The sequence below is a fragment of the Pseudomonas sp. ok272 genome (genome assembly GCF_900109995.1).
Taxonomy (GTDB): Bacteria; Pseudomonadota; Gammaproteobacteria; order Pseudomonadales; family Pseudomonadaceae; genus Aquipseudomonas.
Map to the genome: position 1 here is coordinate 16,763 of NZ_FOCB01000014.1, position 115,343 is coordinate 132,105.

Annotated in this window: 100 protein-coding genes, 1 tRNA gene and 4 pseudogenes (1 of these 105 cut by a window edge); 51 read left to right on the forward strand and 54 right to left on the reverse strand. The window is 62.6% G+C overall.

The features are described 5' to 3' along the window. The first annotated feature begins 305 nt into the window (after positions 1 to 305). On the forward strand, positions 306 to 695 hold the full coding sequence (locus tag BMW74_RS19120; protein WP_093425108.1) for a hypothetical protein: 390 nt from the start codon (positions 306 to 308) through the stop codon (positions 693 to 695). A gap of 176 nt (positions 696 to 871) precedes the next feature. Here BMW74_RS19120 and BMW74_RS19125 read toward each other — a convergent pair whose 3' ends face one another. The 10 genes and pseudogenes from BMW74_RS19125 to pilM form a co-directional block, all read right to left on the reverse strand. Next, positions 872 to 2,290, reverse strand: a complete 1,419-nt coding sequence (locus tag BMW74_RS19125) for an FAD-dependent oxidoreductase (protein ID WP_093425110.1) — start codon at positions 2,288 to 2,290, stop codon at positions 872 to 874. A 29-nt stretch (positions 2,291 to 2,319) separates the two neighbouring features. Further along, on the reverse strand, positions 2,320 to 6,765 hold the full coding sequence (gltB, locus tag BMW74_RS19130; RefSeq protein ID WP_093425112.1) for a glutamate synthase large subunit: 4,446 nt from the start codon (positions 6,763 to 6,765) through the stop codon (positions 2,320 to 2,322). Between the two features lie 347 nt (positions 6,766 to 7,112). Continuing rightward, positions 7,113 to 8,696, reverse strand: a complete 1,584-nt coding sequence (locus BMW74_RS19140) for an SPOR domain-containing protein (RefSeq protein WP_093425114.1) — start codon at positions 8,694 to 8,696, stop codon at positions 7,113 to 7,115. A 10-nt stretch (positions 8,697 to 8,706) separates the two neighbouring features. After that, a complete protein-coding gene (gene aroB, locus BMW74_RS19145; protein WP_093425116.1) occupies positions 8,707 to 9,807 on the reverse strand; it encodes a 3-dehydroquinate synthase in 1,101 nt (366 codons plus the stop codon). 152 nt (positions 9,808 to 9,959) lie between these two features. Next, positions 9,960 to 10,478: a shikimate kinase AroK gene (gene aroK, locus BMW74_RS19150; RefSeq protein WP_093425118.1), complete on the reverse strand. Its 519-nt coding sequence runs from the start codon at positions 10,476 to 10,478 to the stop codon at positions 9,960 to 9,962. A gap of 4 nt (positions 10,479 to 10,482) precedes the next feature. Continuing rightward, positions 10,483 to 11,742 (reverse strand): annotated as a pseudogene (locus BMW74_RS19155) (type IV pilus secretin PilQ); the annotation flags it as partial. A gap of 151 nt (positions 11,743 to 11,893) precedes the next feature. Continuing rightward, complete coding sequence (locus BMW74_RS19160) at positions 11,894 to 12,394, reverse strand: pilus assembly protein PilP (RefSeq protein WP_093425122.1); 501 nt, start codon at positions 12,392 to 12,394, stop codon at positions 11,894 to 11,896. Further along, positions 12,391 to 13,014, reverse strand: a complete 624-nt coding sequence (locus BMW74_RS19165) for a type IV pilus inner membrane component PilO (RefSeq protein WP_093425126.1) — start codon at positions 13,012 to 13,014, stop codon at positions 12,391 to 12,393. The genes BMW74_RS19160 and BMW74_RS19165 overlap by 4 nt, the downstream gene beginning before the upstream one ends. Next, on the reverse strand, positions 13,011 to 13,577 hold the full coding sequence (locus BMW74_RS19170) for a PilN domain-containing protein (protein WP_093425128.1): 567 nt from the start codon (positions 13,575 to 13,577) through the stop codon (positions 13,011 to 13,013). Before BMW74_RS19170 ends, BMW74_RS19165 begins: the two co-directional genes overlap by 4 nt. Further along, the gene (gene pilM, locus BMW74_RS19175) at positions 13,574 to 14,512 is read right to left on the reverse strand and encodes a type IV pilus assembly protein PilM (protein ID WP_093425131.1); all 939 of its coding nucleotides are present in this window, start codon (positions 14,510 to 14,512) and stop codon (positions 13,574 to 13,576) included. Before pilM ends, BMW74_RS19170 begins: the two co-directional genes overlap by 4 nt. Positions 14,513 to 14,731: 219 nt before the next feature. On the opposite strand from pilM, the gene BMW74_RS19180 reads away from it, so the two are divergent. Both BMW74_RS19180 and BMW74_RS19185 read left to right on the forward strand, forming a co-directional pair. Further along, a complete protein-coding gene (locus BMW74_RS19180) occupies positions 14,732 to 17,170 on the forward strand; it encodes a penicillin-binding protein 1A (RefSeq protein ID WP_371911790.1) in 2,439 nt (812 codons plus the stop codon). A 239-nt stretch (positions 17,171 to 17,409) separates the two neighbouring features. Beyond that, positions 17,410 to 18,759 carry an MFS transporter gene (locus tag BMW74_RS19185; protein WP_093425137.1) on the forward strand — a complete coding sequence of 450 codons (1,350 nt, stop codon included), beginning with the start codon at positions 17,410 to 17,412 and terminating at the stop codon, positions 18,757 to 18,759. 86 nt (positions 18,760 to 18,845) lie between these two features. Here BMW74_RS19185 and BMW74_RS19190 read toward each other — a convergent pair whose 3' ends face one another. Then, on the reverse strand, positions 18,846 to 20,114 hold the full coding sequence (locus BMW74_RS19190; RefSeq protein WP_093425140.1) for a malic enzyme-like NAD(P)-binding protein: 1,269 nt from the start codon (positions 20,112 to 20,114) through the stop codon (positions 18,846 to 18,848). A 355-nt stretch (positions 20,115 to 20,469) separates the two neighbouring features. Next, positions 20,470 to 20,685, reverse strand: coding sequence for a 50S ribosomal protein L31 (gene rpmE / locus BMW74_RS19195; RefSeq protein WP_093425143.1), 216 nt, complete (start codon positions 20,683 to 20,685; stop codon positions 20,470 to 20,472). A gap of 212 nt (positions 20,686 to 20,897) precedes the next feature. Between rpmE and BMW74_RS19200 the strand changes: the two genes are divergently transcribed. From BMW74_RS19200 to BMW74_RS19245, 10 genes are all read left to right on the forward strand, one after another. Next, entirely contained in the window at positions 20,898 to 23,117 is a 2,220-nt protein-coding gene (locus BMW74_RS19200; RefSeq protein WP_093425146.1) for a primosomal protein N', read from the forward strand. Positions 23,118 to 23,301: 184 nt separating this feature from the next. Next, positions 23,302 to 25,038 (forward strand): arginine--tRNA ligase, encoded by a 1,737-nt coding sequence (gene argS / locus BMW74_RS19205; protein ID WP_093425149.1) that lies wholly within the window; start codon positions 23,302 to 23,304, stop codon positions 25,036 to 25,038. Position 25,039: 1 nt separating this feature from the next. After that, entirely contained in the window at positions 25,040 to 25,738 is a 699-nt protein-coding gene (locus BMW74_RS19210; protein ID WP_093425157.1) for an SPOR domain-containing protein, read from the forward strand. A gap of 230 nt (positions 25,739 to 25,968) precedes the next feature. Continuing rightward, the gene (gene hslV / locus BMW74_RS19215) at positions 25,969 to 26,499 is read left to right on the forward strand and encodes an ATP-dependent protease subunit HslV (RefSeq protein ID WP_093425160.1); all 531 of its coding nucleotides are present in this window, start codon (positions 25,969 to 25,971) and stop codon (positions 26,497 to 26,499) included. Between the two features lie 53 nt (positions 26,500 to 26,552). Beyond that, positions 26,553 to 27,890, forward strand: a complete 1,338-nt coding sequence (gene hslU / locus BMW74_RS19220) for an ATP-dependent protease ATPase subunit HslU (RefSeq protein ID WP_093425164.1) — start codon at positions 26,553 to 26,555, stop codon at positions 27,888 to 27,890. Between the two features lie 164 nt (positions 27,891 to 28,054). Then, on the forward strand, positions 28,055 to 28,432 hold the full coding sequence (locus BMW74_RS19225; protein WP_093425167.1) for a gamma-butyrobetaine hydroxylase family protein: 378 nt from the start codon (positions 28,055 to 28,057) through the stop codon (positions 28,430 to 28,432). A 257-nt stretch (positions 28,433 to 28,689) separates the two neighbouring features. Beyond that, the gene (gene phaC / locus BMW74_RS19230) at positions 28,690 to 30,369 is read left to right on the forward strand and encodes a class II poly(R)-hydroxyalkanoic acid synthase (RefSeq protein WP_093425170.1); all 1,680 of its coding nucleotides are present in this window, start codon (positions 28,690 to 28,692) and stop codon (positions 30,367 to 30,369) included. Between the two features lie 145 nt (positions 30,370 to 30,514). Beyond that, positions 30,515 to 31,372: a poly(3-hydroxyalkanoate) depolymerase gene (phaZ, locus tag BMW74_RS19235; RefSeq protein ID WP_093425173.1), complete on the forward strand. Its 858-nt coding sequence runs from the start codon at positions 30,515 to 30,517 to the stop codon at positions 31,370 to 31,372. A 161-nt stretch (positions 31,373 to 31,533) separates the two neighbouring features. After that, positions 31,534 to 33,216, forward strand: coding sequence for a class II poly(R)-hydroxyalkanoic acid synthase (phaC, locus tag BMW74_RS19240; RefSeq protein WP_093425175.1), 1,683 nt, complete (start codon positions 31,534 to 31,536; stop codon positions 33,214 to 33,216). 59 nt (positions 33,217 to 33,275) lie between these two features. Next, on the forward strand, positions 33,276 to 33,902 hold the full coding sequence (locus BMW74_RS19245) for a TetR/AcrR family transcriptional regulator (protein WP_093425178.1): 627 nt from the start codon (positions 33,276 to 33,278) through the stop codon (positions 33,900 to 33,902). Between the two features lie 145 nt (positions 33,903 to 34,047). Here the strand turns inward: BMW74_RS19245 and BMW74_RS19250 are convergent, their stop codons facing one another. The 3 genes from BMW74_RS19250 to BMW74_RS19260 all read right to left on the reverse strand — a co-directional run bounded on the left by BMW74_RS19250 (position 34,048) and on the right by BMW74_RS19260 (position 36,169). Further along, on the reverse strand, positions 34,048 to 34,959 hold the full coding sequence (locus tag BMW74_RS19250; protein WP_093425180.1) for a phasin family protein: 912 nt from the start codon (positions 34,957 to 34,959) through the stop codon (positions 34,048 to 34,050). A gap of 10 nt (positions 34,960 to 34,969) precedes the next feature. Then, positions 34,970 to 35,392 carry a phasin family protein gene (locus BMW74_RS19255; protein ID WP_093425183.1) on the reverse strand — a complete coding sequence of 141 codons (423 nt, stop codon included), beginning with the start codon at positions 35,390 to 35,392 and terminating at the stop codon, positions 34,970 to 34,972. A 501-nt stretch (positions 35,393 to 35,893) separates the two neighbouring features. Beyond that, on the reverse strand, positions 35,894 to 36,169 hold the full coding sequence (locus BMW74_RS19260; protein ID WP_093425186.1) for a polyhydroxyalkanoic acid system family protein: 276 nt from the start codon (positions 36,167 to 36,169) through the stop codon (positions 35,894 to 35,896). A gap of 153 nt (positions 36,170 to 36,322) precedes the next feature. Here BMW74_RS19260 and ubiE point away from each other — a divergent pair, with 153 nt between their 5' ends. The 11 genes and pseudogenes from ubiE to BMW74_RS25785 all read left to right on the forward strand — a co-directional run bounded on the left by ubiE (position 36,323) and on the right by BMW74_RS25785 (position 44,374). After that, positions 36,323 to 37,093, forward strand: coding sequence for a bifunctional demethylmenaquinone methyltransferase/2-methoxy-6-polyprenyl-1,4-benzoquinol methylase UbiE (ubiE, locus tag BMW74_RS19265; RefSeq protein WP_093425189.1), 771 nt, complete (start codon positions 36,323 to 36,325; stop codon positions 37,091 to 37,093). Beyond that, complete coding sequence (locus tag BMW74_RS19270; RefSeq protein WP_093425192.1) at positions 37,093 to 37,716, forward strand: ubiquinone biosynthesis accessory factor UbiJ; 624 nt, start codon at positions 37,093 to 37,095, stop codon at positions 37,714 to 37,716. Before ubiE ends, BMW74_RS19270 begins: the two co-directional genes overlap by 1 nt. Next, positions 37,713 to 39,317: a ubiquinone biosynthesis regulatory protein kinase UbiB gene (gene ubiB / locus BMW74_RS19275; RefSeq protein ID WP_093425195.1), complete on the forward strand. Its 1,605-nt coding sequence runs from the start codon at positions 37,713 to 37,715 to the stop codon at positions 39,315 to 39,317. The genes BMW74_RS19270 and ubiB overlap by 4 nt, the downstream gene beginning before the upstream one ends. A gap of 82 nt (positions 39,318 to 39,399) precedes the next feature. Continuing rightward, on the forward strand, positions 39,400 to 39,801 hold the full coding sequence (gene hisI / locus BMW74_RS19280) for a phosphoribosyl-AMP cyclohydrolase (RefSeq protein ID WP_093425197.1): 402 nt from the start codon (positions 39,400 to 39,402) through the stop codon (positions 39,799 to 39,801). Next, a complete protein-coding gene (locus BMW74_RS19285) occupies positions 39,794 to 40,126 on the forward strand; it encodes a phosphoribosyl-ATP diphosphatase (RefSeq protein WP_007899279.1) in 333 nt (110 codons plus the stop codon). Before hisI ends, BMW74_RS19285 begins: the two co-directional genes overlap by 8 nt. A gap of 25 nt (positions 40,127 to 40,151) precedes the next feature. After that, complete coding sequence (locus BMW74_RS19290; RefSeq protein WP_093425200.1) at positions 40,152 to 40,430, forward strand: twin-arginine translocase TatA/TatE family subunit; 279 nt, start codon at positions 40,152 to 40,154, stop codon at positions 40,428 to 40,430. Positions 40,431 to 40,440: 10 nt separating this feature from the next. Next, positions 40,441 to 40,860 carry a Sec-independent protein translocase protein TatB gene (gene tatB / locus BMW74_RS19295; protein ID WP_093425203.1) on the forward strand — a complete coding sequence of 140 codons (420 nt, stop codon included), beginning with the start codon at positions 40,441 to 40,443 and terminating at the stop codon, positions 40,858 to 40,860. Then, on the forward strand, positions 40,857 to 41,651 hold the full coding sequence (tatC, locus tag BMW74_RS19300; RefSeq protein WP_093425206.1) for a twin-arginine translocase subunit TatC: 795 nt from the start codon (positions 40,857 to 40,859) through the stop codon (positions 41,649 to 41,651). Before tatB ends, tatC begins: the two co-directional genes overlap by 4 nt. Next, on the forward strand, positions 41,648 to 42,355 hold the full coding sequence (locus BMW74_RS19305; RefSeq protein WP_093425209.1) for a 16S rRNA (uracil(1498)-N(3))-methyltransferase: 708 nt from the start codon (positions 41,648 to 41,650) through the stop codon (positions 42,353 to 42,355). Before tatC ends, BMW74_RS19305 begins: the two co-directional genes overlap by 4 nt. A 219-nt stretch (positions 42,356 to 42,574) precedes the next feature. Next, positions 42,575 to 43,519, forward strand: a pseudogene (locus tag BMW74_RS25780) (methyl-accepting chemotaxis protein); the annotation flags it as partial. 141 nt (positions 43,520 to 43,660) lie between these two features. Continuing rightward, on the forward strand, positions 43,661 to 44,374 hold the full coding sequence (locus BMW74_RS25785; RefSeq protein WP_371911792.1) for a methyl-accepting chemotaxis protein: 714 nt from the start codon (positions 43,661 to 43,663) through the stop codon (positions 44,372 to 44,374). Positions 44,375 to 44,421: 47 nt separating this feature from the next. Here the strand turns inward: BMW74_RS25785 and BMW74_RS19315 are convergent, their stop codons facing one another. The 16 genes from BMW74_RS19315 to hutU all read right to left on the reverse strand — a co-directional run bounded on the left by BMW74_RS19315 (position 44,422) and on the right by hutU (position 65,088). Continuing rightward, positions 44,422 to 45,156, reverse strand: a complete 735-nt coding sequence (locus BMW74_RS19315; protein WP_093425215.1) for an amino acid ABC transporter ATP-binding protein — start codon at positions 45,154 to 45,156, stop codon at positions 44,422 to 44,424. Further along, a complete protein-coding gene (locus tag BMW74_RS19320) occupies positions 45,149 to 46,108 on the reverse strand; it encodes an amino acid ABC transporter permease (RefSeq protein WP_093425218.1) in 960 nt (319 codons plus the stop codon). The genes BMW74_RS19315 and BMW74_RS19320 overlap by 8 nt, the downstream gene beginning before the upstream one ends. A gap of 134 nt (positions 46,109 to 46,242) precedes the next feature. After that, positions 46,243 to 47,040, reverse strand: a complete 798-nt coding sequence (locus BMW74_RS19325; protein ID WP_093425434.1) for a transporter substrate-binding domain-containing protein — start codon at positions 47,038 to 47,040, stop codon at positions 46,243 to 46,245. A gap of 244 nt (positions 47,041 to 47,284) precedes the next feature. After that, positions 47,285 to 49,846, reverse strand: a complete 2,562-nt coding sequence (gene mdoH, locus BMW74_RS19330; protein WP_093425220.1) for a glucans biosynthesis glucosyltransferase MdoH — start codon at positions 49,844 to 49,846, stop codon at positions 47,285 to 47,287. After that, positions 49,839 to 51,650, reverse strand: a complete 1,812-nt coding sequence (locus BMW74_RS19335; protein ID WP_093425437.1) for a glucan biosynthesis protein — start codon at positions 51,648 to 51,650, stop codon at positions 49,839 to 49,841. Before BMW74_RS19335 ends, mdoH begins: the two co-directional genes overlap by 8 nt. A gap of 290 nt (positions 51,651 to 51,940) precedes the next feature. After that, positions 51,941 to 52,378 (reverse strand): D-aminoacyl-tRNA deacylase, encoded by a 438-nt coding sequence (dtd, locus tag BMW74_RS19340; protein WP_093425222.1) that lies wholly within the window; start codon positions 52,376 to 52,378, stop codon positions 51,941 to 51,943. After that, a complete protein-coding gene (gene pip / locus BMW74_RS19345; RefSeq protein ID WP_093425224.1) occupies positions 52,375 to 53,346 on the reverse strand; it encodes a prolyl aminopeptidase in 972 nt (323 codons plus the stop codon). Before pip ends, dtd begins: the two co-directional genes overlap by 4 nt. Positions 53,347 to 53,579: 233 nt before the next feature. Beyond that, the gene (gene hutG / locus BMW74_RS19350; RefSeq protein ID WP_093425226.1) at positions 53,580 to 54,383 is read right to left on the reverse strand and encodes an N-formylglutamate deformylase; all 804 of its coding nucleotides are present in this window, start codon (positions 54,381 to 54,383) and stop codon (positions 53,580 to 53,582) included. Positions 54,384 to 54,393: 10 nt separating this feature from the next. After that, positions 54,394 to 55,599: an imidazolonepropionase gene (gene hutI / locus BMW74_RS19355; RefSeq protein WP_093425228.1), complete on the reverse strand. Its 1,206-nt coding sequence runs from the start codon at positions 55,597 to 55,599 to the stop codon at positions 54,394 to 54,396. Positions 55,600 to 55,699: 100 nt separating this feature from the next. Then, entirely contained in the window at positions 55,700 to 57,232 is a 1,533-nt protein-coding gene (gene hutH, locus BMW74_RS19360; RefSeq protein ID WP_093425230.1) for a histidine ammonia-lyase, read from the reverse strand. A gap of 117 nt (positions 57,233 to 57,349) precedes the next feature. Next, the gene (hutH, locus tag BMW74_RS19365; RefSeq protein ID WP_093425232.1) at positions 57,350 to 58,873 is read right to left on the reverse strand and encodes a histidine ammonia-lyase; all 1,524 of its coding nucleotides are present in this window, start codon (positions 58,871 to 58,873) and stop codon (positions 57,350 to 57,352) included. A gap of 159 nt (positions 58,874 to 59,032) precedes the next feature. Next, positions 59,033 to 59,857: a quaternary amine ABC transporter ATP-binding protein gene (locus BMW74_RS19370; RefSeq protein ID WP_093425234.1), complete on the reverse strand. Its 825-nt coding sequence runs from the start codon at positions 59,855 to 59,857 to the stop codon at positions 59,033 to 59,035. Next, positions 59,854 to 60,705 (reverse strand): ABC transporter permease, encoded by an 852-nt coding sequence (locus tag BMW74_RS19375; RefSeq protein WP_093425236.1) that lies wholly within the window; start codon positions 60,703 to 60,705, stop codon positions 59,854 to 59,856. Before BMW74_RS19375 ends, BMW74_RS19370 begins: the two co-directional genes overlap by 4 nt. 70 nt (positions 60,706 to 60,775) lie before the next feature. Continuing rightward, positions 60,776 to 61,744, reverse strand: a complete 969-nt coding sequence (locus BMW74_RS19380; RefSeq protein WP_093425238.1) for an ABC transporter substrate-binding protein — start codon at positions 61,742 to 61,744, stop codon at positions 60,776 to 60,778. Between the two features lie 69 nt (positions 61,745 to 61,813). Then, a complete protein-coding gene (locus BMW74_RS19385) occupies positions 61,814 to 63,283 on the reverse strand; it encodes a purine-cytosine permease family protein (RefSeq protein ID WP_093425240.1) in 1,470 nt (489 codons plus the stop codon). A 122-nt stretch (positions 63,284 to 63,405) separates the two neighbouring features. Continuing rightward, positions 63,406 to 65,088: a urocanate hydratase gene (hutU, locus tag BMW74_RS19390; protein WP_093425242.1), complete on the reverse strand. Its 1,683-nt coding sequence runs from the start codon at positions 65,086 to 65,088 to the stop codon at positions 63,406 to 63,408. 406 nt (positions 65,089 to 65,494) lie between these two features. Between hutU and BMW74_RS25790 the strand changes: the two are divergent. Further along, positions 65,495 to 66,025: pseudogene (locus BMW74_RS25790) on the forward strand (Tar ligand binding domain-containing protein); the annotation flags it as partial. A gap of 489 nt (positions 66,026 to 66,514) precedes the next feature. After that, positions 66,515 to 67,132: a methyl-accepting chemotaxis protein gene (locus BMW74_RS25795; RefSeq protein WP_371911794.1), complete on the forward strand. Its 618-nt coding sequence runs from the start codon at positions 66,515 to 66,517 to the stop codon at positions 67,130 to 67,132. 6 nt (positions 67,133 to 67,138) lie between these two features. Here the strand turns inward: BMW74_RS25795 and BMW74_RS19400 are convergent, their stop codons facing one another. Both BMW74_RS19400 and hutC read right to left on the reverse strand, forming a co-directional pair. Next, entirely contained in the window at positions 67,139 to 67,711 is a 573-nt protein-coding gene (locus tag BMW74_RS19400) for a HutD/Ves family protein (protein WP_093425248.1), read from the reverse strand. 9 nt (positions 67,712 to 67,720) lie between these two features. Then, positions 67,721 to 68,389, reverse strand: coding sequence for a histidine utilization repressor (hutC, locus tag BMW74_RS19405; protein ID WP_256562617.1), 669 nt, complete (start codon positions 68,387 to 68,389; stop codon positions 67,721 to 67,723). Between the two features lie 211 nt (positions 68,390 to 68,600). Here hutC and BMW74_RS19410 point away from each other — a divergent pair, with 211 nt between their 5' ends. After that, on the forward strand, positions 68,601 to 69,965 hold the full coding sequence (locus tag BMW74_RS19410; RefSeq protein ID WP_093425254.1) for a formimidoylglutamate deiminase: 1,365 nt from the start codon (positions 68,601 to 68,603) through the stop codon (positions 69,963 to 69,965). Between the two features lie 132 nt (positions 69,966 to 70,097). Here BMW74_RS19410 and BMW74_RS19415 read toward each other — a convergent pair whose 3' ends face one another. Beyond that, on the reverse strand, positions 70,098 to 70,667 hold the full coding sequence (locus BMW74_RS19415) for a lipocalin family protein (RefSeq protein WP_093425257.1): 570 nt from the start codon (positions 70,665 to 70,667) through the stop codon (positions 70,098 to 70,100). Positions 70,668 to 70,702: 35 nt separating this feature from the next. Beyond that, complete coding sequence (locus BMW74_RS19420; RefSeq protein WP_093425260.1) at positions 70,703 to 70,957, reverse strand: hypothetical protein; 255 nt, start codon at positions 70,955 to 70,957, stop codon at positions 70,703 to 70,705. Positions 70,958 to 71,240: 283 nt separating this feature from the next. Here BMW74_RS19420 and BMW74_RS25800 point away from each other — a divergent pair. Further along, positions 71,241 to 72,263 (forward strand): annotated as a pseudogene (locus BMW74_RS25800) (cache and HAMP domain-containing protein); the annotation flags it as partial. Positions 72,264 to 72,356: 93 nt separating this feature from the next. After that, on the forward strand, positions 72,357 to 73,121 hold the full coding sequence (locus tag BMW74_RS25805; RefSeq protein ID WP_371911796.1) for a methyl-accepting chemotaxis protein: 765 nt from the start codon (positions 72,357 to 72,359) through the stop codon (positions 73,119 to 73,121). A gap of 61 nt (positions 73,122 to 73,182) precedes the next feature. Here the strand turns inward: BMW74_RS25805 and BMW74_RS19430 are convergent, their stop codons facing one another. From BMW74_RS19430 to BMW74_RS19445, 4 genes are all read right to left on the reverse strand, one after another. After that, complete coding sequence (locus BMW74_RS19430) at positions 73,183 to 73,785, reverse strand: DUF924 family protein (RefSeq protein WP_093425266.1); 603 nt, start codon at positions 73,783 to 73,785, stop codon at positions 73,183 to 73,185. A 3-nt stretch (positions 73,786 to 73,788) separates the two neighbouring features. After that, a complete protein-coding gene (locus BMW74_RS19435; RefSeq protein WP_093425269.1) occupies positions 73,789 to 74,799 on the reverse strand; it encodes a class 1 fructose-bisphosphatase in 1,011 nt (336 codons plus the stop codon). Between the two features lie 146 nt (positions 74,800 to 74,945). Further along, the gene (locus tag BMW74_RS19440; RefSeq protein WP_093425274.1) at positions 74,946 to 76,313 is read right to left on the reverse strand and encodes a DUF3999 domain-containing protein; all 1,368 of its coding nucleotides are present in this window, start codon (positions 76,311 to 76,313) and stop codon (positions 74,946 to 74,948) included. Then, on the reverse strand, positions 76,310 to 79,861 hold the full coding sequence (locus BMW74_RS19445; RefSeq protein WP_093425282.1) for a DUF2339 domain-containing protein: 3,552 nt from the start codon (positions 79,859 to 79,861) through the stop codon (positions 76,310 to 76,312). The genes BMW74_RS19440 and BMW74_RS19445 overlap by 4 nt, the downstream gene beginning before the upstream one ends. Before the next feature lie 299 nt (positions 79,862 to 80,160). On the opposite strand from BMW74_RS19445, the gene BMW74_RS19450 reads away from it, so the two are divergent. Next, complete coding sequence (locus tag BMW74_RS19450) at positions 80,161 to 80,595, forward strand: YkgJ family cysteine cluster protein (protein WP_093425285.1); 435 nt, start codon at positions 80,161 to 80,163, stop codon at positions 80,593 to 80,595. 197 nt (positions 80,596 to 80,792) lie between these two features. On the opposite strand, the gene typA is transcribed toward BMW74_RS19450, so the two are convergent. After that, on the reverse strand, positions 80,793 to 82,613 hold the full coding sequence (gene typA, locus BMW74_RS19455; protein WP_093425287.1) for a translational GTPase TypA: 1,821 nt from the start codon (positions 82,611 to 82,613) through the stop codon (positions 80,793 to 80,795). A 140-nt stretch (positions 82,614 to 82,753) separates the two neighbouring features. Next, positions 82,754 to 84,208: a tRNA uracil 4-sulfurtransferase ThiI gene (gene thiI / locus BMW74_RS19460; RefSeq protein ID WP_093425289.1), complete on the reverse strand. Its 1,455-nt coding sequence runs from the start codon at positions 84,206 to 84,208 to the stop codon at positions 82,754 to 82,756. A 330-nt stretch (positions 84,209 to 84,538) separates the two neighbouring features. On the opposite strand from thiI, the gene glnA reads away from it, so the two are divergent. From glnA to ntrC, 4 genes are all read left to right on the forward strand, one after another. Next, positions 84,539 to 85,945: a glutamate--ammonia ligase gene (gene glnA / locus BMW74_RS19470; RefSeq protein ID WP_093425291.1), complete on the forward strand. Its 1,407-nt coding sequence runs from the start codon at positions 84,539 to 84,541 to the stop codon at positions 85,943 to 85,945. Positions 85,946 to 86,132: 187 nt separating this feature from the next. Beyond that, positions 86,133 to 86,285: a hypothetical protein gene (locus BMW74_RS25275; protein WP_175479265.1), complete on the forward strand. Its 153-nt coding sequence runs from the start codon at positions 86,133 to 86,135 to the stop codon at positions 86,283 to 86,285. Positions 86,286 to 86,593: 308 nt separating this feature from the next. Continuing rightward, positions 86,594 to 87,679: a nitrogen regulation protein NR(II) gene (gene glnL, locus BMW74_RS19475; RefSeq protein WP_093425293.1), complete on the forward strand. Its 1,086-nt coding sequence runs from the start codon at positions 86,594 to 86,596 to the stop codon at positions 87,677 to 87,679. Then, on the forward strand, positions 87,676 to 89,112 hold the full coding sequence (gene ntrC / locus BMW74_RS19480) for a nitrogen regulation protein NR(I) (RefSeq protein ID WP_093425295.1): 1,437 nt from the start codon (positions 87,676 to 87,678) through the stop codon (positions 89,110 to 89,112). The genes glnL and ntrC overlap by 4 nt, the downstream gene beginning before the upstream one ends. A gap of 423 nt (positions 89,113 to 89,535) precedes the next feature. On the opposite strand, the gene BMW74_RS19490 is transcribed toward ntrC, so the two are convergent. After that, positions 89,536 to 89,976 carry a hypothetical protein gene (locus BMW74_RS19490; RefSeq protein WP_093425297.1) on the reverse strand — a complete coding sequence of 147 codons (441 nt, stop codon included), beginning with the start codon at positions 89,974 to 89,976 and terminating at the stop codon, positions 89,536 to 89,538. On the opposite strand from BMW74_RS19490, the gene BMW74_RS19495 reads away from it, so the two are divergent. Beyond that, positions 89,975 to 90,430, forward strand: a complete 456-nt coding sequence (locus BMW74_RS19495; protein WP_093425299.1) for a tRNA (cytidine(34)-2'-O)-methyltransferase — start codon at positions 89,975 to 89,977, stop codon at positions 90,428 to 90,430. The genes BMW74_RS19490 and BMW74_RS19495 overlap by 2 nt on opposite strands. Positions 90,431 to 90,554: 124 nt before the next feature. On the opposite strand, the gene secB is transcribed toward BMW74_RS19495, so the two are convergent. From secB to BMW74_RS19510, 3 genes are read right to left on the reverse strand one after another with little or no spacing between them, the layout of a single operon-like run. Further along, positions 90,555 to 91,037: a protein-export chaperone SecB gene (secB, locus tag BMW74_RS19500; RefSeq protein WP_093425301.1), complete on the reverse strand. Its 483-nt coding sequence runs from the start codon at positions 91,035 to 91,037 to the stop codon at positions 90,555 to 90,557. A 42-nt stretch (positions 91,038 to 91,079) separates the two neighbouring features. Continuing rightward, a complete protein-coding gene (gene grxC / locus BMW74_RS19505; RefSeq protein ID WP_093425303.1) occupies positions 91,080 to 91,334 on the reverse strand; it encodes a glutaredoxin 3 in 255 nt (84 codons plus the stop codon). A gap of 1 nt (position 91,335) precedes the next feature. Further along, entirely contained in the window at positions 91,336 to 91,749 is a 414-nt protein-coding gene (locus tag BMW74_RS19510; protein ID WP_093425305.1) for a rhodanese-like domain-containing protein, read from the reverse strand. A gap of 153 nt (positions 91,750 to 91,902) precedes the next feature. Here BMW74_RS19510 and gpmI point away from each other — a divergent pair, with 153 nt between their 5' ends. From gpmI to BMW74_RS19530, 4 genes are all read left to right on the forward strand, one after another. Further along, positions 91,903 to 93,432 (forward strand): 2,3-bisphosphoglycerate-independent phosphoglycerate mutase, encoded by a 1,530-nt coding sequence (gpmI, locus tag BMW74_RS19515; protein ID WP_093425308.1) that lies wholly within the window; start codon positions 91,903 to 91,905, stop codon positions 93,430 to 93,432. Positions 93,433 to 93,643: 211 nt separating this feature from the next. Then, positions 93,644 to 94,936, forward strand: coding sequence for a murein hydrolase activator EnvC family protein (locus tag BMW74_RS19520; protein WP_093425311.1), 1,293 nt, complete (start codon positions 93,644 to 93,646; stop codon positions 94,934 to 94,936). 34 nt (positions 94,937 to 94,970) lie between these two features. Continuing rightward, positions 94,971 to 96,278: a S41 family peptidase gene (locus tag BMW74_RS19525; RefSeq protein ID WP_093425314.1), complete on the forward strand. Its 1,308-nt coding sequence runs from the start codon at positions 94,971 to 94,973 to the stop codon at positions 96,276 to 96,278. Position 96,279: 1 nt separating this feature from the next. Further along, positions 96,280 to 97,041, forward strand: a complete 762-nt coding sequence (locus BMW74_RS19530) for a divergent polysaccharide deacetylase family protein (RefSeq protein WP_093425317.1) — start codon at positions 96,280 to 96,282, stop codon at positions 97,039 to 97,041. A 75-nt stretch (positions 97,042 to 97,116) separates the two neighbouring features. Here BMW74_RS19530 and BMW74_RS19535 read toward each other — a convergent pair whose 3' ends face one another. The 7 genes from BMW74_RS19535 to BMW74_RS19565 form a co-directional block, all read right to left on the reverse strand. Then, complete coding sequence (locus tag BMW74_RS19535; RefSeq protein ID WP_093425320.1) at positions 97,117 to 97,872, reverse strand: substrate-binding periplasmic protein; 756 nt, start codon at positions 97,870 to 97,872, stop codon at positions 97,117 to 97,119. 67 nt (positions 97,873 to 97,939) lie between these two features. Next, positions 97,940 to 98,710, reverse strand: coding sequence for an imidazole glycerol phosphate synthase subunit HisF (gene hisF, locus BMW74_RS19540; RefSeq protein WP_093425323.1), 771 nt, complete (start codon positions 98,708 to 98,710; stop codon positions 97,940 to 97,942). Positions 98,711 to 98,719: 9 nt separating this feature from the next. Continuing rightward, positions 98,720 to 99,457, reverse strand: a complete 738-nt coding sequence (gene hisA / locus BMW74_RS19545; RefSeq protein ID WP_093425326.1) for a 1-(5-phosphoribosyl)-5-[(5-phosphoribosylamino)methylideneamino]imidazole-4-carboxamide isomerase — start codon at positions 99,455 to 99,457, stop codon at positions 98,720 to 98,722. A 42-nt stretch (positions 99,458 to 99,499) separates the two neighbouring features. Next, the gene (locus BMW74_RS19550) at positions 99,500 to 99,757 is read right to left on the reverse strand and encodes a DUF2164 domain-containing protein (protein WP_093425329.1); all 258 of its coding nucleotides are present in this window, start codon (positions 99,755 to 99,757) and stop codon (positions 99,500 to 99,502) included. Then, the gene (gene hisH, locus BMW74_RS19555) at positions 99,758 to 100,396 is read right to left on the reverse strand and encodes an imidazole glycerol phosphate synthase subunit HisH (RefSeq protein WP_093425333.1); all 639 of its coding nucleotides are present in this window, start codon (positions 100,394 to 100,396) and stop codon (positions 99,758 to 99,760) included. Beyond that, entirely contained in the window at positions 100,396 to 100,989 is a 594-nt protein-coding gene (hisB, locus tag BMW74_RS19560; RefSeq protein ID WP_093425336.1) for an imidazoleglycerol-phosphate dehydratase HisB, read from the reverse strand. Before hisB ends, hisH begins: the two co-directional genes overlap by 1 nt. 257 nt (positions 100,990 to 101,246) lie before the next feature. Continuing rightward, positions 101,247 to 102,908: an OFA family MFS transporter gene (locus tag BMW74_RS19565; protein WP_093425339.1), complete on the reverse strand. Its 1,662-nt coding sequence runs from the start codon at positions 102,906 to 102,908 to the stop codon at positions 101,247 to 101,249. Positions 102,909 to 103,251: 343 nt separating this feature from the next. Between BMW74_RS19565 and BMW74_RS19570 the strand changes: the two genes are divergently transcribed. The 4 genes from BMW74_RS19570 to BMW74_RS19585 all read left to right on the forward strand — a co-directional run bounded on the left by BMW74_RS19570 (position 103,252) and on the right by BMW74_RS19585 (position 106,982). Continuing rightward, positions 103,252 to 105,471, forward strand: a complete 2,220-nt coding sequence (locus BMW74_RS19570; RefSeq protein WP_093425342.1) for an AsmA family protein — start codon at positions 103,252 to 103,254, stop codon at positions 105,469 to 105,471. Continuing rightward, on the forward strand, positions 105,468 to 106,535 hold the full coding sequence (gene mutY / locus BMW74_RS19575; RefSeq protein ID WP_093425345.1) for an A/G-specific adenine glycosylase: 1,068 nt from the start codon (positions 105,468 to 105,470) through the stop codon (positions 106,533 to 106,535). The genes BMW74_RS19570 and mutY overlap by 4 nt, the downstream gene beginning before the upstream one ends. Then, positions 106,532 to 106,804 (forward strand): oxidative damage protection protein, encoded by a 273-nt coding sequence (locus tag BMW74_RS19580; protein WP_093425348.1) that lies wholly within the window; start codon positions 106,532 to 106,534, stop codon positions 106,802 to 106,804. The genes mutY and BMW74_RS19580 overlap by 4 nt, the downstream gene beginning before the upstream one ends. 102 nt (positions 106,805 to 106,906) lie before the next feature. Continuing rightward, a tRNA-Phe gene (locus BMW74_RS19585) sits at positions 106,907 to 106,982 on the forward strand. 79 nt (positions 106,983 to 107,061) lie between these two features. Here the strand turns inward: BMW74_RS19585 and BMW74_RS19590 are convergent. Continuing rightward, positions 107,062 to 107,511 (reverse strand): hypothetical protein, encoded by a 450-nt coding sequence (locus BMW74_RS19590; RefSeq protein ID WP_093425351.1) that lies wholly within the window; start codon positions 107,509 to 107,511, stop codon positions 107,062 to 107,064. 252 nt (positions 107,512 to 107,763) lie between these two features. Between BMW74_RS19590 and BMW74_RS19595 the strand changes: the two genes are divergently transcribed. The 3 genes from BMW74_RS19595 to BMW74_RS19605 are packed head-to-tail and all read left to right on the forward strand — an operon-like array spanning position 107,764 to position 109,642. After that, entirely contained in the window at positions 107,764 to 108,738 is a 975-nt protein-coding gene (locus BMW74_RS19595; protein ID WP_093425354.1) for an alpha/beta hydrolase family protein, read from the forward strand. A gap of 28 nt (positions 108,739 to 108,766) precedes the next feature. Then, positions 108,767 to 109,183: a hypothetical protein gene (locus BMW74_RS19600; protein WP_093425357.1), complete on the forward strand. Its 417-nt coding sequence runs from the start codon at positions 108,767 to 108,769 to the stop codon at positions 109,181 to 109,183. A gap of 6 nt (positions 109,184 to 109,189) precedes the next feature. Then, positions 109,190 to 109,642 carry a hypothetical protein gene (locus BMW74_RS19605; protein WP_093425360.1) on the forward strand — a complete coding sequence of 151 codons (453 nt, stop codon included), beginning with the start codon at positions 109,190 to 109,192 and terminating at the stop codon, positions 109,640 to 109,642. Positions 109,643 to 109,714: 72 nt separating this feature from the next. Here the strand turns inward: BMW74_RS19605 and gabP are convergent, their stop codons facing one another. After that, complete coding sequence (gabP, locus tag BMW74_RS19610; RefSeq protein ID WP_093425363.1) at positions 109,715 to 111,106, reverse strand: GABA permease; 1,392 nt, start codon at positions 111,104 to 111,106, stop codon at positions 109,715 to 109,717. A gap of 556 nt (positions 111,107 to 111,662) precedes the next feature. Between gabP and BMW74_RS19615 the strand changes: the two genes are divergently transcribed. The 5 genes from BMW74_RS19615 to BMW74_RS19635 all read left to right on the forward strand — a co-directional run. Beyond that, positions 111,663 to 112,436: an ABC transporter ATP-binding protein gene (locus tag BMW74_RS19615; protein WP_093425366.1), complete on the forward strand. Its 774-nt coding sequence runs from the start codon at positions 111,663 to 111,665 to the stop codon at positions 112,434 to 112,436. Positions 112,437 to 112,449: 13 nt separating this feature from the next. Further along, positions 112,450 to 113,205: an ABC transporter substrate-binding protein gene (locus tag BMW74_RS19620; protein WP_093425369.1), complete on the forward strand. Its 756-nt coding sequence runs from the start codon at positions 112,450 to 112,452 to the stop codon at positions 113,203 to 113,205. Between the two features lie 77 nt (positions 113,206 to 113,282). Then, positions 113,283 to 113,978 (forward strand): ABC transporter permease, encoded by a 696-nt coding sequence (locus tag BMW74_RS19625; protein ID WP_093425372.1) that lies wholly within the window; start codon positions 113,283 to 113,285, stop codon positions 113,976 to 113,978. After that, entirely contained in the window at positions 113,975 to 114,664 is a 690-nt protein-coding gene (locus tag BMW74_RS19630) for an ABC transporter permease (protein ID WP_093425375.1), read from the forward strand. The genes BMW74_RS19625 and BMW74_RS19630 overlap by 4 nt, the downstream gene beginning before the upstream one ends. Next, positions 114,645 to 115,343 carry the 5' portion of a methyltransferase gene (locus BMW74_RS19635; protein WP_093425378.1) on the forward strand. 552 nt of this gene lie beyond the right edge of the window, so only the first 699 of its 1,251 coding nucleotides appear in the window; it begins with the start codon at positions 114,645 to 114,647; its stop codon lies beyond the right edge, outside the window. The genes BMW74_RS19630 and BMW74_RS19635 overlap by 20 nt, the downstream gene beginning before the upstream one ends.

Here is a 115,343-nt window from a genome sequence, read left to right on the forward strand (position 1 = left end):
GGTATTAGCGGCGTGTCTTCGTTGCTGGCGATTCAGCAGGTGTGTAACGGCGACTCTGGGGCTGCTTGCGAGAGGGTTAAGTTTACTGAGGGAGGACAGTTCGTTGGGTCCACCGCCAGAGGTGCTTTCGCTGGAGCGGCAGCCAGCGCTGCCAGTGCTCCGATCTGTTTGGCGCTTGGCGTCACGGGTGTCGGAGGTGTTGTCTGTGTCGCAGTCTTAGTAGGGGCTGGTGCATGGGTGGGTACGACAGTTGGCGGAGTGACTGGCGAATACATAGGGGAGAACGTTTACGAGGTGACACAGCCATGACCAGTATCGACACGTGGTCCCCCTGGATTGCAATTATTGTTGCCGGTAGCCCCTTTGTGCTTGGTACTGCGGGCCTTGCGCTCAGTCTGTACCTTAGCCGCTGTCACCTGGACGCCATGAAGGAGGCCTTGAAGCACAGCCGTTACGTTCATCGTTGGGGCCCGAGCCTGGGGAAGCGAGGTGTGCTTTGGTCGCTCCTGGAGATAGCAAAAATCGCCGGGATGATGGTGTGGCCGAAGGCGTCCATCCGTATTGGAGATGCGAGCCCAGTTGATCTTGAAAACTTCCCTCCCTACCTGAAACGTCTGCTGATCATCAACGCAACGATGATTTTCACGTCGCTCGCGTGGATGACAGCGGTCGCCATCCTGCTGGAGTTTAGGTAGCCCTAGGCGGCAATTTATCGGACTGCAAAGGGACTTTCAGCAACACCACAAACGACTGTGGGAACGAGCTTGCTCGCGAATGCGGCGTGTCAGGCAACAAAACTGTCGACTGACACACCCTCTTCGCGAGCAAACCCGCTCCCACATAGTGATCCCATTTCAGCTCAGGATCGGGGTCAGACCCCCAGGTAATCCAGGATCCCTTCAGCGGCATTGCGGCCTTCGAAGATCGCCGTCACCACCAGGTCGGAACCGCGCACCATGTCGCCACCGGCGAAGATCTTCGGGTTGCTGGTCTGGTGCTTGAACGTGCCCTGCTCCGGGGCCACGACACGGCCCTGGCTGTCGGTCTGGATGTCGAACTGTTCGAACCACGGCGCCGGGCTTGGGCGGAAACCGAAGGCGATGACCACGGCGTCGGCCGGGATGATTTCCTCGGAACCGGGGATCGGCTCGGGGCTGCGCCGGCCTCGGGCATCCGGCTCGCCGAGACGGGTCTCGACCACCTTCACTCCTTCGACGCGATCTTCACCGACGATCGCAATCGGCTGGCGGTTGTAGAGGAACTTCACGCCCTCTTCCTTGGCGTTCTTCACCTCTTTGCGCGAGCCCGGCATGTTGGCCTCGTCACGCCGATAGGCGCAGGTCACCGACTTGGCGCCCTGGCGGATCGACGTACGGTTGCAGTCCATCGCGGTGTCGCCACCGCCCAGGACCACGACCTTCTTGCCCTTCATGTCGATGAAGTCTTCCGGCGATTTTTCAAAGCCCAGGTTGCGGTTGACGTTGGCAATCAGGAAGTCCAGCGCGTCATACACGCCTGGCAGGTCCTCGCCGGCAAAGCCGCCCTTCATGTAGGTGTAGGTGCCCATGCCCATGAATACCGCATCGTACTCTTCGAGCAGTTGCTCGACGGTCACGTCCTTGCCCACTTCGGTGTTCAGGCGAAACTCGATGCCCATGCCGGTGAAGACTTCGCGGCGATGGCTCAGCACGGTCTTTTCCAGCTTGAACTCGGGGATGCCGAAGGTCAGCAGGCCGCCGATTTCCGGGTTCTTGTCGAACACCACCGGGGTCACGCCACCGCGCACCAGCACGTCGGCACAACCCAGGCCCGCAGGCCCGGCGCCGATCACCGCGACACGCTTGCCGGTCGGTTTGACCTTGGACATGTCCGGGCGCCAGCCCATGGCGAACGCGGTGTCGGTGATGTACTTCTCCACCGAACCGATGGTCACCGCGCCAAAGCCGTCGTTGAGGGTGCAAGCGCCCTCGCACAGGCGGTCCTGGGGACACACCCGGCCGCAGACTTCCGGCAGGGTGTTGGTCTGGTGCGACAGCTCAGCGGCGGCGAGGATGTTGCCCTCGGCCACCAGCTTGAGCCAGTTGGGAATGAAGTTGTGCACCGGGCACTTCCATTCGCAATACGGGTTGCCGCAGCCCAGGCAGCGGTGGGCCTGGTCGGCCGACTGCTGGGGTTTGAACGGTTCGTAGATCTCCACGAACTCTTTCTTGCGTTGACGCAACAGTTTCTTCTTCGGATCTTTGCGCCCGACGTCGATGAACTGGAAGTCGTTATTCAGACGTTCAGCCATGGTAAAACCTCAAACTTTTCAGGCGCATATCACTGCGGGTTGGCACGGGTGCTGGAAAGCAACGATTTCAGGTTGGCAGCCTTGGGCTTGACCAGCCAGAAACGACGCACATAGTCATCGAGGTTTTCAGCGAGGTTACGTCCCCATTCGCTGTCGGTTTCCTCGACGTACTCGTTGAGCACGCGTTGCAGGTGACTGCGATAGGCTTCCATCGCTTCGCCGCTGATCCGCTGGATTTCCACCAGTTCGTGGTTGACCCGGTCAACGAAGCTGTTGTCCTGGTCGAGCACGTAGGCGAAACCACCGGTCATGCCTGAGCCGAAGTTGTAGCCGGTCTTGCCCAACACGCAGACAAAACCACCGGTCATGTATTCGCAGCAGTGATCGCCCGTGCCTTCCACCACGGTGTGGGCACCGGAGTTACGCACCGCAAAACGCTCGCCCGCGGTGCCCGCAGCGAACAACTTGCCGCCGGTGGCACCGTACAGGCAGGTGTTGCCGATAATGGCGCTGTCCTGGGTCTTGTACACGCTGCCCTGGGGCGGAACGATGACCAGCTTGCCGCCGGTCATGCCCTTGCCGACGTAGTCGTTGGCATCGCCTTGCAGGTACATGTTCAGGCCGCCGGCGTTCCACACGCCGAAGCTCTGCCCGGCCGTGCCCTTGAAGCGGAAGGTGATCGGCGCGTTCGCCATGCCCTGGTTGCCGTGTTTGCGTGCGATTTCACCGGAGATCCGCGCGCCGATGGAGCGGTCGCAGTTGCAGATGTCCAGGGCGAACTCGGCACCGCTCAGGTCGTTGATCGCCGAGGTGGCCAGGTCGACCATTTTCTCGGCCAGCAGGCCTTTGTCGAACGGTGGGTTGCGCTCGACCTGGCAGAACTGCGGCTTGTCCGCCGGGATGTGATCGCTGCCCAGCAACGGGGTCAGGTCCAGGTGTTGCTGCTTGGCGGTCTGGCCTTCGAGGATTTCCAGCAGATCGGTACGACCGATCAGCTCTTCGAGCGAACGCACACCGAGCTTGGCCAGCCACTCGCGGGTTTCTTCGGCGACGTAGGTGAAGAAGTTCACCACCATGTCGACCGTGCCGATGTAGTGGTCCTTGCGCAGCTTCTCGTTCTGCGTCGCGACGCCGGTGGCGCAGTTGTTCAGGTGGCAGATGCGCAGGTATTTGCAGCCCAGGGCGATCATCGGTGCGGTGCCGAAGCCGAAGCTTTCAGCGCCGAGGATCGCCGCCTTGATCACGTCGAGGCCGGTTTTCAGGCCGCCGTCGGTCTGCACCCGGACCTTGCCGCGCAAGTCGTTGCCGCGCAGGGTCTGGTGGGTTTCGGCCAGGCCCAGTTCCCACGGCGCGCCGGCGTACTTGATCGAGGTCAGCGGCGATGCGCCGGTGCCGCCGTCGTAGCCGGAGATGGTGATCAAGTCCGCATAGGCCTTGGCCACACCGGCCGCAATCGTGCCGACGCCGGCTTCTGCCACCAACTTCACCGAGACCAGGGCCTTGGGGTTGACTTGCTTCAAGTCGAAAATCAGTTGCGACAAGTCTTCGATCGAGTAGATGTCGTGGTGCGGCGGTGGCGAGATCAGGGTCACGCCGGGCACGGCGTATCGCAGCTTGGCGATCAGGCCGTTGACCTTGCCGCCGGGCAACTGCCCCCCTTCGCCGGGCTTGGCGCCCTGGGCGACCTTGATCTGCAACACTTCGGCGTTGACCAGGTATTCCGGGGTCACCCCGAAACGGCCGGTGGCCACTTGCTTGATCTTCGAGCTCTTGATGGTGCCGTAGCGCGCCGGGTCTTCACCGCCTTCGCCGGAGTTGGAACGCGCACCCAGGCGGTTCATGGCTTCGGCCAGGGCTTCGTGGGCTTCCGGCGACAACGCGCCGAGGGAGATGCCGGCCGAGTCGAAGCGCTTGAGCACCGACTCCAGCGGTTCGATCTCGCTGAGGTCCAGCGGCGTGTCCAGGGTCTTGACCTTGAACAGGTCGCGGATCATCGACACCGGGCGGTTGTCCACCAGCGCCGTGTATTCCTTGAACTTGCTGTAGTCGCCCTGCTGCACCGCGGCTTGCAGGGTGCTGACCACGTCCGGGTTGTAGGCGTGATACTCGCCGCCATGGACGAACTTCAGCAGGCCGCCTTGCTGGATCGGCTTGCGCGGGCTCCAGGCTTCGGCCGCCAGGGCTTTCTGCTCGGCTTCGATGTCGACGAAGCGTGCGCCCTTGATGCGGCTCGGCACGCCACGGAAGCTCAGGTCGCAGACTTCCTGGGACAGGCCGATGGCTTCGAACAGTTGGGCGCCGCGGTACGAGGCGATGGTGGAGATGCCCATCTTCGACAGGATCTTGAGCAGGCCCTTGGTGATGCCTTTGCGGTAGTTCTTGAACACCTCGTAGAGGTCGCCCAGCACTTCACCGGTACGGATCAGGTCGCCCAGCACTTCGTAGGCCAGGAACGGGTAGACGGCCGACGCGCCGAACCCGATCAGCACCGCGAAGTGGTGCGGATCGCGTGCCGTCGCGGTCTCGACCAGGATGTTGGAGTCGCAACGCAGGCCTTGCTCGGTCAGGCGGTGGTGCACCGCGCCGGTGGCCAGGGAGGCGTGCACCGGCAGCTTGCCCGGCGCAATGTGACGGTCGCTCAACACGATCTGAGTACGACCGGCACGCACGGCTTCTTCGGCCTGGTCGGCGATATTGCGCACCGCGGCCTCAAGGCCCAGGGCCTCGTCGTAGTTGAGGTCGATGATCTGGCGTTCGAAGCCCGGACGATCGAGGTTCATCAGCGAGCGCCACTTGGCCGGCGAGATCACCGGCGAGCTGAGGATCACGCGCGAGGCGTGTTCCGGCGACTCCTGGAAGATGTTGCGCTCGGCACCGAGGCAGATCTCCAGCGACATCACGATGGCTTCGCGCAGCGGGTCGATCGGCGGGTTGGTGACCTGGGCGAACTGCTGGCGGAAGTAGTCGTACGGCGTGCGCACACGCTGGGACAAGACGGCCATGGGCGTGTCATCGCCCATGGAGCCGACCGCTTCGTAGCCTTGCTCGCCGAGCGGGCGCAGCACCTGGTCGCGTTCCTCGAACGTGACCTGGTACATCTTCATGTATTGCTTGAGCTGGTCGACGTCGTAAAACGCCGAGCCGTGGTCGTTGTCTTCCATGGTCGCCTGGATGCGCAGGGCATTCTTGCGCAGCCATTGCTTGTACGGATGACGGGACTTCAAGCGGTTGTCGATGGCGTCGGTGTCGAGGATCTGCCCGGTTTCGGTGTCCACGGCAAAGATCTGGCCCGGGCCCACGCGCCCCTTGGCGATCACATCTTCGGGCTGGTAGTTCCAGACACCGATTTCCGAGGCCAGGGTGATGAAACCGTTGGTGGTGGTGACCCAGCGCGCCGGGCGCAGACCGTTGCGATCGAGCAGGCACACCGCGTAGCGACCGTCGGTCATGACCACGCCGGCCGGGCCGTCCCACGGTTCCATGTGCATCGAGTTGTATTCGTAGAACGCCCGCAGGTCCGGGTCCATCGTCTCGACGTTCTGCCACGCTGGCGGAATGATCATCCGCACGCCACGGAACAGGTCGATGCCACCGGTGACCATCAACTCCAGCATGTTATCCATGCTGGAGGAGTCGGAGCCCACGCGGTTGACCAGGGGACCGAGCTCATCGAGGTCCATCAGGTCGTTGGTGAACTTGGTGCGACGGGCCTGGGCCCAGTTGCGGTTGCCGGTGATGGTGTTGATCTCGCCGTTGTGCGCCAGGAAGCGGAACGGTTGGGCCAGCGGCCATTTCGGCAGGGTGTTGGTGGAGAAGCGCTGGTGGAACACGCAGATGGCGGTTTGCAGGCGCTCATCGCTCAGGTCTGGATAGAAGGCGGTAAGGTCCGCCGGCATCATCAGGCCTTTGTAGATGATGGTCTTGTGGGAAAAGCTGCACACGTAGTGATCGGTGTCAGCGGCGTTGGCCACGGACGAGCGACGACGGGAGGTGAACAGCTTGACGGCCATGTCCTGATCGCTCAGGCCGTTGCCTGCGATGAACACTTGCTCGATTTGCGGCAAGCGTTCCAGGGCCAGACGGCCAAGGACGCTGGTGTCGATGGGCACTTTGCGCCAGCCGACCAGTTGCAGGCCGGCGGCGAGGATCTCGCGGTTCATGTTCTCGCGAGCGGCCTGGGCTTTGACCGGGTCCTGGTTGAAGAACACCATGCCCACCGCGTACTGCTTGGGCAACTCGACGCCGAAGGTTTGCTGGGCAATCGCACGCAGGAACACATCCGGCTTCTGTATCAGCAGACCGCAACCGTCACCGGTCTTGCCGTCGGCGTTGATCCCACCGCGGTGGGTCATGCAGGTCAAGGCCTCGATGGCCGTTTGCAATAGGGTATGACTGGGTTCGCCCTGCATATGGGCTATCAGGCCGAAACCGCAGTTATCCTTGAATTCATCGGGATGGTACAGACCTGCTTTCATAGACACTTTCTCACCAGGCTGCCTCTTTTCGAGGCAAATTTCTTTTTAATTCAACCACTTACCATCCGCGCCGAACGTACGCCAGCTTTGCAGGGGCAAAAGGGAGGTCATTGTACACACCGACACAGAGGCCCACAAATTTGACGACGATATGTCGCAAACTTATGTCGCATTTATGAAAGGTTTAAAGCGATCTACTGTGCTAGTCAAATTTTTTTAAAGATTGACTGCAACGACTCAAGACTACTGTGACGCAGACACCACAAGGCACGCGGCCTGATGGCAGCATGCACTTGTCGATAATTTGAGGTGCGAAGGAGAGCGGCCTGGGTAAGGCCGCCGATTCTTCAGCGAACGGTTGCCAGTTCCTGTTGGACGCTGGCGACAGAGCGAGGCCAAGGTTTACCAGCCTGAACCTTCGCTGGCAAGGCCTTGATGGCGGCAACGGCGGCATCGCGGTTGGCGAAGTTACCGTAAGTGATCACGTACAGCGGCTTGCCGTTGAGCACTTTCTTGAAGTAGCGGTACTCGCCACCCTGCTCCTTGACGAAGTTCTGCGCGGTCGCTTCCGAGCTGGTGCCCAGGATCTGTACCACGTAGTTGCCAGGCTTCTGGCCGGCATACCAGGCGCCACCGGTGCCCGTCGCGGCCTTGGCCACAGTGGCCGGCTTATCGACGGGCTTGACCACCGGTGCCGGTTTCGGCGCAGGGGCTGGCTTGGCGACCGGAGCGGGTGCTGGCTTGGCGGTCGCGACCTGGGTCGGCGCAGGTACCGGCTTGGCCGCTGGCGTTGGCGCAGGGCCTGCTGGAATGTCTGCTGGCGGCGCCGTCGTGGTGACCGTCGGCGGCACGGAGCTTGAGCCTTCGAGTGGCACACCGTCGTCGCCTTCGGTGATGCCACCGGCGGCTTCGGCCAGCGGACCGCGCATCACGGGTTGTCCGACCAGCGGCAATGGCATCGGCTGGGTATTACCCGCGAACTCGACTGCCGGCGCGCCACCATTGGTGGTCGGCGTACCCTGGCCAAGCGGCAATTGCGCTTGTTCGTTAACCGGCGTACCGGTCGTCGGTGCCTTGCTGCGACCTGGAATCAACCAGGCCGCGGCCACCGCGACCACGACCACGGCGGATATCGCCAATACGTGTTTCTTCGGCATGTTGAACCCCATACTTGGACGCTTGACCGCGTTGCGGCTAGCTATCATGGCTTCGATCATCGCATCGCGGGCCACCTGGTTGATGTTGCCAGGCCAGCCATCGGAGCTTTCGTGAATCTCAGAGATCTGATTAGCGGAGAAAAGTTCGATTCCCTGGCCGGCACCTTCAAGACGCTGGCTCAGGTATTCGCGGGTTTCTTCCTCGGTATAAGGTTGCAACTCGATGACGTGGAAGCGCTCTTCCTCGGTGCTGAGCTGCTCAAGCCCGGCGATCAGCGACGACTCGCCAAACAGGAACACATGTGGACGACCTTCCGGCGCGCCGGCAGCCAGCGCCAGCAGGGCTTCCAGGGCCGACTCGTCGAGTTGTTCGGCGTCATCCACCAGCAAGTAGACTTCCTGGCCGGTGAGAGCCAGTTGCACCACCTGTTTGAGGATCGCGCCCACTTCCGCCTGGGCCACGTCCAGCCCCTGGGCGACCTGGCGCAAGACACCTGCGGCATCGCCGGCACCGCGGGCGGAAACCACCACGCTCTGCACCGACTGTTTGTTGGTGCTGGCAACCAGCGCCTGGCGCAGCAAGGTCTTGCCGCTGCCCAGCGGACCAGTCACCACCAGCAGCAACTCGCTGTAGCGCGCCAGATGATGCAACTGCCCCAACACCGGCTTGCGCTGGGCCGGGAAGAACTTGAAGCCAGGCACCCGAGGAGCAAACGGGTCGTGATTCAACTGGTAATGGCCGAGGAACGCCTCGTCGGCATGCAAACTAGTCATCGGGATCTTATTAACCTTTAAGCTGAGCCAGGAGGCGGTAATCCGCCCCCAGCGTGGCCTGTAGAACCTCTTTCGGATAATCGTCGGTGATGACGGCTTCGCCCATTCGGCGCAACAACACCAGCCTCATCCGCCCGTCGATTACTTTCTTGTCAATTGCCATGTGTTCGAGAAAATCGGCCTCGGTCATCACTTCAGGCGGGACGACCGGCAACCCGGCACGCTGGAACAAGCGGATGCCGCGGTCACGTTCCTGGGGGGTGATCCAACCCAGGCGCGACGACATCTCCATGGCCATTACAGTGCCAGCAGCCACGGCTTCACCGTGTAGCCAAACACCATAGCCCATATGGGTTTCGATGGCGTGGCCGAAGGTATGGCCCAGGTTGAGCGTGGCGCGCACCCCCGTCTCGCGCTCGTCGGCACCGACCACCGCCGCCTTGGCCGCGCAAGAGCGCTGGATGGCATAGGTCAGGGCGTCCTGGTCCAGGGCGCGCAAGCGGTCGACGTTTGCTTCGAGCCAGGTCAGGAACGGCTCGTCGCAGATCAGCCCGTACTTGATGACTTCCGCCAGGCCCGCCGACAGTTCACGGGCGGGCAAGGTATTGAGGGTCGCGGTATCGATCAGCACCACGTTCGGCTGATAGAACGCGCCGACCATGTTTTTGCCCAGCGGATGGTTGATGCCGGTCTTGCCACCCACCGAGGAGTCGACCTGCGACAGCAGGGTGGTCGGCACCTGGATAAAGTCGACGCCACGCTGGTAACAGGCGGCCGCAAAGCCTGCCATGTCGCCAATCACCCCGCCCCCCAGGGCGATGACGGTCGTGCGGCGGTCGTGGCGTGCAGTGAGCAGGCCATCGAAAATGGTTTGCAGGGTTTCCCAGGTCTTGAAGGCCTCACCATCGGGCAACACCACCGAGATCACCGAGAACGGCGCAAGGCTGCGGGTCAGACGTTCCAGGTACAGCGGCGCAACGGTCTCGTTGGTGATGATTGCCACTTGCCGCCCGCCGATATGCGGCGCCAGCAGCCCAGGCTGGTCCAGCAACCCTTCGCCAATGTGGATCGGGTAGCTACGCTCGCCTAAATCGACCTTAAGTGTCTGCATGTGTCCCCACAGTGAAGTTGGAATCCGGCGTCCTGCCTTGGGATTTTTTTTGACGGGCAACGTCTGCGCGGGTGACCCCACCCGGCGACTCTGCGCCACACCGTGGATCGGTCATGGCGCGACGCCGAGGATAGCGCATTTCGCGGTGCGGATTAACGGGGAGGTAGCTGCTGCAAGCGTTCCAGGATATCCAGCACCACCATTCGTGGTGGCCGTTCATCGGTTTCCACCACCAGGTCGGCGATCTCCCGGTACAGCGGATCGCGCAGCGCCAGCAAGTCGCGCAGGGTCTTGGCCGGATCGGCCGTGCGCAACAACGGGCGATTACGATCACGCGCGGTGCGTCCGACCTGCTGCTCCACCGAAGCATGCAGGTAGATCACCCGTCCGCCGGCATGCAGCGCCCGACGATTGGCCTCGCGCATCACCGCGCCGCCGCCCGTGGCCAGGACCACGCCATCGAGCGCGCACAGCTCGGCAATCATCGCCTGCTCGCGATCGCGAAAGCCCGGCTCGCCTTCCTTATCGAAGATCCACGGGATATTGGCGCCCGTGCGCAGTTCGATTTCCTTATCGGAATCCTTGAACGGCAGACGCAGCTCTTTGGCCAGCAAGCGACCAATGGTGCTTTTGCCTGCACCCATCGGCCCAACAAGAATCAAATTTCGCACAGAATCAATGACTCACAGCAATCGCCTGGTTATCCATGATACGTGGAGTGAGAAATACCAACAGCTCGGATTTTCTCTCCGACACCACGTCACGCCGGAAAAGGCGGCCAAGATACGGCACATCACCGAGAAATGGCACCTTATCTATAACCTTGCTTTGAGTATTTGAGAAAACCCCACCAATAACGATGGTTTCACCATCGACCACCAATACCTTGGCGTTGACCTCGTTCTTCTTGATCGGCGGCACATCTTGCACTTTGTTCAAGTAGTCAGGCTCGTCCTTGGTCACCTTGACCTCCATCAGAATGCGGTTGTCCGGGGTGATCTGCGGTGTCACCTCCAGCGACAGCGACGCCTCCTTGAACGACACCGATGTGGCGCCATGGGCACCGGACTGCTGATAAGGCACCTCCGTGCCCTTGAGAATCTTCGCCGTCTCCTTGTCGGCGGTCACCACTTTGGGCTGCGAGACAATTTCCCCGTTGCCGGTCTTCTCCATGGCCATCAGTTCCAGGTCGAGTAGCACGTTGTCGGCAATGAACGCGATGCCGAGCCCCGACGTATTGCCCATCGCGCCCATGTCAACGAACGGCGAATTGGCGCTGGTACTCCCCGGCGTACCGATCGTCGACGAACCACTGGCCCCGCTGCTGACCCCCGAGGTGTTCCAGTGGCCCCGATTGCTGATAGAGCCACCCCAGCGCACCCCCAGGCTCTTGTCGTAGTCGACGTTGGCTTCGACGATGCGCGCCTCGATCATCACCTGGCGCACCGGCAGGTCCAACTGCGCAACGATCTGCCGCAGTTCGTCCAGGCGCTCCTGATTCTGGTAGGCGATGATGCTGTTGGTCCGTTCATCCACCGTGATCGAGCCCCGCTCGTCGAGGACGCCCTCGGCGCGGGTGACCGACTGGAACAGCTTGGCGATATCCGTCGCCTTGGCATGGTTGACCTGCACCCACTCGCGCCGCAAGGGCGCCAGCTCGGCGCGCTGTTGTTGCAGCACCAGTTCCTGGCGCTCGCGGGCAGCGATTTCGTCGGCGGGGGCGACCAACAGGACATTGCCAATCTGGCGCTTGTCCAGGCCCCGGGTCTTGAGCACCAGGTCCAGCGCCTGGGTCCAGGGCACGTTGCTCAAACGCAAGGTGATGTGGCCCTGCACCGAGTCACTGGCCACCAGGTTCAATTGAGCGACCTCGGCAAGCAGTTGCAGCACCGAGCGGATGTCGATGTCTTGAAAGTTCAGCGAGAGCTTCTCGCCGCCATCCGCGCCCGGCAGGCCCACAGACTCCGCGGGTGGCAAAAGGTCATGTTGAGCATCGGGGCTCGCGCCTTCTACCTCCGGCGACAGGAGCGCTATCCACAGCGACAGGCCAAGGGCCGGGAAAATCCTTTTCATGATCCGGGTTCCACTACGATTGAGTTTTCAAGGAGAAGGTCCGCGGGCGTTCCAACCACCCTCCCCGGCCATCGGCCACGACTTCCACCACCTCGACATGGAAGGCAGCGATCACCCTGACCTGGCCATCGCTGCGTCCAATGTAGTCACCGACCTGCAGCCGGTGCACACCACCTGCGCCTTTGAGCAGCACAAAGCGGTCCGCCCCATTGACGAGGGTGCCCACCATGTCGAACTGATCGATGCCAAAACCTTCCAGGTAGTGCTGGCGCCGCTGCGGGCCGGGCTTGCGCGCCACAGGACCGACCCGGGGCAAAAACGGGCTGCGCAGCATCGTAGCGTCGTGGACAAACGCCGTCGGTGCACGAAATACCGGCAGTGGCTCGATCTGCCCGGGCGCTCGCCCGCGCTGCTCATTCATGTAGGCATCCAGGTCGCGGAAATCGTGCTCATCCCCACACCCCGCCATGCCACCAAGCACCATGGCCACCCCCAGCCAGCGAGCAGCGCTCATGACGGGCCGCCTTGGTCGTTGTAGCGATAGGTCCTGGACTGGATACTCAGGCGCAGCGTCGTCCCGTCACCCGGGTTTTGCGGCGCCAGGCTGAAGTCATGCAGGGTGACAAGGCGCGGTAACCGCGCGAGGCCGCCGACGAAGGTCGCCAGCGCCTGGTAGGTCCCGGTGACGGTGATCTGGATCGGCAATTCGAGATAGAACACACGGGAGACTTCCGGCAGCAGCTTGATCTCTTCAAAGGCCAAGCCGCTCTCCAGCCCAAGACGACTGATGTCGTCCACCCATCCCGGCACTTGGGAACCGCCGGGGAGTTGCTGCAACCCTTGGGCAAGGGTCGCTTGCAGGGCCGCCACCTGCTCGGCGTGACGCTCCAGGCCCGCCGACGACGACGCCTTGCGCGCAAACTGTTGCTTGAGGGCCGACTCGTCGCCACGAACACGCTCAAGCTGACGGTCGAGGTCCTTGAGATAACCGTGGTAACCCAGCGCCAGCAGCCCGGCCATCCACAGCACACCCGCCAGGATCTTGAGCGACGCGGGCCAGGCGCCCAGGGCACGCAACTCAAACCCAGCGAGTTCGACCGCCGCCAAGCGCTCGAATCGTTGACGCGCAGTCATTGATCGCCCTCCATCGTCGACGGCGACTCCTGGCGGATGCTCAACTGAAACGCGCTGCCCTGCGGTACCTGCTCACTGGAACCGGCCTTGACGTCGATCAGACTGGGAGCGTCGAACACTTCAGCTTGATCAAGATTGCGCATCAATGTCGACACCTGGCCGGGCACCTGCGCCATGCCGCCGATGAACAGCAACCGTTCCTGCCGGCGCACGGAGGTCAGGAACACCTCGTCCGGCAAGGCTTGCGCCAGTTGACCGAAGACCTTTGCGCTGCCCGCCCGACTGCCTTGCAGGTCGTGGACAACGGTCATCTGTTGCACCAGCTGCCGACGCTGGCGCCGCAGCGCGTCGATGCGTTCGATGCGCTCGTCAAGCTTCATCAGTTGCCGGCTGATGTAGGCATTGCGCGCCATTTGCCGGTCAATGACGCCATTGATGTAGCGCTCGCCCAGCACGATCACCACCAGCGCCAACAACAAGAGGGCGCACAACCCCAGCAGGAAGCGTTTGCGCCGAGCCTGGCGCTGCATTTCACGCCAGGGTCGAAGGTTGATCCCGGTCATCCGTCAAAGCTCCTCAACGCCAGCCCGCAGGCCACCATCAGCGCCGGTGCATCCGTCGCCAGCGCGGCACCGTCGACGCTGCCGGCCAGGGTCATCCCGGCAAACGGATTGGCTATCTGCGTTGGCGTACCGAGTTGCTGCTCGATCACCGGGGCCAGCGCGGCCAGTGCGGTGCTGTCGCCGGTCAGCAGGATCTGGTCGACCGCCCCACGCGCCACCGTCGCGAAGAATGCCTGCAACTGTTGCACCAACGCCTGCGGCTCGGCCAGCCCCCCCGCACCCGGCGACTGCTCGCGGCTGTAGATGAGGGCGCCACCGTCAAACACCCGCAGGAGGGAGACGCTGGCACCGAGTTCAAACACTGCCACCCGGCGTTGCGCATCCCCCGCCAGCAACGCCAGGGTACGCGCCAGGGCGAAGGTCTCGACATCGATCACCTGCGCCGTCAGCCCCGCCAACGCCAGCGCCGCCTCACGCGCCTCCAGGTGTTCGATGCGGCACGCCGCCAGCAGCACCTCGACACGCTCGCAGCCCTGCACGGCAGCCCCCTGTACCTGGAAATCGATGGCGACTTCGTCCAGTGGATAGGGAATGAATTGCTCGGCATCACGCCTGAGCTGGGCGTGCATCTGCTCGTCCGACAGTCCGGCATCCATCTCCAGGGTCCGGGTGATGACCGCCGAGCCGCCGACCGCCAGCGCGACCTTGCGCACAGAGGTCCGCGCCCGACGAACCAAGCGCGACAGCGCCAGGGCGACAACCTCGGGCTCATGGAGGGTGCTCTCGAACACCGCGTTCGCGGGCAACGGCTCCATGGCGTACGCCTGGACCCGATAATGGGGGCCCGAACGACTGAGTTCGACCAGCTTGAGCGAAGTGGCGCCGATGTCGATGCCCAGCACCGTTCGGCGGTTTTTCTTGAAGAGTCCTGGCACTGGCAATTCCCTTTGACTATCCGTGAGTTACAGACTCTTTATGATTGCTTGCACGAAATCGTGGCGCCTCGACCCCGGGGTCGAACGCGCTTTCGGCGGAAAAAGTGCTTATACTGCCCAGCGTTTTTTTCCGCTTTCTTCAAGCGCGGGCAGCTCCTTGCTTACCCATTTGCCCTGTCGCCTATTTCATTTTTTTACCCTGGATGTCCAATAGCCTTGATTCGTCTGCTTAAGTTTTTCGGGTGGTCCGCTGTCGCCATTTTCTGCGGACTGCTGCTGGGTCTGAGTGGCGCATTTCTTTACCTTAGTCCGGGTTTGCCGTCGGTGGAGGCGCTTCGAAGCATCCAGTTGCAGATTCCTTTGCGGGTCTACAGCAGCGACGGCAAGTTGATCGCAGAGTTTGGCGAAATGCGCCGCACGCCGATCGTTTTCGCCGACATTCCCCCCAATTTCATCAATGCGTTACTAAGTGCTGAAGACGATAACTTCGCCAATCACTATGGCGTCGACCCCGGCAGCCTGATGCGCGCCGCGTCCCAGTTGATCAAGAGCGGGCACATCCAGTCCGGCGGCAGCACGATCACCATGCAGGTGGCGAAGAACTTCTTCCTGACCAGCGAACGCAGCTTCTCGCGCAAGACCACCGAGATCCTCCTGGCCCTGCAAATCGAACGGCAGCTGACCAAGGACGAGATCCTCGAGCTGTACGTGAACAAGATCTACCTGGGTAACCGCGCCTACGGCATCGAAGCCGCCGCGCAGGTGTACTACGGCAAGTCGATCCGCGACATTACCCTGGCGCAGATGGCGATGATTGCCGGCCTGCCGAAGGCCCCTTCGCGCTTCAACCCCCTGGCTAACCCGGCACGCAGCAAAGAGCGCCGCGACTGGATCCTGGGTCGCATGTACAAGCTGGGCAAGATCAACGAGGCCGACTACACCGCGGCGATCAACGAGCCGCTGAACGCCAGCTACCACGTACCGACCCCGGAAGTGAGCGCGCCGTACATCGCCGAAATGGCCCGCGCCGAAATGGTCGGCCGCTATGGTGCCGATGCCTACACCGAAGGTTTCCGCGTCACCACTACCGTGCCGAGCGACCTCCAGGAAATGGCCAACACCGCCGTCCATGAAGGCCTGATCACTTACGACCAGCGCCACGGCTATCGCGGGCCGGAATCACGCCTGCCAGGCAAGACCCCCGACGCCTGGGCCCTTGAGCTGACCAAGCAGCGCACCATCAGCGGCCTTGAGCCCGCCATCGTCACCCAGGTCGAGAAGAATGGCCTGCAAGTGCTGACCCGCAACGGCGCCGAACACGTCAGCTGGGACACCATGAAGTGGGCGCGACCGTTCCTCAACACCAACAGCATGGGCCCGGTGCCGCGCCAGCCGGCGGACGTGGCCCAGGTCGGCGACCTGATTCGTGTGCAGCGCCAGGCCAACAACAGCCTCAAGTTCAGCCAGATCCCGCAGGCCCAGGGTGCGCTGGTGTCGCTAGACCCGCAGAACGGTGCGATTCGCTCCCTGGTCGGCGGCTTTGCCTTCGAGCAGAGCAACTACAACCGCGCGATGCAAGCCAAGCGCCAGCCGGGTTCGAGCTTCAAGCCGTTCGTCTACAGCGCTGCGCTGGACAACGGCTATACCGCCGCAACCCTGGTGAACGACGCCCCCATCGTGTTCGTTGACGAATACCTGGACAAGGTCTGGCGCCCGAAGAACGACACCAACACCTTCCTCGGCCCGATCCGCCTGCGTGAAGCGTTGTACAAGTCGCGCAACCTGGTTTCCATCCGCCTGCTGCAAGCCATGGGCGTGGGCAAGACCATCGACTACATCACCCGCTTTGGCTTCAACAAACAGGACCTGCCGCCCAACCTGTCGCTGGCCCTGGGCACTGCGACGCTGACACCGATGGAAATCGCCACCGGCTGGAGCACCTTCGCCAACGGCGGCTACAAGATCACCCCGTACCTGATCGACAAGATCGAGAGCCGCAGCGGTGACCTGTTGTTCGCCGCCAACCCGCCCAGCGTGCCAAAGGATGCGACCACCAGTACCGGTATTGCGGCACCCGCCAGCGAGACCTTCACGGTCAACCCGACGCCAGGCGAGGCGTCGCCAGCACCGGCCACCGAACAAACCCCGGCCGTCGCGGAGCGCATCGTCGATGGTCGCACCATCTACATCCTCAACAGCATGTTGCAGGACGTGATCAAGCTGGGCACCGGACGCCGCGCCCTGGCCCTGGGTCGCCCAGACATCGCCGGCAAGACCGGGACCACCAACGAGTCCAAGGACGCCTGGTTCTCCGGCTACAACGCTGACTACGTGACCACCGTCTGGACCGGCTTCGATCAACCTGAAAGCCTGGGCCGGCGCGAGTTCGGCGGCACCGTGGCCCTGCCGATCTGGATGAACTACATGGGCGCCGCCCTCAAGGACAAGCCACCCCACACCCTGGCCGAACCAGAAGGCATTCTCAGCCTGCGGGTCGACCCCAACAGCGGCCGCGCGGCCTCGCCAGGCTCACCTGGGGCCTACTTCGAACTGTTCAAGAGCGAAGACACGCCGCCCTCCGGCAGCGAACTGGGCAACGGCACCGCACCGGGCAGCCCGCTGCCGGCTGATGAAGTGGCGCCCATCGACTTGTTCTGATCCACGCCCCAAAAAAGCCCCGCCTTCGTGAGAAGCGCGGGGCTTTTTTTACGCCGAGCAAACCCAGTGACGCCGGCCGCCTGCCTGACGGCGCGCGATTTACGGAGTACTTTCACCCACTAAGTGGATAGACGGACAGCGCGCCCCTCCCTCTAATGAAGCGCGTGCGCAGTACCGATGCTACGGCCACCCGTGGCAACGGATCGACTCCTACAACAAAACAAATAAAGGGGATTTGCATGAACAGCACGACACTCCGTGTCAGTGACATCATCGATCAGAGCCCGGTGTCTGCCTTGCAGATCCGGGTCTTGCTCCTGTGCTTCCTGGTGGTGGTCCTCGACGGCTTCGACACCGCGGCCATCGGCTACATCGCCCCGGAACTGATCCGCGACTGGGGCATCGAACGCAGCCAACTGGCACCCGCGTTCGCCGCCGGACTGTTCGGCATGCTGCTGGGCAATACGGCAATGGGCCCATTCGCCGACCGCTATGGGCGAAAATCCGCCCTGCTGGTCAGCCTGTCGATTGTCGCGATCGGGACGCTGGCCTGCGCGTTCGCCACCTCTATCGAAACCCTGACCCTGCTGCGCCTCTTCACCGGTATCGGCCTGGGCGGAGTGCTGCCCAATGCGATCACGCTCAGCTCGGAGTACTCGCCCGCCCGGCGCCGCTTGCTGCTGGTGACCCTCAGTTACTCCGGCTTCACCCTCGGCCTTGCGCTGGGCGGATGGGTGGCGGGCCTGCTACTGCCCGTGCTCGGCTGGAAAGGACTGATGATGTTGGGGGGCATCGCGCCACTGCTGCTGATACCGGTACTGATGCAGGTCTTGCCCGAATCCACCTGCTTCATGGTCAATAGCCCGACGCACGCACAACGGCTGCGCTCGGTGCTGACGACCATCAGCGGGCGCCAGGACTGGCAGGGTGTCACCCTGATCAACGACACGGCGGCGAGCGTGCAGCGGTCACCGGCGGTCACCCTGTTCACCGAAGGTCGCGCCCTGCGCACCTTGATGCTCTGGCTGACGTTCTTCTGCTGCCTGTGCGTGTTCTACCTGCTGACCAGTTGGCTACCGACCATTCTGCGCGACAGCGGTTATAGCGTGGCCGACACCTCGCTCATTGCAGCGATGGTGCCGTTTGGCGGGGTCATCGGTGGCATCCTCATGGCCCTGCTGATGGACCGTGTCGGCGCCGACAAAGTGATGCCCGCCTTGTGCCTTGCCGCGTGTGCCGCGCTGGCCCTGACCGGCATCCAGCTGGGCAACGGGTCGATGGCCATGTCGATGGTGATGGTGTTCCTGGTGGGGTTCACCCTGACCGGCGCACTGGTCAACCTGAGCATCCTGGCGGCGACCTACTACCCTGCGCAAGCACGGGCCACCGGCGTCGCCTGGGCCCTGGGCGCCGGTCGCGTCGGTTCGATCATTGGCTCGATGCTCGGCGCCTGGCTGTTTGCCGCGGCGGGCGGGTTGCAGTGGCTGTTCTTCTGGATCGCGCTGCCGGTGCTGCTCGCCAGCCTCGCCCTCCTGCTGATGAGCGTGCGCCCTGGGCAACGGGCGGCGAGTGTCGCGCTGGGCGACTGAAGCCGTCCCGCCCCGGGCATAAACCGCCGAATACAAAAAGCCCCGACACTCGCGTGCCGGGGCTTTTGGGGTGACGCTAAACGGGATTAGCCGTTAAACACGTCGTCCACGCTCTTGAGCGGGTAGTTCTTCGGATACGGCAGGGTCGCCACACCGGTCTCGATCGCGGCCTTGGCCACGGCATCGGAGATCACGGTGATCAGGCGGGCATCCATGGGTTTCGGGATGATGTACTCACGACCGAATTCCAGCTTGATGCCGCCGTAGGCGTCGCACACTTCCTGAGGCACTGGCAGCTTGGCCAGTTCACGCAGGGCGTTGGCGGCCGCTACTTTCATCTCTTCGTTGATGCGCTTGGCGCGAACGTCCAAGGCACCACGGAAGATGAACGGGAAGCCCAGTACGTTGTTCACCTGGTTCGGATAGTCCGAACGGCCAGTGGCCATGATCACGTCGTCACGGGTGGCGTGGGCCAGTTCCGGGGCGATTTCAGGGTCCGGGTTGGAGCAGGCGAACACGATCGGGTTGGCCGCCATCGACTTCAGGCCTTCGGCGCTCAGCAGGTTCGGGCCAGACAGGCCAACGAACACGTCGGCACCTTGCAGGGCGTCAGTCAGGGTGCGCTTGTCGGTCGCATGGGCGAAGACCGCCTTGTACTGGTTCAGGTCGTCACGGCCGGAGTGGATCACGCCGGTACGGTCAACCATGAAGATGTTTTCCAGCTTGGCGCCCATGCTCACGATCAGCTTCATGCAAGAGATGGCGGCAGCGCCGGCACCCAGGCAAACGATCTTGGCATCGCCAAGGGTTTTGCCCGCGATTTCCAGGGCGTTGATCATGCCGGCAGCGGTCACGATTGCAGTACCGTGCTGGTCATCGTGGAACACCGGGATGTCGCATTGCTCGATCAGAGCACGCTCGATCTCAAAGCACTCAGGCGCCTTGATGTCTTCCAGGTTGATGCCACCGAACGTGATGGAGATGCGTTTAACGGTGTCGATGAATGCCTGCGGGCTTTCGGCGTCGACTTCGATGTCGAACACGTCGATACCGGCAAAGCGCTTGAACAGCACGCCCTTGCCTTCCATAACCGGCTTGGAAGCCAATGGGCCGAGGTTACCCAGGCCAAGAATCGCGGTGCCATCGGAAATGACTGCAACCAGGTTGCCCTTGCCGGTGTATTTGTAGGCCAGTTCAGGGTCGCGAGCGATTTCGCGTACTGGTTCGGCTACGCCGGGGCTGTAGGCCAGCGACAGGTCGCGGGCAGTAGCAGTGGCCTTGGTGAGCTCGACGCTCAGCTTTCCTGGACGAGGATTAGCGTGATAGTCGAGAGCGGCAGTTTTCAGATCAGACATGGGGGCATTCCGCTTTTTACTGTGGGACAGACTGGCCGCCGAGGATACGCGCCTCGCAAAGTCCCCACAAGACTACCCGGTCACCCCTGTCAAGCGCCCTGCCCTACGACTTTGGGCCAAGGCCACGGAACACAAGGGGTTAACTGTTCACAATCAACATAAAAAATGTCTACAATTTTCCCTTATTCCATGATTTAGGTCGCCGCCCGCCGTCCTGACTCGCCAATCTGCCCCGCTTCCAGTACAGCCAAACACCACCGGCACACCAAATCACAGGCATAAAAAAGGCGCCCCCCAGGGACGCCTTCTTTGATCAGCCCGGAGAAGCCATTGAGGCTCTCCAGAACAAAAGGCCTTAGGCCTTTTTGCCGAAAGTACCGAAACGATCGGCGAAGCGCTGCACACGACCGCCAGTATCCAGAGTCTTCTGCTTACCGGTGTAGAACGGGTGGCACTCATTGCATACGTCGATCGCCAGAGGCTTGGCCAGGTTCGAACGAGTTTCGAACTTGTTGCCACAGCTGCAGGTAACGGCGGTGATTTCGTATGTTGGATGGATATCGGCTTTCATGGGGTATTCCTCAGGCTAGCGTGCCGCCACTCAACACCATTGTTGAATACCGCACGTAATTAGGCCGCGGATTCTACCAGACCTTTTCCATGACGCAAGCGCCCCAAAGCACCCTTCCATCAGAAAACCCCGGCCATTGGCAGGAGGACACTGGACCGACCGTCTGCTAGGCTCGCGCCCTTCTTCACCGCCCGCCCAAAGAGAATTCCCGCGTGCCCGACGCCATTCTGCGCCTCGCCCTGCCTTCGCCCCTGCGCCGCCTGTTCGACTACCGTGCGCCGGCCGGCGTGCTGCGCGCGCAGTTGCAGCCCGGCATGCGCCTGCGGGTACCGTTCGGCCGGCGCGAGATGATCGGCATCCTGGTGGAGGTCACCGACCACAGCGAGGTCCCGGCCGACAAGCTCAAGCCGGCGCTGGCCCTGCTCGATGCCACGCCACCGCTGCCGGCGTCGCTGTTCAAGCTGTGCCTGTGGACCTCCCAGTATTATCAGCACAGCCTCGGCGACACCCTGAGCTGGGCGCTGCCGGTACTGCTGCGCCAGGGTGAGCTGGCCGAGGCACGCCAGGAACGCTTCTGGTCGGCGGCACCGGGGGCTCGACTCGATGACCCGCGCATCGCCCGCGCCCCGCGCCAGCGTGAAGCCCTGGCGACCCTGGCCCAGCACCCCCACGGCGTCGCCCATCAATTGCTGAGCAAACTGATGCTAAGCAAGGACAGCCTCGACCTGCTGCTGGCCAAGGACCTGGTGCAGGTCGAGATCCGCAGGCATGCGCCGAGCGAGCGCCATGAACACTGGCTGGCCCAACCGGAGCTGCCGCTCAACCCGGAGCAACGCACCGCGTTTGAAGCGATCCGTGCCGACCTCGACAGTTTCCACGCCTTCCTGCTGGCCGGCGTCACCGGCAGCGGCAAGACCGAAGTCTATTTGCAACTGATCCGCGAAACCCTGGAGGCCGGCAAGCAGGCGCTGGTGCTGATCCCCGAGATCAACCTGGGGCCGCAGACCCTGGCGCGGTTCGAGCAACGCTTCAATGCGCGCATCGCCCTGGTGCACTCGGCGGTCAACGACCGCGAGCGCCTGGAGTCATGGCTGGCCGCCCGCGATGGCGAGGCTGACATTATTATCGGCACCCGTTCGGCACTGTTCACCCCGATGAAAAACCCCGGGCTGATCATCATCGACGAAGAACACGACGGCTCATATAAGCAGCAGGAAGGCCTGCGCTACCACGCCCGCGACCTGGCCCTGGTGCGCGCCCGGCAGGAAAACATCCCGATTGTCCTGGGCTCGGCCACGCCCTCGTTGGAAAGCCTGCACAACGCCTACACCGGCCGCTACGGCCTGCTGCACCTGAACGAACGGGCCGGCGGCGCCAAGCAACCACGCTTCCTGCGCCTGGACGTCAAGAGCCGGCCCTTGGACAGCGGCATCAGCGGTCCGATGCAACAAGCCATCGGCCAGACCCTCGCCGCCGGCCAGCAAGTGCTGGTGTTCCTCAACCGTCGCGGCTTCGCCCCCACGCTGCTGTGCCACGACTGTGGCTGGATGTCCGAGTGCCCGCGCTGCGATGCGCGGATGACCGTGCACCAGCGCTATGGCGAGTTGCGCTGCCACCACTGCGGCGAAATCGACCGCGTGCCACGGCACTGCCCCAAATGTGGCAAGGTCGACCTGCGCCCCGTCGGCGCCGGCACCGAACGGGCCGAGGAGCGCCTGGGGATTCTGTTCCCCGACTACCCGGTGCTGCGCGTCGACCGTGACAGCACGTCGCGCAAGGACGCGATGAACCAACTGTTCGCCACCATCCAGAAGGGCCAACCGTGCATCCTGGTCGGCACACAGATGCTCGCCAAAGGACATCACTTTCCACGGGTGACCCTGGTGTCGATCCTCGATGCCGACGGCGGGTTGTTCTCCGGCGACTTCCGCGCCAGCGAGCGCATGGCCCAGTTGATCGTGCAGGTCGCCGGCCGGGCCGGACGGGCGGAAGAGCCGGGACGGGTGATCATCCAGACCCACCTGGCCGACCATCCACTGCTGATCCAACTGACCGAGCAAGGTTATTTCGCCTTCGCCGAGCAAGCCCTGAGCGAACGCCGCGCCGCCGGCCTGCCGCCGTTCTCGCACCTGGCCCTGCTGCGCGCCGAAGCGCACAAGCCGGGGCAGGCCGAAGGTTTTCTCGACGAAGCCTGCAGCGAGGCCGAGCGTTTGCTGGCCGAGCTGGACCTGGACGGGATCGAACTGCTCGGCCCGGTGCCCGCCCCCATGGAGCGCCGCGCCGGGCGCTATCGGGCACAACTGCTGCTGCAAGCCTCGGCCCGGGCGCCGCTGCATCGCCTGCTCAGCCGTTGGCTGCTGGCGCTTGAGCAAATGCCCAGCGGACGGGCGGTGCGCTGGTCGTTGGACGTCGATCCGGTGGACTTGTATTGATCTGCAGCACCTCTTCGCGAGCAGGCTCGCTTCCACAATGAATCAGTGGTGCTGCGCTAGATTTGTCACCACACATCCATAACCGGCCTGCTAAGGTTGGCAATGCCGACCCGGCAACGGATAATGCCCAGTTTTTCCACCTGCGCATTGATGCGCCGCCGCCCTGCGGTTGAAAGAGAAGACCATGAAAGACACCATTCGCCAGTTGATCCAGCAAGCCCTCACCCAACTCGTTACCGACGGTGTGTTGCCTGAAGGCCTGACGCCGGCGATCCAGGTGGAGAACTCCCGGGACAAGACCCACGGCGACTTCGCCAGCAACATCGCCATGATGCTGGCCAAGCCAGCCGGCATGAAGCCACGCGACCTGGCGGAGAAAATCATCGCCGCGCTGCCGGCTGACGAGAACGTCACCAAGGCCGAGATCGCCGGCCCAGGCTTCCTCAACTTCTTCCAGAACACCCAGGCCCTGGCCTCACGCCTGGACGCCGCCCTGGCCGACGATCACCTGGGCGTACGCAAGAACGGCCCGGCCCAACGCACCGTGATCGACCTGTCGGCCCCCAACCTGGCCAAAGAGATGCACGTCGGCCACTTGCGTTCGACCATCATCGGCGACGGCGTGGCACGGGTGCTGGAGTTCCTCGGCGACACCGTGATCCGCCAGAACCACGTGGGCGACTGGGGCACCCAGTTCGGCATGCTGATGGCGTACCTGCAAGAGAACCCGATCACCAGCGACGAGCTGTCGGACCTGGAAAACTTCTACCGCGCCGCCAAGCAGCGCTTCGACGAGTCCGAAGAGTTCGCCGATCGCGCCCGTGGCCTGGTGGTCAAGCTGCAAGCTGGCGACCCGGACTGCCTGGCGCTGTGGACCAAGTTCAAGGACATCTCGCTGTCGCACTGCCAGAAGATCTACGAACTGCTCAACGTCAAGCTGACCATGGCCGACGTGATGGGTGAAAGCGCCTACAACGACGACCTGATCAACGTGGTCAACGACCTCAAGGCCGCCGGCCTGCTGGTGGAGAGCAACGGCGCCCAGTGCGTGTTCCTCGACGAATTCAAGAACGCCGACGGCGACCCGCTGCCGGTGATCATCGTCAAGGCGGACGGCGGCTACCTCTACGCCACCACCGACCTGGCCGCCGTGCGCTACCGCAGCGGCGTGCTCAAGGCCGACCGCGCCCTGTACTTCGTCGACCAGCGCCAGGCCCTGCACTTCCAGCAAGTGTTCGCCGTGGCCCGCAAGGCCGGCTTCGTGACCCATCCGATGGAAATGGAGCATATGGGCTTCGGCACCATGAACGGTGCTGACGGCCGTCCGTTCAAGACCCGCGATGGCGGCACCGTGAAACTGATCGACCTGCTGGTCGAAGCCGAAGACCGTGCCTTCAAGCTGGTCCAGGAGAAGAACCCGGAACTGCCGGTTGAAGCGCTGAGCAAGATCGCCAAGGTGGTGGGCATCGATTCGGTGAAGTACGCCGACCTGTCCAAGCACCGCACCAGCGACTACAGCTTCAACTTCGACCTGATGCTCAACTTCGAAGGCAACACCGCGCCGTACCTGCTCTATGCGTACACCCGCGCAGCCGGGGTGTTCCGCAAGCTGGGCAAGGACTTCAGCGAAGTCCAGGGGCAGATCGTCCTCGACGCCGAGCTGGAGCAGGAACTGGCCGCCAAGCTGGCCCAGTTCGGCGAAGTGCTCAACAGCGTGGCCGAAAAAGGCACCCCACACATCCTCTGCACCTACCTGTACGACCTGGCCAGCCTGTTCTCCAGTTTCTACGAGAACTGCCCGATCCTCAGCGCTGACACGCCAGCACAGATGCAAAGCCGCCTGCGCCTGACCGAATTGACTCGCCGCACCCTCAAACAAGGCCTGGAGTTGTTGGGCCTGAAAGTCCTGGAGCACATGTAAGTTGGCCGCCAAGAAAAAACCTGCACCCAAGCGTGGCGCCAGCCGTTACCAAGCTCCAGCAAAACAGCCGATCCCGGGCTGGCTATGGATGGCCATCGGCCTGACCGTGGGCGCCTTCATCGTGTTCTTGATGAAGCTGGAGCCCGGCAAGGGCGATGACGTCAAGCGGGTCAAGCAGGAGGAGCAGAAAGCCACGCGCATGGCCGAGGCCAACAAGACCGCGCCGAGCCCGCAGCAACCGGTGAAACCCAAGTACGACTTCTACACCCTGCTACCGGAGTCGGAAGTGATCGTGCCGCCGGACGCCGTACCAGAGAAAACCCTGCCGACGCCGCAGACCGCACCACTGGCGCCCGTCACCCCGGCTGAAGCGGCGAAGATCGACACCGCTCGCGCCCAGGCCGCACTGAGCGGCATCACCCCACCGCCCGCGCCACCCGTGGCCAAGGCGGCGCCGGTGACCAAGTTCTTCCTGCAGGCCGGCTCATTCCGCAAGGAAGCCGATGCCGATAAGGTCCGCGCGCAGATCATTCTGCTCGGCCAGGCGGTGTCGGTGGAGTCCGGCACAGTCAAGGACGAGACCTGGTATCGCGTGTTGGTCGGCCCGTTCAGCAACCGCGAGCAACTGACCACCGCCCAGAAACAACTGGCCGGCAGCGGCTTCAGCAACCTGTTGTTACAACAACGCCAGAGCCGCTGACCGACATGGGTGGTTGTCAGGACCACCCTGTCATCGTTCATCGCGGGCAAGCTCCTACAGATCCGGTGTCAGAACCTGTAGGAGCTTGCCAGCGAAAGCGCCTGAACAGGCAACACGCTCACGCCCACCACCATTCGTCCCCCGTCCCCTCCCGCAGTTGAAAATTCCCACAGCACCCCCATATGAGTTGTCATAAGGCATTTTCGCCTCGCTGCGTGGAGACTCTTCCCTTGACCACCATCGTTTCAGTTCGCCGCCACGGCAAAGTCGTCATGGGCGGCGACGGCCAGGTTTCCCTCGGCAATACCGTGATGAAAGGCAACGCGAAAAAAGTTCGCCGCCTGTACCACGGCCAAGTCATCGCCGGTTTCGCCGGCGCCACCGCCGACGCCTTCACCCTCTTCGAACGCTTTGAAGGCCAGCTCGAAAAGCACCAGGGCCACTTGGTCCGCGCCGCGGTCGAACTCGCCAAAGAATGGCGCACCGACCGCTCCCTGAGCCGCCTCGAAGCCATGCTCGCGGTCGCCAACAAGGACGCCTCCCTGATCATCACCGGCAACGGCGACGTGGTTGAGCCCGAAAACGGCCTGATCGCCATGGGCTCCGGTGGCGGTTACGCCCAGGCCGCTGCCAGCGCCCTGCTGAAGAAGACCGACCTGTCGGCCCGCGAGATCGTCGAGACCGCCTTGGGCATTGCCGGCGACATCTGTGTATTCACCAACCACACCCAGACCATTGAGGAGCAGGACTGCGCCGAGTAAGCGTGCGTGGCTACGCGCCACCGCTGACTCTGGCCTGAGGTCCGTCAATTACTATGTCCATGACTCCCCGTGAAATCGTCCACGAACTCAATCGCCACATCATCGGCCAGGACGACGCCAAGCGCGCCGTCGCCATCGCCCTGCGCAACCGCTGGCGCCGGATGCAACTGCCCGAAGAACTGCGCGTTGAAGTCACCCCCAAGAACATCCTGATGATCGGCCCGACCGGTGTCGGCAAGACCGAGATCGCCCGGCGCCTGGCCAAGCTGGCCAACGCACCGTTCATCAAGGTCGAAGCCACCAAGTTCACCGAAGTCGGCTATGTCGGCCGTGACGTCGAGTCGATCATTCGCGACCTGGCCGATGCCGCCATCAAGCTGCTGCGCGAACAGGAAATGACCAAGGTTCGCCACCGCGCCGAAGACGCCGCCGAAGAGCGCATCCTCGACGCCCTGCTGCCGCCGGCACGCATGGGTTTCAACAACGACGAAGCCCCGACCCAGGACTCCAACACCCGCCAACTGTTCCGCAAGCGCCTGCGCGAAGGCCAGTTGGATGACAAGGAGATCGAAATCGAAGTCGCCGAAGTCGGCGGTGTCGATATCTCCGCGCCACCGGGCATGGAGGAGATGACCAACCAGTTGCAGAGCCTGTTCGCCAACATGGGCAAGGGCAAAAAGAAGAGCCGCAAGCTCAAGGTCAAGGAAGCGCTCAAGCTGGTGCGCGACGAAGAGGCCAGCCGCCTGGTCAATGACGAAGAACTCAAGGCCAAGGCCCTGGAAGCGGTCGAGCAGCACGGCATCGTGTTCATCGATGAAATCGACAAGGTCGCCAAGCGCGGCAATGCCGGTGGCGTGGACGTGTCCCGCGAGGGCGTACAGCGCGACTTGCTGCCGCTGATCGAAGGCTGCACGGTCAATACCAAGCTGGGCATGGTCAAGACCGACCATATCCTGTTCATCGCCTCCGGTGCGTTCCACCTGAGCAAGCCGAGCGACCTGGTGCCTGAACTGCAAGGCCGCCTGCCGATTCGCGTCGAACTCAAGGCGCTGTCGCCGGAAGACTTCGAGCGCATCCTCAGCGAGCCGCACGCGTCCCTGACCGAGCAATACTGCGCGCTGCTGAAAACCGAAGGCCTGAACATCGAGTTCCAGCCGGACGGTATCCAGCGCATCGCCCAGATCGCCTGGCAGGTCAACGAGAAGACCGAGAACATCGGCGCCCGTCGCCTGCACACCTTGCTTGAGCGCCTGCTCGAAGAGGTGTCGTTCAGCGCCGGCGACCTGGCCAGCGCCCAGAGCGATCAGCCGATCCGCATCGACGCCGACTACGTCAACAGCCACCTGGGCGAATTGGCGCAGAACGAAGACCTGTCCCGCTACATTCTGTAAGCCATACTTACGGCACCAGCGGACCCTGTGGGAGCGGGCTTGCTCGCGAAAGCGCCGGATCAGTCGACATCCATGTTGAATGACCGATTGCCTTCGCGAGCAAGCCCGCTCCCACATTTGAACCGTGGCGTTCAATAGGTCAACCAAAAGACGGACTCACGCCCATGCCCCAACTCCCCACCGACATCAAGCTGCACAAGGCCTCGAAAACACTGGAGCTGAAATACGCGTCCGGCGAGACCTATCACCTGCCCGCCGAGTTCCTGCGCGTGCATTCCCCCTCCGCCGAGGTCCAGGGCCACGGCAACCCCATCCTGCAGACAGGCAAGATCAACGTCGGCCTGAGCAAGGTCGAACCGGCCGGCCAGTACGCCCTGAAATTGACCTTCGACGACGGCCACGACAGCGGCCTGTTCACCTGGGACTACCTCTACCAACTGGCACAACGCCAGGACGAGCTGTGGACGGATTATCTTGTCGAGCTCAAAACCGCCGGAAAATCCCGCGACCCCAGCGAGTCCATCGTCAAGCTAATGCTCTAACTCAGGCCTCACGCTGTTTAGAGGGCATTTTCTAATTTCATCTGCTTGAATGCTTGGGCTGTGGACCAATGATTGGCCCGCTTGCGAAAAAAATTAAACTCGGGTAACCAATGGAGCTGGCAAGTTCCGTGCAGCGCTCTCCCTGAATTAACTGCAGCGATGTGCAATCAACGGTCACCCGGGCAAGTACCTGGCATTTGCCGTGAGACTCTACGGCTGGACCCAGGTGCTCGTCTCAGGACAATGGAGCGTCGTAGATGAGTAACAAGAATAACGATGACCTGAAGAGCCAAGCCTCGGAAAACACCCTGGGGCTCAATCCCGTCATCGGCTTGCGTCGAAAGGATCTGCTTACCTCTGCCCGCATGGTGCTCAAACAGGCCATCAAACAACCCTTGCACAGCGTCAAGCACGTCGCCCATTTCGGCCTTGAGCTCAAGAACGTGATGTTCGGCCAATCCGCGCTGCAACCGGAAAGCGATGACCGTCGCTTCAACGATCCGGCCTGGAGCCAGAACCCGCTGTACAAACGCTACCTGCAAACCTACCTGGCGTGGCGCAAGGAACTCCACGACTGGATCGGCGACAGCAACCTGTCCGAACAGGACATCAGCCGCGGCCACTTCGTGATCAACCTGATGACCGAAGCCATGGCCCCGACCAACAGTGCGGCCAACCCCGCGGCGGTCAAGCGCTTCTTCGAGACCGGGGGCAAGAGCCTGCTCGACGGCCTGTCCCACCTGGCCAAGGACTTGGTGCACAACGGCGGCATGCCCAGCCAGGTCAACATGGGCGCCTTCGAAGTCGGCAAGAGCCTGGGCACCAGCGAAGGTGCGGTGGTGTTTCGCAACGACGTGCTGGAGCTGATCCAGTACCGCCCGATCACCGAGCAAGTGCATGAGCGGCCGCTGCTGGTGGTGCCGCCGCAAATCAACAAGTTCTACGTCTTCGACCTCAGCCCCGACAAGAGCCTGGCGCGCTTCTGCCTGCGCAACAACATGCAGACGTTCATCGTCAGTTGGCGCAACCCGACCAAGGCGCAACGCGAGTGGGGCCTGTCGACCTACATCGAGGCGCTCAAGGAAGCGGTCGACGTGGTCATGGCCATCACCGGCAGCAAAGACGTGAACATGCTCGGCGCCTGCTCCGGCGGCATTACCTGCACCGCGCTGCTGGGCCACTATGCGGCGATTGGCGAGAAGAAAGTCCACGCCCTGACCCTGCTGGTCAGCGTGCTCGACACCACCCTGGACTCCCAGGTCGCACTGTTCGTCGACGAACAGACCCTGGAAGCGGCCAAGCGCCACTCCTACCAGGCCGGCGTGCTGGAAGGCCGCGACATGGCCAAGGTGTTCGCCTGGATGCGCCCCAACGACCTGATCTGGAACTACTGGGTCAACAACTACCTGCTGGGCAACGAACCGCCGGTGTTCGACATCCTGTTCTGGAACAACGACACCACCCGCCTGCCCGCCGCGTTCCACGGCGACCTGATCGAAATGTTCAAAAGCAACCCACTGATCCGGGCCAATGCACTGGAAGTGTGCGGCACGCCCATCGACCTCAAGCAGGTCACGGCCGACGTCTACGCCCTGGCCGGCACCAACGACCACATCACGCCGTGGAAGTCCTGCTACAAGTCGGCGCAGCTGTTTGGCGGCAAGGTCGAGTTTGTGCTGTCCAGCAGCGGGCATATCCAGAGCATCCTCAACCCACCGGGCAATCCAAAGTCGCGCTACATGACCAGCACCGGCATGAGCGACCACGCCGACGCCTGGCAGGAGAATTCAACCAAGCACACCGACTCCTGGTGGCTGCACTGGCAGGCCTGGCAGGTCGAGCGCTCGGGCAAGCTGAAAAAGGCCCCGAACGCCCTGGGCAACAAGACCTTTACCGCGGGTGAAGCCGCACCGGGCACTTACGTACACGAACGATAACGACGTCTCCCTCACCACGGTGGGAGCGGGCTTGCTCGCGAAGGCGGTCCATCATTCAACATTGATGTCGACTGGCACACTCCATTCGCGAGCAAGCCCGCTCCCACAGGGACGAGGGGCAACGATCCATCACAGGGCTTGAAGCATGCCGCAACCGTTCATCTTTCGTACCGTCGATCTGGATGGCCAGACCCTGCGCACTGCGGTACGCCCCGGCAAGCCTCACTTGACGCCCTTGCTGATCTTCAACGGCATTGGCGCCAACCTGGAGCTGGTGTTTCCGTTCGTCCAGGCCCTGGACCCGGACCTGGAGGTGATCGCCTTCGACGTGCCCGGTGTCGGCGGCTCATCCACGCCCAGCCGACCCTATCGCTTTCCGGGCCTGGCCAAGCTGACCGCGCGCATGCTCGATTACCTCGACTACGGCCAGGTCAACGTGATCGGCGTGTCCTGGGGCGGCGCCCTCGCCCAGCAGTTCGCCCACGACTACCCCGAGCGCTGCAAGAAACTGGTGCTGGCCGCAACGTCGGCCGGCGCGGTGATGGTGCCGGGCAAGCCGAAAGTGCTGTGGCTGATGGCCAGCCCCCGGCGCTACATCCAACCGTCCCACGTGATCCGCATCGCCCCGATGATCTACGGCGGCTCGTTCCGCCGCGATCCGAAGCTGGCGGCCGAACATGCGAGCAAAGTGCGCTCGGCCGGCAAGCTCGGCTACTACTGGCAATTGTTCGCGGGCATGGGCTGGACCAGCGTCCATTGGCTGCACAAGATTCGCCAGCCAACCCTGGTGCTGGCCGGCGACGATGACCCACTGATACCGCTGATCAATATGCGACTGTTGGCCTGGCGGATTCCCAACGCCCAGCTACACATAATCGACGACGGTCATTTATTCCTGATCACCCGGGCCGAGGCCGTCGCCCCGATCATCATGAAATTTCTCCAGCAGGAGCGCCAACGGGCGGTGATGCATCCACAGCCGGCGCCTTATGGCGGCACTTGAAGCACGGCGTCGCTAAAGACGCAGAACCTGCTTGCGAAAGCGCCGGATCAGTCGACACGCCTGTTGAATGATCGAACGCCTTCGCGAGCAAGCCCGCTCCCACAAAAAACCACAGAGTCCATGATGGGCTGGTTGATGGCTTGACGAAGGAGTGTTGACTCATGCGAGAAAGACCTGCACCGCAGAGCGTGCCCACGGCCGCTGCATTCATCAACGCGCAAAGTGCGATCACCGGCCTGCGCGGCCAAGACCTGCTCTCGACACTGCGCAACGTCGCTGGCCACGGCCTGCGCCATCCGCTGCACAGCGCCCGGCATGCATTGGCCCTGGGTGGCCAGTTGGGTCGTGTGCTGCTGGGGGAGACCCTGCACCAGCCCAGCGCCGCCGACAGCCGCTTCACCGACCCCAGCTGGCACCTCAACCCGTTTTATCGTCGCAGCCTGCAGGCGTACTTGAGCTGGCAGAAACAGGCCAAGCGCTGGATCGATGACAGCGCCATGCCCGACGATGATCGCGCCCGCGCCCATTTCGCCTTCGCCTTGCTCAACGACGCGGTGTCGCCCTCCAACAGCCCGCTCAATCCACTGGCGATCAAGGAGCTGTTCAACTCCGGTGGCCACAGCCTGGTGCGTGGCCTGAGCCATCTGCTCGATGACGTGATGCACAACAACGGCCTGCCCCGCCAGGTCAACAAGCACGCCTTCGAGGTCGGTAAGACCGTGGCCACCACCCCTGGCGCGGTGGTGTTCCGCAATGAACTGCTGGAGCTGCTGCAGTACAAACCCATGAGCGAAAAGCAATACGCCAGGCCGCTGCTGGTGGTGCCCCCGCAGATCAACAAGTACTACATTTTCGACCTGAGCCCCGGCAACAGCTTCGTCCAGTTCGCCCTGAAGAACGGCCTGCAAGTGTTCATGATCAGTTGGCGCAACCCCGATGTGCGCCATCGCGAATGGGGCCTGTCCAGCTACGTCGAGGCCGTGGCAGAAGCGATGAACGTGTGCCGGACGATCACCGGCAGCCGCGAGGTCAACCTGATGGGCGCCTGCGCGGGCGGCCTGACCATGGCCGCCCTGCAGGGCCACCTGCAAGCCAAGCGACAGTTGCGCCGCGTCAGCAGCGCAACCTACCTGGTCAGCCTGCTCGACAGTGAGTTGGACAGCCCGGCCAGCCTGTTCGCTGACGAGCAGACCCTGGAGGCGGCCAAGCGCCGCTCCTATCAACAGGGCGTGCTCGACGGTCGCGACATGGCCAAGGTGTTCGCCTGGATGCGGCCCAACGATTTGATCTGGAACTACTGGGTCAACAACTACCTGCTGGGCAAGGAGCCACCGGCGTTCGACATCCTCTACTGGAACAACGACAACACCCGTCTGCCGGCCGCCTTGCATGGCGACCTGCTGGACTTTTTCAAGCACAACCCACTGACCCGTCCGGGTGGCCTGGAGGTCTGCGGCACACCCATTGACTTGCAAAAGGTCGCCGTCGACAGCTTCAGCGTCGCCGGCATCAACGATCACATCACACCCTGGGATGCGGTGTACCGCTCCACGCTGCTGCTGGGCGGCGAGCGACGCTTCGTCCTGTCCAACAGTGGCCACGTGCAGAGCATTCTCAACCCGCCGAACAACCCCAAGGCCCATTTCATCGAGAGCACCCAGCTCAGCAGCGACCCGCGGGCCTGGTACTTCGACGCCAAGCAGGTCGACGGCAGTTGGTGGACCCAATGGCTTGGCTGGATCCAGGCACGCTCCGGCGCCCAGCGCGAAACCCTGATGGCCCTGGGCAATCAGCACTATCCACCGATGGAGGCAGCCCCCGGCACCTACGTGCACGTGCGCTGATCTTTGCCAGTGCTGCGGCCCTGACACCGGCCGTGGTGCACAACCACTAAGAAGACTGGATGAAAACCCGCGACCGGATTCTTGAAAGTGCCCTGCTGCTGTTCAACCAAAAGGGCGAGCCCAATGTTTCCACCATGGAAATTGCCAATGAAATGGGGATCAGCCCCGGCAACCTCTATTACCACTTCCACGGCAAGGAGCCGTTGATCCTGGGGTTGTTCGAGCGCTTCCAGGGCGAGCTGGCGCCGCTGCTCGATCCCCCGTCGGACGCACAGCTGGCGCCGGAAGATTACTGGCTGTTCCTGCACCTGATCATCGAACGCCTGGCGCACTACCGCTTCTTGTTCCAGGACCTGTCGAACCTGGCCGGGCGCCTGCCGAAACTGGCCAAGGGTATCCGCCATCTGCTCAATGCCCTCAAGCGTACGCTGGCCTCGCTACTGGCGCGGTTGAAAGCCCAGGGACAACTGGTCAGCGACACCCAGGCCCTGGGGCAACTGGTGGAGCAGATCACCCTGACCCTGCTGTTCTCCCTCGACTACCAGCGGATTCTCGATCGCGAGGGCCAGGTGCGCGTGGTGGTCTACCAGATCATGATGCTGGTGGCCCCGCACTTGCTGCTGCCGGCACGACACGCCACCGAGCGATTGGCGTTGCAGTACCTGGAACAGCCCGCTCTCCCGTAGGCGCGAGGTCTGCCCGCGAAGAGGCCGGTGCATCCGACATCGATGTTGACCTCTTCGCGGGCAAGCCTCGCGCCTACAGAGGTAGGGGCCACATACAAAAACGCCCGACCTTCACAGGCCGGGCGTTTTTGTGTGTCCTCGGGGATCAGGACTGACTGGTGGGCGTCGACGGAGCCGGCGCGGCAGTCGGAGTGACAGCCGGGGTCGGTGCACTGGCGGAGTTCGCGGTGCTGACCGGTGCTGCCGGTTTGGCGGCGGCCACAGCGGGTTTCGGCGCTGCCGCTTTGGGGGCAACTGGCTTCTTGGCCACCGGCTTCTTCGCTACCGCGGGTTTGGCGGCGGGCTTTGCAGCAGGTTTAGCCGCTGCGGTTTTCGCGACCGGCTTGGCAGCGGGTTTAGCCGCTGGTTTGGCCACGGCCTTGGCGGCAACTGGTTTGGCAGCCGGCTTGGCGGCCGCAGGCTTAGCCGCTGCAGTCTTGACGGTGGGTTTGGCCGCGGCCTTGGCCGCAGGTTTCGCTGCTGGCTTGGCTGCCGGTTTCGCTGCTGGCTTGGCTGCTGGCTTGGCGGCTGCCTTGACCAGTGGTTTGGCGGCGGTTTTAGCGGCCGGTTTGGCCGCAGCGGTTTTCGCCGCAACAGGTGCCACCTTGGCGCCGGTCAGTCTTTCGATCTGCTTGGTCAATGTATCGACCTTGCTGTGCAGCGCCTTCACTTCGTTGCGGCTTGGCACGCCGAGACGGGAAATCGCACTGTTCAGGCGCTTGTCGAAAGCCCCTTCCAGTTCATCCCACTTGCCCAATGCGCGATCCTTGACATCACTGATACGCGACTTGGCCGAAGAAGCAGTGCCTTTGGCAGCCTCGACTTTCTTGCCAACAGCGCTTTTGGTCAGCTTCTCGGCTTTCTCGCCATCTTTGACCAATGCATCGAAGAGTTTGCTACCGTCAGTGTCGATCTTCGAATACACGCCTAAACCAGCAAGCCAGATTTTGCGGGAGTAGTCTTCGACTTTCCCAATCCACGAGCTGCCTTCTTTTTCAGTATTCTTTTTACCAGCCATCCCGTTCTCCTTAATGTTTACGCGCGACACGTTCGAGCAATGCCGTTAGCTCATCGAGCTTAGCAGAGAGTGTCTCAACGTCATGTTTAGACGCAATGCCAACACGATTCAAGGCACTGGCGACACGCGCATCAAAGGCTCTTTCTACTTTATCGAGTTGAACTTCGACGCGCCCCTTGAGACTGACCACATCACCCTTGACGTTATCAAGCTGAGTGTTGGCCGCTTCAAGTTGTTCACTTACGACTTTTTTACCTTTGCTTTCAACGGCTTGACCAGAGTTGATCAACTCCTGAAAGTACTCGCCGCCCTCCTGGCCAACCTTGGCGTAGGCACCCAGCCCAGCCAGCCAGATCTTGCGGGCATACGATTTCACTTCATTCAACTTAGTCAGTTGAACATCGGTTTTTTTCTTCAAAGTAACGTTAGCCATAGAACACCTCACGCGCAGAAGGTTTGAGGAACTGCCCGTGAAAGCGTCGGGCATGCGCATAAAGTAGGCAGAATAATTAGAAACGACACCCTAACAACTGACACACATCATGGGGATGGCAGTGCTTTTTATTGTGGCCTGGGCACACCTGAAGCATCAGGTCGGCTATCAGGCCGCCATCGCGACGGTGCGGCGATCCGACAAGCTCGCCCCCACCAAAAGCAAATCCACCACCACCAAACTCCCAGCCACCCCGACCCGCCCTTCCCCACTCAACAGGCCGAGCGTTAGCTCACCTGCAGCTCTTGATCTTGATCCACCCGCCCCATCGGCAGCGAAGGAACCCCGAGCCTTAGCGAGGGGCCGAACGCTCGGGGCAAAGCCTTTTGGTTACTTTTTGGCGCTTGAAAAAGTGACCCGCTGTAAGAGCGGAACCGCCAGCAGCCATCACCGCAGCAATGGATATGTACACCCGCCAGAGCCAGGTCGGCCAATCGATCATCACACCAACGCTTTATCCAACGCCCTCTCGATCTCCGACTTGATCGTGCCGCTCATGGCCGACATCAACAAACCCAACTCGACATCGACCTTGATCGAATCCTCACCGACATGGACCGCGCCTTTGACCCCAGAACGCTTGAGATTCAAGGTATCGCCCGACCACGAAGGTTGCAGGCCATATTGCGCCGCCAATTTCTCCGCCAACTGCTCGGCTTTCTCGCGAGCCGCCTGCTTACCCAGGCCGTGGGTACGCTCAACACTGATACGGGCCATGGAATGACTCCTGTTTATCGGACTGATCCGGCACATCCTGACCCCAACTGCGTCAAAACGTCCCGGTGGTTGCCCATCTTACCTTTCGCCACTCCAAGACAAAGCATGCCTTGGGGATTAGAATGTCGCGCATTCTCTTTTGGTGACAGCGATATGACTGATCAGCGCAAAGGCAGCGATGCCGAACCCACCACTCACTTCGGCTTCAAGAACGTACCGGAAAGCCAGAAAGCGGAAAAAGTCGCTGAGGTGTTCCACTCCGTAGCCGCCAAGTACGACTTGATGAACGACGTGCTGTCTGGTGGCATGCACCGTCTGTGGAAGCGTTTCACCATCGAGCTGTCGGGTGTGCGCCCAGGCAACCGCGTGCTGGACATCGCCGGCGGCACCGGCGACCTGGCGGCCAAGTTTTCCCACCTGGTAGGCCCGACCGGCCAGGTCGTGCTGGCCGACATCAACGAGTCCATGCTCAAGGTCGGTCGCGACCGCCTGCTCGACAAGGGCGTGGCCGGCAACATCGAGTTCGTCCAGGCCGACGCGGAAAAGCTGCCGTTCCCGGACAACCATTTCGACTGCGTGACGATCGCCTTCGGCCTGCGCAACGTCACCCACAAGGAAGATGCCCTGCGCTCGATGCTGCGGGTGCTCAAGCCCGGTGGCCGCCTGTTGGTGCTGGAGTTCTCCAAGCCAACCAACGCGCTGATGTCCAAGGCCTACGACGCTTACTCGTTCGCCTTCATGCCGATGGTCGGCAAGCTGATCCTCAATGACCCGGAAAGCTATCGCTACCTGGCCGAGTCGATCCGCATGCACCCGAACCAGGAAACCCTGAAGTCGATGATGGTCGAGGCCGGCTTTGACCGCGTGACCTACCACAACATGACCGCCGGTATCGTTGCCCTGCACCGCGGCATCAAGCCCTGATGGTGCTCGCCGGCCTGCTCGCCAGCGTGGAACTCGGTCTGAACCGGGTACTGCGGCTCGACAGCACGGCGCTGCCGCGACTGGCGCACTTGAACGGCAAGGTGATTGCCGTCGACTGCCGCAGCCCGGCGCTGCAGCTGTTCATCCTGCCCAGCGACGAAGGCCTGTTGCTGGCCGCTCACTGGGAGGCCGACGCCGACTGCACCTTGCGCGCGCCGGCCAGCAGCCTGCTGAAACTGGCCATGAGCAAGGACAAGACCGCGATCCTGCACGGTCCCGAGGTAGAGCTGGACGGTGACAGCGGTGTACTGCTGGAGCTGGCTGGCATTCTTCAGGACCTGGAGCTGGACTGGGAGTACGAGCTCTCGCGCTGGCTCGGCCCGGTGGCCACCCACCTGATCGGCGGCCACCTGCGCAACCGCACGCGCTGGTACCAACAGGGTTTCGCCAGCCTGGGCCAGAACCTGGCTGAATACCTGGCGGAAGAATCACGCACCCTGGTCGGACAGCGTGAAGCCGAGGCGCGATTCAGTGAACTTGACCAGATCAAACTCGATCTGGAACGTCTTGAGGCGCGTTTCGAGCGCCTTTCCCGATCCCTTGATTCAAGCGATAACGCATGAAGCTGCTTGCCATCCGCCGTCTGTTGCGCATCCAGCGCGTCGTGATCCGCTATCGTCTCGATGACCTGCTGTTCGCCCTGCCCCTGCCATGGTTCCTGCGGGCCGTGCGCTACGCGCTGCCATGGCGCTGGTTCCCACGCAAAACCCTGGACCTGAGCCGTGGCGCACGCCTGCGCCTGGCCCTGCAGGACCTGGGGCCGATCTTCATCAAGTTCGGGCAGATCCTGTCCACCCGCCGCGACCTGCTGCCCGAAGACATCGCCGATGAGCTGATGCTGCTGCAGGACCGCGTGCCACCGTTCGACTCGCAGGTGGCGGTCAAGCTGATCGAAGAGCAACTGGGCCAGACCATCGGCGAGGTGTTCAGCCGCTTCGACATCGAGCCCCTGGCCTCCGCCTCGGTGGCCCAGGTGCATGCCGCTCAGTTGAAGAGTGGCGAAGAAGTGGTGGTCAAGGTGATCCGCCCGGGCCTCAAGCCGATCATCGCCCAGGACCTGGCATGGCTGTTCATCCTCGCCCGCGCCGCTGAAAAGTTTTCCGCCGACGCTCGCCTGCTGCATCCGGTGGACGTGGTCCAGGACTACGAAAAGACCATCTTCGACGAGCTCGACCTGCTGCGCGAGGCGGCCAACGCCAGCCAGCTCAAGCGCAACTTCGACGGCTCGCCGCTGTTGTACGTGCCCCAGGTCCACTGGGACTGGTGCCGGCCAAAAGTGCTGGTGATGGAGCGCATCTACGGGATCCAGGTCACCGACCTCGCGACCCTGGCCGACCAGCGCACCGACATGAAGATGCTGGCCGAACGCGGCGTGGAGATTTTCTTCACCCAAGTGTTCCGCGACAGCTTCTTCCACGCCGACATGCACCCGGGCAATATCTTCGTCAGCACCGTGAACCCGTGGAGCCCGCAGTACATTGCCATCGACTGCGGCATCGTCGGCAGCCTGACCCCCGAGGACCAGGACTACCTGGCCCGCAACCTGTTCGCCTTCTTCAAGCGCGACTACCGCCGCGTGGCGCAGTTGCACATCGACTCGGGCTGGGTGCCGGCCGAAACCAAGCTCAACGAATTCGAGGCGGCGATCCGCACCGTGTGCGAGCCGATCTTCGAAAAACCGCTGAAGGATATTTCCTTCGGCCAGGTGCTGATGCGCCTGTTCCAGACCGCGCGGCGCTTCAACATGGAAGTGCAGCCGCAGCTGGTACTGCTGCAGAAAACCCTGCTCAACATCGAAGGCCTCGGCCGCCAGTTGTACCCGGACCTGGATTTGTGGAACACCGCACAACCGTTCCTGGAGCGCTGGATGCGTGAGCGCGTGAGCCCCAAGACCCTGCTGGGCAACCTGCACAACCAGGTCGAGCAACTGCCGCACCTGGCCAACATGACCCGCGACCTGCTGGAGCGCATGACCCAGCCTCACGCGGCCAATCCGCCGCCCGCCTGGCACCGCCGCTCGGACGACTGGTTCCTGCGCCTGCTGGGCGCCGCCCACCTGGCCGGTGGGGCGATCCTGCTCGCCGGTGGTCCCTTGAACGAACTGGGCCACTGGCCGGCTGGAATAATGATCGCCGTGGGCCTGTACCTGATCGTTCGCCGATAGCCAGCCGCGCGGCTGGCTGGCACACTGTTTCACATCGCCGGGGCTCACACGAACAGGCTGGGCCCGGTTGTCGGAGTCGAAGATGAAAAACTGGCTGGACGAGATCAAATGGGACAGCGACGGCCTGGTGCCGGCGATTGCCCAGGATCACAAGACCGGGCGTGTGCTGATGATGGCGTGGATGAACCGCGAAGCGCTGGCACTGACCGCCGCCGAAAACCGCGCCATCTATTGGTCCCGCTCCCGTGGCAAGCTATGGCGCAAGGGCGAAGAGTCCGGGCATGTGCAAACCTTGCACGAGATGCGCCTGGACTGCGACGCTGACGTGATCATCCTGATGGTCGAGCAGATCGGCGATATCGCCTGTCACACCGGCCGTCAAAGCTGCTTCTATCGTGTCCATGAGAACGGCGACTGGAAAACCGTCGATCCCGTCCTCAAGGACCCGCACACCATCTATTCTTCAGGACACACCCATGAGTGACACCCTGACCCGCCTGGCCCAAGTGCTGGAAGAGCGTAAAGGCGCTGCCGCCGACAGTTCCTATGTCGCCAGCCTTTACCACAAGGGCTTGAACAAGATCCTGGAAAAGGTCGGCGAAGAATCCGTCGAGACGATCATCGCCGCCAAGGATGCCGCCATCAGCGGAGATTGCAGCGATGTCATCTACGAAACCGCCGACTTGTGGTTCCATAGCATGGTCATGCTGGCCCAATTGGGGCAGCATCCGCAGGCGGTACTCGACGAACTGGACCGCCGCTTCGGCCTGTCCGGACACGCCGAGAAAGCCTCGCGTCCGTCCGCCTGAATAACTATTAGAGAGGAGCAGCAACATGGGCATTTTTGACTGGAAACACTGGATCGTCATCCTGGTGGTCGTGGTATTGGTGTTCGGCACCAAGAAACTGAAGAACCTGGGCACCGACGTCGGTGAGTCGATCAAGGGCTTTCGCAAAGCCATGAACGACGATGAAAAGCCGGCCGAGCCAGGCGCGGCGCCGACCGCACAGCCCGCACCTCCCGTGCAGCCACAGGCTTCGACCCTGAACGAGCCGCACACCATTGATGTGCAGGCACAAAAAGTCGAAGAGCCGACCCGCAAAGACTCGTGAGCACAGACTAATGTTCGGTATCAGCTTCTCTGAACTGCTGCTTGTCGGCCTCGTCGCCCTGCTGGTGCTGGGCCCCGAGCGCCTGCCAGGCGCCGCGCGCACCGCCGGCCTATGGGTTGGGCGCCTGAAGCGCAGCTTCAACGCGATCAAACAGGAAGTTGAACGTGAAATCGGCGCCGACGAAATCCGTCGGCAACTGCACAACGAGCACATCCTGTCGCTGGAGCAAGAGGCGCGAAACATCCTCAAGCCGGTCCAGCAGCAGCCGACGCCGCTGGCAACGCCGCAGGAGCCGAGCGCGCCCACCGCTGCGCCAGTCGAGCCGGTGCCGACCACGGCCAGCGTGCCCGCACCGGCACCTGTTACTCCAGAGGCGAACTCCCCAGCGCCTGCTCCCCACGACCCTACACTGCCGCCGCGAGCCCCATGAGCGATATTCCGGAATCCGACCAGCACATGCCGCTGGTCTCGCACCTCACCGAGTTGCGTACTCGCCTGCTGCGCTGTGTCGCGGCGATCTTCCTGATCTTCGCCGGGCTGTTCGCCTTCACCCAGCAGATCTACACCTTCGTCTCGACGCCGTTGCGCGCCTACCTGCCGGCCGGCGCGACGATGATCGCCACTGACGTGTCATCGCCGTTCCTGACACCGCTCAAGCTGACCATGATGGTCTCGCTGTTCCTGGCGATCCCGGTGATCCTGCACCAGATCTGGGGCTTCATCGCGCCGGGCCTGTACAAGCATGAGAAGCGCGTTGCGGTGCCCTTGCTGATATCGAGCATCGTGCTGTTCTATGCCGGCATGGCATTCGCCTACTACCTGGTGTTCCCGTTGATCTTCAAGTTCTTCGCCTCGGCCACCCCGGCCGGTGTGGAAATGATGACCGACATCACCAGCTACCTGGATTTCGTCATGACGCTGTTCTTCGCCTTTGGCGTGGCGTTCGAGATCCCGGTGGCCGTGGTATTGCTGGTGTGGATCGGCGTGGTCGACGTCAAGTACCTGAAGAAGATCCGCCCGTACGTGATCATCGGCTGCTTCGTGGTCGGGATGATCCTGACCCCGCCGGACATCTTCTCTCAGACCCTGCTGGCCGTGCCGATGTGGATGCTGTTCGAGATCGGCATCCTGTTCGCCAGCCTGGTCAGCAAGCGGGGCGATCACCCGGACGACCAGCCGGCTGACGATCACAACGACCAGCCGCCCGCGACCCAGCCGTGAACCTGCTGCTCCTTGAGGAGGCCGACTTCATTGCGGCCGACCGCGTGGTGCTGCGCGACCGGCGCCTGACCCACATGCAGGAAGTGCATCGCGTGGCCGTCGGCGACAGCCTGCGGGTCGGCCGCATCGGCGGGTTCATGGGCACGGCCGAAGTGCTGCGCCTGGAAACCGCCGAAGCCGAGTTGCGAGTCAGCCTCGACCAGCCGCCGCCCGCCAAGCTGCCCTTGACCCTGGTCCTCGCCCTGCCGCGCCCGAAGATGCTGCGCCGGGTGTTCCAGACCGTCGCCACCATGGGCGTGCCCAAGGTCATCCTGGTCAATAGCTATCGGGTCGAGAAGAGCTTCTGGCAGACCCCGTTCCTGGAGCCCGAAGCAATCCGCGAGCAACTGATCCTGGGCCTGGAGCAAGCCCGCGATTGCGTGTTGCCCGAGATCGTCATCGAAAAACGCTTCAAGCCCTTCGTCGAAGACCGCCTGCCGGCCATCGTCGACGGCACCCTCGGCCTGGTCGGCCACCCCGGCAACTATCCGCCCTGCCCCCGCGGGCTGGATGAGCCGGTGACCCTGGCCATCGGCCCGGAAGGCGGCTGGATTCCCTACGAGATCGACCTGCTGGCCAAGGCCGGGCTGCAACCGGTGCAACTGGGCCAGCGCATCCTGCGGGTTGAAACCGCCGTCACTGCCCTGCTTGCACGCTTGTTCTGACCCCACGCCGCCACACGCCCCGGCCCTGCACAATCGTCCTACAGATCCGCACCGGCCGGCCGATAGCTTCCCCATAAATCTAATTAATGGGGAGTTCACAGCATGTACCGATGGTTAGCCGAGAAGCTGGGCAATGTGAGCGTCAATCGCAAGCTAGGTATCGGCTTTGGCCTGGTGCTGCTGCTCACCCTGTTGATCACCGTCAACGGCTGGTCGGGCATGAGCAGCATCATCACCCGGGGCGATAAGCTCGGCTACATTGCCAGCCTCAACGAACTGACCAAGGACCTGCGCACCGCCCGCCTGGACTATGAAATGAAGCACGGCGAGCAAGGCCCCGGCGCCGTGGACGAGTTGCTTGGCAAACTCGACAGCGGCATCAAAAACGCGCTGGGCATGATCAAGCGGCCCGGCGACGTGGCCATGCTCAACCAGCAACTGGAAGCCGTCAGCGAGTACAAGCACGCCTTTGCCGACATGACCCAGGCCACCGCCAACCGCGAGGCGGCCCGCGCGAAACTCGGGAGCACCGCCGACAACGCGGTGGCCCGCGCCGCCGAGGTTGAAAAAGCCCTGCTGCAAGGCGACAACGTGGCCCAGTTCAACAGCGTCGTCGAACTCGGCAAGTTGCTCCAGCAAGCTCGCTTCCAGGTGCGCGGCTACACCTACAGCGGCAAGGCCGATGCCCAGCAACCCGCGCTGGATGCCATCGACAATGCCCTGAACTACCTCAAGACCCTGCCCGACCAATTGCCTGAACATCACGCCGCCAACCTGCAACAGGCCAGCGATGCGCTGATCGGCTACCGCGCGGCCGTCAGCCAGTATCGTGACTCCCAGGTCGCCACCGCCACCGCCCTCAAGGCCATGCTCGAACACGGCACCCTGCTGCTGGACCTGAGCAAAAAGCTCACCACTTCCCAGACCGAAGCACGGGATACGGACGCCGCCGACGCCAAGAACACCCTGCTGCTGGTCACCGTGCTGGCCTTGGTGTTCGGCCTGCTGGCGGCGTGGGTGATCACGCGGCAGATCATCATCCCGCTGAACCAGACCCTCAAGGTCGCCGAGCGCATCGCTGCCGGCGACCTGAGCCACGACCTCGACTCCCAGCGGCGCGATGAGCTGGGCCAGCTGCAACGCGCAATCCAGCGCATGACCAGCGGCCTGCGCGAGCTGATTGGCGGCATCAGCGATGGCGTGACCCAAATCGCCAGCGCCGCCGAAGAGCTGTCCGCGGTCACCGAACAGACCAGCGCCGGGGTCAACAACCAGAAAGTCGAGACCGACCAGGTGGCCACCGCGATGAACGAAATGGCCGCCACCGTCCAGGAAGTCGCCCGCAACGCCGAAGAGGCCTCCGAAGCCGCGGTTGCCGCCGACCAGCAAGCCCGCGAGGGTGACAAGGTGGTCGGTGAGGCCATCGCCCAGATCGAGCGCCTGGCCACCGAGGTGGGCAACTCCACCGAGGCCATGGGCCACCTCAAGCGCGAAAGCGACAAGATCGGCAGCGTGCTGGACGTGATCAAGTCCGTCGCCCAGCAAACCAACCTGCTGGCCCTGAACGCCGCTATCGAAGCTGCCCGTGCCGGTGAAGCCGGGCGCGGCTTTGCCGTGGTCGCCGACGAGGTGCGCAGCCTGGCCCAGCGCACACAGAAGTCCACCGAAGAGATCGAAGAGCTGATTGCCGGCCTGCAAAGCGGCACCCAGCAGGTCGCCACCATCATGGACAACAGCCGGGCGCTGACCGACAGCAGCGTCGAGCTGACCCGTCGTGCTGGCGGTTCGCTGGCCAACATCACCCGCACCGTCTCGGCGATCCAGGCGATGAACCAGCAAATCGCCGCCGCTGCCGAACAGCAGAGCGCCGTGGCCGAAGAGATCAACCGCAGCGTGCTCAATGTGCGCGACGTGTCGGACCAGACGGCCGCCGCCAGCGAAGAAACCGCCGCCTCCAGCACCGAGCTGGCGCGACTGGGCATCCATTTGCAGACGCTGGTGGGCAAGTTCAAGGTGTGAGGGGATTCAACCGCCTCGGTCGGCTTTAGACCGAGGTGACGCCGAGGCTACAGGACCTGACGCAAAAACGCCTGCGCCCGCGGGTCCTTCGGGGCGTCGAAGAACTCGGCCGGCGCGGCGTCTTCCAGCAACTTGCCGTGATCGAAGAACAGCACCCGGTCGGCCACTTCCCGGGCAAAGCCCATTTCGTGGGTCACGCAGACCATGGTCATGCCTTCCAGCGCCAGGGTCTTCATCACGTCCAGCACTTCGCCGACCATCTCCGGGTCCAGCGCCGAGGTGGGCTCGTCGAACAGCATGACCTTGGGTTCCATGGCCAACGCCCGGGCAATCGCCACGCGCTGTTGCTGGCCGCCCGACAGCCGCGACGGAAACTCATTGGCTTTCTGCGCGATGCCGACCTTCTCCAGCAGCGCCATGGCCTTGGCCTCGCGCTCCTTCTTGCCGCGCTTGCGCACCACCTTCTGCGCCAGGCACAGGTTCTCCAGCACGGTCATGTGCGGGAACAGGTTGAAGTGCTGGAACACCATGCCGACTTCACGGCGGTAAGCGTTGACGTCGGTCTTGGGGTTATCCAGTTGCAGGCCGTCGATGCTCACGGAGCCGGAGTCAAATTCCTCCAGGCCATTGAGGCAGCGCAGGAACGTCGACTTGCCGGAGCCGGACGGACCGATCACCACCAGCACCTCGCCCTTGGCGACCTGGGTGGTGACGTTATCCACCGCGCGCACCACCTGGCCGCGGGTGTCGAAGACTTTTACCAGTTCGCGGACTTCAATCACTTTGCGCGAGCCTCCGCTCAAGCCGGCTGGCCATTTTCGACAGCGGCAGGTTGATCAACAGGTACAACCCGGCCACGCAGAACAGGATTTCGAACGGCGAGAACGAGGTGGTGATGACTTCACGGCCGCTCTTGAGCAGCTCGGTGATGGCGATGACCGATACCAGCGAGGTGTCTTTCACCAGGCTGATGAACTGGCCCGCCAACGGCGGCAGTACGCGCTTGAATGCCTGCGGCAGGACCACGTGGCGCATCGACTGACTGGCATTGAGGCCCAGGGAGCGGGCCGCTTCGCTTTGCCCGCGGGCAATCGACTGCACGCCGGAACGAATGATCTCGGCCACATAGGCGCCGGTGAACAGCGACAACGCGGCGATCCCGGCAAACTCGCGGGACAGATTGAGCACGGTGCCGATGAAGAAATAGAAGATGAAAATCTGTACCAGCAGCGGCGTTCCGCGCACCAGCTCGATGTAGATCCCCGACAGGTCGCGCAAGGTCGGGTTGCTCGACAGCCGGCACAGGCCGGTCGCCAGCCCGATCAGCAACCCCAACACCCCCGACACCACCGACAGCCACAACGTCGTCCACAGGCCCCACAACAGCGGCCCTGCCGCCCAATGCCGGGTCACGCCGACCACATCGCCTTCGGCCACGTCGTCGCCGCGCGCCACTTGCAGGCTATTGGCGTCGACGTTCAGCACCTGCTCTTTGCCGGCGTCGTTGCGCAGGGTCACTTCGGCCTTGTCGCCTTTGCGCACCAATTCCGTGACCGTGGACAGGTCAGCGGCACGCTGGGTGTCTTCGGCGTGATAGACGAAGTACTGCGGCACACGGTTCCAGCGCCACTCGTAGGACATCAGCGAGGTGGCGTAGTACAACGCGCCCGCCACGCCGATCAACACCAGCACGGTCAGCACGTGCCAGGGCCATTGGGCTTTTTTCTGTTTCATTGGACATTCCGGGGTGTGTATTGCCTGGGAGGCCCTCTTCCCGGGCAAGCTCCCTCCCACAATGGACCGCATTATCAGTCAGTGGGAGCGAGCCTGCTCGCGAATGAGGGCAACTCGGTCTATCTGACCGAGTGTTACTCCATATCCTTCAACCAAGCGGTGTCTTTGAACCACTTGTCATGGATGCGATCGTAGGTGCCGTCTTTGTGGATCTGGTTCAGGAAGTTGTTGATGAAGTTGATGCTGTCGTAGTCGCCCTTCTTCAGGCCGAAGGCCAGCGGCTCGTAGGTGAACGGCTCGTCGAGGAACACCAGCTTGCCGTTGCCGACCTTGTTCACCGCCACCACGTTGTACGGCGCGTCATAGATGAAGGCATCGGCCTTGCCGTTCACCACGTCGAGCACCGCTTCCTGCTCGTTGTCGTAGCCGTGGTACTTGGCCTTGGCGATCAGCTTCTTGGCAACCATCTCACCGGTGGTGCCCAGCTTGGACGTGATGCGGTAGTCAGCGGTGTTCAGGTCTTTGTAGGACTTGATGGTGCCTTCCAGCTCCTTGCGGATCAGCAAGGTCTGGCCGACCACGATGAAGGGTTCGCTGAAGTTCAGGCGCAGGTTGCGTTCCTGGGTCAGGGTCATGCCGCTGCCGATCATGTCGAACTTGTCGGTCAGCAGGGCCGGGATGATCCCGTCGTAGCCGGTGGACACCAACTCCAGCTTGACGCCCATGGCCTTGCTCATGGCTTTGAGCAGGTCGACTTCGAAGCCGATGATCTCGCCGCGCTTGTTGGTCATTTCGAACGGCATGTAGGTCGGGTCCATGCCGACTTTCAGCGTACCGCGCTTGACTGCGTCATCGATGGCACCGGCGTGCGCCGCGTTGACTGCAACCAATGCCGTGACGCCGACCAGCAGCATCGAGAGATACTTCTTCATCATCAAAGTCCCCAACTTTTTTTGTAGTAAGCAAGCCAAGGACTTGCGCGAAAAAACCAACGGCGACGGACAAGCGTGCCCGGGCGCGCCAGAGAAGGGTGCGATGCTAACGCACTCGGCCGTTTGCACAAGGGGGCGAGTAGGAATTGTTACCCGTTATTGCTCGACGCACCGTGCGGGAATAATCCGTCGCCCAACAAAAAGCCCCGCTACTTTTCAGTAGCGGGGCTTTTTGTTGGGCCGGTCAGGCCTGGGCCATGGCCGGCTTGAGCGGCAGCAGCGGCGCATGGGGATCGGCTTTCACCGATTGACGCCAAGCGTCTAGCCATGGGGCACTGCTTTCGCTCCAGACCTGCTCGTGCAGGCGGGCCAGGGCCACTGGATCGCTGAGCAGTTGCAGACGCGCGTGGTTGTCCAGCCCTGCCGGGCCAACGTCCAGCGCATGACGCACACGCTCGGCACGCAGCGCTTCGATCGGCTCGGCATGATTGTGTCGCGATGTTGCCAATGCACACGCCAGGGCGTTCTGCTGCGGGTCGACCACTGCCCGGATGAAGCCGTCGTTCAGTGCATGCCAACGGTTTTCATGGGTGTACTGGTCGGTGGCCAGCAAGGCCTGCGGCGGGTTGTACTCCTCGGGGATCAGGAACAGGCTCTCGTCGCGGGACTTGAGGCCCAGCTTCACCCGGCTGGAGATCACCGACACCGGGATCGACAACATCAGCGAACCGACGATCGGCACCAGCCACCACAAGAAGCTCGGGTTCAGCCAGATCACCAGCAGGGCCCAGAAGAAGCCCAGCAAGGTCTGTGGACCGTGGCGCTTGAGCGCTTCGCTCCAAGGCGTCGAGTCATCGTCACGCTGCGGCGAGTTCCAGGTCGCGGCCCAGCCCAGGAACGCGGCGAGCACGAAACGGGTATGGAAGATCATCCGCACCGGCGCCAGCAGCATGGAGAACAGCATCTCCAACAGCATCGACAAGGTCACCTTGAACTTGCCGCCGAACTCTTTGGCGCCCTTGGCCCAGATCAGGATGATGCTCAGCAACTTGGGCAGGAACAGCAGCACGATGGTGGTGGAGAACAGCGCGATGGCCTTGTCCGGGTGCCATTGTGGCCACAGCGGATAGAGCTGGCGCGGTTCCAGGAAGTACTGCGGCTCCATCAGCGTGTTGACCGCCAGCAAGGCCGTCGACAGCACCAGGAAGAAGAACCACAACGGCGCCGACAGGTAGGACATCACCCCCGTCAGGAACACCGCGCGGTGCACCGGGTGCATGCCCTTGACCAGGAACAGGCGGAAGTTCATCAGGTTACCGTGGCACCAGCGACGGTCACGCTTGAGTTCGTCGAGCAAGTTCGGCGGCAGCTCTTCATAGCTGCCCGGCAAGTCGTAGGCAATCCACACGCCCCAGCCGGCACGGCGCATCAGCGCGGCTTCGACGAAGTCGTGGGACAGGATCGCCCCGGAGAACGCGCCTTTACCGGGTAACGGCGCCAGGGCGCAGTGGTCGATAAACGGCTTCATGCGGATGATCGCGTTGTGGCCCCAGTAGTGGGACTCACCCAACTGCCAGAAGTGCAGGCCGGCGGTGAACAGCGGACCGTACACCCGGGTGGCGAACTGCTGCATGCGCGCATACAGGGTGTCCATGCCCGAGGCACGTGGCGCGGTCTGGATGATCCCGGCGTCCGGCGTGGCTTCCATCAAGCGCACCAGGCTGGTCAAGCACTCGCCGCTCATGACCGAGTCGGCGTCGAGCACCACCATGTACTTGTAGTCACCGCCCCAACGACGGCAGAAGTCGTCCAGGTTACCGCTTTTACGCTTCACGCGGCGGCGGCGGCGACGGTAGAAGATCTTGCCGAAGCCCTTGGCTTCGCGGCAGACGTCCAGCCAGGCCTGTTGCTCGGCGACACAGATATCGGAGTCGTTACTGTCGCTAAGGACAAAGAAGTCGAAACGGTCCAGGTCACCGGTGGCGGCCACCGACTCGAACGTGGCGCGCAAACCGGCGAACACCCGTGGCACGTCTTCGTTGCAGATCGGCATCACCAGCGCGGTGCGAGCCTCCTTGGCAATCGGCTCGTTGCCGGCGCTTTTGCCGGAGATGCGGTACTTGTCGTGCCCGGTGAGCAACTCAAGAAAGCCCATCAGCGCGGTCCAGAAACCGGCCGAGACCCAGCAGAACAAAATCCCGAACAGGATCAGGATGCTGGTTTGCAGGGCATAAGGCAGCACCTGGGTGGCGGTTTGCACCAGCGGCTGATGCAGGACTTCGTCCAGGTCGACGAACGACCAGCCCTGGTACGGCATGATGCCTTTCATGTACCAGCCCGCAACGATGGTCTGGCCCAGCATCAGTACCAGCAGGATGTAGCGCCGGATCGAGCCCACCGTGCGCCAGCGCGCCGCCGGCAACACCCGTTCATCCTTCGGCGGTTTCGGTGGATTGGTGCGGCCGGTCAGCCGGCGCCAGCCACGCACCAGGATATTGGTGCGCCAGGGTTCCGGCACGACCTTGGTCCGACGAATCGGCGGGGTGGCCTTCAGGCACACCCGGCCACTGGCATCCAGCACCAGCATCTCGGCCTCTTCCAGCTCCTCGGCTGAGTTCAAGGTCAGCCGGCGCCCGACCGATGCCTGTGCGGCGTCGCTCGGGTCATCGAAGGTCTTGGACGACAGACGTTGATGCAGTTCGCTGAAGGACGTGCAGCCCGCCAGCTCGGCGCGCTGCTCATCGGTCATCGGCATGTGCGCCAGATACTCGCGCAGAGTCTCTGGCTGTACGTGGGAATTACTCATCGGCGGGCAACTGGTAGCTCCAGGTCTCGGTCAGGACTTCTTCAGTCGGGGCCGATTCCGGTGTGGCTGGGGCCGCGTCGGCAGCGACTGACTGCTTGGCGTCTTTGTTGCCCTGGTCCTTGGCATCCTTGAGCGGCTTGTCTTGAGCGGTGTTCGCTTCAGCCTGCTGGGCTTCCTTGTCTTTCTTTTCCTGTTGCTTGGCGGCGACCTTGTCGGCCTTGGCAACGGACGAGTTGGACGTCGGCAGCGTCTTGGCCAGGTCGGCCTTGACGATGTCCTTGACCAGGGCGGCACGCATCTCGGTGGACTTGCCCGGGTCCTTGATCTTCATCCGCAGGGTCAAGCGCCAGCCTTTGGTGACGGGGTTGTAGCGCACGCTGTTCTCGACCAGCTCGGCGTTGTCGCCCACGCTGACCTGGCTGCGCACGTCGGTGTTCTCTGGCAGGGCCGCCAGGGACGGGCCTTCGAAGTCCACCAGGTAAGCCACACTGCCGTCTGGTTGACGGATCAGGTTGGACTGTTTCACATCGCCGGTGGAACGCAGGGTTTGCTGCACCCAGGCGCTGTCCGGCGCATGCAGGGAGGCTTCGTCGATGGTCCAGTGCAGGCGGTAGGCGAAGTCCAGCGGCTGGCCTGGCTCAGGCAGCTTTTCCGGGCTCCAGAACGCGACGATGTTGTCGTTGGTCTCGTCGGCGGTCGGGATCTCGACCAGGTCGACGGTGCCCTTGCCCCAGTCGCCACGCGGCTCGATCCAGGCGCTTGGACGCTTGTCATAGCGGTCGTCGAGGTCTTCGTAGTGGCTGAAGTCGCGACCCCGTTGCAACAGGCCGAACCCACGCGGGTTCTCGACGCTGAAGTTGCTCACCGCCAGGTGTTTAGGGTTGTTCAGCGGACGCCAGATCCACTCGCCATTGCCGGCATGGATCGACAGGCCACTGGAGTCGTGCAGCTCGCGACGGTAGTTGAGCACTTTCGACGGCTGGTTGGCGCCGAACAGGAACATGCTGGTCAGTGGGGCGATGCCCAGCTTGCTGACCTTCTCACGCAGGAACACCTGGGCCTTGACGTCGACGATGGTGTCGCTGCCCGGGCGCAGGATCAACCGGTAGGCACCGGTCGCGCGCGGCGAGTCCAGCAGGGCGAAGATCACCAGGTGCTTGTCGGTCGGCTTCGGCTCTTCGATCCAGAACTCGGTGAAGCGCGGGAACTCTTCACCGGACGGCAGCGCGGTGTCGATGGCCAGGCCACGGGCGGACAAGCCATAGGTGTGACCCTTGCCGACGACGCGGAAGTAGCTGGCGCCGAGCATGGTCATGATCTCGTCCTGCTTGTCCGCCTTGTTGATCGGGTACAAGACACGGAAACCGGCATAACCCAGTTGCTCGGTGGATTTCGGGTCGACCTTCATGTCACCGAAATCGAAACGACTTGGGTCGTATTTGATCTCTTCGACGGTGTTCGCCGTGATTTCGTTGATTTTCACCGGCGTATCGAAGTGCATGCCCTGGTGATAGAACGACAGCTTGAAGGGGGTCTTCTTCTCCGCCCACTCAGCTTTTTCGCTCAGGAAGCGAATTTTTTGATAGTCCGCGAATTTCATCTCACGGAATTCGTTCGGCAGATTGCTGCGCGGGGCCTGGTACTTTTGCCCGGCCAACTCTTTGGCCTTGGCCGCCACATCATCCAGATTGAATGCCCAAAGCTGGCCGGCGCTGAACAGGCACAGCAGTGCAGAGCCTGTCACCAGTGCGCTTCGTAACCGTTTGGCAAACAAATTTGGTGTATTACAGGGACTAACAATCACGAGCAACCCTCGCCGAAAACAAATCAAAAAACCAACGGCTAGACCAGGTGGTGCAAACCACTCATGCCAGGTTGGCGAGCATTGTTCCGACTCCGATGGGGCTAAATGATTCCCCAAGCGGTTACGGACAAGTCTCTACCTAAGTCAAAAATGGGCCAACGAACGCTGATCCCCGCAGCGCGGGATTATCTAGTAGGCCGCGTGACAACGCATCAGGGGTAACAAAGTATTTATCGTGAAACACCCCTGTTTTAGGCCGAAACACCTGTGAAAAGATGTTTCAAACGCTTTCAGGTCTGTAACAGGAAGGTCACCGGGCCATCATTGACCAAATGCACCTGCATGTCCGCGCCAAATCTGCCTGATGCCACAGTGCCATGCAACTGTTGCGCTTTGACTAATAAATAGTCAAAAAGCTGTTCTGCCAGTGCCGGTGGGGCAGCGGTAGTGAAGCTCGGGCGCAAGCCATTTTTAGTGTCGGCGGCCAAGGTGAACTGCGAGACCAGCAGCAAACCACCGCCCACATCGGCCAAGGACAGGTTCATCTTGCCCTCGGCGTCACTGAACACCCGATAGTTAAGCAGCTTCTGCACAAGTTTGTCGGCGTTTGCCTGGGTATCGCCCGGTTCCACCGCCACCAGCACCAGCAACCCCTGGTCAACTGCGCCAACGATCTGCCCCGCCACTTCGACCCGCGCGCCGCGCACGCGCTGCAGCAGGCCCTTCATGCTTCTTCGGGCGGCAGGTCGAGCAGGCGCCGGGCCATCTGATCGGCGGCGCGCACCAGCGCGTCGGTGATCCCCGGTTCAGAGGCGGCATGGCCCGCGTCGCGAATCACTTGCAGCTCGCTGTTGGGCCAGTTCTGGTGCAGTTCCCAGGCGTTGTCCAGTGGACAGATCACGTCGTAGCGGCCATGGACGATGACGCCCGGCAGGTGGGCAATCTTGCCCATGTCACGAATCAACTGGTTGGGCTCAAGGAATGCGTTGTTGGTGAAGTAATGGCACTCGATCCGGGCAATCGACAGTGCGCGCTGCGGCTCGGAGAAGCGATCGACCACCAGCGGGTTCGGGCGCAGGGTGGCCGTGCGGCCTTCCCACAGCGACCAGGCCTTGGCCACGTGCATCTGGGCGATCTGGTCGTTGCCGATCAAGCGCTTGTGGAACGCGTTGAGCAAGTCGTCGCGCTCCTCCAGCGGGATGGGGGCGATGTAGTCCTGCCAGTAGTCGGGGAACAGGCGACTGGCGCCGGCCTGGTAGAACCACTCGATTTCCTGCGGCCGGCACAGAAAGATCCCGCGCAGAATCAGGCCGTGTACACGCTCAGGATGGGTTTGCGCATAGGCCAGCGCCAGGGTCGAGCCCCAGGAACCGCCGAACAGCACCCATTTGTCGATGCCCAGGTGCTGGCGAATACGCTCAAGGTCGGCCACCAGGTCCCAGGTGGTGTTGTTCTCCAGGCTCGCGTGCGGCGTCGAGCGACCGCAGCCGCGCTGGTCGAAGGTGACAATGCGATACAGGCTCGGATCGAAGTAGCGCCGGCTCTGCGCATCGCAACCCGCCCCGGGGCCACCGTGAATGAACACCACCGGCAAACCGTGCGGTGAACCGCTTTCATCGACATACAGGGTGTGGGTCTCATCGACGGCCAGATCATGCCGGGCGTAGGGTTTGATCTGCGGGTACAAAGTCTGCATTGCGCGCTCCGTAAGGGGTCGAGGTCATCCCTGGGGGGACTTCTTTTATTCTGCCGTTGGGCATCATAAACCCGAATGCCGCAATGAGCATGTCCTTGGAGAAAATGGGGGTTTTACAACCGATTCCGGCGGGAAGTCCCTGTGGGAGCGAGCCTGCTCGCGAAGAGGACGGGACAGTCAACATCATCGTGACTGAGCCAATGTCTTCGCGAGCAGGCTCGCTCCCACGAGGGTTATGCGCTGTAGTGCTTGGCTCCCCAGGCCAACATCCCTTGCAGCAATTCCCGCAGCACCACCTGGGTGGGCTCGGCCAGGTCGGGGCGATAGCGGAACGGCTCGAACTCTTCCATGTAGTTGCACTGTGCCAACTCCAGTTGCACCCCATGGATGTTCTGGCCCGGGTTGCCGTAGTGGCGCGTGATATGGCCACCCTTGAAGCGACCGTTGAGCACATGGCGGTAGTCGCTGTGCCGGGCGCAGACCGCTGTCAACTCGGCGGCCAACTGCCCATCACAACTGGCGCCGTTGAACGTGCCCAGGTTGAAGTCCGGCAGTTTGCCGTCGAACAGGTGTGGGATCAGCGAGCGGATCGAGTGGGCATCGAACAGCAAGGCATAGCCGAACTCGGCCTTGAGCCGTGCCAGTTCCTGCTGCAAGGTCGCGTGGTACGGCGCCCAGATGTGTTCCAGGTAGGTGGCCCGCTCCGCCGGCGTCGGCTCCAGGCCTTCGCGGAACAACGGCACGCCGTCGAACAACGTCGCCGGGTACAGGCCGGTGGTCGCACCGGCGTACAGCGGTTTGTCGTCGGACGGACGGTTGAGGTCAATCACGAACCGTGAGTATTGCGCCGCCAGGGTGCTGGCTCCCAGTTCCTCGGCAAAGGCGTAGAGCCTTGGAATGTGCCAGTCGGTGTCCGGCAGGCTTTGGGCCTCGGGGATCAGCCCGGCCTGCACCGCCGGCGTCAGGCGCACGCCGGCGTGGGGCATGCTGATCAGCAGCGGCACACGGCCTTGTTTGAAGGTCAGGACGTTATCCACAGCGGTTCTCCTACAGTTCGACGTCAACGCCGTGACGCACGACGCGTTTTTCCAGGTCCCCGCCCAACCAGTAAGCCAGGTCGGCCGGACGATCGATGTGCCACGCGACGAAGTCGGCCACCTTGCCGGCCTCCAGCGAACCGTGGGTCTGTTGCATGCCCAGCGCGGTGGCGGCGTGAATGGTCGCGCCGGCCAGGGCTTCTTCCGGGGTCATGCGGAAACAGGTGCAGGCCATGTTCAGCATCAGGCGCACCGACAACGCCGGCGAGGTGCCGGGGTTGAGGTCGCTGGCGATGGCGATCTTCACTTGGTGCTTGCGCAAGAGGTCCATCGGCGGCAACTGGGTTTCGCGCAGGAAGTAGAACGCCCCCGGCAGCAGCACGGCGACAGTGCCGCTGGCGGCCATGGCAATGGCGTCTTCTTCGGTCATGAACTCCAGGTGATCGGCCGACAGCGCGTGATACTTCGCCGCCAGGCTGGCGCCATGCAGCGACGACAGTTGCTCGGCGTGCAGCTTCACCGGCAGGCCGAGCGCTTGCGCGGCAATGAACACCCGCTCCACTTGCTCAGGCGAAAACGCCAGGTACTCACAGAACGCATCCACCGCATCCACCAGCCCTTCGCTCGCCAACGCCGGCAGCATCCGCGTGCAGATGTGCTCGATGTAGGCGTCGGCGCGGCCGACGTATTCCGGGGGCAAGGCGTGGGCCGCCAGGCAGGTGCTGCGCACGCTGACCGGCAGCTCGGCACCCAGGCGGCGAATGACCCGCAGGATCTTGCGCTCGCTGGCCAGGTCCAGGCCGTAGCCGGATTTCATCTCGACCGTGGTCACGCCATCGCGCAGCAGGCTTTTCAACCGTTTGGCGGCGCTGGCGAACAGCTCGTCCTCGCTGGCGGCGCGGGTGGCGCGCACGGTGCTGGCAATGCCGCCACCGGCTGCCGCGATCTCGGCATAGCTGACGCCTTGCAGGCGCTGCTCGAACTCGCCGCTGCGGTTACCGCCAAACACCGTGTGGGTATGGCAGTCGATCAGGCCCGGGGTGACCCAGGCGCCCTGCAGGTCGTTGACCGCCGGGTACTCGCCGGATGGCAGTGCGTGGCGCGGGCCGATCCACTCGATGTGCGCACCGGACGTCACGATGGCCGCGTCCTCGATGATCGAGTACGCGCCCTGCGCCATGGTTGCGACATGGCAGTGTTGCCAGAGGGTTTTCATCCCTTAGTCTCCACAAATTTCAAATTCGTATCGCGAGCAGGCTCGCTCCCACAGGTTCGGTGTGTTTCCTGTGGGAACGAGCCTGCTCGCGAAAAGGTCCTTACAGGCTCGGCAGCAACGTGGCCAGCACCAGCTCATTCAGGCAGCGCGAGGCCAGCAACTCGCTCGCGGCGTTGATGTCCGGGGCGAAGAAGCGGTCCTTCTCATAGAACGGCACGTCGGCACGCAGGATGGCGCGGGCCTTTTCCAGCTTGGTCGAGGTCTTCAGGCCGTTGCGCAGGTCCAGGCCCTGGCACGCGGCCAGCCACTCGACCGCCAGCACGCCACGGGTGTTCTCGGCCATTTCCCACAGACGCTTGCCCGCCGCCGGGGCCATCGACACATGGTCTTCCTGGTTGGCAGAGGTGGGCAGGCTGTCCACCGAATGCGGATGGGCCAGGGCCTTGTTCTCGCTGGCCAGGGCCGCCGCCGTCACCTGGGCGATCATGAAGCCGGAGTTGACGCCGCCGTTGGCCACCAGGAACGGCGGCAGTTGCGACATGTGCTTGTCCATCATCAACGAGATGCGGCGCTCACTCAGGGAACCGATTTCCGCGATGGCCAGGGCCATGTTGTCGGCGGCCATGGCCACCGGCTCGGCGTGGAAGTTGCCGCCGGAGATCACGTCGCCTTCAGCGGCGAACACCAATGGGTTGTCGGACACCGCGTTGGCTTCGACGACCAGCACCTCGGCGGCCTGGCGGAGCTGGGTCAGGCAGGCGCCCATGACTTGCGGCTGGCAGCGCAGGGAGTACGGGTCCTGGACCTTGTCGCAATTCTGGTGCGAAGCGCTGACTTCACTGCGTTCGCCCAGCAGGTCGCGGTAAGCCGCCGCGGCGTCGATCTGGCCTTTCTGGCCACGGGCGGCGTGGATCCGCGCATCGAACGGCGAGCGCGAGCCCAGGACCGCTTCGACGGTCAGGGCGCCCAGGGCCAGGGCGCCGGCGAACAGGTCCTCCCCTTCGAACAGGCCACGCAGGGCGTAGGCGGTGGACACCTGGGTGCCGTTGAGCAGCGCCAGGCCTTCCTTGGCCGCCAGGGTCAGCGGGGTCAGGCCCGCGACTTTCAGCGCTTCGGTGGCCGGCAGCCATTCGCCCTTGTAGCGGGCCTTGCCTTCGCCCAGCAGCACCAGGGACATGTGGGCCAACGGCGCCAAGTCACCCGAAGCGCCCACCGAGCCCTTCAGCGGAATGTGCGGATAAACCTCGGCGTTGATCAGGGCGATCAGCGCGTCGATCACCAGGCGCCGAATCCCGGAGAACCCCCGGCTCAGACTGTTGACCTTGAGCACCATGACCAGGCGCACCAGGGCGTCGCTGATCGGCTCACCGACACCGGCGGCATGGGACAGCACCAGCGAGCGCTGGAGGTTTTCCAGGTCTTCGCTGGCGATGCGCGTCGAGGCCAGCAGGCCAAAACCCGTGTTGATACCGTAGGCGGTGCGGTTCTCGGCGAGGATCTGCTCCACACAAGCCACGCTGGCTTCGATCGGCGCCGTGGCGCTGGCGTCCAGGGTGACGCGCACGGGCTGTTGGTACACGGCACGCAGTTGGGCAAGGCTCAGTTGGCCTGGAATAAGGTTCAGCACAGTCATGTCATGCTCCTTTTGAGAGTTTTTTATTCACTGTCCAGACGCTCCGGAAATACCCGTTGTCCGTCGCTGCCCGCAGGGTATGCGGATGGCGCCTTGGCACGCTGGCTTGGGTCGATATCAGTCGATGTTCGGCAGTGCTCGGTGCAGCAAAATCGGATCCTTGAGAATCGAAGCCGCACGGGCGATTTCCGGGGCCAGCCAGCGGTCCTGGTCGTAGACGGCCACGCGCTCGCGCAGCAGGCGCCAGGCGGTATCGGTGCCGACGCCAAAGCGCTGGTCTTTCAAAAAGTCAAAGGCCTGGGCCGCCAGCAGGTACTCGATGGCGAGGATCTGCGTGCAGTTCTCCAACACCTGGGAAAGCTTCAGCGCCGCGTTGGTGCCCATGCTCAGGTGATCTTCCTGCAGACCCGAGGTGACGTAGTTGTCGAGCACCGCCGGCTGCGCCAACTGGCGGTTCTGCGCGCACAGCGAGGCGGCGACGTATTGCACGATCATCAGGCCGGAGTTGACCCCCGGGTTGGCCACCAAAAACGCCGGCAGACCGCTGACGTGAGGGTTGATCAAGCGGTCGAGGCGACGCTCGGCAATCGAACCGATCTCCGCCATGGCAATCGCCAGCAGATCAGCCGCCAGGGCCACCGACTGACCATGGGGGTTGGCCTGGGATACCACCCGGAAATTATCCGGAGTGCCCAGCAGCATCGGGTTGTCGGTGACCGAGTTCAGCTCGGTCTCGATCTGCCGGCGCGCGTGCGCCAGTTGGTCGCGGGCGGCGCCGTGGACCTGGGGGATCGAACGAATGCTCAGTGCGTCCTGGGTACGAATGCCCAGGCTGGTGGCGATCACTTCGCTGCCATCGAGCAAGGCGCGCAGGTTGCGACCGACCTGCTGCATACCGGGATGGGGCTTGAGGGCGATGATCTCGGCGTCGAACGCGGCGATCTGCCCGCGCTGGGCTTCGAAGCTCATGGCGCTGATCACGTCGGCCCATTGCAGCAGGTGGCTGGCATCGGCCAGGGCCAGGCAGCTCAGGCCGCTCATGCACGGCGTGCCGTTGACCAGGCACAAACCGTCCTTGGCCCCCAGTACCACAGGCTCAAGGCCCTCTTCGGCCAGGGCCTGCTGGGCCGGGACAATCTGCCCACGGTAGCTGACATTGCCGACGCCCAGCAGCGCGATGCCGATGTGCGCCATGTGCGTCAGGTAGCCCACCGAGCCCTGGGACGGCACGTGTGGAGTGATGCCCCGGTTGAGCAGTGCCAACAGCGCCTCGACCACTTGCCGGTGCACGCCGGACTTGCCCTGGCTGTAATTGGTGATCGCCGCGACCATGATCGCCCGGGTCTGTTCGTCCGCCAGCGGTGCGCCAACGCCACAGGCGTGGCTGAGTAAGGTGTTGCGCGACAGTTGGCTCAGTTGCTCGCCTTGCAGCGAGACGTTGCACAACGCCCCCAGCCCGGTGTTCACCCCATAAGCACGCTCGCCGCTGACAACGATGCGCTGGACGATGGCCTGGGCATTTTCAATCCGCGCCCAAGTGCTGGCGGACAGCTCAAGCGGTGCGCCGCCACGGGCCACGGCGACTACGTCCTGCCAACGCACCGGGGCGTCGGCGATGATGATTTTTTCTGCCTGGGACATCGTTAACCTCATCCTTACAACACAAAATATGGGTGCAACTGCACTTCACGGACGCCTTCGCGAGCAGGCTCGCTCCCACAGGGGGAATCGGCGTTTGCACACACCTTGTGGGAGCGAGCCTGCTCACGAAGAGGCTGCCCTGCCGCCACAAGGCCCGGATCAGACCACCACCGCCCGCCGCTGTACAAACCGGTCGACGTACTCATCGGCTGGCGAGTGCAGGATATCCTTGGGCGTGCCGACCTGGATCAACCGGCCATCCTTGAGAATCGCGATGCGATTGCCAATGCGCACGGCTTCGTCCAGGTCGTGGGTAATGAACACGATGGTCTTGTGCAGCGTCTTTTGCAGCTCCAGCAACTGGTCCTGCATTTCGGCGCGGATCAGCGGGTCGAGGGCACTGAACGCTTCGTCCATCAGGATGATGTCGGTGTCCGCCGCCAACGCCCGGGCCAGGCCGACGCGCTGGCGCATACCGCCGGAGAGCTGATGCGGGTACTTGTTCTCGTAGCCCTTCAGGCCCACGGTGTTGATCCAGTGCATGGCACGCTCGCTGCACACCTGCTTGGTCTCGCCGCGCACTTTCAGGCCGTAGGCGACGTTGTCCAGCACACTCTTGTGGGGCAACAGGCCAAAGCTCTGGAACACCATGCTGATTTTGTGCCGGCGGAATTCACGCAGCGCCTGCATGTCGTACTGCAGGATGTCCACGCCGTCCACCAGGATCGCACCGCTGGTGGGGTCGATCAGGCGGTTGAAGTGGCGCACCAGAGTCGACTTGCCGGAGCCCGACAAGCCCATGATCACGAAGATCTCGCCGGTGCCGATGGACAGGGACAGGTCATTGACCCCGACCACGCAACCGGTCTCGGCCAGCACCTGGTCCTTGCTCTTGCCCTGGCCAATCATGCTCAGCGCCTCGGCCGAACGACTGCCGAAAATCTTGAACACGTTTTTGACTTCGATCTTGGCTGCGTTGCTCATTTGCTCACCTCATGCCGTGGACGACCGTAGGCCTGGGTAATGCGGTCAATGACCACTGCGAGAATCACAATCGCCAGGCCGGCTTCCAGTCCGCGCCCGACGTTGAGGGTCTGGATGCCGACCAACACGTCTTCGCCCAAGCCACGGGCACCGATCATCGAGGCGATCACCACCATCGACAGGGCCATCATGGTGGTCTGGTTGATCCCGGCCATGATGCTCGGCAGGGCCAGCGGCAGTTGCACGCCAAACAGTTGCTGCCAGCGGTTGGCACCGAAGGCGTTGATCGCTTCCATCACTTCGCCGTCGACCTGGCGAATCCCCAGGTCAGTCAGGCGGATCAGCGGCGGCGCGGCATAGATCACGGTGGCGAAGATGGCCGGCACCTTGCCCAGGCCGAACAGCATCAGCACCGGGATCAGGTACACGAAGCTGGGCATGGTTTGCATGATGTCCAGCAACGGCATCAACACCGAACGCAGGCGATTGCTGCGGGCCGAGAGGATGCCCAGCGGAATGCCGATCAGCACCGCGATCAAGGTGGCGACCATCATCAATGCCAGGGTTTGCATCAGCTTGTCCCACAGGCCGACCGCGCCCACCAGGAACAGCAAGCCGACAATCACCGCCGTGGTCACCACTTTGCGGGTCGCGTGCCAGGCAATGCCGGCGACGATGGCCAGCATCAGCCACCAGGGTGCCGCGCGCAGCAGGCCTTCGAGGTTGACGATGGCCCACAGCAGGGTGTCGGAGATCTGGCGGAACACATCGCCGTAATTGGTGACCAGCGAATCAACCCAACCGTTGACCCAATCGGCGATGGAAAAGGTAAAGCTTTCGGGAAACATAAGAGACTCTCAATCAAGTGGGTGTGGTGAACGTCCCGGCCAGCCCCTCGGTTAGCCGGGAGGTGTCGACCTACAGTGCCGCGTTGATTTTCTTGGCCGCGTCTTCACTGACCCACGCTTGCCAGACTTCAGGATGTTCCTTGAGGAAGATCTTCGCCAGCTTGGGCGAGGCGATCCGCTCGTTGGTCATGCGCGCCAGGTTCTGGTTCAACAGATCGATAGGCAGGTTGACCTTCTCCAGCACGGCCACCAGTTCCGGCGCTTCGTCGTGGAAGGTCTTGGACAGGCCGACCTTGATCACCACGCTTCTGTCCACGCCGGGTTTTTCATCCAGCTTCACCAGGTCGACATGGCCCAGCAACGGGGTCGGCGACCAGTAGTAGAACAGGATCGGCTCGCCACGCTTGTAGCTCGACAACACCGCCGCATCCAGGGCCGGACCGGTGCCCGGGCGGAAGTTGGTGTAGCTGCTTTCCAGGCCATAGCTCTTGAGCATTTCACTGTTCTCCAGCTCACAGGTCCAGCCAGCCGGGCAGTTGTAGAAGCGTCCCTTGCCCGGCTCTTCCTGATCCTTGAACACCGCCGAGTACTTGGCCAGGTCGGCGATATTTTTCAGGTCCGGCGCCTTGGGTTCGAGCTTGCGCTTGGCGTCGCCTTCGATCACATAGCGAGGCACGTACCAGCCTTCGACGGCACCCACGATCGGAGCGCCAATACCCACAACTTTGCCGGCCTTCTCGGCCTTGTTCCAGACCTCGCTGCGGCCCACCCACTCTTCGGCGAACACTTGAATGTCGTTGCTGCTCAGGGCGTTCTCCATGGTGATGGAGTTGCCGGGCAGGCTGTCGGTCTTGCAGTCGTAGCCTTTCTCCAACACGACTTGCAGCACGTCGGTCAGCAGCATGGCGCTTTCCCAGTTCAGGCCGGCGAATTTCACCGGTTTGCCCGACTCACACCAACCGGCGGCCTGGGAGGCCCCCGCGCTGGCCAGCAGGCCCAGGGAAAGCAATGTGGTCAGCAGGGTCTTGTTCGATTTCATTGTTGTGACGCTCCTAATCATGAGTTGGCTTACGGCAGTCAAGAGGCATCCGGCCCTGTCCACATCCAATCAGGCCTGCGCCTCAGCGCGACCCACCTTCAGCTTTTGTTCGGTGATCGCGTCCTGCTCGACCGGCAGGATCAAACGATCAGGCACTGCGCCGTGCCAGCGTTTCGCACACAGGTAATACAGGGCTGCGGGAAGCACCAGACCGATGATCCAGGAAATATCCACATCACCCAGGGCCGCCACCAGCGGACCGGTGTAGAACTTGGTGGAGATGAACGGCAGTTGCACCAGCACACCAAACACATAGACGCTGATACCCAGAAGGTTCCAACGACCGTAGCGACCATTCGGATCGGCCAGCGCCGGTACGTCATAGCGCTCGCGAGTGATGCAGTAGTAGTCCACCAGATTGATCGCGCTCCAAGGTGTAAAGAACGCCAGCAGGAACAGGATGAAGGACTTGAACACACCGAGGAACGAGTGCTGACCGAGCAACGCCATCAGGGTCGCAGCCCCCACAATGACCAGCACGAACACCAGACGCTGCAAGCGCGTGACCTTCAGGTCGCCACGAAAACCGCTGAAGATGGTCGCAATGCACATGAAGCTGCCGTAGGAGTTCAGCGTGGAGATGGTGACCTTGCCGAATGCGATGCTGAAGTACAGCAGCGCAGCGGTGGCACCGGTACCACCCAGACCAACGATGTAGGCCACTTCATGGCCGGCGTATTGGCCGTTGGCCGAAGCGGCAGCGAACACCCCGAGGACCATCGCCACCTGCGCCCCAATGACCGAACCTGCGCCGACGGCAAAAAAAGTTTTCACCGAGGAAATCTTGCTCGGCAGGTAGCGAGAATAGTCAGCCACATAAGGGCCGAAGGCGATCTGCCAGGACGCTGCGAGCGACACCGCGAGCAAGAAGCTGCTCCAGCTGAAGTGGCGGATTTGCAACAGCGCGCCAACGTCAACCTGGCTCATCAGACGGCTGAACAGATAAACAAAGGCAATCACGCCAATGACACTGGCAACACGGCCGATCCAATGGATCACCCGATAACCGAGCACCGTGACCAGCACGATGACACTGGCGAAAAGGAGGATACCGACGGTGTCGCTGACGCCAAACAACTGGCCCAGCGCCTGGCCGGATAACACGGTTCCCGTTGCGGTGAAGCCCAGGTACATCAAGCAGACCAGCACAATCGGGATGGCCGCGCCGTACACGCCGAACTGTACCCGGCTGGAAATCATCTGCGGCAGGCCAAGCTTGGGCCCTTGCGCCGCATGCAGCGCCATCACGCCACCGCCCAGTAATTGACCGATCAACAGACCGATCAATGACCAGAACACATCACCGCCAAGCACCACGGCCAAGGCGCCGGTGACAATCGCGGTGATTTGCAGGTTGGCCCCCATCCACAGGGTGAACTGGCTGAACAGACGACCGTGTCTTTCCGCTTCCGGGATGTAGTCGATCGAACGCTTCTCGATCAACGGTTTGTTACTTGCGCGTTCGCTGCTGACAGCCATGGTTCAACCTTTGTGGATTGTTATTTTGGTTGGAGTGTTTCCCTGCAGGAGCGAGGCTTGCCCGCGAAGGCGTCTTGACTGACACACGTTCGCGGGCAAGCCTCGTGCCTACGGGGCAAGCATTACTTGCCGGTAATCATCGGCAAGTTCAGCCCTTGTTCCTTGGCGCAATCAATCGCGATCTGATAGCCGGCGTCGGCGTGGCGCATGACGCCGGTGGCCGGGTCGTTGTGCAGCACGCGGGCGATGCGTTCGGCCGCTTCGTCGGTACCGTCGCAGACAATCACCATCCCCGAGTGCTGGGAGAAGCCCATGCCGACGCCGCCACCGTGGTGCAGCGAGACCCAGGTCGCGCCGCTGGCGGTGTTGAGCAAGGCGTTGAGCAGCGGCCAGTCAGACACGGCGTCGGAACCGTCCTGCATCGATTCGGTTTCGCGGTTCGGGCTCGATACCGAGCCGGAGTCCAGGTGGTCGCGGCCGATCACCACCGGGGCCGACAGCTCGCCGCTGCGCACCATCTCGTTGAACGCCAGGCCGAGCTTGGCGCGCAGGCCCAGGCCAACCCAGCAGATCCGTGCCGGCAAACCCTGGAAGCTGATGCGCTCGCGGGCCATGTCCAGCCAGTTGTGCAGGTGGGCGTCGTCCGGGATCAGTTCCTTGACCTTGGCGTCGGTCTTGTAGATGTCCTGCGGGTCACCCGACAGCGCCGCCCAACGGAACGGGCCGATGCCACGGCAGAACAGGGGACGGATGTAGGCGGGAACGAAACCCGGGAAGTCGAAGGCGTTCTCGACACCTTCTTCCTGGGCCATTTGACGGATGTTGTTGCCGTAGTCGAAGGTCGGAATGCCCATCTTCTGGAAGTCGAGCATCGCCCGGACGTGGACCGCCATCGACTGCTTGGCAGCCTTGATCACGGCCGCCGGCTCGGTCTTGGCGCGTGCGCGGTACTCGTCCCAGGTCCAGCCGGCCGGCAGGTAGCCGTTGAGCGGATCGTGGGCGCTGGTCTGGTCGGTGACCATGTCCGGACGCACGCCGCGCTTGACCAGTTCGGGGAGGATTTCAGCGGCGTTGCCCAGCAGCGCGATGGAGATCGCCTTGCCTTCGCGGGTGTACTTGGCGATACGCGCCAGCGCGTCGTCCAGGTCGGTGGCCTGCTCATCGACGTAGCGGCTGCTCAAGCGGAAATCGATGCTCACCTGCTGGCATTCGATGTTCAGCGAGCAGGCACCGGCCAGCGTCGCGGCCAATGGCTGGGCGCCGCCCATGCCGCCCAGGCCAGCGGTCAGGACCCACTTGCCGGTGAGGTTGGCGTTGTAGTGCTGGCGACCGGCTTCGACGAAGGTTTCGTAGGTGCCCTGGACGATGCCCTGGCTGCCGATGTAGATCCAGCTGCCCGCGGTCATCTGGCCGTACATGGCCAGGCCCTTGGCGTCCAGCTCGTTGAAGTGCTCCCAGCTCGCCCAGTGCGGCACCAGGTTGGAGTTGGCGATCAGCACGCGCGGGGCGTTGGTGTGGGTCTTGAACACGCCGACGGGTTTGCCGGACTGCACCAGCAAGGTCTCGTCATCGTTGAGGTTAGTCAGGCTTTCGACGATCTTGTCGTAGCACTCCCAGTTACGCGCCGCACGCCCGATACCGCCATAGACCACCAGTTCCTTGGGGTTCTCGGCGACTTGCGGGTCGAGGTTGTTCATCAACATGCGCAGCGGCGCTTCGGTCAGCCAGCTCTTGGCGGTCAGCGTATTGCCGCGGGCGGCGCGGATCTCGACATCACGAAATTTTGTAGGCTTTTGCTCGGTCACGAAAAAACTCCTCAGCAATCAATCCAAACCAGCCCAGGCAATGGGCGAATCAGTGGACGATGGTTGAGTCATCGTGACTCATACGCATACGTCTTTACTTGTACATACAAGCATATGCAATCAAGCGGCCAACTCGACGGCTGACGGCTCACGAAATTCGCGGATTGGTCTGAAGCGCCCGTCGTTCAAGGCTTTGCCGAACAGGCTCGGTTGAGCGCTGACGGCGCTCATACCCTCAGCCCGAGTGACGTTCGCCCCACGCTGGGGCGTTCAGTAACACCTCGCGCACCGCTGGGTGCATACAGGAAACAACCTACACACAAGCAAGAATCGTCCTACTCCACCTCTTTCACCCCTCGCCGATGCCTAGGCCACCGACAGTCATTACCCCTCGCGAGGAACCCCCATGAAACAGTGGAAAGTCAGAACCCATCTCCTGCTGATGGCCGCTATGTTGCTGGCCAGCTTGCTCAGCATCGGCGCACTCGGCTCATACGGCATGCACTCGATGGTCCAGGGCCTGAAGCGGGTCTACGTCGACCGGGTCATTCCCATCCAGGACTTGAAGAAAATCTCCGACCTGTATTCGGTCAGCATCGTCGATGCCACGCACAAGGCCCGGGACGGCACCTACACGGGGCCCCAGGCGGCCCAACAAATCGAGCAGGCGCGGGGTGAAATCGAGCGCCTGTGGCGCGGCTTTGTCTCGACCCAGTCGGCGCCCGAGGAAGTCAAACTGATTGCCCGGATCACCCCCCTGATGCAGGCGGCCGACGCGCCCTTGCAGCACTTGCAACAACTGCTGAATCAACGCGACCCCATCACTCCGGCCCTGGAACACTTCGCGTCCCGGCAGCTCTACCCGCTGATCGATCCGCTGTCCGAACTGTTCTTGCAGCTGTCCAACGCCCAGCAAGAAGAAGCGCGGCTGCAGTTCGAACAGAGCTCGGCCTTTTATGAGTTCTACCAGACGCTGAAACTGCTCCTCCTCGGGGCGGCGCTACTGATGGGCAGCACCTACACCCGGATGTACTGCGCCCGCCTGATGCGCCACCTCGGGGCGGAGCCCAGCGAACTGGCCGACCTCAGCGCGCAGATCGCCCAGGGCCATTTGGTCGAGCCCGAGCGCGGCGCCAGGACCGCCACCGGCGTGATGCAATCCGTCGACGCCATGCGCGACAGCCTGCGCGCGATGATCGGCAAGGTCCGCCAGGCCGCGCAACAGATCGAAGCCTCGACCCGGCACCTGGGCACGTCATCGGAACAAGGCCTGGAACAGGCCGCCGCGCAACACGACGCGGCGTCCTCGATTGCCGCCGCAGTGGAACAGATGTCGAGCAACATCACGCACATTGCCGAGAATGCCGCCGCCGCACGGGACACCACGCAAAAGGCCGATCACATCACCCGCCAAGGCATCGCCAGCATGGACCGCTCCATCCAGGAGATGCAGCACATTGCCCACCTGGTGACCCAGACCTCAGACGATATCCATCAACTGGCCATCCACTCGAACGCCATCGGCAGGATCATCGACGTGATCCGCGGCATCGCCGAGCAGACCAATCTGCTGGCCCTCAATGCCGCCATCGAGGCGGCCCGGGCCGGGGAACAGGGGCGTGGATTTGGCGTGGTCGCCGATGAAGTCCGCGAGCTGGCTTCGCGCACCGCCAGTTCCACCGCCGAGATCGTGATACTGGTGAGCGCGATTCAGGGCGGCATGAGCAAAGCCAAGAGTGGCATGAGCGCTGGACGCGAGCGGGTGCTCTGCGGGCAGCAGTTGATCGACAGTGCCGGCGAGTCGATGCATGGGGTGAAGGCGGTGCTGGATGAGTCGCTCAACGCGGTGAGCCAGATATCCAATGCGCTGCAGGAGCAACGCGAGACCAGCGAAAACGTCGCCCGCAACGTGGAGACCGTCGCCAAGCGCGTCGAAGAAAATGTCTCGGTCCAGCAGAACATCGTCGAAACCATCCAGGCGCTCAAGCAGATGTCCAACGAGCTGGATGTCACCGTTCGAGGCTTTACCCTCGAACGGCACTAAGCGCCCTTACGCCTGCGGCGTCAGTTCGATGACACAGCACGGGGCGTTGACGGCGATGTCCAGCAAGCCGGCATTGGCATCCACGTGCAGGCAATCGTGGCGGCCCAGGTGCTGGAGGCTGCCATCGAGCTGGACGCTGAGCGACTCGCTCACGCTGAATACCAGCACCGTGCCGGCCGAGGTCAGCAACCGCTGTTCACCGGCCAGCCATTGCAGTCGGGCACGGTAGCGCTGCGGCGCATAGATCAGGTTGAAGTCGCGGATCGGTCCATCCAACAGCGTGCAGGCCACCTGGCTCTGGCCGCTGAAGGCAAACGGATCGAGCGGCAACAGCGCCCGAGTGTCCTGGCCATCGACGCTCAAGGTCATGCCCGCGCCTTGCAGCACGGTGATCACCCGCTGGTAACCGGCGAAGGTGGAGAACCCGCCCGACTCCGCGATATCGGCAATCGACAGACGCCAGCCAAACCCATCCAGCCCCGTGCCCGCGTCGCGGGTGATTTCTTCGGTGCTGCCGCCGCCGTTCTTCCACGGCATGCGCGGGTAATCAACGGCGCGTAAAACCTTCAACTCACGCATTCAAGGCCCTTATTTATGGAACCGCCCTTCCAGGCGATGACGGGAACCGGGGTGGATCAGCCGCGCAGCGGTCACCGGCTGACGCCCCGACCAGGTGCGGCGACGAATCAGCAGGCACGGCTCGCCCCGTTCGATTTGCAGCAGCTTGCATTCCGCCGGCTCGGCCAGGATCGCTTCGACCACGTGCTCGCCTTCGGTCAACGGCGCCACCTGGCTCAAGTAGGCATAGGGGGTTTGCAGGGTGAAGTCCTGCTTGAGGTAGTCCGGGGCCACCAGGGCGTTGACGAAACGGTCCTCGATTTGCACCGGGATGTCGTTCTCGAAGTGCACGAGCAGCGAGTGGAAGACCTTCTGGCCTTCGCGCATGTCCAGCGCCAGGGCACGCTCGGAGCCGGCGGACTCTTCTTCGAGGGTGATGACCTGGCAGCTATGGCGATGACCGCGCGCGGCGATTTCATCCGCGATGTTGTGCACCTCGAACAGCGCGGACTGGCCCTTCGGTTCGGCGACAAACGTGCCGACGCCCTGCATGCGCACCAACAGGCCATCCACCGTCATCTCGCGCAAGGCGCGGTTGATGGTCATGCGACTGAAACCCAACTGGCTGACCAGTTCGCTTTCCGAAGGCACGCGGTAGTGCGGCGGCCAGTTACCACTGTCGATCTGCTGGGTGATCATCTGTTTGACGCGCGCGTACAAGGGCGCCGGACTGTCGTCCAGATTGGCGCTCAGATTGGCATTGGGCGGCAATGTGGCAGGCGGAGTCGGCACGGGAGATCCTTGTTCGTGAATGAAGTGAAAGAGTACAAGCCACTAGCTTGCCGGAGTTTACCGAGCAGGCAAACGTCTGTATATGTATATACAAATAAACACGATGGGGAACCGAACCATGTCCGCCTTCTTTGCCGAACGCGCGCTATTGCCTAGTGGATGGGCCAACCATGTACGTCTTGAGGTCGGCGCCGACGGCCTGCTGACCCACATCCAGGCCGATGCGAGCGCGCAAGGCGCCGAACGGTTGCGTGGTCCGCTGCTGCCGGGCATGCCCAATTTGCACTCCCACGCGTTCCAGCGCGCCATGGCCGGGCTGGCCGAAGTGGCGGGCAACCCGAACGACAGTTTCTGGACCTGGCGCGACTTGATGTATCGCCTCGTCGGAAAAATCAGCCCCGAACAACTGGGGGTCATTGCCCGCCAGCTGTACATCGAAATGCTCAAGGCCGGCTACACCTCGGTCGCCGAATTCCACTACGTGCACCATGATCACCACGGCCAGCCGTACGCGGACCCGGCCGAGTTGTCGCTGCAGATCAGCCAGGCGGCCAGTGCCAGCGGCATCGGCCTGACCCTGCTGCCCGTGCTCTACAGCCACTCGGGGTTTGGCGGCCTGGCGCCCAACGAGGGCCAGCGGCGTTTTATCAACAGCACCGAAAACTACCTGGCCCTGCACGCGCGCTTGCAGCCGGTCCTGGCCGCGCAACCGGCGCAGCAACTGGGGCTGTGCTTCCATTCCCTGCGCGCGGTCACCCCGCAACAAATCAGCGAAGTGCTGGCCGCCAGCAACCGCGATTGCCCGGTGCATATCCATATCGCCGAGCAACAAAAGGAAGTCGACGACTGCCTGGCCTGGAGCGGGCGCCGGCCGTTGCAATGGCTGTACGACAACGTCGACGTCGATCAGCGCTGGTGCCTGGTCCACGCGACCCACGCCAACCCGGAAGAAGTCAGCCTGATGGCCAAGAGCCGGGCGATCGCCGGCCTGTGCCTGACCACCGAAGCCAACCTGGGGGACGGGATTTTCCCGGCCGTGGAGTTCCTCGCCCAGGGCGGGCGCATGGGCATCGGTTCCGACAGCCATGTGTCGCTGAGCGTGGTGGAAGAACTGCGTTGGCTGGAATACGGCCAGCGCCTGCGCGATCAACGCCGCAACCGCTTGTATGGCGCCGAGCAACCGATGGTCGGCCGCACCCTGTATGACGCCGCACTCGACGGCGGCGCCCAGGCCCTCGGCCAGCCGATTGGCGAGTTGGCCGTCGGCAAGCGCGCCGACTGGCTGGTCCTGGACGGCAATGACCCGTACCTGGCCACGGCCAGCGGCGACGGGATTCTCAATCGTTGGCTATTCGCCGGCACCGACCGCCAGGTGCGCGATGTGCTGGTGAATGGCAAGTGGGTGGTGCGCGACGGGCATCATGCGGGGGAGGAGGAAAGCAATCGGGCGTTCACCCAGGTCCTGCGCGAGCTCTTGGGCTGACTCAAGAACCCAATGTGGGACAACCCCCTGTGTGGGAGCGAGCCTGCTCGCGAAAGCGCGGTGTCAGGCACCATTAAAGTCGCCTGACACGCCGTCTTCGCGGGCGGGCTCGCTCCCACAGGGGATGTGCGACTACTTCGAGGCTCGCGCCATCGCGGTATCCGATACCCGCCAGATCAGTCGCGTGGTGTCGTACCCCTGCTGACGCGCCCGGCTCAGCAGTTCCTCGCGCGTGTCGGGGTTGATGTCGGGCTTGCGTGACAACAGCCACAGGTAACGACGATTGGGGTTGCCGACAATTGCCGTCTGGTAGTCATCGCTGACATACAGCACCCAGTAGTCGCCCTTGACCACACCGGGCAACAGCCGGGTAAACCAGTTATCGAAGTTCACCCACAGCTTGTCCGTCTGCCCCGCCACCTGCGGCGTCGCCGTGCCCATGACCTGCTCCCACTTCGACTCGGGGGTCAGGCAACGGTTGAGCACGTCCATGTCACCGTCCGCCCGCAGGGTGTAGTGGGCCTCGGACTGCGCGCAATTGCGCTGGAAGTACAGGGGCATACGCGCCAGCTCATACCACGTGCCCTGATAGCGTTTGAGATTGACGCTACCGGCCGTCTTCGGCGCCAGTGAATCGGTGCCGGAGGTGGCACAGCCAGCCAGCAACAAGCTGGCCAAAAGAGCAACTGCAAAGCGCATCATTATTCTTCTCTGGTGGGCGCAAGCGCCCTGAGTGGTTACTTCAGGCCTTGCCCGGAAAACATCAGTACTTTGTCACCGGCATACTGCACGCTGATAAAGCTGTTCTTGTCACCCCAGGTGCAACTGGACATGCCCAGCGCGCCGGAACAGTCGGTCGGTGTACCCAGCAGGGTCTCGACTTCAGCCTTGGGCATGCCCGTCGACAGTTTCGAGTAGTTTTGCTGGTTGACCTTGCTGCAGGCGGCCAACAGCACACAGAGGGACAGCAAGGCGATAGATCGCAGCGACATGGTGAAACTCCTGGAAAAAAGAGGGCGGCATGGCTGCCAACCTGAAGCTTAGAAGAGAAAACCCCCATCCGGTTCCCAGCGTTACCGGGTATTTCTTCGCGATCAGAACCACCCGAACGCCACGCAGTCAGGCCCCTGCAGGCATTTCGTCGGATTTCATCCGGCGCACCTCATCTTTGCCGCCCGCCAGTCGACATAGAAGCAACGCATTGCCCTGCTGTGGCAATTTGTCGCCCCTCGTTGATTAGCCTTCCCGCGGTAGCTCCTGCCCATGACCAGAAACATGAAGTTCAGTCACAAGATCCTGCTCGCTGCGGCCCTGGTGGTCGCCGTTGCATTCGCCTGTTTCATCCTGTTCAACGATTACCGCCAACGCCAGACCCTGCGCACCAGCACCGAAGCCTCGATGCAGGAACTGGGCAGCCTGACCACGAGCAACATCCAGACCTGGCTGGAAAGTCGCATCCAGTTGCTGCAATCCCTGGCCCAACAAGTGGCTGTCGACGGCCCGGCCCTGGACAACCTCAAGCGTGCCGTCGGCCTGCCGGCGTACGCCCGCAACTTCCAACTGAGCTACTTCGGCAGCGCCGATGGCGTGATGTATTCGGTGCCGGCCGGCAATCGCGCAGCGGACTACGACCCGCGCACCCGCGGCTGGTACAAGGCGGCCAATGGCGCCCAGCAGACCATCGTCACCGAACCCTATATCGCCGCGTCTTCGGGCAAGCTGGTGATCACCGTTGCCACCCCGGTGCAACATCAAGGCCAGATGGCCGGCGTGGCTGGCGCGGACATCGACCTGTCCAGCGTCAGTGCGATCATTAACTCGCTGAACTTCGGTGGCCATGGCCATGCGTTCATCGTCAGCAGCGACGGCAAGATCCTGATTCACCCGGACAGCCAGTTGGTGCTCAAGAACCTCAGCGAGGCCTACCCCGCCGGAGCGCCGAAAATCACCCCTGGCATGCAGGAGGTCGAAGTCGACGGCCAGCGCCAGTTCATCTCCTTCACCCACGTCAACGGTGTGCCGTCGGCCGACTGGTATGTCGCCCTGGTGCTCGACCAGAACACCGCGTTCGCGATGCTCGGCGAGTTCCGCACCTCGGCATTGATCGCCATGGTCATCGCCGTGCTGATCATCATCACCTTGCTGGGCGTGCTGATCCGCGTGTTGATGCAGCCGTTGCTGGACATGGGCCGGGCCATGCATGACATCGCCGAGGGTGAAGGCGACTTGACCAAACGCCTGACCATCCACGGCCAGGACGAATTCGGCGCCCTGGGCACCTCGTTCAACCGTTTCGTGGAGCGCATCCACACCTCGATCCGCGAAGTGGCGTCGGCCACCGGGCAGGTCAACGAAGTCGCCCTGCGGGTGGTCAGTGCGTCCAACTCGTCGATGTTCAATTCCGATCAGCAGGCCTCGCGCACCAGCAGTGTCGCCGCCGCCATCAACCAACTGGGCGCAGCCGCCCAGGAAATCGCCCAGAACGCCGCCCTCGCCTCGCAACATTCCAGCGATGCCCGCAGCCTGGCCAAGGATGGCCAGCAGGTGGTGGATCAAACCATCGCCGCGATGCAACAACTGTCGGCCAAGATCAGCGACTCGTGCGGCAACATCGAGACCCTCAACAGCCACACGGTGAACATCGGGCAGATCCTCGAAGTGATCACCAGCATCTCCCAGCAAACCAACCTGCTGGCGCTCAACGCGGCGATTGAAGCGGCCCGCGCTGGTGAAGCCGGACGCGGTTTTGCGGTGGTGGCCGATGAGGTGCGCAACCTCGCCCATCGTACCCAGGACTCGGCGCAGCAAGTGCAGACCATGATCGAGGAGCTGCAGGTCGGCGCACGCGAGGCGGTGAGCATCATGACCGACAGCCAGCGCCAGAGCGAAAGCAGCGTGGGCATCGCCAACCAGGCCGGCGAGCGCCTGGGCAGCGTGACTCAGCGCATCGGCGAGATCGATGGCATGAACCAATCCGTGGCCACCGCCACCGAAGAGCAGACCGCGGTGGTCGAGTCGATCAACGTCGACATCACCGAGATCAACACCCTCAACCAGGAAGGCGTGGAGAACCTGCAATCGACCCTGCGCGCCTGCGCCGACCTTGAACAACAGGCGGCACGGTTGAAGCAGTTGGTGGGCAGTTTCAGGATCTAGTGTCCTTGATGGACCCTTCGCGAGCCCGGCTCGCGAAGGCGACCTACGCCGCACAGCCGATTTAAAACCGCGAGCCCGGTTGCGATAGGAACGCCAGCTCCTGCGCCGTCGACTCACGCCCCAGCAACGCATTGCGATGGGGAAACCGGCCAAACCGGGCGATGATCCTTTGGTGCTGCTCGGCGTAGTCCAGGTTATCGGCGAACACCGCGCGATCGGCCTCGGGTTGCTGGTTCAGCAGCTCGGTGAACCGTGAGATGGCGTCATCCTGCACCGCGAGGCTTTCGCTGTGCTCCAGCACCAGGTAGATGAACACCCGCTGGATGGGCCGCAGTTGCTGGTCGAAACCCGCGGCAATACCTTGGGCCACGAGCTGCTGGGCACGCGGGTCGCCGGAAAACGCCTGGGGGGTATCGCGAAAGATCATGCGCGGCAATTGATCGAGTAACAGCACCAAGGCCAGCCAACTGTCGGGACGTTGCGTCCACTCAGTCAAACCACCGGCCAGTGCCTCTTGCACCCAGTCCCCGAAACGCCTGCGCGCTTCGAGGTCCTGGCTGTCACGCTTGCCAAACCACAACCCGCCCTTCTCGGCCGCTACGTCGCCCGGGTGGTCGGCTGAACCGAACCACCATTCGAGCAACGGCTGCCAGGGCGCGTTCATGGCTTAGGCCTTGTGGTAGGCCGTGACACGTTCAACTTCTTCCTTCGAGCCCAGGAACACCGCAACACGCTGGTGCAGGCCTTCTGGCTGGATGTCGAGGATGCGCTGATGACCGTCAGTGGAGGCACCACCGGCCTGTTCCACCAGGAACGACATCGGGTTGGCTTCGTACATCAGGCGCAGTTTGCCCGGCTTGGACGGCTCGCGGCTGTCGCGTGGGTACATGAACAAGCCACCACGGGTCAGGATGCGGTGCACATCGGCGACCATCGCGGCGACCCAACGCATGTTGTAGTTCTTGTTCAGCGGACCGTCTTCGCCGGCCAGCAATTCGTCGACGTAGCGTTGTACCGGGGCTTCCCAGTGACGCTGGTTGGACATGTTGATCGCGAATTCCTGGGTGGAAGCCGGGATGGTGATGTCTTCGTGAGTCAGCACGAAGCTGCCCATTTCACGGTCCAGGGTGAAGCCTTTGACGCCGTCGCCCAGGGTCAGCACCAGCATGGTCTGCGGGCCGTAGATGGCGTAACCGGCGGCGACCTGCTGGGTGCCCGGCTGCAGGAAGGCCTTTTCATTCAAAGGCTCGTTCTGGGTCAGGTACTCGTTCGGGCAACGCAGCACCGAGAAGATGGTGCCGACCGGCGCGTTGATATCGATGTTCGACGAACCGTCCAGTGGGTCGAATACCAACAGGTAGGCGCCCTTCGGGTACTTGCCCGGGATCTGGTAGGCGTTGTCCATTTCTTCGGACGCCATGCCGGCCAGGTGACCGCCCCATTCGTTGGCTTCGAGCAGGATCTCGTTGGAGATCACGTCGAGCTTCTTCTGCACTTCGCCCTGTACGTTTTCCGTGCCCATGCTGCCCAGCACACCACCCAAGGCGCCTTTGGACACGGCGTGGCTGATTTCCTTGCAGGCACGCGCCACGACTTCGATCAGAAAGCGCAGATCGGCAGGAGTGTTGTTGCTGCGGGTCTGTTCAATCAAATAGCGACTCAGGGTAACGCGGGACATGGACGGCTCCGGAGGACAGGGGGGGCTAAAAACCCGCGCAGTTTAACGCGAGTCGCGGCGCTTTGGCTGCTATCTGACGAGAATCACTCAACTGAGTTCATGTGCCGGGTTGAGCGTAGTCGCAAATGGCGCGGATGTGGCCGCCCTCAGGGCTTGACCGGCGGCTTGCGCAGTAAGCTGAACGCCATGGCACCGAGAAACAGCACACTGAGCAACAACACCGCCCACAGGCCGAACGTCTTCCAGTCAGTCTCGCCAGCCCGCGGTGCCACGGACAGCGTCGACGGCGGAGTCAGCCGCGCGGCGCCCTCCACCTGGGCGTGCCCCAGGCTCGCCAACCGCTGGGGGCTGTAGCCGGGAATCAGCGTCGACAACGGCAAGCTCGCCGCCTTCGCGGTCGCGCTGCCCAGCGCCAGGGTGTACGGGCCGTCGCCCCGCGCCAGGAACACCAACTGTGCCGCGCCCACCGCGTAGCGCACGCTCGGGACCTGCGCCCCCAGGCCGCCGCCACGCTCATCGACGGTCAATTTCAACTGCTGCACCACCTGCCCCGGCAGCGCCAATTGGTTCTGCACCACCTCCTGGCCATTCTGGGATAAGCGATAGAGCAGGCCACTGTTCAAGGTCCGCCACGGTAGGCTGCTGTCGCGACGACCGGCCAATGTCACCGGCGCCAGGCTGTTGGCTTGGTTCAGTGCCACCTCCAGGCGCTCGACGTTCAAGCCCATCGGCAATTGCCAGGTGTATTCGCCGGGCGCGGAGGCGGTGCCCGCCAACGGCTCGGACCAGCTCAACGGCTGCACCACGCTGCCGGCCGTGGCGCTTTGCAATCGCGCCGAGGTCAACATCGGCGCGGCCTGGGGCGATTGCCACAGCAGGCGCAAGTAGCGTGCGCGCGCGCCGGGCAAGGCCACTTCATGCTGTTCCACGCGCTCATCGGCAAACGACAAGCGTGCCACCTGGCCATCCCCCCAGGCCTGCCAATCCTGCAAGTCGTCGCTGGCCTCGAGGGTGAAGCGCTGGAAGCCGTCCTGCGCGCTGGACCAGTCGAGGATCAACTGCTGCAACGGCGCCTTGATCGCACTGGCATCCAGCAGCCAGCCGCGACGCACAGCGTCGCTGGCCCCCGGGGTGCTGGACGGCTGCACTTGCACCAGCGTGCCGTTGGCAGTGGACTCTACACGCACACTCGGGGCGTCAGCGTCGGCCGAGGCGTACAGCGGGAACCACTTCACGTCATGCAGCGCCAGGGTTTCACTGCTCCCGGCTTGCTCGCGCGCCAGGGAGTAGGCCTGCACCTCGCCCGCCGCGTTGAAGACGCGCACATCGCTCAAGTCGCTCTGGCGGGCATTCAATTGCACCGCCAGCGGCAGCTCCAGGCGATACCACGGTCCCTCGCCGCTCAGGCTCAAGGGCACTTGCGTGGCGAAGTCCGTCGGGGCTTCCTGGGCCTGGGCCTGGGCCAACAGCGCCGCGCCAATCCCCACCACACCCAGCCATAGCTTCGCACTCACGGTGATACTCCTTCAGATTCAGTCTCAGGCGTCGCTTCGACACGCTTGGGCGGCAACGGGGCGAAATAGCCCACCACCAGCAGCAACACGCCCACGCCGATGAACGATACGATCCGCGCCAGCCCGCCCCGGTTGCTCAATTCGACAAAGATCAGCTTGGCGACCACCAGCGCGATCAACGCCGCACCCACCAGCCACACTTCCCGGCGATGACGCAGATGGCCGCCGATCATCAGACCCAGGGCAATCAAGGTCCAGACGATGGACAGGCACGCCTGCACCAGCATCGATTCGAGCAACGCCTCCAGCTCATACGGCACGCCGCCCCAATGGTGGGCGCTGCGCATCACCACCGCGGTGAAGAACGCGAACAGCGACACCCCGGCCACCCCTTCGCTGACGAGCCCGGCATGTTTGAAACCCATCGCCATCTGGCCCAGCGCACTGCGCGACCACAGGTACACGCCGAACAGGGCGAACAGCAGGCCGAGGTCCAACGGATTGAGCAATGGCACATAGGGCAGGGGTTCGGCGTTGCCCGAGCTGACGATGTTCGCCAGCCAGAACCAGCCCAGCATCAACACCGCCAGCGGCAGCGCGGCGTAGACCCGATATTCGCGGGCATACGTCGACACCGGCCACGGCCAGGCACGGGGCGCCGCCATCAGCACCAGGTACAGGCTCGGCAAGATCGCCCAGCCCAGCCAGCGCCAGGCGTTGTACTGCTCGGACAACACCAGCAGGCCATAACGCAACTCCAGCGCCAACACGCTGATCAACACCCAGCAACCCAACACATGGGCGACGCTCGCCACCTGCGCCGGGAGCATCGGCGCCAGGCGCCGCAGCGAAACGAAGTGCACGACGAACAGCGCGGTCCATGCCAGCCAGCCGAAATCGGCCGCCGGGTGATAACGCCCATACGAGGCCGACCACAACACCGTCGCAGCGGCCGGGATCAGCAAGGTGCACAGCACGCCCAGCGCCGACCAGTTCAAGCGCAAGGCCAGCCACGTCCAAAGCGTCACGCTCAACGCGGCCAGGCCCAGCAACAATGCGGTGTGCAACTCGACCGGGGCAAAACGCAGCACCTCGGTCAGCCAGGCCAACGCCCACCAGGCCGCGCCCCAGGCCAGCAGCAACTCGGACAAGCGCCGCAGGCTCAGGGCTTCGAATGCGCTGGCATGCTTGCCCACCTGCAAGCGCCAGGCGCCAACCATCGCCGCCAACCCCAACACCATCGGCGCCCAGAATCCACCGTGGGCCAGCGGTTGCAGGCCCTCGCGGGTCAACGGTCCCAACAGGTCCGGGGCCGCTATCAGGAACGCCGCGCCGCCGATCACCTGCAACACCAACCCAAACACAAAGCTCACGCGTTGCTGCAGGTACAGGCTCAACCAGATGATCAACACGCCACTGGCCGCCCACACCGCACTCGCGGTTTGCCAGGGCAGGACAAACAACACCGCCAGGTTGATCAGCGCCAACCCGGCCAGCAGCACCAGCGACAAGCCGCGCAGCACGCGCACATCGGCGCGCACCAGGGTGTCGCGGGCCGCGAGCAGCATCCCGCCGATCAGCGCCAGGCCGATCAACGAGGCGCTCATCAAGCCGGCCCAACCGGCGCTCAAGACGGCCGTCGAATCACTGCTGGCACCTTGCAGCCGCAGCAGGAACAGCACGCCGCCGAGCAACTGCACGGCAAACGCGGTGAACAGGAAGGTCCGCGATTGCAGGCGCAGGCCGACAAACAACGTCACCAGCCCCATCAGCGCCCAACTGATCGCCGTGCCCTGGACAAAGAAGAACAGCGGCGCCAGCAGGTAGAGAAAGATCAGTCCGGCGCACGCCAGCACCGGCAAGCCTCGGCGTTCCCAGGCATGGGTTTGCTCGGGCAAGGCATTGCGTAGCTGATAGAAGGTGAACAGCAATGCGATCCCGAGCATCAACGCGCCCAGCGGCGCACCGTCGATCAGGCTGGAAGCGCCGATGTTCAGCTCACGGACGAACGCCAGCGCCGAGCCCAGTTGCAGCAGCACGGCAAAGGCCCGCGCCAGGGGACGATGCTGGCGCAAACCGAGCCAGTAGATCCCCGCGCCTTCGACCGCCCAGGCGGCGGCCGTCCAGCGTGCATCCAGGCCCAGGGGAATCGCCAGGCTGGCGAAGATCACCCCCAGCGCTAGGCAGGTTTCGCCCAGCAACACGGCCCGCCCGCCACTGAGTACGCGGGCCAGGCCCATGTAGATAAAGCCCAGCAACAGCGCGCTGAAGGCCGCGGCGAACGCCAGGTGATGGACCAGCGCGAACTGCAAGCCAAAGCCCACCAGCGGCGGACCGAAGAGCAGCGTGCCGTCGACGTAGTCGCCCTTGCGCGCCGACCAGTGCAGCAGCGCATCGCGGCCACCCTCCTCGGGGGCATCGCTCAGCTCCAGCAGTTTGCGTCGGGCGAACAGCAGGCCGATGGCCAGGTACATCAGGAAGAACAGGATCAGGAACGGCTCGGTGCTCCACAGCAGTTCCGCTGTGTAGGAACGCAAGCCCCAGGCCAGGCCGATGCCGAACGTACCCACGAAGCCGATCAGGTTCAGCAGGCGCCAGGCCTTGAACCAGGCGATGCCCAGGATGCCGGCATTGAGCAGGGCAAAGTAGCTGAACAGCGCGACATGGTTGCCGGCGCCGGTGGACGTCAGGATCGGCGCGGCGAACCCGCCCAATGCGGCGGCGCAGGCCAGGGCGAGGGAGTCCTGGGTGATCGCCAGGATCGCCGAGAACACCGTCACCACCACCAGCAGGCCAAGGGCCGCAGTCGGGTCGAGCAGCAGGTGCAAGCGCATGGCGGCGAACACCGTCAAATACAGCACGGCGATGCCGGTGCCCTGGAGGATCAGCGCGTATTGGGTATTGCGCAGGCGCAGCCACCATCCCAGGCCAAGCAACGCCAAGGCCGCCGCCGCCACACCGGCATACCGCAGCTCGATCGGCACCACCATGCCTTCGGTGGCATAGCGCAGCAGGAACGCCAGGCCGAAGAACAACAGCACCACACCGACCCGTAGCACCGTGTTGCCGCCGAACAGCCAGGTGCGCCCGGCGCTGATGGCGCGCTCGAACAGCGTGGGGCCGCGTGGTTCCGCCGGGGGGAGAGGTGCGGCGGGGTGCGCAGGTGGCGCGACCCACAGGTCGACCGGCGCGGGCTCGACGTGGCTCGGGGCCTGGGCCACGACGCTCGCGGGTGGCAGCTCCCAGACCAACTCGGGCGCGGCCGGGGCTGCAGCCGCCGGGGCCAGGGTCTCCTCGGCAACGGGGACCGCCACACTGATCGGCGCGGCACCGCCGTCCAGCGCCGCCAGCCGCTGCTCAACCGCGGCGAGGGCCACCTGTGCCTGCTTCAGCGCCCGCCCCTGCTGTTGCGCTTGCGCGTTCAAGCGCCGGAGCATGAACACCTGGCCGACCGCCAGGCCGATCAGGGCGCCGATCAGGGCATCACTGAACGACTCATCGAGTAGCCAGCCCAGCACCAGGCCTATGAGCATGAACATCCATTGCATGGTCGATTTCCCTATGCGGCCCGTTGCCGAGCGAGACCGGACGATTGAATGCCGAGCCCATATTTAATGGTGCCTACGGCACTCAAACATCCAGCAAACCTGCCGCTCAGTATATCCACCCGCCCCAATAGCCATAGGAGACTTTTCCTAAAGTGCCTGCCTGACGCCGCGCCCTGAAACGCTGGGCGGCGTACGGGCCAACGCACCGGTCGGCCGAGCCTCCGGAAAAAGTTGTTCAAAAAACCACCAATCCCGTATGATCCCGCGCCCTGATACAACGCTCCCCCCTTGGAAACCCGATGAAGCCTCAACTGATCGCCGCCGCGGAACTCGACCGTCTCGAAACCTGGCAGAAGTATTCCAGCCATATGTGCGGCGGCTGCATCTCCAGCTGCTGCACGTTGCCGGTCGAGGTCAAGATCAAGGATCTGATCCGCATTGGCATCGTCGACGAGTTCGAACGCGGCGATCCGCCGAAGAACATCGCCAAGCGCCTGCAGAAGGAAGGGATCGTCGAGCGCTACAACAACAAGTCCGAGATCTTCACGCTGCAGCGCATGAGCAACAACGATTGCCTGTACCTGGATCGCAAGAGCCGCTTCTGCACTATTTATGACAAGCGCCCGGATACCTGCCGCAACCACCCGAAGATCGGCCCGCGGCCTGGGTATTGCGCGTACAAGCCAAAGGAAGTGGTGCGCGAGACCCAACTGCGGACACTGGACAAGTTCTGATCCGGATGTTCGCTGCCTGACAAGGCCTCTTCGCCGGCAAGCCGGTCTCGCTCCCACAGGGTTGTGTGAACACCACGGACCTCATGTGGGAGCGAGCCTGCTCGCGATAGGGCCGCTCAAACACCACACCCCCCAGACAAACAAAAACGCCCCCGACCTTGCGGTCGGGGGCGTTTTTTTGCCGCTAACTAAATGACTTAGTTACCGGACTTCTTGGCAGCGCGGGTACGCTCGCTTTCGCCCAGGATCTTCTTACGAAGACGGATGGACTTCGGCGTCACTTCGCACAGCTCGTCTTCTTGTACGAATTCCAGGGCCTGCTCCAGGGTGAAGCGGATAGGCGGAACCAAAGCGATGGTTTCGTCTTTACCCGATGCACGCATGTTGTCGAGCTTCTTGCCCTTGGTTGGGTTGACACCCAGGTCGTTGTCGCGGCTGTTGATGCCGACGATTTGACCTTCGTACACGTCTTCGCCGTGGCCCAGGAACAGCTTGCCACGTGCTTGCAGGGTTTCCAGCGAGTAGGTCAGTGCCTTACCGGTAGCGACCGAAACCAGCACGCCGTTCTGACGGCCGGACATGTCGCCGGACTTCATCACGTCGTAACGGTCGAAGATCGAGGTCAGGATGCCTGCACCGGAGGTCAGGGTCAGGAACTCGTTACGGAAACCGATCAAGCCACGCGCCGGGATGTTGTACTCAAGGCGCACACGGCCCTTGCCATCCGGAACCATGTTGGTCAGGTCGCCCTTACGGATACCGATCTGTTCCATGATCGCGCCCTGGGACTCTTCTGGCAGGTCGATGGTGACGTTTTCGTACGGTTCGTGCTTAACGCCGTCAACCATGCGGATGATCACTTCCGGACGACCAACACCCATTTCGAAGCCTTCGCGACGCATGGTTTCGATCAGTACCGAGAGGTGCAGCTCACCACGGCCGGAGACCTTGAACTTGTCAGCCGAGTCGCCTTCTTCAACGCGCAGAGCAACGTTGTACAGCAGCTCTTTGTCCAGACGCTCTTTGATGTTACGGCTGGTCACGAACTTGCCTTCACGGCCGCAGAACGGCGAGTCGTTAACCTGGAAGGTCATCGAAACGGTAGGTTCGTCAACGGTCAGCGGCTTCATCGCTTCGACGTTCAGTGGGTCGCACAGCGTGTCGGAGATGAACAGCTGGTCGAAGCCGCTGACGCAGACGATGTCGCCGGCAGCTGCTTCTTCAACGTCGATGCGGTGCAGGCCGTGGTGACCCATCAGCTTGAGGATACGACCGTTGCGGCGCTTGCCGTCGGCGTCGATAGCCACCACCTGGGTGTTAGGCTTGACGCGACCGCGAGCGATACGGCCAACGCCGATAACACCCAGGAAGCTGTTGTAGTCCAGTGCGGAGATCTGCATCTGGAACGGGCCGTCACGGTCGACTTTTGGCGCCGGAACGTGGTCGACAATGGCCTGGTACAGCGGGGTCATGTCTTCAGCCATGTCGGTGTGTTCCAGACCGGCAATGCCGTTCAGGGCCGAGGCGTAGACGACTTTGAAGTCCAACTGTTCTTCGGTAGCACCCAGGTTGTCGAACAGGTCGAAGATCTGGTCCAGAACCCAGTCCGGACGTGCGCCCGGACGGTCAACCTTGTTGATCACCACGATCGGACGCAGGCCAGCCTGGAAGGCCTTCTGGGTCACGAAACGGGTTTGCGGCATAGGGCCGTCTTGAGCATCGACCAGCAACAGAACGGAGTCGACCATCGACATTACGCGCTCAACTTCACCACCGAAGTCGGCGTGGCCCGGGGTGTCCACGATGTTGATGTGGTAGCCGTTCCAGTTGATGGCGGTGTTCTTCGCCAGAATGGTAATACCGCGCTCTTTCTCCTGGTCGTTGGAGTCCATCACGCGCTCGTCGTTGAGCTCACTGCGCTCCAGGGTGCCGGATTGACGCAAGAGTTTGTCTACCAGGGTGGTTTTACCGTGGTCAACGTGAGCAATGATGGCGATGTTGCGTAGATTTTCGATCACTTGTGTATCTCGATCAGAGGATTCGGTGTGCTGACAAGTCTTGGCAGCCATTTAAACGTTGCGTCCGTCAAGCCGGTTACGGCTTGACGGCGGCGTCGGGGGGCCGGTGACGCAGGCCACAGGCAAACAGCCCCGGGCTCTTAGCTCGGTCGATAAACGCGCACATTGGCATGCCCCTCACTGAGCAAATGGTGGGCATGCAGGCGACTCATCACGCCTTTGTCGCAATACAACAGGTACTGGCGAGTAGGGTCCAGTTCCTTGAAACGAGCGTTCAGTGCATAAAACGGCATCGCTTGTACCTCGATGCCAGCAAGCCCCAGCGGTTCGTCTTCAACGGCATCAGGATGACGGATGTCGATGACGATTTGCCCTGCCAGCGCCTCACTGACTTCTTCTATCTGCAAGTCCTGGCCCAATTCGTCGATGACTCGATCGATGGGGACCAGCTTGGCGTTCTCGAGCGCACGCTCAAGGACCGCCATGTCGAATTCTTTCTCTTCGTGCTCCACGCGTGGTTTCTTGGCGTGGGTCTTGGGGTTCACCGAGATGACCCCGCAGTACTCTGGCATGTGCTTGGCGAAGTCGGCGGTGCCGATTTCGTTGGCCAGGTCGATGATGTCCTGCTTGTGGCTGGCGATCAGCGGGCGCAATACCAGCTTCTCGGTCACGCAGTCGATCACGTTCAGGTTCGGCAGCGTCTGGCTGGACACTTGGGAGATCGCCTCGCCCGTCACCAGTGCCTCGATGTCCAGGCGATCGGCGATTCGGGACGCCGCGCGCAACATCATACGCTTCAATACCACGCCCATATGACTGTTATCGACTTTGCCGAGAATTTCTCCCAGCACTTCCTCGAACGGCACACTGACAAATAGCACGCGTTGGGAGCTGCCGTACTTCTTCCAGATGAAGTGCGCGACTTCCATCACGCCCAATTCGTGGGCTCGCCCACCCAGGTTGAAGAAGCAGAAGTGCGCCAGCAGCCCGCGGCGCATGATCTGGTAGGCGGCGACGGTCGAGTCAAAGCCGCCGGACATCAGCACCAGGGTCTGTTCCAGCGCGCCCAGCGGGTAACCGCCGATGCTGTTGTGCTGGTTGTGGATGACAAACAACCGTTTGTCGCGAATCTCGATACGCACTTCGATTTGCGGCTCTTTGAGCGAGATTCCGGCCGCGTTGCACTGGCGACGCAGCTGGCTGCCGACGTATTTCTCGACATCCATGGAGCTGAATTCGTGCTTGCCGGCCCGCTTGCAGCGCACCGAAAAGATCTTCCCGGCCAGGGCCTCGCCGAAGTGCTCCTGGCACTTGGCGACGATGTCGTCGAAGTCACCCAATGGGTACTCATCGACCTGCAGGAAATGCGCGATGCCCGGCATGCAGCTCAGGCGATCGGTCATGTCCTTCAAGGCTTTGGGGTCAGTGACGCGGGTTTCCAGCTCGAGGTTGTCCCACACGCCGTTCACCACCACAGCCGGGTCCAGATCGCGGAGTACGGCACGGATGTTCTTGGCCAACTGACGGATGAAACGCATCCGTACCGGGCGGCTCTTGATGGTGATCTCGGGGAAGACTTTTACGATTAGTTTCATGAAAACAGCGCGCGCTTAGCCAGCCGAAAAAGGGGGGCGCGGATTATAGCGGAAATTGCTCAAGGTTTAACCAGTTAATATGCAGAAGGTTTTGCGTGCACCAAAACGGGTCATTTATGGCGGAAGACGCTACATTAGAGGGCGGTATTTTCCGCCTTTATGCCGTTTACAGCGTTATAAGCGTGATATTGGGGCAAAAAACCCAAGTCGGGGCACTGGCATGCAATTTGCTCCCTTGTGAGGCAGGTTGCCGTGGCAGAGTATGCGCGCCGGCATCACCCACATTCCAAGGGCATTCCACTACCCGCCCGAAGCCACCCGGAGGACACTATGTCGAAGTCGGTTCAACTCATCAAAGATCATGACGTCAAATGGATTGATCTGCGCTTCACGGACACCAAAGGCACTCAGCACCACGTGACCATGCCGGCTCGCGACGCGCTGGATGACGCCTTCTTCGAAGAAGGCAAAATGTTCGACGGTTCCTCCATCGCTGGCTGGAAAGGCATCGAAGCCTCCGACATGATCCTGATGCCGGACGACAGCACCGCTGTCCTCGATCCGTTCACCGAAGACCCAACCCTGATCATCGTCTGCAACGTGATCGACCCTTCGACCATGCAAGGCTATGACCGCGACCCACGTGCGATCGCCAAGCGCGCCGAGGACTACCTCAAGTCCACCGCCATCGGTGACACCGTATTCGTCGGCCCGGAGCCTGAGTTCTTCATCTTCGACCAAGTGAAGTTCAAGTCCGACATCTCCGGCTCCATGTTCAAGATCTTCTCCGAACAAGGTTCGTGGATGTCCGACCAGGACGTGGAAGGCGGCAACCATGGCCACCGTCCAGGTATCAAGGGCGGCTACTTCCCGGTTCCACCGTTCGACCACGACCACGAAATCCGTACCTCCATGTGCAACGCCATGGAAGAAATGGGCCTGGTCATCGAAGTGCACCACCACGAAGTGGCGACTGCCGGCCAGAACGAAATCGGCGTGCGCTTCAACACCCTGGTGGCCAAGGCTGACGAAGTCCAGACCCTCAAGTACTGCGTACACAACGTCGCCGTTGCCTACGGCCGTACCGCGACCTTCATGCCTAAGCCTCTGTACGGCGACAACGGCTCGGGGATGCACGTTCACCTGTCCATCGCCAAAGATGGCAAGAACACCTTCGCTGGCGAAGGCTATGCCGGCCTGTCCGACACCGCCCTGTTCTTCATCGGCGGCATCATCAAGCACGGTAAGGCCCTGAACGGCTTCACCAACCCGTCGACCAACTCCTACAAGCGTCTGGTCCCAGGTTTCGAAGCGCCAGTGATGCTGGCCTACTCGGCACGCAACCGTTCGGCTTCGATCCGTATTCCTTACGTGTCCAGCCCGCGCGCTCGTCGTATCGAAGCACGCTTCCCGGATCCGGCTGCCAACCCATACCTGTGCTTCGCGGCCCTGCTGATGGCTGGCCTGGACGGTATCCAGAACAAGATCCACCCAGGCGACGCCGCCGACAAGAACTTGTACGACCTGCCGCCTGAAGAGGCCAAAGAGATCCCACAAGTGTGCGGCAGCCTGAAAGAAGCCCTGGAAGAGCTGGACAAGGGCCGTGCGTTCCTGACCAAGGGCGGCGTATTCAGCGATGACTTCATCGACGCTTACATTGCCCTGAAAAGCGAAGAAGAAATCAAGGTTCGCACCTTCGTACACCCACTGGAATACGAGCTGTACTACAGCTGCTGATCCAGTAACGCCCGCACACGCGGCGTGACAAAAACAGGCCTCCTTCGCAGGGGGCCTTTTTTATGGGAAAAATTCGCCACAACCTCGCGGACAATTCCTCCAGCCAACAGCTCCGCGCCCGGCATCCCCACTCCCCCCTGCCTTTTACCCTGGCGACACCTTCACTCAGCCAGCCCAAGGACCCACCATGCCAACCCGTCCCCTGTATGCCCTGCTCATGACCCTCGCCCTGCTGACTGCCGCCGGGTGCAGCGCAAGCGATGTCGAACTCACCCTGGAGCGAGACATGCTGCTTTACGGCAGCACCGCCACGCACGACGCCCTCAACCAGCAAAGCTGACCCGCCAACAGGCGAACCCGACGCACACGCCGTCGGGTTCCCGGGTTTAATTTGAACACTGACAGGATTGCGCACTATATTGGTGCAGCAATCTGCACCCTTCCCACTTGCCCTACCCATTTTGGTTCGAAAATACTCGCAAGAGCCGGCAGAACCCGACGCAACGGGAGCTAAAGCGCCAATTTCAGGGGTTTATTGCTTCGTTTCGGAGCCTTGGTTTGGTTTTTGCATTTTCCTCGCATCAGCGCCCTACCTGCGCGCGCACGCCGGGATCAGCCCCGGGCTGCCCTGCTCCAAAAGAGGTCCTAATGACCATCAGCGACGCACTGCACCGCTTGCTACTCGACAACCTGACCACCGCCACCATTCTGCTCGATGCCCAACTGCGCCTTGAGTACATGAATCCGGCCGCGGAAATGCTCCTGGCCATCAGTGGCCAGCGCAGCCACGGGCAGTTCATCAGCGAGCTGTTCACCGAGTCGCCCGAAGCCCTGAATTCGCTGCGCCAGGCCGTGGAGCACGCACACCCGTTCACCAAGCGCGAAGCCATGCTCACCGCCCTGACCGGCCAGACCCTGACCGTCGACTACGCCGTGACGCCGATCCTCAGCAACAGCGGCACCCTGCTGCTGCTCGAAGTCCACCCCCGCGACCGCCTGCTACGCATCACCAAGGAAGAGGCCCAACTGTCCAAGCAGGAAACCAGCAAGATGCTGGTGCGCGGCCTCGCCCATGAGATCAAGAACCCCCTGGGCGGGATTCGCGGCGCGGCCCAGTTGCTGGCCCGCGAGCTGCCGGAAGAAAGCCTCAAGGACTACACCAACGTCATCATCGAGGAAGCCGATCGCCTGCGGAACCTGGTGGATCGCATGCTCGGCTCGAACAAGCTGCCGTCGCTGGCGATGTGCAACGTCCACGAAGTGCTGGAGCGGGTGTGCAACCTGGTGGAAGCCGAAAGCCAGGGCGGCATCACCCTGGTGCGCGACTACGACCCGAGCATCCCGGACGTGCTGATCGACCGTGAACAAATGATCCAGGCCGTGCTGAACATCGTGCGCAACGCGATGCAGGCGATCAGCAGCCAGAACGAGCTGCGCCTGGGCCGCATCACCCTGCGCTCGCGAACCCTGCGCCAGTTCACCATCGGCCACGTGCGCCACCGCCTGGTGACCAAGATCGAAATCATCGACAACGGCCCGGGCGTGCCCGCGGACCTGCAGGAAACCATCTTCTTCCCCATGGTCAGCGGCCGCCCGGATGGCACCGGGCTGGGCCTGGCCATTACCCAGAACATTATCAGCCAGCACCAGGGCCTGATCGAATGTGACAGCCATCCAGGCCACACCACCTTCTCGATCTTTCTGCCACTGGAACAAGGAGCCACATCGACATGAGCCGTAGTGAAACCGTGTGGATCGTCGATGACGACCGTTCGATCCGTTGGGTCCTGGAGAAAGCGCTGCAGCAGGAAGGCATGACCACCCAGAGCTTCGACAGCGCCGATGGGGTGATGAGCCGCCTGGCACGCCAGCAACCGGACGTGATCATCTCCGACATCCGCATGCCCGGCGCCAGTGGCCTGGATTTGCTGGCCCGCATCCGTGAGCAACACCCACGACTGCCGGTGATCATCATGACCGCGCACTCGGACCTGGACAGTGCGGTCGCCTCCTATCAAGGCGGTGCCTTCGAGTACCTGCCCAAGCCGTTCGACGTCGATGAGGCGGTGTCGCTGGTCAAGCGCGCCAACCAGCATGCCCAGGAGCAACAGGGCCTGGAGGCTCCGGTGGCCCTGACCCGCACCCCGGAAATCATCGGCGAAGCGCCGGCGATGCAGGAAGTGTTTCGCGCCATCGGGCGCCTGAGCCATTCCAACATCACCGTGCTGATCAACGGCGAGTCGGGCACCGGCAAAGAGCTGGTGGCCCATGCCTTGCACCGTCACAGCCCGCGCGCGACCTCGCCGTTCATTGCGCTGAACATGGCGGCCATCCCCAAGGACCTGATGGAGTCCGAGCTGTTCGGTCATGAGAAAGGCGCGTTCACCGGCGCCGCCAACCTGCGGCGCGGGCGCTTTGAACAGGCCGACGGCGGCACGCTGTTCCTCGACGAGATCGGCGACATGCCGGCCGACACCCAGACCCGCTTGCTGCGAGTCCTGGCCGATGGCGAGTTCTATCGCGTGGGCGGCCACGTGCCGGTCAAGGTCGACGTGCGCATCATTGCCGCGACGCACCAGAACCTGGAAACCCTGGTCCACGCGGGCAAGTTCCGCGAGGACCTGTTCCACCGCCTGAACGTGATCCGCATCCACATTCCGCGCCTGTCGGACCGTCGCGAAGACATTCCGACCCTGGCCCGGCACTTCCTCGCCCGCGCCGCGCAAGAGCTGGCGGTGGAGCCCAAGCTGCTCAAGAACGAAACCGAGGAGTACCTCAAGAACCTGCCGTGGCCCGGCAACGTGCGCCAACTGGAAAACACCTGCCGCTGGATCACGGTGATGGCGTCCGGGCGCGAAGTGCACATCAGCGACCTGCCGCCGGAGCTGCTGAGCCTGCCCCAGGATTCGGCCCCCGCGACCAACTGGGAGCAAGCGCTGCGCCAATGGGCCGACCAGGCGCTGGCACGCGGCCAGTCGAACCTGCTCGACAGCGCCGTGCCGGCGTTCGAGCGGATCATGATCGAAACCGCCCTCAAGCACACCGCCGGCCGCCGCCGCGACGCCGCCGTGCTGCTGGGCTGGGGCCGCAACACCCTGACCCGCAAGATCAAGGAGCTGGGGATGAAGGTCGATGGCGGGGATGAGGATGACAGCGACGAGGGTTGACGCCACACACGACGACACCGTGTGGGAGCGAGCCTGCTCGCGAATGAAAGGACAATGAGCATCAGCGTTGACGGTGCAGCCACCTTCGCGAGCAGGCGCGCTCCCACATGGGCTCTGCCCGAGGGCCATGCACCGCTTGAATGCACCATGGTCCGGTATCGCGCACAACGCTTGAGCCGGCAGCCTGAACGGCCTCTGCTGTAAAAAACCGAAAGCCCCGTAATCCGGGGCTTTTCGTTACCCGAAACAAAATCTAAAGACTTTCCAAGAACCTGGCACGGCCCCTGCAATAGTCCAATCACTACCCAGTTTCGGGGGCCTTGGTACAGGCAGGCCGGGGATTCCCCTCTTTACATCCGGGGTTCGAACGAACTCCACACCCTTTTGGGGTCCCTGATACAGGCAGGTCAGGGATTCCCTCTTTTATTGCTCCTGGAGCTCGATCTCCAACCGCCAGCGACCATCGACCTCGCTGCCGGCCCAGTCGCCCTTCAGTGGCCGGGCCGCCACCAGCGTCAGCAACAAACCCGTGTCAGTGGGGCGCACCCGCCAATTCACATCCCGGGCGTTGACCTTCAACTGCCCTTTGTCCGCCTTGCCCTCAGCCTGGAACAACAACGCCACCGAGCCATCGACGATCTCGCCGTGCAACTGGGGCTCGCTGTCGAACCACACCTGCAAGCCCTGTGCGCCGACCTCGACCTGCTGCAGCCGGACGGGCTCGGGGGTGGTCAGGCGACCGATCATCAGGCCGACCATCACCCCGACAATCGCCAGCGACGCCATGACCCGCGGCAATAGCTTCGGCCGTCGATCCACTTCCGGCGTAGAATGCCGGGCATCTTTATCTTCGGAGCCGTGCATGTTTCACGTCATCCTTTTTCAACCAGAAATTCCGCCGAACACCGGCAACGTTATCAGGCTGTGCGCCAACAGTGGCTGCCACCTGCATTTGATCGAGCCGCTAGGCTTCGAGATGGACGACAAGCGCCTGCGCCGGGCCGGACTCGATTACCACGAGTACGCCACCCTGCAACGCCACGCCGACCTCGCCAGTTGCCTGGAAAGCCTGGGTCAGCCACGCCTGTTCGCCTTCACCACCAAGGGCTCGCGGCCATTCCATGACGCCCGCTTCGCCGAGGGCGATGCCTTCCTGTTCGGCCCGGAAAGCCGTGGCCTGCCCGCGGACGTGCTGGACGCCCTGCCGGACGGTCACCGCCTGCGCCTGCCGATGCGCGAAGGCTGCCGCAGCCTGAACCTGTCCAACACCGTGGCGGTGGCCGTGTACGAAGGCTGGCGCCAACTGGGCTTCAAGTAATCCCCAAACAAATGTGGGAGCGGGCTTGCTCGCGAAGAGGTCAGTACATTCAACATTGATGTTGGATGACCCACCGTCTTCGCGAGCAAGCCCGCTCCCACATGGGGGCTTGCGCTAGTTCAACTTACTGAACGGTCTGCGAACCGCCTTCCTGCAGACGCTGCACTTCTTGCGCGTACAGCGCGTCGAAGTTGACCGGCGCCAGCATCAGGGCCGGGAACGAACCACGGGTCACCAGGCTGTCCAGGGTCTCGCGGGCGTACGGGAACAGGATGTTCGGGCAGAACGCACCCAGGGTGTGGCTCATCGACGCAGGGTCGAGGTTTTTGATCAGGAAGATACCGGCCTGCTGGACTTCGGCGATGAACGCCACTTCGTCACCGTTTTTCACGGTCACCGACAGGGTCAGCACGACTTCGTGGAAATCGTCTTCCAGCGTCTTCTGGCGGGTATTGAGGTCCAGACCGACACTCGGCTCCCACTGCTGGCGGAAGATCGCCGGGCTTTTCGGCGCTTCGAAGGACAGGTCACGCACATAAATGCGCTGCAAGGAGAATTGTGGTGCGGATTCTGCTTCGGTAGCGGCGGTGTTCTGTTGGTCAGTCATCTCAGATCCTTTCTGATCTTGGGGCTTTTATAGGGAAAGAGTTCAAGCCTTGAGCATCGCGTCGAGCTTGCCGGCGCGGTCCAGGGCAAACACATCATCACAACCACCAACGTGGGTGCTGCCGATCCAGATCTGCGGCACGGATGTACGCCCGGCCTTGCTGGCCATCTCGGCGCGCACTTGCGGCTTGCCATCGACCTTGATCTCTTCGAAGGCTACGCCCTTGCTCGCCAGCAAATGCTTGGCGCGCGAGCAGTAGGGGCAGTAATCGCTGGAGTAGACGACGACGTTCGCCATATCACTTCACCAATGGCAGGTTGTCGGCTTTCCAGCTGGAGATCCCACCGGACAGCTTGGCGGCGGTGTAGCCGGATTTCATCAGTTCGCGAGCGTGAGTGCCAGCGGTCTGACCCATGGCGTCGACCAGGATGATGGTCTTGGCCTTGTGCTTCTCCAGCTCGCCGATGCGGGCGGCCAGTTTGTCCTGGGGAATGTTCACCGCGCCCACGATGTGGCCGGCGGCGAAGTCCTTGCTCGGACGCAGGTCGATCACGATGCCGGTGTCCCGGTTGACCAGGGCCGTCAGCTCACCCGTGCTCAGGCTGCGACCGCCGCCTTGCATTTGATAAGCGATCAACAGCGCCAGCAGCACGACGAAGATACCGACGAGCAGGTAGTGGTTAGTGGCAAATTCAATCAGGTGAGCAACCATCGAAGGAGGTTCCAGGGCGTTAAAATGTCGGCCAGTATACACAGCCACTATGGTGGGCCAAACCCCGTCTGGCGGTGACGGCATCGGAACTTAGCTTTAAACTGCCGCGACTCTTTTCATTGTCTCTTTTTAATTCAGCCACGAGCGGAATCCATGACTACCACGCCTAAACCTTTGGTCCTGATCATCCTCGACGGCTTCGGTCACAGCGAACATCAAGAGTCCAACGCCATCTACGCGGCCAAGAAGCCGGTCCTTGACCGCTTGTGTGCCAGCGTACCGAATGGCCTGATCTCGGGCTCGGGCATGGACGTGGGCCTGCCGGATGGCCAGATGGGCAACTCGGAAGTCGGCCACATGAACCTCGGCGCGGGCCGCGTGGTGTACCAGGATTTCACCCGTGTGACCAAAGCGATCCGCGATGGCGAGTTCTTCGACAATCCGACCATCTGCGCTGCCGTGGACAACGCCGTCGCCGCCGGCAAGGCCGTGCACTTCATGGGCCTGCTGTCCGATGGCGGCGTCCACAGCCACCAGGATCACCTGATCGCCATGGCCGAGTTGGCCGCCAAGCGTGGCGCGACGAAAATCTACCTGCATGCCTTCCTCGATGGCCGCGACACGCCGCCCAAAAGCGCCCAGTCATCCATCGAACTGCTGGACGAAGCCTTCAAGACCCTGGGCACGGGGCGCATCGCCAGCATCATCGGCCGCTACTTCGCCATGGACCGCGACAATCGCTGGGACCGGGTGTCCCAGGCCTACAACCTGATCGTCGACGGCAATGGCCAGTTCCACGCCGACAGCGCCCAGCAAGGCCTGGAGGCGGCCTATGCCCGTGGCGAGAGCGACGAATTCGTCAAGGCGACCACGATTGGCGAGCCGGTCCGGGTCGAAGACGGCGACGCCATGGTGTTCATGAACTTCCGCGCCGACCGCGCCCGCGAGCTGAGCCGCGTGTTCGTCGAGGACGGCTTCCAGGAGTTTGAGCGCGCACGCCAGCCAAAACTGGCCGGCTTCGTCATGCTGACCCAATACGCCGCCAGCATCCCCGCGCCGTCGGCCTTCGCCCCTGGCAGCCTGGAAAACGTGCTGGGCGACTACTTGGCCAAGAACGGCAAGACCCAATTGCGCATCGCCGAGACCGAGAAGTACGCCCACGTCACCTTCTTCTTCTCGGGCGGGCGCGAAGAACCGTTCCCGGGGGAAGAGCGCATCCTGATCCCTTCGCCCAAAGTCGCCACGTACGACCTGCAACCCGAGATGAGCGCCCCGGAGGTCACCGACCGCATCGTCGAGGCCATCGAGAACCAGCGTTACGACGTCATCGTGGTCAACTATGCCAACGGTGACATGGTCGGCCACAGCGGCGTGTTCGCGGCGGCGGTCAAGGCCGTGGAATGCCTGGACCTGTGCGTGGGCCGCATCGTCGACGCCCTGGAGAACGTCGGCGGCGAAGCGCTGATCACGGCCGACCATGGCAACGTCGAGCAAATGTCCGACGCGTCCACCGGCCAGGCACACACCGCGCACACCACCGAGCCGGTGCCCTTCATCTATGTCGGCAAGCGTGACCTCAAGGTCCGTGACGGCGGCGTGCTGGCGGACGTGGCCCCGACCATGCTGATGCTGCTGGGGCTGGAGAAGCCTGAGGAAATGACCGGGACGTCGATCCTGGTCTGATCCAAGACCCTGCGGGAGCGGGCTTGCCCGCGAATACGTAGTGTCAGTCGCCTTCACCAGGCCTGACATGGCGCCTTCGCGAGCAAGCCCGCTCCCACATTGGTTTGTGGTGTTTTTGAGCCCAGTTATCACACCGCCCTAAATGGGCATTTTTTTTGCGGCGTGGGGCGGGCATACTAGGCCGTCCCTTTCCCCGGTGTCGCCCGCCTCTATGCTCCGCACCCTGATCGCCCTTGCCCTGACCTGCCTGCTCCAACCGGCCTTCGCCGACGAGCGCGCGCAAACCCAGCAACAGTTGGACGCTACGCGTCAGGATATTTCCGAGCTGAAAAAGCTCCTGGGCAAGCTGCAGGAAGAAAAGTCCGGCATCCAGAAAGAGCTCAAGGGCACCGAAACCGAGATGGGCAAGCTCGAAAAGCAGGTCGATGCCCTGCAAAAAGAGCTGAAGAAGAGCGAAGCCGAGCTGCAGCGACTCGATGGCGAGAAAAAAAAACTCCAGAGCGCGCGCACTGAACAACAGCAACTGATCGCCACCCAGGCCCGCGCGGCCTACCAGAACGGCCGCCAGGAATACCTCAAGCTGCTGCTCAACCAGCAGAACCCCGAGAAATTCGCGCGCACCTTCACCTATTACGACTACCTGAGCCAGGCCCGCCTGGAGCAGTTGAACAGCTTCAACGAAACCCTGCGCCAACTGGCCAACGTCGAACAGGACATTGCCCTGCAGCAGGCCCAGTTGCTGGTGGACAAAAGCAGCCTCGACAGCCAGCGCGACGAGCTCGACAAAGTCCGCAAGGAGCGCCAGCAAGTGCTGGCCAAGCTCAACACCGACGTGAAAGCCCGCGACCAGAAGCTACAAGCCCGCGAGCAGGATCAAGCCGACCTGTCTAAAGTACTCAAAACCATTGAAGAGACCCTGGCTCGCCAGGCACGTGAGGCAGAACAGGCGCGGCAAAAAGCCCTGATCGCCCAGCAGGAAGCGGAAAAAAAGCGTTTACGTGAGGCCCAGGCTCAAGCCAACGAGACTGACGCCCCGCGCAAACCAGCCAAGCAGACGCCTGGCGCCCTGGTTTCCAGTGCCGGTGAAACCTTTGGTGGCGCTTTTGCTACCACCCGGGGAAAACTTCCATGGCCGGTTGACGGTCGACTGCTTGCCCGCTTCGGCGAGAGCCGTGGCGACGACACCCGGACCAAGTGGGACGGCGTGATGATCAGCGCCACTGCTGGCAGCCAGGTGCACGCCGTACACGGCGGCCGCGTGGTGTTTGCCGATTGGCTGCGAGGCGCCGGCCTGTTGGTGATTCTTGACCATGGCAACGGTTACTTGAGCTTGTACGGCCACAATCAGACGCTGCTTAAATCAGCCGGCGACGTGGTCAAGGCCGGAGAGTCCATCTCCACTGTCGGTAACAGTGGCGGCCAGGACACAGCAGCACTGTATTTCGCTATTCGTCAGCAGGGTCACCCGAGTGATCCGGCGCAATGGTGCCGCGCGCAAGGATAGGCGTTGAGTCACCTACATTAGGAGTTCGTTCGACATGCTGCATTTGTCCCGCCTCACCTCGCTGGCCCTGACGATCGCCCTGGTGATCGGTGCGCCCCTGGCGTTTGCCGCCGAGCCCGCCTCCTCGGTTTCGGCCGCGACCACCAAGGCGCCATTGCCGCTGGATGAGTTGCGCACCTTTGCCGAGGTCATGGACCGGATCAAGGCGGCGTATGTCGAACCGGTAGACGACAAGACCCTACTGGAAAATGCCATCAAGGGCATGCTCAGCAACCTCGACCCGCACTCGGCCTACCTGGGCCCCGAAGACTTTGCCGAGCTGCAGGAAAGCACCAGCGGCGAATTCGGCGGCCTGGGCATTGAAGTGGGCTCCGAAGATGGCTTCATCAAGGTCGTCTCGCCGATCGACGATACCCCAGCCTCCAAGGCCGGCATCCAGGCCGGCGACTTCATCGTCAAGATCAACGGCCAGCCAACGCGCGGCCAGACCATGACCGAAGCCGTGGACAAGATGCGCGGCAAGATCGGCGAGAAGATCACCCTGACCCTGGTGCGCGATGGCGGCACGCCGTTCGACGTCACCCTGACCCGCGCCACCATCCAGGTCAAAAGCGTCAAGGCGCAGTTGCTGGAGTCGGGCTACGGCTACATCCGCATCACCCAGTTCCAGGTCAAGACCGGCGAAGAGGTTTCCAAGGCCCTGGCCAAGCTGCGCAAGGAAAACGGCAAGAAGCTCAACGGCATCATCCTCGACCTGCGCAACAACCCGGGCGGCGTATTGCAAGCGGCGGTGGAAGTGGTCGACCACTTCATCACCAAAGGCCTGATCGTCTACACCAAGGGCCGCATCGCCAACTCCGAACTGCGCTTCTCGGCCACCGGCCACGACGAAAGCGAAGCGGTGCCGATGGTCGTGCTGATCAACGGCGGCAGTGCCTCGGCCTCGGAAATCGTCGCCGGCGCCCTGCAGGACCAGAAGCGCGCCGTGGTGATGGGCACCACCAGCTTTGGCAAAGGCTCGGTGCAAACCGTGTTGCCACTGAACAACGACCGCGCGCTGAAGATCACCACCGCACTGTACTTCACCCCGAACGGGCGCTCGATCCAGGCCCAGGGCATTGTCCCGGACATCGAAGTGCGCAGGGCCAAGATCACCAACGAGCAAGATGGCGATTACTTCAAGGAAGCCGACCTGCAGGGTCACTTGGGCAATGGCAATGGCGGTGCCGACAAGCCAAGCGGTTCCACTGGCAAGGCCAAGCCGATGCCTCAGGACGACGACTACCAACTGGCCCAGGCGCTCAGCCTGCTCAAGGGCCTGAGCATCACCCGTAATCGCTGAGATGCGCCTGCGGTTGCTCCTCGGCCTGTTGTGCTGCCTGGCCGGCGCGGTTCACGCGGCGCCGGCCAAGACCTACCTGACCCTGATCATCGACGACCTGGGGCAGAACCTGCCCCGTGACCGCCGCGTGCTGGCCCTGCCCGGCCCGGTGGTCACGGCCGTCATGCCCGACACGCCCCACGCCGCCGAATTCGCCCGCGAAGCTCATCGCGCCGGCAAGACCGTCATCCTGCACATGCCCATGGACCCGGCCAGCGGTCCGTTTGCCTGGCATCCCGAGTTGTCCATCGACGAACTGCAAAAGCGCCTGGATGCTGCCTTCAAGGCCGTGCCCTACAGCGCCGGCCTCAACAACCACATGGGCAGCCGCATGACCGCCCAGCAACCGGCGATGGCCTGGCTGATGGCCGAGCTGCAGCGCCGGCACAAGCTCTTCGTCGATAGCCGCACCAGCGCCCAGACCGTCGCCGCCGCCGAGGCGCAGAAAATTGGCCTGGCGAGCGTCTCGCGGGACGTGTTCCTCGATGACGAGCGCACCGAGGCGGCCATCTCCAGCCAACTCCAGGTCGCCATCCGCCTGGCCCACAAACAGGGTTCGGCGGTGCTGATCGGCCACCCTTACCCGCAAACCCTGGCGGTGCTGGAGCGCGAACTGCCCAAGCTCAAGGCCCAGGGCATCGAGTGGATTGATATCAAGCAGATGATCAGCCTGCGCAGTAACAAGGCAATGGCAGGGCATGGGAAGGATGGGGTGTACCGCTAACGCCAGTCCGTTAAGGCGCAAAACCTGTGGGAGCGAGCCTGCTCGCTCCCACAGGGATGTCTGTATCCGTTGAACCTACAGATACCGCGCCATGATCGCATCGACATCGCCGTCCTTGCGCATCTGATCCAGGGCGGCCTGCAACTTGGCGACGGTCTCGTCGGGTACGTTGCGGTTCAGGGCCAGGTACAGTTCGGCGCTATTGAAGCGCAGCACGGTCTTGAGGCCGGTGACGCCTTCCTGTCGGGCGAGGTAGCGCCCGGCAGGGTCGCCGGTGGCCCAGAGGTCGATCTGCCCGCTGAGGAGTTTTTTCGCGTTGTCCTGGTCACGCAGCACCACCATCGGATTCAGGCCCTGTTTGGCCAGGGTCAAGGCGATGGCGTCGCCTTTGTAGGCGCCGATTTTGTATTGGCGGGCCTGATCCAGGTTGTCGAGGGTGATCTTGCTGTCGGCCTTGGCCAACATGATCCAGTCGTCCGGGCCGATCGGGCCGACCCACTTGAAGAGGTTCTCGCGGTCAGGCAGGCGCGCCATGACGAAGACGCCGTAGCCGGGCTTTTCCAGGGTGAGCTTGTAGATACGTTCCCAGGGGAACCGAAGCGTCAGGCTGTAGGTGATGCCGGCTCGCTTGAACATCTCGCGGACAATGTCCACGGCGATGCCATTGATGTTCTCGTCCTGAGCGAAGTTCTTGCCGTTCTTCGCCATGTTGTAGGGCGGGAAGTTTTCCGTCAGCAACACCAGGTCAGTGTCGGTTTTTTCGGCCGCGTGCACTGCACTGGCGAGCAGTAGCGATGCACTGGCGAGAATCAGGAACAAACGTCTAAACATTGTGGGCTACCGCAATCCATTGGCGTGCCCAAGCTTGCCTTGAGCCCGCCATGCTGTCCACTGGCCTTTATCGAACCACGATGCCTCGTGCAGCCATGTAGGCCTTGGCTTCCGGCACGGTGTACTCCCCAAAGTGGAAGATACTCGCCGCCAACACCGCGCTGGCGTGGCCTTCGAGGATGCCGTCGGCCAGGTGCTGCAGGTTGCCGACGCCGCCGGAGGCGATCACCGGAATGCCCAAGGCGTCGCTGATGGCGCGGGTCACGCCCAGGTCGAAGCCGTTCTTCATGCCGTCCTGGTCCATGCTGGTCAGCAGGATCTCGCCGGCCCCCAGGCCTTCCATCTTCTTCGCCCATTCCACCGCATCCAGCCCGGTAGGCTTGCGTCCACCATGGGTGAAGATTTCCCAACGCGGGGCTTCGCCCGGCAGTGAGACTTTCTTCGCGTCGATGGCGACGACGATGCATTGCGAGCCGAAATGCTGCGCCGCTTCGCCGACGAACTCGGGGTTGAACACGGCGGCGGTGTTGATCGAGACCTTGTCCGCGCCAGCATTGAGCAAGTTGCGGATGTCTTGCACGGTGCGTACGCCACCGCCTACGGTCAGCGGGATGAACACCTGGCTGGCCATGCGTTCCACGGTATGCAGCGTCGTGTCGCGACCGTCGACGCTGGCGGTGATGTCGAGAAAGGTAATCTCGTCAGCACCCTGCTCGTCGTAGCGACGGGCGATTTCCACCGGGTCACCGGCGTCACGGATGTTCTCGAACTTCACGCCCTTGACCACCCGGCCGTTGTCCACGTCCAGGCAAGGGATGATGCGTTTGGCCAGCGCCATGGTCAGTCCTCAGCCTGTGTACGCGTCGCAGAAGGCTTGCGCCTCGGCGACGTCGAGGGTGCCTTCGTAGATCGCCCGGCCGGTAATCGCGCCGATGATCCCCGGCGCCTTGGCGTCGAGCAGCGACTTGATGTCACCCAGGTTGTGGATGCCGCCAGACGCGATCACCGGGATCTTGGTCGCCGCTGCCAGGGCCGCGGTGTACGACACGTTGCAGCCCTGCATCATGCCGTCCTTGGCGATGTCGGTGTAGACGATGGCGGACACGCCGTCGGCTTCGAACCGCTTGGCCAGGTCGATGACCTGCACGGTGCTGATTTCAGCCCAGCCATCGGTGGCGACAAAGCCGTCCTTGGCGTCCAGGCCCACGATCACTTTGCCCGGGAACGCCCGGCAAGCCTCGGCCACGAAGGCTGGGTCTTTCACCGCCTTGGTGCCGATGATCACGTAGCTCACGCCGGCCTTGACGTAGTGCTCGATGGTTTCCAGCGAGCGAATGCCGCCGCCGATCTGGATCGGAAGGTTCGGGTAGCGCTTGGCGATGGCGGTGACCACTTCGCCATTGACCGGCTGGCCTTCGAAGGCGCCGTTCAGGTCGACCAGATGCAAGCGACGGCAACCGCCCTCCACCCACTTGGCAGCCATGCTCACCGGGTCATCGGAGAACACCGTGGAATCTTCCATGCGGCCCTGGCGCAGACGAACACAGGCACCGTCTTTAAGATCGATAGCGGGAATAATCAGCATCTGGCAAACCTTCAAATTCGATTTTTCAGCGTTGCTCGGAAATCAGTTTTTCTCGAGCGCCCACAGGTCGCTTTCGATGCTTTCGAACCTTTCTTTAAGGTGCGTCTGCACATCGAAAATCGCCCTGTTGTAATAGTGCGGAGCAATTTCGCGGGTAAACAGCTCAAGAATCTCCCCCGCCTCGAATGAACCGAGGTCGAGTTCGAAGCGGTCTTCCATGAAGCGCTTGATCTTGCTGTTGGCCTCGTTCTCCTGCTCGGGAGTGAGGGTCAGGATCGGCGGCTTTTTCTTGATCGCCATTTACCAGTGCCCATCCCAGGCCGCGAAGTTCTGCAACAGCTGCAAGCCATGGCTATGGCTCTTCTCCGGGTGGAACTGCACGGCGAAGCGCGAGCCATCGGCCAGCGCGGCGGCGAAGTCGACACCGTAGTGACCGCCACCCACCACCTGGCGCGGATTGCCAGCGGCGATGTAGTAGCTGTGCACGAAGTAAAAGCGCGCCAGGTCCGGGATGTTGTGCCACAGCGGGTGATCCACCGTCTGCTGCACCTCATTCCAACCCATGTGCGGGACTTTCAGGTGTTCACCGTTTTCATGCAGGTCTTTGCCGAAGAACTTCACCTGGCCCGGAAACAGGCCAATGCAGTCGACGCCGCCGTTTTCTTCACTGTGATCGAGCAAGGCTTGCATGCCCACGCAGATGCCGAGGAACGGCCGGTCCTGGCTAACTTCACGCACCAGCGCATCGAAACCCAGGCGACGGATCTCCGCCATGCAATCGCGGATCGCGCCGACACCGGGAAACACCACCCGGTCGGCTTCGCGAATCACCTTGGCATCGCTGGTGATCAGCACCTTGCCGGCCCCCACATGCTCCAGGGCCTTGGCCACCGAATGCAGGTTGCCCATGCCGTAGTCGATAACGGCGACCGTCTGCATTACAGAACGCCCTTGGTCGACGGCATTTGCCCAGCCATCCGCTCATCCAGCTCGACGGCCATGCGCAGGGCACGGCCGAAAGCCTTGAACACGGTTTCGATCTGGTGGTGGGTGTTGGTGCCACGCAGGTTGTCGATGTGCAGGCTGACGTTGGCGTGGTTGACGAAGCCCTGGAAGAACTCCTGGAACAGGTCAACGTCGAAACCGCCGACGGTGGCGCGGGTAAAGGGCACGTGCATCTGCAGGCCAGGACGCCCGGAGAAATCGATCACCACGCGCGACAGCGCTTCATCGAGCGGCACATAGGCATGGCCATAGCGACGGATGCCTTTCTTGTCACCGATGGCTTTGCTGAAGGCTTGACCCAGGGTGATACCCACGTCCTCCACCGTGTGGTGGTCGTCGATATGCAGGTCGCCCTTGCTTTCGATATCCAGGTCGATCAACCCGTGTCGGGCGATCTGATCCAGCATGTGCTCAAGAAAAGGTACACCGATATCAAATCGGGCCTTTCCGGTGCCATCCAGGTTGATCGAGGCTTTGATCTGGGTTTCCAGAGTGTCGCGCTCGACGCACGCCTTACGTTCGGCCATCACCAGCTCCGCAAAATCATTGGGCGAAAAAGGCAGCCATTATAGGCACGCAACGGCCAAACAGAAACACGCCAGGTGATATCCCTGACAGGCGCCGACCAATGTGGCCGGGGATATACCTGTCCATACAAGCACGTTGTTGCCTTGCACAGATCATTGTGGGAGCGAGCCCGCTCGCGAAGGTGGTGTATCGGACAGCATCACTGTCGACTGATATGCCCTCTTCGCGAGCAGGCTCGCTCCCACACTCGTGCGGGTTAGTGGAACAGGACCGCAGTTTTTTGCACGGTTACCCAGACACCCCACGCCAGCGGAATCCCCACCACCAACCACGCGGCAACGGCCAACGGCTTGCTGCCCGGCGCCGCTTTCCACTCCAGCACCGTGGTGCTGTCGGCGCCTTTGTCATGACCCAGCGCCTGCTCGGCGGCCAGTTCGGCCTCGGTCATGAAGTACTTGTCCGCCACCGGACGCACCAGCAGGTTGCACAGGAAGCCCAGCACCAACAGGCCCGCGAGGATGTACAGGGTGATGTCGTACGCAGCGGCACGCTCGACGCCGACACTCAACTGATACTCACGCAGGTAGTTGACCAGCACCGGTCCCAACACCCCGGCCGCCGCCCAGGCCGTCAACAGCCGACCGTGGATCGCGCCGACCATTTGCGTACCGAACAGGTCCGCCAGGTACGCCGGCACGGTGGCAAACCCGCCGCCATACATCGACAGGATGATGCAGAACGCCGCCACGAACAGCGAGATGTTGCCCAGGTGTCCCAGGTTCGGGATCAGCGCATACAGGGCAAAACCCAGGGCAAAGAACACGAAGTAGGTGTTCTTGCGGCCCAGGTAGTCGGAGAACGACGCCCAGAAGAACCGCCCACCAATGTTGAACAAGCTCAGCAAGCCAGTGAAGCCGGCCGCAATGGCGGCAATCGAGGCCAGCTGTGCCGCGTCCAACTCACCGAAGGTCAGGTCATTGCCCAGCAGTTTCCCGGCGAACACTTCCTGCAACAGTGGCGAGGCCATGCCGAGGATGCCGATACCTGCCGACACGTTCAGGCACAAGACCAGCCACACCAGGGCGAACTGCGGCGTCTTCCACGCCACGTTCACATGCACATGGCGGTGGGTGATCATCGAATTCGCGGTTTTCTTCGCCGGCGGCGTCCAGCCCTCAGGCTTCCAGCCCGTTGGCGGCACGCGGTACGACAGCGCCCCACCGATCATGAACACGAAGTAGATCGCCGCCATCACCAGGAAGCTCTGCCAGACACCGACGCCGGTGGGCGAGGCAAAGTGGCCCATCAGGGCCGCCGCCAGCGGCGCACCAACCATCGCCCCGCCACCAAAGCCCATGATCGCCATGCCGGTGGCCATGCCCCGTTTGTCCGGGAACCACTTGATCAGGGTCGAGACCGGCGAGATGTAGCCCAGGCCCAGGCCGATGCCACCAATCACCCCGGAGCCAAGCCACATCAGCCAGATCTGGTGGGTATAGATCCCCAGCGCCGAGATCAACAGGCCACCGCACCAGCACAGCGCCGAAACGACACCGGCCTTGCGCGGCCCGGCATGTTCCAGCCAGCCACCCCAGATCGCCGCCGAGCAACCGAGGAAGATGAAGAACAGGGTGTAGATCCAGCCGAGCATGGAAATCGGCCAGTCGCACTGGGATGAGAACACTTGTGCAACAAAACTCATGTCCGGCGCGCAGACCACCGGGGCTGTCACGCCCAGGGCCTTGGACAACGGCAGCCAGAACACCGAAAAACCATAGGCCATGCCGATGCACAAGTGGATGGCCAGGGCGGCCGGTGGAACCAGCCAGCGGTTGAAACCGGGCTTGGCGATGATGCGCTCCTTGGACAGGAACGCGGGCTGGGCGGGCAATATACCGGCCTCGGTGCTCGTGCTCATTTGTGTTTCCCCCAATTATTAGTAGGGTTCGCCAGGCACGTTTCACCCCTCGGCCTTGTGCACGCAGGCATGACCGTTTTGTTGGGTGAAGCTTCGTTGGACGCGACAACAGGTCGCAGATGGCCGGACGAACGGGCGCAGATTACCATTTGCCCGCCTCGCAAAAACTCAGCCGTTCTGACTTTTTGTGGCGATCTGATCCGCCCGTGTGGCAAAGAACGGTTTCACCGGATGACGATTACCACTGGCGCGGTTGTAGAACGATCACTGACCAGTCGTCGGTTTCGGGGCGCTATACTCCCCGGCTAACTTCTAAATTCGACTCAACTACAAGGACTCGCCCATGAAAGCGTTCGGCAAAATCCTGGGTCTGGTACTTCTCGGACTGTTGCTGGTCATTGTGGCGCTGGGCTTTGCCCTGACCCACTTCTTCGACCCCAACGACTACAAGGAAGAGATTCGCCAGATAGCCCGCGACAAGGCCCACATCGAGCTGACGCTCAATGGCGATATCGGCTGGAGCCTGTTCCCCTGGCTTGGCCTTGAACTGCACGAAGCCAGCGTCGCGACCCTGGCCAACCCCACCGCGCCGTTTGCCGACTTGCAAATGCTCGGCCTGTCGGTGCGGGTCCTGCCGCTGCTGCGCCGTGAAGTACAGATGAGTGACGTGCGGGTCGAAGGCCTGAACCTGCGCCTGAGCCGCGACAAGGATGGCCACGGCAATTGGGAAGACATCGGCAAGGTGCCGACGGCGGTCGCCAGCAGCGACCAGCCGGCCAGCACCCAAGCTTCGACCCAGGCCCCGGTGACCAGCGAAAAACCTGCCCAGCCCCTGCGGCTCGATATCGACAGCCTGACCGTGAACAACGCCCGGGTCGAGTACACCGACGAGCGCACCGGCCAGCAGTTCAGCGCCGAAAGCATCCAACTGAGCACCGGCCCGATTCACGACTCGACCGACATCCAGGTCAAGCTGACCGCCTTCCTGTCGAGCAGCCAACCGGCACTGCGGGTGCGTTCCGAGCTCAACGGCGAGCTGCGCTTCGAGCGCGCCCTGCAGCGCTATTCCTTCGAAGACATGAAGCTGACCGGCGAACTGACCGGCGAGCCATTGCACGGCAAGACCGTGGCCTTCGGCGCACAAGGGCAATTGCTGCTGGATAAGGCGGCGAACGTCGCCGAATGGACCGGTATCAAGCTTTCTGCCAACCAATTGCGCGCCCTCGGCGAGTTGAAGGTCAACAGCCTGGACACGACCCCCCAGATCAGTGGCGGCCTGTCGATTGCCCCATTCGACCTGGCCAAGTTCGTCGACAGCATCGGCCAGAAACTCCCAGCCATGGCCGAAGGCAGCCTGGGCAAGGTCGAACTGGCCAGCCGCCTGGCGGGCACACCGACCAGCGTGGTGCTGGACAACCTCAACCTGAAGCTCGATGACAGCACCTTCACCGGCCGCATTGCGGTCGAGGATTTCGCCAAGCAGTCGCTGCGCGTGCAGCTCAAGGGCGACACCTTCAACGCTGATCGCTACCTGCCACCAACCTCCGCCGAAGCCAACAGCGCCGCGGTGGCACGCCAGGCGGAAGTCAGCAGCACCGAGGCCGATGCCATGGCCGGCGCCGGCAGCACCCCTCTGCCAAACGCCCCGACCAAGGGCGCCTGGAGCAGCGACAAGCTGATCCCGACCGAGCGCCTGGGCAAGCTCGATATCGACGCCGACCTGACCTTCGGCCAACTGACCCTCGACAAGCTGCCGATCCACAACGCCGCCCTCCAGGCGTCCGGCCAGGGCGGCCTGCTGACCCTGAAGAACCTCAGTGGCGAGTTGTACAACGGCACGTTCAACACCAAGGGCACCCTCGATGTGCGCCAGCCCGTGCCCGTGCTGAACATGCAGACCCAGATCAGCCGCGTACCCGCGGAGAAACTCCTCGAAAGCCAGGGCAAGAACCCGCCCGTCAAAGGCCTGATCACCCTCAACAGCAACCTGAGCGCCAGCGGCAACAGCCAGAAAGCGTTGATCGACAGCCTCAACGGTAACGCCAACTTCGTGATCAACGATGGTGTGCTGCTCAACGCCAACCTTGAGCAACAGCTGTGCCGCGGCATCGCTATCCTCAACCGCAAGACCCTCAGCGGCGAGCCGCGGGGCAAGGACACGCCATTCCAGGAGCTCAAGGGCAGCCTGACCCTGCACAATGGCGTGGCCAGCAACCCGGACCTGAAAGTGCGTGTCCCCGGCATGAGCATCAACGGCAACGGCGACGTCGACCTGCGGGTGCTGGGCATGGACTACCGCGTCGGCATCATCGTCGAAGGTGACACCCGCGACATGCCGGACCCGGCCTGCCAAGTGGGCTCGAGTTTTCAGGGTATCCAGGTCCCTCTGCGTTGCCGTGGTCCGCTGGAGCTGGGCGCCAAGGCATGCCGCCTGGACAAGGACGGCTTGAGCCAGGTCGCCATCAAGGCCGCGGGCAGCAAGCTCAGCGAAAAGCTTGAAGAGAAACTCGACAAGGTCAATCCGCAGTTGAAAGACGCGCTCAAGGGGCTGTTCAAGCGATGAAGGCCGAGCAGTTTTCAACCGCGGTGCTGGACTGGTACGACCGCCACGGCCGCCACGACCTGCCCTGGCAACAGGGCATCACCCCGTATCGGGTGTGGGTCTCGGAAATCATGCTGCAGCAGACCCAGGTCAGCACCGTGCTGAATTACTTCGACCGGTTCATGGCGTCCCTGCCAACGGTCGAGGCCCTGGCCGCCGCGCCGGAAGACGAAGTGCTGCACCTGTGGACCGGCCTGGGCTACTACACCCGGGCGCGCAACCTGCAAAAGACCGCGAAGATCGTCGTCGAACAGTACGCCGGCGAATTCCCGCGGGACGTGGAGAAACTCACTGACCTGCCGGGCATCGGCCTGTCCACCGCTGGCGCCATCGCCAGCCTGAGCATGGGCCTGCGCGCGCCAATCCTCGACGGCAACGTCAAGCGCGTGCTGGCGCGCTACACCGCGCAAGAGGGCTACCCCGGCGAACCCAAGGTGGCCAAACAGCTGTGGGCCACCGCAGAGCGCTTCACACCCCAGGACCGGGTCAACGCCTACACCCAGGCGATGATGGACATGGGCGCCACGCTCTGCACCCGCAGCAAGCCCAGTTGCCTGCTCTGCCCCCTGGAAAAGGGCTGCGAAGCCCACATGCTGGGCCTGGAGACGCGCTACCCAATCCCCAAGCCGCGCAAGGCCGTACCGCAAAAGCGCACGCTGATGCCGCTGCTGGCCAACCGTGACGGCGCCATTTTGCTGTATCGCCGCCCGTCCACGGGGTTGTGGGGTGGGCTGTGGAGCCTGCCGGAGCTGGATGACCTGGGTGACCTGGAACACCTGGCCACGCAACACTCGCTGGCGCTGGGCAAACACATCGAACTGCCCAGCCTGGTGCACACCTTCAGCCACTTCCAACTGGCCATCGAACCCTGGCTGGTCCAGGTCCAGGAGACCGGCCATCACGTGGCCGAGGCCGACTGGCTCTGGTATAACCTCGCCACCCCGCCGCGCCTGGGCCTTGCCGCCCCGGTAAAAAAACTGCTCAAGCGCGCGGCCGACGTATTGAACGCAGGAGAGTCGTCATGACCCGCACCATCATGTGCCGCAAGTACAACGAAGAACTGCCAGGCCTGGAACGCCCTCCATTCCCCGGCGCCAAGGGCCAGGATATTTTTGACCACGTCTCGCAACAGGCCTGGGCCGACTGGCAAAAACACCAGACCCTGTTGATCAACGAAAAACGCCTGAACATGATGAACGCCGAAGACCGCAAATACCTTCAAGGCGAGATGGATAAGTTCTTCAGCGGCGAGGATTACGCCAAGGCCGAAGGCTACGTGCCGCCTGCCGAGTAACCCGTTAAATCGGGGGTCGGATCGTAAGCGACGGTAATAATTAAATATTTTTTGAAAACTTGCTTGACGACCCCCTGAAAAACCCGTTTAATGCGCCCCGTTGCCCAGATAGCTCAGTCGGTAGAGCAGGGGATTGAAAATCCCCGTGTCGGCGGTTCGATTCCGTCTCTGGGCACCAAATACCGAAAACCCTGAATCGCAAGATTCAGGGTTTTTTTATGCCCGGCGTTTAGCCAGGAGCGGGTTCCCCCACTCCGCTACCGGTCACCCGTCCAGTGGAAGACCAGGTTATGCGCGGCGCCACCGCCAATGCTCGCGACATCTCGCCGCTCCTCACCGTTGCGCGTGGCGACGACGGTGTACTTGCCTGTCGGCAACTGCGCGTAAACCAATGGCCCCGCGTTATCGAGCGCCAGCACCGTCCCCCCCGACGCTTTTTGCACCTGGACACTCACATCGGAGGTGTACTGGTTCTGCGCGCCAACGGAAAAGGTCATATGCAGGTTGTAACCCTTGGCTGCTTGAATGAAATGAGATTCGTCCAGGCCAATCCCGCCGGACAGGTAGGCGATCCCATTTTGCTGTTGCTGCTGGACCTGTACGCCAGCCGGATCAACTGACTCAGTGCTGGCGGACTGCGCCATGAGCGGGAACAGCAGCAATCCGACCGCGGCGAGAGACAGCATGAGTGGATGGGCATGTTTCATGATGAGTACTCCCGGGCTCCGCAAGAACCCTGTCGTTACTCTATTTTCGATGTGCAGCACGGCCACCAAGTTTTAGATTGATTCGATCTGGGGCTGACTGCGAATCGGACTACCCGCGACGGCTGCACACGGCAAATGACCCGGCTCGCCAGCGGCACATGCACGAGCCCCGGTTAAATCCGCTCAGCCATGGATTGTTCAGCCCGCGCGCGAAAGCTATCGTTGGCAGCTCTCCGCAAAGGTCCACCGCCAATGATCGTGCAGGACGCTCCCCCGCAGGCCACCCCTCAGGCCGAGCCCGCGCCACGCTGCGCTGAACCGTTCAGCGAGCCCGCCGCCGACGGTTTCCTGCTCGGCGGGTTCACCTGGCGCCACGCGTCCAGGGACACCCGCAGGGCCGTGGTGATCATCAACGCCGCCACCTCCGTGCGCTGCCGTCACTACGCGCGCTTTGCCGATTATCTGTTCGCCAACGGCTTTGACGTCATCACCTACGACTACCGGGGGATCGGCGAATCACGGCCGGCCTCCATCAAGGGCTTGCAAGCCACCTGGAGCGACTGGGGCACGCTGGACTTCGAGGCCATGCTCAAGCGCGCCCAGCGCGAGTTCCCCGGCCAGCCCATCGACGTGGTCGGCCACAGCTTCGGCGGCTGCGGTGCGGGCCTGGCGAGTTCAGGCCGTGTGATCCGGCGAATGGTCACGGTTGGCGCACAGTTCGCCTACTGGCGCGACTACGCACCCGCCCAGCGCTGGCGGATGTTCGCCAAGTGGCACGTGGTGATGCCGCTGGTCACCCTGTTCTGCGGCTACTTTCCCGGCAAGCGCCTGGGCTGGCTGGAAGACACGCCTGCCGGCGTGGTCCGAGACTGGAGCCTGTCCACCGCACGCTATGAAACGCGCCCCAGCGGCCGCCTGATCCACGCGACCGCCGGTCGGCTACCCTTCGCCGCCGTCACCGCGCACACCCTGGCTATCAGCCTTAGCGACGATCCCTACGGTACAATCCCGGCCATTGAGCGCCTGCTGGGCTACTTCAGCGGCTGCAGCAACACGCACCTGCGCATTACCCCCGAGGACATCGGCGAACAACAGGTCGGACATTTCGCCTTTTTTCGCAGCCCGTACCAAGCCACACTATGGCCCATTGCATTGTCCTGGCTGTCACACGGCGAACTGGCCCCCGATCATCCCGGGCGGCAAGTACCCCGCAGCCCAGCGACCTGACCTTTCAACGAATCACGGAACAACGCCCATGGCCTCCGCCAACAAGCAGCAAAAACGCGCCACCCGTGCCAAAGCCAAGGCCAAGCAGAACCGCACCCAACGCACGGCCGCCCCGGTGGACCTGGACCCGAACGATGATCGCATCGACTTCGAATCGGTCGACCTGACCGAACTGTTCAAGGAAATGATCGACGCGGCGAAGATCAGCCAACAGGCCATGTGCACGGTCTTTCTTGAGCACCCACTGCTCGCGCTGGTGCTGGAGCAAGAAGGCGAAGAAACCGCGACTGACTTCATCATCGCGGCGCTGATCGAGTATCGCCAGTGGTCCGCCGAGACCGACGAAGCCGGCGCCCTGGCCTGGATCGAATCCCCAGCCTTCCAGGCTGACTACGTGGCGGCGTCCAACGCCATTACCGCCCAACCCCCACACAACGCAAACTGAGTGCCCATGGCTTCCCTGAACAAGCAGCAAAAACGCGCCAAGCGCGCCAAGACCAAAGCCAAACAGATCCGCATGGTCGGCAGAAAGCCCCTGGCGCTGGACGACGAGCCGGGCCACCTGGCCGAGCCTATCCCCGAGTACACCTTGGCGATGTTCAGCAAGATGCGTGACGCCGAGCCCACCAGCCGCAATGACATGCTGTTGATCCTGCTGGCCGAGCTCAGCGAGATCATCAACCAGCACCCAGAACTGTTGGACCTGGAAAACGCCGAGAACGAAGCCATGGCCGCCACCCACCTGGCCGCCGACATGCTGATCGACTACCGCATGTGGGCCGACGGCATGGATCGCGAGGCCGCCCAGGCCTGGCTCACCACGCCTGAGTTCATCGCCGACTTCGGCACCGCCCTGGATACGTATCGCGAATCCCTGGACGAGCCGGCCGAGAAGGCCGAGTAACACCCGCGCAGAAAACCCAAAACGGCCGCGTGTCATCACTGACAGCGGCCGTTTTTCGTTACCCCGGCTGCATCAACTCAGCACCAGCGCTCCCAACCGCTGCTGCTGGCGACGACGCGCCACCAACAGGCCGGTCGCAACGACCAGGGCGCTCAGCAGGCCGGTGGCAATGATCTCCACGCGATGCTCTGGCTGGAACAGCATGATCGTCAGCACGCCGACGATGAATACAATCACCGCATACGTCAGGCCCGGGAACAGCCACATCCGGTAGGCGATGGTCTCGCCGGCAGCCATGCGCTTGTGGCGCATGCGCAATTGCGAGACCGCAATCACCAGGTACACCAACAAGGCAATGGCACCCGAACTGGCCAGCAGGAATTGGAACACTGCCGCCGGCGCCACGTAGTTGGCGAACACCGCCAGGAAGGCTGCCGCGGTGGACAGGATCACCGCCCAGTACGGCGTGCCTGCGCGATTGGTACGCTTGGCAACCGCCGGCGCATCGCCACGCTTGCCCAAGGAGAACAGCATGCGCGAGGCCGTATACAGTGCCGAGTTCAGGCAACTGGTCACCGCGATCAGGACCACCAGGTCAACGATCAGCTTGGCGTTCGGGATACCCATGCGGTCCAGCACGGTCTGGTAGGAACCCACCTGCGCCAGGCCCGGATCATTCCAAGGCACCAGGGCGACCACCAGGAAGATCGACAACAGGTAGAACAAGCCGATCCGCCAGATCACCGAGTTGGTGGCCTTGGAGATCTGCTGGCCCGGGTTCTTCGACTCCGCGGCGGCAATCGTGACGATCTCCGTGCCCATGAACGAGAACATGGTCGTCAGCATCGCCGCCAGCACCGCGCCCATGCCATTGGGCATGAAGCCCTGGGTATCGAACAGGTGCGACACACCGCTGACCTGGCTGTTGGGCAGAAACCCGAAGATCGCCAGGATACCGAGGATGACAAAGCCGATGATGGCCACGACCTTGACCAGGGCGAACCAGAACTCGAACTCCCCGTAATGCTTCACGCTGAACAGATTGGTCGCCGTCAGCAGCAAGGTAATGAAGAGGGTAAACACCCAGATCGCTACGCCGGGGAACCAGGCGTTGAGGATGGTTGCGGCGGCGTTGGCTTCCAATGGAATCACCAGCACCCAAAACCACCAGTACAGCCAGCCGATCGTAAAACCGGCCCAATGGCCGATGGCCCGATCGGCGTAGGTCGAAAACGAGCCCGTGTCCGGGGACGCGACGGCCATTTCGGCCAACATGCGCATGACCAGCACCACCAGCGTACCGGCCGCGGCGTAGGCCAGCAGCACCGCTGGGCCCGCTTCGGCAATGGCGTGGCCCGAGCCGACAAACAGCCCGGCGCCGATAACCCCGGCGATCGACAGCATGGTCACATGCCGCGGTTTGAGCCCCTGTTCGAGGTCATTGGAAGATTGCGTACCGCTCATTGAAACTACCTTTGTAAGGAAAACATCGATGCCCCACGGCGCTGGCGTTCTTTCTCGTAAAAAGAAACCAACGGAGCGTTCCTTATTCTGCACGCAAAAATTGCGCCAAAATGTTTCAAGATCCCGGTTTACGCAGGCTGGACAAAATTTCGCCCCATCCTCGCAAGTCATTGAAATTAATAGCACTTAGCCAGTTTGTTACCGTGTCACCCACTTCATCAACGAATGCCAGCACCTGACAACCCACAGAATAATTCCCCCGCGCACCGTAAAAGGGCAGATCAGCCACGTTTGTCGGCTTAACGCTTCCCACCCCTGGCCAAAGCTGGCACCATCGCGCCCTTTTTTACGCAATACCCATGCAGATATGGCGTCAAACGGGTGTTCGGTTGTTGATGGCGCGACAGTCACCTGCGTCGATGCGACAAACAGTCACACACTTCCCGTCTACGCTGGTGTGGCGGTTGGCCGCCATTCCAACGCTATGCTAGCTTGGCGCCTCGCCAGGAAGGCTGCCCAACCGCACACGCACAACCGAACACAATGAGGACCCCACATGGCCGAGGCCGCGCCCGCGCTTGAAATCCGCAACTTGCACAAACGCTACGGACAGCTTGAGGTGCTCAAAGGCATCTCGCTGACCGCCCGCGACGGCGATGTGATCTCGATCCTGGGTTCCTCCGGCTCTGGTAAGTCCACGTTCCTGCGCTGCATCAACCTGCTGGAGAACCCTCATCAAGGGCAGATCCTGGTGGCAGGCGAAGAACTCAAGCTCAAGCCGGCGAAAAACGGCGAACTGGTGGCCGCCGATGGTCGCCAGATCAACCGCATGCGCAGCGAAATCGGCTTTGTGTTTCAAAACTTCAACCTGTGGCCGCACATGAGCGTGCTCGACAACATCATCGAGGCCCCGCGCCGGGTCCTGGGCCAGAGCAAGGCAGAAGCCATCGAGGTCGCAGAAGCCCTGCTGGCCAAGGTCGGCATCGCCGACAAACGCCACGCCTACCCTGCCGAACTGTCCGGCGGCCAGCAGCAACGCGCCGCCATCGCGCGCACCCTGGCGATGCAGCCCAAGGTCATTCTGTTCGATGAACCCACTTCGGCACTTGACCCGGAAATGGTTCAGGAAGTACTAAACGTGATCCGCGCCCTGGCCGAAGAAGGTCGCACCATGTTGTTGGTCACGCACGAAATGGGCTTTGCCCGCCAGGTGTCCAGTGAAGTGGTGTTTATTCACCAGGGGCTCATCGAAGAGCAAGGATCGCCACAGCAGGTGTTTGAGAACCCGCTTTCGGCGCGCTGTAAACAATTCATGTCCAGCAACCGCTAACGGAGCAAATTGCATGCAGACCTATAAGAAATTCCTCCTGGCCGCAGCCGCTACTTTGGTGTTCTCGGCCAATGCCATGGCTGCCGAAAAACTGAGAATGGGCATCGAAGCGGCCTACCCGCCGTTCAACAACAAGGATGCCAGCGGCCAGGTCGTGGGCTTCGACAAAGACATCGGCGACGCCCTGTGCGCCAAGATGAAAGTCGAGTGCGAAGTGGTCACCTCCGATTGGGACGGCATCATCCCGGCCCTGAACGCCAAGAAGTTCGACTTCCTGGTGTCTTCGCTGTCGATCACCGACGAGCGCAAGCAAGCCGTGGACTTCACCGAACCGTACTACTCCAACAAGCTGCAATTCATCGCCGCGAAAAACGTCGACTTCAAGACCGACAAGGCTGACCTCAAGGGCAAGACCATCGGTACGCAGCGTGCCACCCAGGCCGCTACCTGGCTGGAAGACACCTACGGCGACGACATCAAGGTCAGCCTCTACGACACCCAGGAAAACGCCTACCTGGACCTGACCTCCGGTCGTCTCGACGCGATCCTGGCCGACAAGTACGCCAACTACGACTGGCTGAAAAGCGATGCCGGCAAGAACTACGAGTTCAAGGGCGATCCGGTCATGGAAAGCGACAAGATCGGCATCGCCGTGCGCAAGGGTGACAACAAGCTGCGCAACGAACTGAATGCCGCACTGAAAGAAATCGTCGCCGACGGCACCTACAAGAAGATCAACGACAAGTACTTCCCGTTCAGCATCTATTGATTCTGACGTGCCTGACCGGTATCGCCCCTGGCGGTACCGGTCTCTAGCAAAGCCTGCTGCAACGTGAATAGATACCCATGATTATCGATCTCCAAGGATTCGGCCCGGCGCTCGCCGCTGGCGCGCTGATGACCGTCAAACTTGCCCTCACGGCATTGTGCCTGGGGCTGGTGCTCGGCTTGCTCGGCGCCTTGGCCAAGACATCCCCGTACAAGTCATTGCAATGGCTTGGCGGCACCTATTCGACCCTGGTTCGCGGCATTCCCGAACTGCTCTGGGTCCTGCTGATCTACTTCGGCACCGTCAACCTGATGCGCGCCCTGGGTGAGTTCTTCGGCAATCCCGACCTGGCACTCAACGCGTTCGCCGCCGGGGTGATCGCCCTGGGCCTGTGCTTCGGCGCCTACGCCACCGAAGTGTTTCGCGGCGCGATCCTGGCCATTCCCAAGGGCCACCGCGAAGCGGGCGTCGCCCTCGGCCTGTCGAAGTGGCGGATCTTCACCCGGTTGATCATGCCGCAGATGTGGCGCATCGCCCTGCCTGGGCTGGGCAACCTGTTCATGATCCTGATGAAGGACACCGCGCTGGTGTCCGTCATCGGCCTGGAAGAAATCATGCGCCACGCGCAAAACGGCGTGACCATGACCAAGCAACCGTTCACCTTCTACATGGTCGCGGCCTTGATGTACCTGGGCCTGACGATCATTGCCATGACCGGCATGCACCTGCTGGAAAAACGCGCCGCTCGCGGCTTTGCCCGGAGCACGCAATGAACTGGGAAGTGATCATCAAATGGCTGCCGAAACTGGCCCAGGGCGCCACCCTGACCCTGGAACTGGTGGCCATCGCCGTGCTCCTCGGCCTGCTGCTGGCCATTCCGCTGGGCATCGCCCGCTCGTCGCGCCTGTGGTACGTGCGCGCCCTGCCCTACGCCTACATTTTTTTCTTCCGTGGCACACCGCTGCTGGTGCAACTGTTCCTGGTCTACTACGGCCTGGCGCAGTTCGACGCGGTGCGTGAAAGCGCACTCTGGCCGTATCTGCGCGATCCGTTCTGGTGCGCCACCGCCACCATGACCCTGCACACGGCGGCCTACATTGCCGAGATCCTGCGCGGCGCCATCCAAGCCATTCCAGCGGGTGAAATCGAAGCCGCGCGGGCCTTGGGCATGTCCCGGCCCAAGGCGCTGTTCTACATCATCCTGCCCCGGGCGGCGCGCATCGGCCTGCCGGCCTACAGCAACGAAGTGATCCTGATGCTCAAGGCCAGCGCCCTGGCCAGCACCGTGACCTTGCTGGAACTGACTGGCATGGCCCGCACCATCATTGCCCGCACCTACCTGCCGGTGGAGATCTTCTTCGCCGCGGGCATGTTCTACCTGCTGATGGCCTTCATCCTGGTTCGCGGCTTCAAGCTGCTGGAGCGCTGGTTGCGCGTCGATGCCTGCCAGGGACGCTGAGCCTTCGGTGCTGACGGGCGCGCACCTGCTCGCCCGTTTCACCGCACTGGACACCTTCCTCACTCAGCACCAGGCACTCTGGCGGCCACGCCCCTTCACCCATCGGCACCTGCCCTGGGAAGCGGACCACCGGCCACTCGGCCATTGGCTACGCCAGCGCTCACTGCAAGACGCCGAAGACAGCCACAACCATCCCGAACACCTGCCGGCACCCGCGCCGTTTCCGCAACTGGCCGCGCAGTCGATGGCCCTCAGCGCCGTGGGCGCCTTGCCCACGCAGGCCATCGAGCCGGCATCGCCGCGCCTCAACGTCGACGTACCCGGGCGCAAGTGGCAGCAGATCGAAGCCTTCGCCCGTTGCCTGCAATTTAGCGATACCCCGCGCCACTGGCTGGACTGGTGCTCAGGCAAAGGCCATTTGGGACGACGACTGCTGCACGCCGGCCAGCAACTGACCTGCCTGGAATACGACCCGGCGTTGATCGCCAGCGGCCAGGCACTCAGCCAGCACCATCGCCTGGCCGTGGAACACCGGCAACAGGACGTCCTGGCGCCCGACGCGCTGGCCTGCGTGAGCCGCGATCACACGCCGGTCGCCCTGCACGCCTGCGGTGACTTGCATGTGCAGTTAATCAAGCTCGCCAGCCAGGCCGGCTGCGCTCAACTGGCCATCGCCCCG

Coding starts and splice junctions, on each gene's coding strand:
- BMW74_RS19120 (WP_093425108.1), top strand. CDS start 306: ATGACCAGTATCGACACGTGGTCCCCCTGGATTGCAATTATTGTTGCC.
- BMW74_RS19125 (WP_093425110.1), bottom strand. CDS start 2,290: ATGGCTGAACGTCTGAATAACGACTTCCAGTTCATCGACGTCGGGCGC.
- gltB (WP_093425112.1), bottom strand. CDS start 6,765: ATGAAAGCAGGTCTGTACCATCCCGATGAATTCAAGGATAACTGCGGT.
- BMW74_RS19140 (WP_093425114.1), bottom strand. CDS start 8,696: ATGACTAGTTTGCATGCCGACGAGGCGTTCCTCGGCCATTACCAGTTG.
- aroB (WP_093425116.1), bottom strand. CDS start 9,807: ATGCAGACACTTAAGGTCGATTTAGGCGAGCGTAGCTACCCGATCCAC.
- BMW74_RS19160 (WP_093425122.1), bottom strand. CDS start 12,394: ATGAGCGCTGCTCGCTGGCTGGGGGTGGCCATGGTGCTTGGTGGCATG.
- BMW74_RS19165 (WP_093425126.1), bottom strand. CDS start 13,014: ATGACTGCGCGTCAACGATTCGAGCGCTTGGCGGCGGTCGAACTCGCT.
- BMW74_RS19170 (WP_093425128.1), bottom strand. CDS start 13,577: ATGACCGGGATCAACCTTCGACCCTGGCGTGAAATGCAGCGCCAGGCT.
- BMW74_RS19185 (WP_093425137.1), top strand. CDS start 17,410: ATGAACAGCACGACACTCCGTGTCAGTGACATCATCGATCAGAGCCCG.
- BMW74_RS19190 (WP_093425140.1), bottom strand. CDS start 20,114: ATGTCTGATCTGAAAACTGCCGCTCTCGACTATCACGCTAATCCTCGT.
- rpmE (WP_093425143.1), bottom strand. CDS start 20,685: ATGAAAGCCGATATCCATCCAACATACGAAATCACCGCCGTTACCTGC.
- argS (WP_093425149.1), top strand. CDS start 23,302: ATGAAAGACACCATTCGCCAGTTGATCCAGCAAGCCCTCACCCAACTC.
- hslU (WP_093425164.1), top strand. CDS start 26,553: ATGTCCATGACTCCCCGTGAAATCGTCCACGAACTCAATCGCCACATC.
- BMW74_RS19225 (WP_093425167.1), top strand. CDS start 28,055: ATGCCCCAACTCCCCACCGACATCAAGCTGCACAAGGCCTCGAAAACA.
- phaC (WP_093425170.1), top strand. CDS start 28,690: ATGAGTAACAAGAATAACGATGACCTGAAGAGCCAAGCCTCGGAAAAC.
- phaZ (WP_093425173.1), top strand. CDS start 30,515: ATGCCGCAACCGTTCATCTTTCGTACCGTCGATCTGGATGGCCAGACC.
- phaC (WP_093425175.1), top strand. CDS start 31,534: ATGCGAGAAAGACCTGCACCGCAGAGCGTGCCCACGGCCGCTGCATTC.
- BMW74_RS19245 (WP_093425178.1), top strand. CDS start 33,276: ATGAAAACCCGCGACCGGATTCTTGAAAGTGCCCTGCTGCTGTTCAAC.
- BMW74_RS19250 (WP_093425180.1), bottom strand. CDS start 34,959: ATGGCTGGTAAAAAGAATACTGAAAAAGAAGGCAGCTCGTGGATTGGG.
- BMW74_RS19255 (WP_093425183.1), bottom strand. CDS start 35,392: ATGGCTAACGTTACTTTGAAGAAAAAAACCGATGTTCAACTGACTAAG.
- BMW74_RS19260 (WP_093425186.1), bottom strand. CDS start 36,169: ATGGCCCGTATCAGTGTTGAGCGTACCCACGGCCTGGGTAAGCAGGCG.
- ubiE (WP_093425189.1), top strand. CDS start 36,323: ATGACTGATCAGCGCAAAGGCAGCGATGCCGAACCCACCACTCACTTC.
- BMW74_RS19270 (WP_093425192.1), top strand. CDS start 37,093: ATGGTGCTCGCCGGCCTGCTCGCCAGCGTGGAACTCGGTCTGAACCGG.
- ubiB (WP_093425195.1), top strand. CDS start 37,713: ATGAAGCTGCTTGCCATCCGCCGTCTGTTGCGCATCCAGCGCGTCGTG.
- hisI (WP_093425197.1), top strand. CDS start 39,400: ATGAAAAACTGGCTGGACGAGATCAAATGGGACAGCGACGGCCTGGTG.
- BMW74_RS19285 (WP_007899279.1), top strand. CDS start 39,794: ATGAGTGACACCCTGACCCGCCTGGCCCAAGTGCTGGAAGAGCGTAAA.
- BMW74_RS19290 (WP_093425200.1), top strand. CDS start 40,152: ATGGGCATTTTTGACTGGAAACACTGGATCGTCATCCTGGTGGTCGTG.
- tatB (WP_093425203.1), top strand. CDS start 40,441: ATGTTCGGTATCAGCTTCTCTGAACTGCTGCTTGTCGGCCTCGTCGCC.
- tatC (WP_093425206.1), top strand. CDS start 40,857: ATGAGCGATATTCCGGAATCCGACCAGCACATGCCGCTGGTCTCGCAC.
- BMW74_RS25785 (WP_371911792.1), top strand. CDS start 43,661: ATGAACGAAATGGCCGCCACCGTCCAGGAAGTCGCCCGCAACGCCGAA.
- BMW74_RS19320 (WP_093425218.1), bottom strand. CDS start 46,108: ATGAAACAGAAAAAAGCCCAATGGCCCTGGCACGTGCTGACCGTGCTG.
- BMW74_RS19325 (WP_093425434.1), bottom strand. CDS start 47,040: ATGAAGAAGTATCTCTCGATGCTGCTGGTCGGCGTCACGGCATTGGTT.
- mdoH (WP_093425220.1), bottom strand. CDS start 49,846: ATGAGTAATTCCCACGTACAGCCAGAGACTCTGCGCGAGTATCTGGCG.
- dtd (WP_093425222.1), bottom strand. CDS start 52,378: ATGAAGGGCCTGCTGCAGCGCGTGCGCGGCGCGCGGGTCGAAGTGGCG.
- pip (WP_093425224.1), bottom strand. CDS start 53,346: ATGCAGACTTTGTACCCGCAGATCAAACCCTACGCCCGGCATGATCTG.
- hutI (WP_093425228.1), bottom strand. CDS start 55,599: ATGAAAACCCTCTGGCAACACTGCCATGTCGCAACCATGGCGCAGGGC.
- hutH (WP_093425230.1), bottom strand. CDS start 57,232: ATGACTGTGCTGAACCTTATTCCAGGCCAACTGAGCCTTGCCCAACTG.
- hutH (WP_093425232.1), bottom strand. CDS start 58,873: ATGTCCCAGGCAGAAAAAATCATCATCGCCGACGCCCCGGTGCGTTGG.
- BMW74_RS19370 (WP_093425234.1), bottom strand. CDS start 59,857: ATGAGCAACGCAGCCAAGATCGAAGTCAAAAACGTGTTCAAGATTTTC.
- BMW74_RS19375 (WP_093425236.1), bottom strand. CDS start 60,705: ATGTTTCCCGAAAGCTTTACCTTTTCCATCGCCGATTGGGTCAACGGT.
- BMW74_RS19380 (WP_093425238.1), bottom strand. CDS start 61,744: ATGAAATCGAACAAGACCCTGCTGACCACATTGCTTTCCCTGGGCCTG.
- BMW74_RS19385 (WP_093425240.1), bottom strand. CDS start 63,283: ATGGCTGTCAGCAGCGAACGCGCAAGTAACAAACCGTTGATCGAGAAG.
- BMW74_RS25795 (WP_371911794.1), top strand. CDS start 66,515: ATGGACCGCTCCATCCAGGAGATGCAGCACATTGCCCACCTGGTGACC.
- BMW74_RS19400 (WP_093425248.1), bottom strand. CDS start 67,711: ATGCGTGAGTTGAAGGTTTTACGCGCCGTTGATTACCCGCGCATGCCG.
- hutC (WP_256562617.1), bottom strand. CDS start 68,389: ATGATCACCCAGCAGATCGACAGTGGTAACTGGCCGCCGCACTACCGC.
- BMW74_RS19410 (WP_093425254.1), top strand. CDS start 68,601: ATGTCCGCCTTCTTTGCCGAACGCGCGCTATTGCCTAGTGGATGGGCC.
- BMW74_RS19415 (WP_093425257.1), bottom strand. CDS start 70,667: ATGATGCGCTTTGCAGTTGCTCTTTTGGCCAGCTTGTTGCTGGCTGGC.
- BMW74_RS19420 (WP_093425260.1), bottom strand. CDS start 70,957: ATGTCGCTGCGATCTATCGCCTTGCTGTCCCTCTGTGTGCTGTTGGCC.
- BMW74_RS25805 (WP_371911796.1), top strand. CDS start 72,357: ATGTTCAATTCCGATCAGCAGGCCTCGCGCACCAGCAGTGTCGCCGCC.
- BMW74_RS19430 (WP_093425266.1), bottom strand. CDS start 73,785: ATGAACGCGCCCTGGCAGCCGTTGCTCGAATGGTGGTTCGGTTCAGCC.
- BMW74_RS19435 (WP_093425269.1), bottom strand. CDS start 74,799: ATGTCCCGCGTTACCCTGAGTCGCTATTTGATTGAACAGACCCGCAGC.
- BMW74_RS19445 (WP_093425282.1), bottom strand. CDS start 79,861: ATGCAATGGATGTTCATGCTCATAGGCCTGGTGCTGGGCTGGCTACTC.
- BMW74_RS19450 (WP_093425285.1), top strand. CDS start 80,161: ATGAAGCCTCAACTGATCGCCGCCGCGGAACTCGACCGTCTCGAAACC.
- thiI (WP_093425289.1), bottom strand. CDS start 84,208: ATGAAACTAATCGTAAAAGTCTTCCCCGAGATCACCATCAAGAGCCGC.
- glnA (WP_093425291.1), top strand. CDS start 84,539: ATGTCGAAGTCGGTTCAACTCATCAAAGATCATGACGTCAAATGGATT.
- BMW74_RS25275 (WP_175479265.1), top strand. CDS start 86,133: ATGCCAACCCGTCCCCTGTATGCCCTGCTCATGACCCTCGCCCTGCTG.
- glnL (WP_093425293.1), top strand. CDS start 86,594: ATGACCATCAGCGACGCACTGCACCGCTTGCTACTCGACAACCTGACC.
- ntrC (WP_093425295.1), top strand. CDS start 87,676: ATGAGCCGTAGTGAAACCGTGTGGATCGTCGATGACGACCGTTCGATC.
- BMW74_RS19495 (WP_093425299.1), top strand. CDS start 89,975: ATGTTTCACGTCATCCTTTTTCAACCAGAAATTCCGCCGAACACCGGC.
- BMW74_RS19490 (WP_093425297.1), bottom strand. CDS start 89,976: ATGCACGGCTCCGAAGATAAAGATGCCCGGCATTCTACGCCGGAAGTG.
- secB (WP_093425301.1), bottom strand. CDS start 91,037: ATGACTGACCAACAGAACACCGCCGCTACCGAAGCAGAATCCGCACCA.
- grxC (WP_093425303.1), bottom strand. CDS start 91,334: ATGGCGAACGTCGTCGTCTACTCCAGCGATTACTGCCCCTACTGCTCG.
- BMW74_RS19510 (WP_093425305.1), bottom strand. CDS start 91,749: ATGGTTGCTCACCTGATTGAATTTGCCACTAACCACTACCTGCTCGTC.
- gpmI (WP_093425308.1), top strand. CDS start 91,903: ATGACTACCACGCCTAAACCTTTGGTCCTGATCATCCTCGACGGCTTC.
- BMW74_RS19520 (WP_093425311.1), top strand. CDS start 93,644: ATGCTCCGCACCCTGATCGCCCTTGCCCTGACCTGCCTGCTCCAACCG.
- BMW74_RS19525 (WP_093425314.1), top strand. CDS start 94,971: ATGCTGCATTTGTCCCGCCTCACCTCGCTGGCCCTGACGATCGCCCTG.
- BMW74_RS19530 (WP_093425317.1), top strand. CDS start 96,280: ATGCGCCTGCGGTTGCTCCTCGGCCTGTTGTGCTGCCTGGCCGGCGCG.
- BMW74_RS19535 (WP_093425320.1), bottom strand. CDS start 97,872: ATGTTTAGACGTTTGTTCCTGATTCTCGCCAGTGCATCGCTACTGCTC.
- hisF (WP_093425323.1), bottom strand. CDS start 98,710: ATGGCGCTGGCCAAACGCATCATCCCTTGCCTGGACGTGGACAACGGC.
- hisA (WP_093425326.1), bottom strand. CDS start 99,457: ATGCTGATTATTCCCGCTATCGATCTTAAAGACGGTGCCTGTGTTCGT.
- BMW74_RS19550 (WP_093425329.1), bottom strand. CDS start 99,757: ATGGCGATCAAGAAAAAGCCGCCGATCCTGACCCTCACTCCCGAGCAG.
- hisH (WP_093425333.1), bottom strand. CDS start 100,396: ATGCAGACGGTCGCCGTTATCGACTACGGCATGGGCAACCTGCATTCG.
- hisB (WP_093425336.1), bottom strand. CDS start 100,989: ATGGCCGAACGTAAGGCGTGCGTCGAGCGCGACACTCTGGAAACCCAG.
- BMW74_RS19565 (WP_093425339.1), bottom strand. CDS start 102,908: ATGAGCACGAGCACCGAGGCCGGTATATTGCCCGCCCAGCCCGCGTTC.
- BMW74_RS19570 (WP_093425342.1), top strand. CDS start 103,252: ATGAAAGCGTTCGGCAAAATCCTGGGTCTGGTACTTCTCGGACTGTTG.
- mutY (WP_093425345.1), top strand. CDS start 105,468: ATGAAGGCCGAGCAGTTTTCAACCGCGGTGCTGGACTGGTACGACCGC.
- BMW74_RS19580 (WP_093425348.1), top strand. CDS start 106,532: ATGACCCGCACCATCATGTGCCGCAAGTACAACGAAGAACTGCCAGGC.
- BMW74_RS19590 (WP_093425351.1), bottom strand. CDS start 107,511: ATGAAACATGCCCATCCACTCATGCTGTCTCTCGCCGCGGTCGGATTG.
- BMW74_RS19595 (WP_093425354.1), top strand. CDS start 107,764: ATGATCGTGCAGGACGCTCCCCCGCAGGCCACCCCTCAGGCCGAGCCC.
- BMW74_RS19600 (WP_093425357.1), top strand. CDS start 108,767: ATGGCCTCCGCCAACAAGCAGCAAAAACGCGCCACCCGTGCCAAAGCC.
- BMW74_RS19605 (WP_093425360.1), top strand. CDS start 109,190: ATGGCTTCCCTGAACAAGCAGCAAAAACGCGCCAAGCGCGCCAAGACC.
- gabP (WP_093425363.1), bottom strand. CDS start 111,106: ATGAGCGGTACGCAATCTTCCAATGACCTCGAACAGGGGCTCAAACCG.
- BMW74_RS19615 (WP_093425366.1), top strand. CDS start 111,663: ATGGCCGAGGCCGCGCCCGCGCTTGAAATCCGCAACTTGCACAAACGC.
- BMW74_RS19620 (WP_093425369.1), top strand. CDS start 112,450: ATGCAGACCTATAAGAAATTCCTCCTGGCCGCAGCCGCTACTTTGGTG.
- BMW74_RS19625 (WP_093425372.1), top strand. CDS start 113,283: ATGATTATCGATCTCCAAGGATTCGGCCCGGCGCTCGCCGCTGGCGCG.
- BMW74_RS19630 (WP_093425375.1), top strand. CDS start 113,975: ATGAACTGGGAAGTGATCATCAAATGGCTGCCGAAACTGGCCCAGGGC.